We start from the raw sequence: 115343 nt of genomic DNA, 5'->3' as shown, positions 1-115343 counted from the left end.
AAAAATTGAAGAACTGTGTTCAAGGCAGATTGAAGACGATAAACTGATTGAAGAAAGGGTAGCCGACATCATCAACACGGTAAAAAAAGATGGCGACCAGGCGCTTTTCAACTTCGCAAAAGCATTTGATAAAGTTGATTTAGCGCAGTTGTTTTTAGATGCAGAAGAATTAAAAGCAATTGCATCTACTATTCCGGCAGCGGCAAAAAAAGCAATTGATACCGCTTATCAAAACATTAAAACTTTTCACCAATCGCAGTTAAAAACAGAAGGTAGAATTGAAACGATGCCAGGCGTTGTATGCTGGCGCGAATCGAGGGCCATTGAAAAAGTTGGCCTTTATATCCCCGGCGGAACCGCGGTTTTACCGAGCACTTTTTTAATGCTTGCTACGCCTGCAATCATCGCAGGCTGTAAAGAAATTGTAGTGTGCTCTCCCCCACAGAGTGATGGCAAAACCAATTGTTATCTGGCCTACTGCGCGGTACTATTGGGTATCGAAAAAGTATTCCTGATTGGCGGCGCCCAAGCTGTTGCAGCAATGGCTTTCGGAACTGAAAGCGTACCACAGGTATACAAGATTTTTGGCCCTGGTAACCGCTACGTAACCACAGCAAAAACAATGTTTCAAAACAAAGTGGCCATCGATATGCCTGCAGGCCCTTCTGAGGTTCTGGTTATTGCTGATGATACTGCCAATCCGTCATTTATTGCTGCAGATTTACTTGCACAGGCAGAACATGGAACTGATAGTCAGGCCATTTTAGTGGCTACTTCTGAACAAATCATCGCTGAGACCTTAAAAGAAATTGAAAAACAGCTGATTATGCTACCGAGAAAGGATATTGCGGCCAAAGCAATAGCCAATTCTTATGTTGTTTTAAGTGATGATCTGGAGCAAGCCATGCAATTTTCGAATGAATATGCACCTGAGCATTTAATATTGGCCACTGAGCGTTTCCAAAGCCTTATCCCATTGATCATCAATGCTGGATCAGTATTTTTAGGCAACCATACGCCCGAAAGTGTTGGCGATTATGCCTCCGGAACCAACCATACTTTACCAACCAGCGGCTTTGCAAAGGCATATTCGGGTGTATCTACTGATGCTTTTCTGAAAAAGATCACCTTTCAGCATTTGTCCCGCGAAGGCTTAAACAACATTGGGAACACGGTTGAAATCCTCGCAGCAGCAGAAGGCCTGGATGCACATAAAAATGCAGTTAGTATTAGATTAAGTTTTGAGTCTGGAGTCGGAAGTTTGGAGTCCGGAGATGAAACTGCATAAAATAAAGCCAAAGGGAAAAACCATCGGTGTAATCACTTAATCTGTGTAATCAAACCGGAGAGAAAGAACATAATAATATATCGGCGGTGGCAACCAATGATACAATGAACTATTGAACCAAGAAACCATCAAAAATGGACATTAACGATTTAGTAAGAGAAAATATAAAAAACCTTCGCCCCTACTCTACTGCAAGGGACGAATTTAAAGGTCAGGCATCTGTTTTTTTGGATGCAAACGAGAACAGTTATGGCTCGCCACTTCCGGCAAATTACAACCGTTATCCTGATCCATTGCAGCTCGATTTAAAAGATGCGATCAGCAAAATAAAAGGCGTACCCATTGAGAATACTTTTTTAGGAAACGGCAGCGACGAAGCAATAGATTTATTGTTCCGCGCTTTTTGTAACCCTGGAAAAGACAACGTAATCGTGCTGCCACCAACATATGGAATGTACGAAGTTTCGGCCAACATAAATGATGTAGAAATACGCAAAGTAAGCCTGCTTCCGAACTTCCAACTGGATATGGAAAAGATCGCAGAAACGATTGATAAAAACACGAAATTAATCTTCATTTGTTCGCCAAATAATCCAACAGGAAATTCGATAAACCGCGAAGATATTGAAACCATTTTAGCCAACTTTAATGGCATCGTTGTAGTGGATGAAGCCTACATTAATTATGCCCGTCAGAAGACCTTTATTCAGGAGTTAACCGAGTACGGAAACCTGGTTGTTCTGCAAACTTTTTCGAAGGCCTGGGGACTTGCCGCTTTACGTTTGGGCATGGCATTTTCTTCTACAAAAGTGATCGATGTTTTAAATAAAATTAAACCACCTTATAACATCAATCAGGCCACGCAGGATTTAGCTTTTGAAGCCTTAAAAAACATCGCTCAGGTGAACGATTGGATTAAAGAATCTGTTGCAGAAAGACAGCGTTTATCAATTGCTTTAAATGATATAAATGCAGTAACAAAAGTGTATCCATCCGATGCAAATTTTATCCTTGTAGAAGTTACCGACGCTTTGAAAATTTACGACATTTTGGTTGACCAGGGTATCATTGTACGCGACCGTTCTAAAGTAACTTTGTGCGAAGGATGTTTGAGGATTACGGTGGGTACAAAAGAAGAAAATGACAAACTATTAACTGTCTTAGAAAATTTTTAAAATGAAAAAAGTATTATTTATAGACCGCGATGGTACGTTAAATATTGAGCCTGATGATGAACAGGTAGATAGTTTTGCAAAGCTTAAGTTTTATCCGCGTTCTTTATATTATCTATCGAAAATTGCGGCCGAACTGGATTATGAACTGGTAATGGTAACCAACCAGGATGGACTGGGAACATTGTCAAATCCTGAAGAAAATTTCTGGCCGATCCACAATTTTATGCTGGATACCTTTGCGGGTGAAGGCGTTCATTTTAGCGAGATTGTGATTGACAGAACTTTTGCGAAAGACAATGCTCCTACCCGTAAACCCGGTACTGCTTTGTTAACAAAATATTTCAGCGAAGATTATGATCTGAAAAACTCTTTCGTGATCGGCGACCGTTTGAACGATGTTGTTTTAGCTAAAAATCTTGGGGCTAAAGCCATCTTTCTTCGCCAGAATGATGCACTGGGTTCTTCAGAAGCATTAGACAAACACGAAACGCTTTTAGACACTATCATTTTAGAAACCAGGAAATGGGAAGACATCTACAACCTGTTAAAAGCAGGGAGCAGAAAAATCCACCACGAACGTAAAACCAACGAAACCGATATTACCATCAACCTTGACTTAGACGGAACAGGGAAAGCTAAAATTGAAACAGGTTTAAACTTTTTCGATCACATGCTCGATCAGATTGCGCGCCATGGAAGTGTAGATTTGGAAGTAATTGCCAAAGGTGATTTACATATCGATGAGCACCACACCATAGAAGATACAGGCATTGCCCTTGGCGAGGCATTTGCCAAAGGTCTGGGCAATAAACTGGGCATTGAAAGGTATGGTTTTTGCTTACCAATGGACGATTGCCTGGCACAGGTTGCCATTGATTTTGGCGGAAGAAACTGGATTGTTTGGGATGCTGAATTTAAACGTGAAAAAGTTGGCGATATGCCAACAGAGATGTTTTATCACTTTTTCAAATCGTTTAGTGATGCTGCAAAATGCAATTTAAACGTGAAGGCAGAAGGCGATAACGAACACCATAAAATTGAGGCTATTTTTAAAGCATTCGCAAAAGCCATTAAAATGGCCATTAAACGTGATGCCGAGAAAATGGTATTACCGAGTACTAAAGGGCTATTGTAAGAAAGGTAGATGGCTGAAAGGTTTAAGGCGGAGGGTTTCGAAGCCCGTCCGCTGTTAAATAAACCCGATAGAGCGGAATAGCCCGCAGCCCGATTTTTCATCGGGAGAGGACTATAAGCGATAGCGGGGCTACAGCACCCATGAAAAACTGCCTTTCATTTTCAAATTTTATAAAAATTAAACCTAATAAAAGGCAATTTTAGCGACCCAAATTTGATAGACATTTTGTCTTGATTCTCGATACTAAGAAATTGACACTAAACACTTGATACTAAAAATGGTTGGAATTATAAATTACGGAGCAGGTAACATCTTCTCCCTTACCGCAGCTCTAGATCGCTTAAACGTAACCTACGGCATGGTAAATACAGAAAACGACCTCGAAAAATATAGCCATATCATCATTCCTGGTGTTGGCCACGCAGGCGCTGCGATGGAAAAACTAAAGGGAACCGGTTTGGTTGAAGCCATTAAAAAACTGACCAAACCCGTTCTTGGCATCTGTGTGGGCATGCAGCTGATTACCGAACACTCAGAAGAGGGTGATGCAGCACTGTTGAATATTGTTCCGGTTAAAACCAAAAAATTTGATAAGTCACTGAATATCAAAATACCACATATGGGTTGGAACGCGGTAAGCCCAAAAAACAATTCATTATTTGAAGGTGTTGAAGATAATACACAATTTTACTTTGTGCATTCGTACTTTATTGAATATAACCCTACTTTTGACATCGCATCTGCTGATTATGGTTTAAAGTTTTCGGCAGCTGTACAAAAAGACAATTTTTACGGCGTTCAGTTCCACCCCGAAAAATCGGGAAAAGCCGGCGAACTAGTATTAAAAAATTTTTCAAACTTAAGCTTATAAAATGTACATAATACCTGCTATTGATATTTTGGATGGAAAAGTTGTCCGTCTTCGTGAAGGTGACTATAATCAAAAAACGGAATATGATGTTTCTATCCCTGAAATGATAGAAAAATACCGTTCAAATGGTACAGATTTTATCCATATTATCGATTTAAACGGAGCTAAAGGTGATTTTAGCAATCAGAAAACACTTTTCGAAATCATCAAAAAAACAGAAATGAAAGTGCAGTATGGCGGTGGTATCAGAACCATTGAGCAAGTGACCAATTTGCTTGATGCCGGAATTCACCGTGTAATTGTAGGTACACAAGCCATTACCAATCCTGATTTCTTACCTCAATTAAGCGAAGCTTTTGCTAAAAAAGACGATTACGCCAACCGCATTGTAATTGCAATCGACGTTTTGGACGAAGTAATCAAATACTCAGGCTGGATGGAAAGCTCGCCGATTAAACTGATGGATTATGTTGACAAATGTCTTTCATTGGGTTTTTTCCGTTTCTTATGCACCGATATCAGCAAGGATGGAAAATTAGGTGGTGCAGCCATCGATCTGTATGAAAAACTACTTGAACATTCACCTATGATCAAACTGATTGCTTCAGGTGGCGTAAGTTCCATGCAGGACATTTACGACCTGGCCAAATACCCGATCAGAAGTGTAGTGGTTGGAAAAGCAATTTACGAAGACCGCATTACCATCGAAGAAATTAAAGAGTGGAATTTGAAGGCGTTGTCAAGTATCTAACCCCCCAGCCCCCTGAAGGGGGAGCTAATAGCATAATTAAAAAGATGACTTACAGAATAAATGAGGATGATTTTGATTTTTTAAAAGTTAATGAACCTAATATGTTTTATGGTGCATCAAATATAATTTTTGAAAATGCGAAACGCTTAAGAAACAATGTTACTGAAGCAGAAAATTTACTGTGGCAAGTCATCAGTAATAAACAATTAGGGATAAAATTTAGAAGACAACATCCCATTTCATGTTTTATCGCTGACTTTTACTGTCATGAAACAAAATTAATCATCGAATTAGATGGAAATATCCATGATCAACCAGAGGTTATTAATAATGATATTGAAAGACAAAAAGTTCTCGAGGAATTTGGAATTAGGGTAATGAGATTTAAAAATACTGAACTTTACAATAATTTAGACTCAGTTTTGGAAAAGATAAAAGAAGCCATACAGGCTAAGCAATTTGCATCTCCCCCTGTAGGGGGCGGGGGGCTTAGTAAAAGAATAATCCCTTGTTTAGACGTTAAAGACGGCCGTACGGTAAAAGGCGTAAACTTTGTTGATTTACGCGATGCCGGCGATCCGGTTGAGCTGGCTGCCCAATATGCACAACAAGGTGCCGACGAATTGGTTTTTTTGGATATTACCGCAACCCACGAACGTCGGAAAACGATGATCGAAATGGTAAAATCGGTGGCCAGGCAATTGAACATTCCTTTTACCATTGGTGGCGGAATAACCGAAATTGCTGATGCAGAAGCATTATTAAACGCAGGAGCGGACAAAATCAGCATCAATTCGGCAGCGGTTAGAAATCCTAAACTAATAGAAGACCTTGCTAAAACCTTCGGCGTTCAGTTTGTGGTTTTGGCAGTCGATACTAAATATGTAGATGGTAAAAACATGGTTCACTTAAACGGAGGAAGATTAATAACCGAACTGGAAACCGAAACCTGGATTAAACAGGCAGAAGATTTAGGCGCAGGAGAAATTCTGTTAACTTCGATGGACCACGACGGCACCAAAGCAGGTTTTGATTGCGGATTGCTCAATAAAGTAAATCAGATGATCAATATTCCAATCATAGCATCAGGTGGGGCAGGTAGTATGGATCATTTTACTGAGGTTTTTCAAAAGGCCAATGTTGATGCCGCACTTGCCGCCTCCGTGTTTCATTATGGAGAAATCCTAATTCCAGATTTAAAACAAGAATTGAAAAGGAATCATATTCCGGTAAGAATATAAATAAGTCCGGAGTTGGCAGTCCCTAGTCATGAGTCTGTTTTTCCGAAATAAAAAAATAAAATGACAATCGATACCAATTCCCTTGATTGGGAGAAAACAGAAGGTCTAATTCCTGTAATTATTCAGGATTACAAAACTTTAGAGGTTTTGATGCTAGGCTATATGAATGCTGAAGCACTAGAGAAAACACAAGCTGAAGCCAAAGTAACGTTCTTTTCGCGTTCTAAAAACCGTCTTTGGACAAAAGGTGAAACCAGCAATAACTTTTTATATGTGAAAGAGCTTTTTGTGGATTGTGATAATGATACCATTCTGATCAAAGCTGATGCTGTTGGTCCAACCTGCCATACCGGTAGCCGCAGCTGTTTTAAAACAGACTTCAATCAGAATTTTATTTTCGAACTCGAAAACATAATTAACGATCGATATGAAAACCCGGTTGAGGGATCATATATCAACAAAATGCGTAGTAAGGGCCTAAATAAAATAGCCCAAAAAGTTGGTGAAGAAGGCGTGGAAACCGTAATTGCTGCTTTGGCCGAAACTGAAGAAGAATTAATTGGAGAAGCATCAGATCTTGTTTTCCACCTTTTATTTTTATTAAAAGAAAAAGGTTTATCTATTCAGGATATTGCCAAAAATTTAGAGAAAAGACACAAATAAGGTTTGAGGTAAAGGGTGTAAGGTTTAAGGTGTTAGATGCCTAACCCTAAACCCTATACCCTAAACCCTAAACCTCAAGAAATGCTCAAACACCGCCAAACCCTTCCCGGACACCAAAACCCAGTATATGCCTTATCCAATTCGGATGAAGACGACATTTTTTTTAGTGCAGGTAACGATAAGGGTGTAGTTGAATGGTCATTACATACCATGGCTTTTGTGAAGGTTAAAATGCCTGTACAAAGCTCGGTATATTGCTTGCATTATTATAATAATCAACTCTTTATCGGAGAGCGTAGCGGTGCTTTCAATGTATACGATTTTAAGGATCAGAAAGTAATTGCCAGAATAAATGCCCACACCAAACCTATTTTCAACATACAAACCGTAAAAGGCAAAAATGAGCTTTTAACCACTGGTGAAGATGGTACGGTTGCCGTTTGGTCGCTTGTAGACTTTAAAGAGATTTACCGCTTCCAGGTAGCTTACGATACCGTTAGGGCTATTGCCATTGCACCCAACGAAAGTGAGGTAGCTTTTGGCTGTAAAGATCATCTGATCAGGATTTACAACCTTGCAGATTATAGCCTGAAACAATCATTAGAAGGACATTCGTTACCCGTGACTGCATTGGCGTACCATCCTGCTGGCAAATACCTGATTTCGGGGAGCAGGGATGCCCAGTTAAAAATATGGGACCTGCCTCATTACGAGCTGAGGGAAACGGTTCCGGCACATATGTTTTCGATTTACGATATTGCCTTCCACCCTACTCTTCCCTATTTCGCTACCAGCAGTCAGGATAAAAGCATTAAACTTTGGGATGCAGAAAACTTTAAACTCTATAAAATATTAAGTTTGGAGAAAACCGGAATTGGCCATACCCATTCCATCAATAAAATCATCTGGAGCCATGATGGCAAATACCTCATTTCTACGGGCGATGACCGACAGGTAATGGTTTGGGAGTTGGAATAACTTAAGACTTCTTTTTACGTATTCGTTTTTGTAATTCTTTTATATCAGCTAAATCTTTGACTCTTCCAGAAGCAACTTTATTAGTAATAAAATCTTGAACGTTAATAAAAGGAGTGACTAGATCGTCTATTTCAGCATTTATCTTATTTTCGTAAGCTTCATCAAACTCAACACCTGAAATCGCATTTAATATATCAATTCTTAGAGGTGGATAGCCAATTTGGGAAACGTAATTCTCTCTTAAGAAATCATCTTTTTTAAATCCTAAGGATGCAAAACCAAATTCTGTTAACACATTAATCATTTTTTCAGCGTTTTCATGATCTGGCTTAATCCAAATATCTAAATCACCAGTATGCCGAGGTCGGCCATGAAATGCTAAAGCATGAGCACCAACAATCATATACTTAACTTCATGCTTATTTAATAGTTCAATAAACTCTATGAAGTCAGGTTCAAATATCATAATTTTCTGTGCGTTAAAACTCTATCCATTTTTTCAGGAAATGAACCGTTTAACCAAGTAAAATAGCTTTTTCTTAAAGAAGTCACTGTCTTAAGGCGCTCTTCAGGGGCTTGACTGAGCCAAAAAGCTATATCCAAAGCATCTTCATCTTCCATTCTAACCTGATTGAATACCATTGCCATTTTCCTGATTTTCGGCTCCATTTCGCTATAATTATCTATACAAATATAATTAAAAATCAACGGATAAGGCTTTTAAAGGCCTTATAGAATAATGAAATTCTAGTTTTTCTTTACATAAAACGGATTAATATCCTTTAACTGATTTTTCGCTTTATAAAGGATTGTCCTCCAAAGTGAATGCCTGACAACTACAATTTCAGCACCACCTAAAACATTTTCACTAATACATAATTCGAGGTTTAATTGGCCATCTTTAGCTAAATCAACCTTCGAATTTAAAGTCTTATAGCCTATATAACTTATCGTTAAAACACAATTTTTATCTTCAAAATCTGCAGGCAACTTGATTTCGAAGTTGCCTTTTTGATCGGTAGATGTAAAAGCTAAACGCTGGTTTACCATAACAGATACCGAAGGAAGTGGCTGTTTATCATCTTTATCTACCACCCTACCTTTTATTGTTTTTAAGGTATCAGCCGAAACCTCAATTTTCTTTTCAAAGGAAGTATTACTGCGGTACCGATCTGTTTGAGTAAAAGGTGTCTTGATTACTTTGGCATCACTTAACTTAGGAAAGCTTAAGAATGCTAATAAAGATGCGGCTATCACGCTTGGTTTAAATCTGCTGAGCGTATAATTCTCTTTTACATTGATTAAGCGATCAAGTTGTGCTGGTTTTAGTCTTCCGCAGCTATTATTTTGATTTTTTATAAACCAGTCGTATAAATCACGGTCAGAGAAATGAGTAAAATCTACAACCGATTTTTGGCAGGAGCCACAAAATTTTCCATCTGTATGCGGTTGCATCCCTTCCCATTGTTCCTGGCAAGGATTAGAAATCTGTATTTTAAAACTTGGGGCCATCAATTCAATTTATTAAAAATTTATCTTAAAATATCAATAACAGCACCTACAATTCGCCTTGTTACCGTTGTTTTTATCGAAATGCCTCCAAGCGTTCCAACCAATTGTTCGCTTAATTTGTCCGCTACTATCTGATTTGTGAAATCCATCTGCGTTCGATTTTGTAAAACAACTGAAATTTCTTTATCCGCTCCTAAAATGAATAAACTTTTTTTAGTTTCAAAAGCACTTGAAGTAAAAACCAATTCGCCAATAGTCCTGTTTTTTGGTTTTTCCATTCTAATATAGAACGATCCATCCGCAGCTGTTTTAGCATGGGTATGCCCACCATTTAACTCAATATCGATATTATTTATGCCAATGCCATCCTGATCATATACTCTCCCTTTTATAAAGGTATATTCACCTTCTATATCATCCAAAGCTTGACTATGCTGAATTTTATATTCGGTTTCCAGTGGTTTTATATACTTTGCGTAAGTAAATTTAGGAACACTTAAAAATGCAAAAACTGAAGCTACAATTAAACCTGGCTTAAAAATTTTAAAAAATGATTGATTTTTTTCCTCAATATAACGATCAAGTTGCTCAGGCTTAAATCGCCCACAGCTATTTCCTTGATTTTGATTAAACCAACGTTTCAATTCCACATCTGTGAAGCGGGTAAAGTCTGTTACAGTTTTTTGGCAAGAACCGCAAAATTTCCCATTTACATTGGCTTGCATGCCATCCCATTCTTCATGGCAAGGATTGGAGATTTGAATTTTAAATTTAGATGGCATAAAAAAATGTATCTTTTATGTAGGATACATTTTGGGTTACTATTCCACAAAACGTTTAATGATTCTCAGCTTATGCGAATATTTCCCTAATTCTTTATTAAAAATACCCTGATCATCAATCGGATCGATTTTTACTTTAGCGGAGGAATGGATGATTTCATTCGGACTCAACATAATACCCACATGGGTAATCCGGCCTTCATCGTTATCAAAAAAGGCAACATCACCAGCCTCGCACTCAGCCAAAAAACCAACCAGCTCACCTTGTTCGGCTTGTTGTGAAGCATCCCGGTTTAATTTAATGCCCAGCATTTTAAATACGGTTTGCGTAAAACCAGAGCAATCAAGACCGAACAAATGTCTTCCACCCCAGAGATATGGAATGTTCTGAAAAAATTTGGCTGTTTCGGTTACCTGATCATTAAAATTTACCGTACTGTTGTCGTATGTTTCGAAATTCAGTTTGAATTTTTCCTCGCCTGCATAACAAAAACCATCTTTTAAAAAAGGAAGGTTACTGGCCGGACTTAAGTGATATACACTTCCATCAACCGCTGTTAATACATTATTGAAACTCAATGGAGCAAGTAATTTGCAATCGTGCATTTCGGCAAACTGGTTTTGACTGATGGGGGCCAGTTGTCTGAAATCCATCCAGCCTTCATAGCCGTCATATCCATTCTGGATGAGCCACCAGCGTTCTTCCTTCTGTATAATTTCGACATGATCGCCGAACAAAAGTTGCGAAACAATTTCTGCTTTATCTGATGCATCAGCTCTTAAGGGTGCTACGGCAACCCTGCAAATACCGTATTGATTTTCCATTTGAATCTGCTCGTGAAACTATTGTAAAACTAATAAAATACATCCATTGCCTAACATTTTACATGCAAATTTGTTATTTTTATGATGATCACCTTTTAAATAACCGCGCCATGAATTTTAAAAAAATATTAATTGCCGTTGATAACAGTACCTGCTCAGAAAAAGCGGCAAAAGCCGGTTACGACATGGCTGAAAAATTCGGAGCAGAAGTGGCATTGGTCAACATTATCGAACCGATTCCAGCCAATGTAAACCCTGATTTAACTCTTGCACCAGTATTTTTAGAAACTTACGACAACAGTGAAGAAAATAGCCATATTTTACTCAAAGAAATGGAGACTAAATATGGAAAAGGCACAAAAACCACGTATTTGAGTATTGTAGATACTGCCGCGCATGGCATTATCCAGCAATCAGACGAATGGGGATCGGATCTGATCGTTATCGGCACTTATGGAAGAACAGGTTTATACCATTTTTTAATGGGTAGCGTGGCAGAACATGTGGCCAGAAAATCGGCCTGCCCTGTTTTGATTATCCCAAATAAATGTGAGGTGGATTAGTTTAGGGTTTAGGGTTTAGGGTTTAGGGTTTAGGGTTTAGGGGAAACTGAATGCTGGGAGAAAGTTTCAGAAAGTATATCAAAACTAATTTAAATGTCTAACCTTTTCGAAAAGTAAATTCTTTTATGCCCTTTAGGGAAGTTTTGTATTTCTCCGATCGGCACATATCCATTTTTTAAATAAAATTCTTCTGCCTGAAAATCAAAAGTATCAAGCATTGCTACGGTTGCCCCTTTTGCTTTTGCAACGTCTTCAACATATTTTAAAATATAGGTACCTATTCCCTTTTTTCTATATTCATCTTTTACCCAAAGGATATTGATTTCCAGCCCATTCCAATAACCAATACCAGCCAAAATCCCTCCTACTTCTTCATCGTTCTCATTTTTAGCTATATATTCCAATGGTGTCCATATATCAGAAAGAGCAGCAACCCTATCCAGGTTATATTGATTAATTCCATCAACAATCTTGCTTATACTTTCCTTTCCACACGGAACTAGTTTTACTTTACCGATCATGATTATATTTTGGTCTATAAAAAACGCCTATAACTAAAAAAGTCTCACTTTAAGTGAGACTTTTTTTATTGTAAATATCTGATAGAAACTATCCTTCCTGGTGTAACCAGGCTTTCTTAGCCAATAATTCATCTTCTGTTTCGCGGATGTCTTCGTCGTCTACACAACAATCAACCGGACAAACTGCCGCACACTGTGGCTCATCATGGAAGCCCTTACACTCGGTACACTTATCGGATACAATATAATACACTTCATCCGAAACTGCTTCTTGTGTTGCGTCAGCTTCAATTTGTTGATTACCAAAATCAATGATACCGTTTAAGTTGGTACCATCAGAAAAACGCCATGCAGTACCGGCATCGTAAATTGCGTTGTTAGGACATTCCGGTTCGCAAGCCCCACAATTTATACACTCATCTGTTATTTTAATCGCCATGTTTTCGTCTAATTCTTTTGCTTAGTTTACCTTTGCGCTGCAAATATAATATATAATCACTTAATAATAATTCTAAATATGTCAGCATTAACTCAAGAAAAAGCAATAAGCGCGTTTAACCAACTAGGCATATTGCTTACAAACCCTACTGACATACTAGGAAATGCATTTTATAGCGCAGAAAGCACCAATGCATGGTTTACTGCAGAAAATATAAAAAAATCAATTTTATCTTTTGCCGAGATGTTAAATGAGGCTGATCTGACCATTTGGTTCAAATCGATCAGGTTTAGCACCGCTCCAAAAAAGGTTGGTTTAATCCTGGCGGGCAATATCCCCTTGGTGGGTTTACACGATGTTTTAAGTGTATTGGCCACCGGCAACATTGCACTGATCAAACTTTCTTCAGCAGATGATAAATTGATTAAAGCAGTAATTGCGGAGCTGATTAAAATAGAACCCGCCTTTGAAACGCAAATAGAATACGTAGAGCGATTAAAAGATTTTGATGCCGTTATTGCCACTGGAAGCAATAATTCATCGCGCTATTTTGATTATTATTTCAGCAAGGTGCCGAACATCATCAGAAAAAACAGGAACAGCGTAGCGGTTTTGGATGGTTCGGAAAGTTTTGAAGACATTCAAAATCTGGGCGCTGATATCTTTGATTATTTCGGCCTGGGCTGTAGAAATGTAGCTAAACTCTATTTCCCAAAAGGTTACGACATTGCAAATTTTTACGAAGGCATAGAAAGTTTTCAGCCCATTATCAACCATTTTAAATACAATAACAATTACGACTATAACAAATCTATCTATCTGGTTAACGCGGCCAAACATTTCGACAATGGCTTTCTGTTGTTAAAAGAAGATGAGAGCCTTACCTCACCTTTGGCCGTTCTTTTTTATGAAGAATACGACAATCTTCAAGAAGTGGAAGAAAAATTAAAGGATAAAGCAGAAAACATCCAGTGTGTGATTACTAAATCACCACTAAGTTTTAACACTTTTGGTTTCGGCCAAAGTCAGCACCCAAAACTTTGGGATTATGCAGATAATGTGAATACGGTTGAGTTTTTGAATAAATTATAATGATTTAAAATATCTCCGAAAAAGGGCCGTAAATTTAATGATAGATTGACGGCCCTTTCTGCCCGGACATAATTTTTCAAAACCGTCAGGATCGTAAAAATTTAGCGGTTTGATCTGTTCTTTTGTAACCAGATGCACCAAAATCCCACCACCATCATCAATCGAATAAACCTCACCTTTTTTCCCAACCGGACAGCCCGCCCCCTCAATCGCATCATCCTTTATCAACCAGGGTTTTAGCGCAGAAACTTCATCCCAGAACTTAAGCAAACTATCTGGCTGAATATCTTTTATATTAAAAAACCGGTTAATATCTACAGGTGTCTTATAAATATCCATCATCGTTCTTGAAGACATCGCCATTGCAATTTTTCGGGGAACCTTGTTGATACTGCTATACCTCCTGGTGTCTTTATAAAGATAACAGGTTAATGTATCTCCCTTTTTGCTCAACAAATAAAAAACCGGAGAGTCTGCCCAAGCTCCAGTATATTGAACTATAATTGTACTATCGGCGTTGGCCTGCATAAATTTATGCATCGCAGTAGATTCATCTCTTTTCTGGGCATGGCTTGTTATGAACGCTGTAATTAACAACAGTAATATTATAAATTTATTCATTGAGTTATGGATGCAAAATAATGCAAATTTCCATATAATTATGATTGAAGCATACTTACCAATCTTATCCTTAAAATCTTGGCATTTCTTATTATTTATATGGATATTCGCTAAATGCCCTTTAAGCAATGCGTTATCTCCCCATATTTTTAATTCTCTTTCTTATCCTGTTTTTTGGCGATCGTATGTGGGCGCAATGTAACGGAACACTGGGCGATCCGATCAAAAAAGAAACATTCGAATCAGGCACAAGTACTTTTGGTTCTTCCCTACCCAATGGCGTTACCAATTACTCCTACGTTACTGGCTCACCAGAAGATGGGCAATACACTATAGCGAAAACCATATCCGGATTAAACGGGGGGTGGATTCAGAGCACTGCAAACCATACTCCCAACGATCCAAGCGGCTATATGATGGTTGTAAATGCTTCCAATAGCCCCGGAATATTTTATCAAACCACTATTACTGATCTCTGTCCAAATACCACCTACGAGTTTTCTGCCTGGATTATTAATATTTTAAGAAACCCAGGCATTAAGCCAAACGTCAAGTTTACAATAGAAAATAACGGAGTTGATATACTTACTGCTCCTTTTGAGACAGAAGATATCCCGGAAAACACAGGTTGGATTAGATATGCCAGAACATTCACTACGCCCCCAAATTTAGGAATAATCACCTTAAAAATGACCAATCAGAACCCTGGTGGAGGTGGTAACGATTTGGCTATTGACGACATCACCTTTAGTGCCTGTGGCCCAAGCCTTATACCATCTATAGAAGGGAATGCTACAACACTTGCACAAATTTGCGAAGGATCGGGCGCTACGTTCCATTTCAAAACTGATATTACCCCTGGCGTTTATCAAAACCCCAGATATCAATGGCAGGTAAATACAGGTAGTGGCTTTACGGACTTACCCAATGAGCAAATGCCAGAATTAACTGTTTCAATCCAAAATGCAGTTAAAGGTGTATATCAATACCGTATGTTGGCAGGTGATGGCAATAACATCAATTCTCCAAATTGCAGGATAGCCGGATCACCATTAACCCTTACCGTGAATCCATTACCAATTCCCTTAGCTGAAAATTCTGGTTCCGTTTGCATTGGCGCTACTATTCAGCTCAATGCATCTGGTGGAACGAGCTACGTTTGGACGGGGCCAAACCAATTTACGTCTACCGAAAAAAGCCCTGCCATTCCCAATGCTACCAAATTGATGGAAGGTACTTACACTGTAGAAGTTAAGGCAAACGGATGCACACAAAACGCAACAACCTATGTTGAAGTTAAAGATCCTATCGTCCCGGCAACCAACATCCAAACTGCAACTATTTGCGAGGGTAAATCCATTCAACTGGAAGCCTCAGGAGGTGCTACTTATTTTTGGCAACCATCAGCCGGATTATCAGATCCAGGGATATCCAACCCAATTGCTTCACCAACTGAGACAACCACTTATATTGTCAAGATTTCTAATGGTGCATGTTTTGAAACCAAACAAATCACCGTTAATGTAAATAAAAATGCAACTGCCGATGCAGGCGCAGACCGGAAGATATTAACCGGACAATCAATAAATTTAAACGGCAAAGTAAGTGGCGATGATATTACCTATTATTGGTCACCATCCGAATATCTCGACGACCCAACCAAACTAAGCCCTGTTGCTAAACCAACTGAAGATATTACCTATACCCTACACGCGATCTCAAATTCAGGCTGTACCAGTGCAATCGATGAGGTTTTCATAAAAGTGTATCCAAAAGTAGTAATCCCAAATACCTTCAGTCCAAATGGCGACAATATAAACGACACCTGGAATATCCCTGCTGCTGCTAACTTCCCCAACCCAATCGTAAAAATTACCAACCGTTATGGCCAGCTTGTGTATCAAAGTACAGGTACCTTTAAGCCCTGGGATGGAAAAATGAATGGCAAAGATCTCCCTCCGGCAGTATATTATTACACCATTTATTTAAACGAGGATTTTAAAACGTATAGCGGATGGGTAATGCTGATGAGGTAAAAAGAACTTCTAAATCCGCTAACTTTCATCCCGTTACTTTTAATGGAAATAATAAGCTAAATCCTACGATTAAATCTTAAAATTCTTTAACATTGCACTAAACCTGAGCCAGTTGATGCACTCTCTATCAAAAGCGCTATTTTTTCTTTGTATCCTCCTGCTTGCAAATTTTGCAAAAGCGCAGCTTTGTAGTGGAACTTTTGGACAACCGCTTATTAACCAAACCTTTGGTCAGGGAAACAATACGGATAACTGGTATGGACCATTGGCGCAATATGCACCAGGTGCTTCTACTTATACAACTTTTGTTGGTCCTCCGGGAGTAAGTCCGCGTAATTTAACGGCCAACCAATCTGGTCTGGTAAAAACACCAGCAACACCGGGTAATCCGTACCCTATTTATTGGCAACCACATGCTGATCATACCGGAGATCCAAATGGTTTGATGCTTTTAATTGATGGTGTAGCCACACAAACTGTATTTTTTGAGCAGCGAATGGAAAATTTATGCCCATACACCATTTTACGCCTATCTCTATGGGTTTTAAATTCAAATTCGCCTGCTGCCAATGCCCAAAATCCAAATATGATTTTACGCATAGCCGATCCCAATCATAATATACTAGCCGAAAAGTCAACCGAAAATATACCCGCTGATGGAACATGGCACCAATATGCTGTTGAATTTAGTAACAGCAATAGCTCAACGGTAATCTTACAGTTGGTTAATCATACACCAACAAATAGTGGTAACGATTTTGCTTTAGATGATATTACAGTACAAGCCTGCGGCCCAGACATTAGTCCTTTTTTCAACACAAACAACCAGTCATTAAACATGTGTGAGGGTAGCACGATCAATTTCATTTTAGATGCAAATATTACTGCAGGATATCCATCCGCAGTTTACCAATGGCAGGAAAATACAGGCAGTAGCTGGACTGATATGGTTGGTAAAACCACGAAACAAGCTTCAATAGATTTTTCAAATCGCATACCCGGCACTTATCAATATCGGTTAATTACGGCTATGAATGGCAATATTGATAGAACGTATTGCAGGGCAGTATCAGAGCCAATAAAGGTTACTGTAAATCCATTGCCAACAACCACAGCTGAGAATTCAGGGCCGGTTTGCATTGGCAGTACCATTCAACTAAACGCATCTGGCGGAACAAGTTATAAATGGTTTGGTCCGGATGGACAATTCTTTTCTGCTGCGCAAAACCCAACTATTGCTAACGCAACTAAGGCAATGAAAGGCACTTACACCGTTCAGGTTACTTTAAATGAATGTACATTGCCTGCAGCAACAACTGTTGAGATTTTAGACCCAATAATTCCGGCAACCAATATGCAAACTGCAACTATTTGCGAAGGCAGATCCATTCAACTGGAAGCCTCGGGAGGTTCTACCTATCTTTGGCAACCATCAACCGGTTTATCGGATCCTCACATATCCAACCCCATTGCATCACCAACTGAAACGACCACCTATACCGTCCAGATTTCTAATAATGGATGTTCTGCACCTGCGCAAATCACCGTTAACGTAAATAAAAATGCAACAGCCGATGCAGGCGCAGATCAGAAGATATTAACCGGACAGTCTATAAATTTAAATGGCAAAGTAAGTGGCAATGATATTACCTATTATTGGTCACCATCCAATTATCTCGACGACCCGACCAAACTAAACCCTGTAGCTAAACCAACAGAAGATATTACCTATACGCTACACGCGATCTCAAATTCAGGCTGTACGAGTGCCATCGATGAGGTTTTTATAAAAGTATATCCAAAAGTAGTGATCCCGAACACCTTTAGCCCTAATGGCGATAATATAAACGATACCTGGAATATCCCTGCTGCTGGTAGTTTTCCTAACCCTATTGTGAAGATTACCAACCGTTATGGCCAGCTGGTATATCAAAGTACAGGTACCTTCAAGCCCTGGGATGGGAAAATGAATGGAAAAGATCTCCCTCCCGCAGTTTATTATTACACCATTTATTTAAACGAAGATTTTCAAAGTTATACAGGCTGGGTAATGCTGATGAGATAAAAAGGGCTTCTTGCTTTCGCTTATCATTTGGAAATGCTATTTTTGGACACAATGTATATCGTTAAAGTTAAAGGCATCGCCAAAATTCCAGATTACGTACAGTTAAGAGATGACAAGTTTACACTTTTAGCTTATTTTAGGGTAGATAGACCTGATAAATCGCTGGAAAAACTCGGACTTGGCGACAAGCAAGAATACATTATGGAAATGGTTAAAGGTCTGCCTTTCGGGCAGATTGCAAAATTAGAAATATAATATGGCAGGCAATTCAGTAATTCATTTAAGCAATGTTGATGTTTTTCAGCAGAAACATTTAGTCCTCTCCAACGTAAATTTACACATCGAAAAAGACGAGTTTGTGTTCCTGATCGGGCAAACAGGCTCGGGTAAAAGCAGTTTGCTTAAAATATTATATGGCGACCTTCATATTGGCAATGGCGATGGCAATATTGCCGGCTTCGACCTTAAAAATTTAAAGGAAAGTCAGGTTCCTTTTTTACGCCGCAAATTAGGAGTGGTATTTCAGGATTTTCAATTGCTTACGGATAGAACCATCGAAAACAACCTCGAATTTGTGTTAAAAGCAACAGGTTGGAAAGATGAAAAGCTGATTAACGAGCGCGTGAAAGATGTGTTGGATAAGGTTGGTTTGCGTTCTAAAATCAAAAAAATGCCCCACGAAATTTCTGGTGGTGAGCAACAGCGAATTGTTATTGCAAGAGCTTTGTTAAACGATCCCGAAATCATTCTTGCTGATGAGCCTACAGGAAATTTAGATCCTGAAACATCAGAAGAAATTGTAACCCTTTTAAAACAAATTAGCCAGGCCGGAACTGCGGTTTTAATGGCAACCCACGATTACCACATTATCCGTACTTTCCCTTCGCGCATTATTAAATGTGAGAATGGGGTTGTGCACGAAGATGCGCAGATCGTATAAAAAATTCTGACATCCGTCAGCTAATCAGCCAATCTGTTCAGATAAATCCAAATAAATCTGACAGCTTGGCTGATTTCCGTTTATGGCAAAATAGTTGAGATTAACACAAAAAAATTCAGCCTAGTATTATGTTTAATAAGAAGAAAAATAACGATAAAGAAGAAAATATAATGAATCCTGAAAACATATCAGAAAATACTGCTGAGAATGTAGAGAATACTGATGCTGCTGCAAATGAAACTGAGCAGGCACCAGAATTATCTGCTGAAGAAAAATTACAAGCAGAAGTTCAACAGCTTAACGACAAATATTTACGTTTATATGCCGAATTCGACAATTACAAACGCCGTACCCAAAAAGAACGCGTAGAATTGTTGCAAACTGCCGGTAAAGATGTAATTGTATCGCTTTTACCTGTTTTAGATGATTTCGACCGCGCATTAAAAGCGATGGAAACTGCTGCTGATGTGGCTCCGGTTAAAGAAGGTATCTTATTGGTAAGTACAAAGCTTAAAAATACCTTGGCACAAAAAGGCCTGAAAGATGTAGAAAGCATCAGTCAACCTTTTAATACCGATTTCCACGAAGCCATTACCAATATCCCTGCCCCTACCGAGGAGCTAAAAGGAAAAGTAATTGATGAAGTTGAAAAAGGTTATACCTTAAATGATAATGTAATCCGCTTTGCGAAAGTAGTAGTTGGAGCATAAAAAGTAATTATTGAATGATTGAATTTTGAATGATTGAATTAAGCTTCTCTCATTCCATCACTCAATCATTCAGTCATTTATACAGAAATAATTATTGAATGATTGAATTTTGAATGATTGAATATTAACAACCATTCTCTCCTTCCATCACTCAATCGTTCAATCATTCTAAAAAGAAGATGAGTAAAAGAGATTATTACGACGTATTGGGCGTAACCAGGGGCGCAGCTGCTGATGAGATAAAGAAAGCCTACCGCAAGATGGCGATTAAATATCACCCGGATAAAAACCCTGGGGACAAAGCTGCTGAAGATAAATTTAAGGAAGCTGCCGAAGCTTACGAAGTTTTAAGCAGTGCTGAGAAAAAGCAACGTTATGATCAATACGGTCATGCTGGTGTTGGTGGCGCAAGTGGCGGTGGCTACGGCGGTGGCAGTATGAACATGGACGATATTTTCAGCAATTTCGGCGATGTATTTGGCGGCCATAACCCTTTCGAAAGCTTTTTTGGCGGTGGTGGTGGTGGTCAGCAACGTGGTGGCCGTAGGGTTGCTAAAGGTTCTAACCTACGCATAAAAGTTAAATTAACCCTTGAAGAAATTGCACACGGTGCAGAAAAGAAAATCAAGGTTAATAAATTAATCGTTTGTAAAACCTGCGATGGCTCTGGTGCAAAAGATAAATCATCGGTAAGTACCTGTGGTACCTGCGGTGGTAGCGGCCAGGTACGTAGGGTAACCAATACCATTTTAGGCCAGATGCAAACTGCATCTACCTGCCCAACTTGTAATGGTAGCGGTCAACAGATTACATCTAAATGTACAGTTTGTCATGGAGATGGCGTGGTACGTGGCGAAGAAACCATTACCATTAATATCCCTGCAGGCGTGAGTGAAGGCATGCAGTTAAGCATGAGTGGAAAAGGAAACGCAGCACCTAACGGTGGTATCCCAGGCGATTTAATTATCTTAATTGAAGAAACTCCACACGAAACCTTAAAACGCGAAGGCAATAACATTGTTTACGATTTACATTTAAGCTTTGTTGATGCTGCTTTAGGGATGAGTATTGAAGTGCCTACCATTGATGGTAAAGCTAAAATCAAAATCGATCCAGGTACCCAAAGCGGAAAATTATTACGCTTAAAAGGAAAAGGTTTACCAGAAGTGAATTCTTACCACAGAGGTGATGAAATTATCCACATCAACATCTGGACGCCAAAAGCTTTAAGCAGTGAAGAACGTACTGCTTTAGAGAGATTACGTGAATCTCCAAACTTTAAGCCTCAGCCAGGTAAAAACGATAAGAGCTTCTTCGAAAGAATGAAAGAATACTTCGAGTAATGAATTAAATATAAATTGAAAAACCGGTGTCGCAAGCACCGGTTTTTTTGTTTTGTAGCAATTTGCTGGGGTATGTAAATGCTCGTGCCTGTTATATTATTTCGTGCGCATTTTATTTTGATGCCTCTTGATTCTATTTTTATGCGTTCTGGTTTTATTTTATTGCGTTCTGGTTTTATTTTGATGCGTTCTGGTTTTATTTTAATGCCTCTTGATTCTATTTTGATGCGTTCTGGTTTTATTTTGATGCGTTCTGGTTTTATATTAATGCCTCTTGATTCTATTTTTATGCGTTCTGGTTTTATTTTATTGCGTTCCTAATTCAGTGTTTGGTGTGCCACTCAGCAATTGATCTTAGTTGAGTTTGCATGAAATACGAGCCAGCTTAGTCATCCGAGCTCAGCTATGCATAAATTATCTGTTTTTCGGGTTACCAAATTTGTAAAACAGGTATTAATCTGCAATATGGATGAACTCAAAAACGCCTTTAGAAAAAGCCCAATAGCAGTATCAATATTTACATTGTATCTTATTGGGTGGACCGCTCCAATATTAATGGAGATTTTATTTGCATCTACACAAAATGAACCGCAGGTAAAAAATAACCATCCACCCTTTACCGGATTTTTAATCCTATCGCTCCTTTATTTATTGATCATGCTCACTATAGGTTTTGTCAACCAGAAAAAGAATATTTATTTAAACCTATCAGCTTACATTGGCATTTCGTTAATTATTTTCACCGCAATTTACAACGGGTGACAATTTTTTCACCTATCGGTCGGTGCCTCACTGACAGAAATTAAACTAACATTTACCGGATAAAATGGAGTGATTGTTATATATTTTAAAAATATTTATCTATTGGTCGGTAAGACACCGACCAGTAGGAATAAGATGGATGAACGATGGCCAATTGATTTTTTGCTGTGTCGGATGGTAACATTCCGACACCACCGAAACCATAGTTAAATTTATCTGTATTTTGGCAATATGCTATTTTGCCAAAGCCCACAAACCTCAATAAAATAAACCTGATAGCAATGGTATTTCGTTTCACATCCCTTAATTTAGCAGCAACATTAACGAAATTTAATGGATAGCAGGACTGCAACTACCGAAGAACCACAACCTCTGCTTTCCAAAAAACAAAACACCTACTATGTGCATTGCATTCAATAACAGATAAGGAAGTTTTGGAAAGCAATTGCAATACTCAAATTAACATTAGTCGGGCTATACGCTATAGCTCCGATTGAAGAAATCGGAGGCTGCCGCTGCTATCCCGTTTATTCACAACGGCCTGTTCTACTATTTTGGATAGCAGAAATATTAGTGCAGTAAGATGTTACCATCTGACTGCCTGGATCATCTTAACAAATATTTGATTTTTTGCTGTGTCGGATGGTAACATTCCGACACCACCGGAATCAAGATTAAATTTACCTGCATTTTGACATTATGCTATTCTGCCAAAAACCACAGACCTCAATAAAATAAACCTGATAGCAATGGTATTTCGCTTCACATCCCTTAATTTAGCAGCAACATCAACGAAATTTAATGAATAGCAGAACTACAGCTTCCGAAGAACTACTGCACCTGCTTTCCAAAAAAACAAATTAAAACCTATGCGCATTGCAGTTATCGACCTTGGTACCAATACCTTCCACTTGCTAATTGCTGAAGCAGAGGGAAAGCAATTTGAAATATTATATAAGACCAATGTCCCTGTTAAGTTGGGCGAAGGAAGGATTAACGACAATATCATCATTCCTGCGGCCTTTGAAAGAGGCTTAAATTGCCTTCATAATTTTAGCAATACCATTTCCGAATTTCAGGTTGATCAGGTAAGGGCCACAGCAACTTCGGCAGTAAGGAGCGCTGAAAATGGAAAAGAGTTTGTACAGGCGGTGAAAGAAAGAACTGGAATAACAATCGAAACCATTACGGGCAATGAGGAAGCTGAATTAATTTACCAGGGAGTAAAATTGAGTGGTGCGATCACTGATTTATCCCTCATCATGGATATTGGTGGAGGCAGTGTCGAATTTATCCTGTGTGATACCGAAAAACTGATCTGGAAGAAAAGTTATAATATTGGTGCAGCACGTTTGATGCAACAATATTTCAAATCAGATCCAATAGCTGATGACGAAAAAAATGCTATTTTATTTCACATTCAACATCAATTGGCAGATCTTTTCGATATCTGCGAAAAATACAGGCCACAAGTATTGATCGGATCGGCGGGAGCATTCGAGACATTTGCCGAACTAATTATCAGAAAACACAACTTAAAAACGGATATCAATACCGTCAAAACTTTCGAATTCAACTTTGATGATTATATCGCAACCACGGGTAAACTGCTCAACACCACGCACCAGGAAAGGTTGGAGATGCCTGGAATTATTCCTTTGAGAGTAGACATGATTGTAATTGCGGCCCTGATAACCAACTATGTTTTAGGACGCTGCAAAATAAACAGGTTAAAACTTTCTACTTACGATTTGAAAATGGGTGTTTTGGCCAGCCTGTTATAAAAAATGATCCATACGGATATGGATCATCGAGAGATTAGCGTATATTAATTTAGGATCATTTCTTTTTGGGTGCCATTATCATCCGGCCCATAATCATAGGTTCGGCTTTTTTAAGCTTGAGGTTATTTTGTTTTTCTTTCGAAAAATCGAGGGTCAAAACAGCTCCAAACCGCATGCTTTCTACAATCAGCTGGTTATTTTTAACATCAAACTGATTATCCAAAGTGATTTCGTAGCGCCCATTTTTATCGGTTAGGGCAAAAAATCTGGTATCGACAATAACCAATCTTATGCCTGCAGCAGGTTTACTATCTGCACCGATAACATAACCGTATATTTTTTTGGGTAAAATTGGTTTTTTATCGTCTGTTTTATGGTGTATACTTTTTGTAATTGAAATTGGTGTTTTAAGGTTTTCGGCCCTGGCATCCATCACAAAAATGCTCATCCCTATGGCCAGTACACCAAGGTACTTCATCCAGTTTCTGTTTGTTGTTGGCACAATTGCCAAATGGTAATTGAGCTGATTTAATTGAGATTGGCTTAAACGACCACAAACAGAAGAACCCGAATTGGCCAATACTCTGATGATTTCGGCATTGGTATAACCTGAAAAATCGATTACATTTTTACTGCAGGCTGTACAGAAATTAAAACCTGCTCCTTTTTCCATGTCGTCCCAGTTTTGTAAACAGGGTTCGGCTATGGTCACTTCGTTAATTCTCGCTTTCATCGTGCTTGTTTTTAGAGATGATGAAACTTTTTCAAGAATTCCACAAAGGGATTTAAATAAATTTTAAGAGTTCGTTATAAAGCTTTTCAGTTGGAAGCCCCATCACATTGGTGTAAGAGCCTTCGATTCGTTCTACCACCACTATGCCCCACCAATCTTGTACACCATAACTTCCTGCTTTATCAAAAGGTTTGTAATGATCAATATAGAAATCAATTTCCTCAGCTGTAACAGCTTTACAGTAAACTTCTGTCCGATCATAAAACGAGTGGCTTTTATCGCCTTTTACGATTGTTACCCCTGTAAAAACCTCGTGCCTGCTGCCCGATAACTTTTTTAACATTTCTTGCGCGTGCGCCCTGTCTTCAGGTTTACCTAAAATTTCTCCGTTTAAAGCCACGATGGTATCGGCTGTGATGACGATTTCACCATTGGCAGTAAAGGCTTTTGCCTTTTGCTCAGCAATGTAAACGGCAATTTCTGCAGGACTTAAATCTGCAGGATAACTTTCATCTACATCTTTTAGCTCTACTTTAAAATTTAAGCCCATAAGGGTTAAAAGTTCTTGTCGGCGTGGCGATTTAGATGCTAAAATAATTGGAGGGAAATGGGCAGGCATATTTATTTTTTTTTTGCTAAAATAAGAAAAGCGGCATAAAGCCGCTTTTCTTATTTGATATTTTTATCAGGATTAGTTGTTACCACCACCCTGTCTACGTTTTTCCATTTCGGCACGTTGTTCTTTTTGCCAATCCTGATAAGTTTTTTTCTGGTCGTCTGTTAATACCGCAGTTACTTTTGCGTCATTATCAGCACGCATTTTTTGCATTTTCTCTCTCATTGCATCTCTATCGCCACCTTGCATTTCTTCGCGCATTTTTTTCATGGTTTCAGCTTGCTCGGTAAAAACAGCAGTTAACTTCGTTTTTTGGTCATCTGATAACTTTAATTTTTCGTCTAACTGTTTTACTCTTTCTTCAGGTTTCATCATCATTCTGCCTTGTCCACCACCTTGTTGCGCGTTAGCGAAACCAGCTATACCTAGCATTAATCCGCAAATCATCATTAATTTTTTCATGTTGTTTTTGTTGTTTTTTGGTTGAAAATTGAGATGGTTTGAGTCTAAAAAAAAACAATAGTTTAATGCCAAAATGTAACTTAGCTGTTGCAAACCGCAATCCGTTAATCTTTTAACAACAGTACAGGTACGTGCGATTTAATGGTTAATTTCTGTGATACACTTTCGTGCAGCAGGCTTTCGAAAAAGCTATATTTTTTAGGCAGTGCGATAATCAGCTGCGCTTCTTCACTTTTTGCAAATTTAACAATGCCTTTAATGGTATCTGGATGATCGGAATAATGATAAGCGGGAGAAAAATCTTTTAACATTTCATGTAAAAAATGTTCTTCTTCCGAATCTACAGTATGACCTGAATTGATATTAAGCACCAAAAGTTCAAGGGCATGTTTACTGAGGATATTTTTAAGTGCATGCATCGGAATTACTTCTTTAACCTTTTTAAAATCGCAGGCTAAAATGGCTTTACGGATCGATTGATAGTCGGCCTTCGGCGGTACAACCAATACAGGCACCGGGCTAGACTTAGAGATCCTAATGGCATTAGAACCGATATCACTTTCATCTTTCGCCCTTTTACCGTTACTACCAATAATAATGAGCTCAATCTCCTCTCTGTTTACCCGATCGATGATGGACCGTAAAATTGTTTCTCTTGTTAATGAGATCTCGATTTCTACATTGGAATTAATCTCCAACATTTTTAACTTAAGCTTTTCCAGTGCTTCGAGCCTCTTCTTAATTTCCTCAGCGATATGTGCATCTGTGGTGATGAGCATATCAGGGGTTGGAAGAATACTTTCATATTCTGAAACGTAATAGGCATTAAGCAGGATAATTTTGGAATTGGTCATTGCAAAACTCAACCTGGCGGCATACTTGGCCGCATGATCTGCTGTTTTTGAAAAATCTACTGGTACGAGGTATGTGCTCATATGATTAAAATTAACATTTTTTACATTAGCAAATTAATCAATCGATTGATTAATTTGCTAATGTAAATTTCGCACATAATCTGGTTTATTGCAAATTTTGGAAAGGTAGATTTATAATGAGAACGTCATTCTGACCTGGAATACATCTGTGAAGATCCTTCGACTACGCTACCATTGACGTGTCTCCGTAGAAAAGTCGTCATTGCGAGAAGGCTTTTTCAGCCGACGAAGCAATCTTTATCGCTGGGTTACCAAACATGAAAGATTGCTTCGTCGTTCCTTCTCGCAATGACGATACTTTGAAGCGATTTACCAACATTATCTCCTGTCATTTATATTGATTTTATAAAATATATTATCCCTCAGGATAACAATTGATAGGAAGGATAATTGTGGAAAACAGTAATGAACAACTGACAGTTGACAATTGCAGTACCAATAAACAAATGACCAATGAACTAATTTACAATTGGCAGTGAACAGTTTTCAGTTACGAATGAACAAATGACTAATGAACGAATGAACCTATTTCCCAGAATCGGAAGCGTTTGGATTTTCATCATGCCATCTCCCCTGCACTTTCATTACCTTTTCGATAATATCGCGAACAGCAGTTTTACCACCATTGTAAGGAGAGACGAATGTTGATATCGCTTTTATTTCTTCAACGGCATCTGCCGGGCACGTTGGAAGCCCAACAAGTTTCATTACTTTGAGATCAGGAATGTCGTCGCCCATGTAAAGCACTTCTGCTGCCGTAATCTTTTTATCCTGAAGGTATTGATTAAAAATGGCGACCTTATCGCCTGTTCCAAGGAAAACATCGGTAACGCCCAAATTGAAAAAGCGCTTCCCCATGGCAATACCATCACCGCCTGATATGATACAGACATTGTATCCCCTCTTAACAGCCAATTGCATGGCATAACCATCTTTAATGTTAAAAGTGCGCAGTGATTGACCATTATCAGTAACCTGAACCGATCCATCGGTAAGCACACCGTCTACATCAAAAATGAAAGTGGTGATCTCTTTTAACTGCTGTAAAAACATCTTGCAATAGCGTTTTAGGGGTAAGCGTTTGGAGCTGACTCAAGACTGAGGACTCCGAACTCAGGACTATTACTGATTATCTCTCCACTCGTACACCCAGGCAGATTGAATTTGCTCTAAATGGCCTTCGCTGCTTTCTTCGCGCGTTCCTTTAAAATTAGGCAATGATAGCACCCATTCTAAAAGTTCGGTGAAGCGGATACGGTAGATTTTGGCTTCTGAAAAATCATCGCCAAATTTCTCATATAAAGACATTGCAATATCTTCATAATCGTTCCAGTAAAAGGGTAAAGCAAATTTATCGTTGTTCATGTTGTTTTGTTGTTGTAAGGTTGAAATGTTTTAATGTTGGAAGGTTTTAGACTCCCGACTAAAGACTTTGGACTCAGGACTAAACCTAGTGTCCCATAAAGTCAGACTGATCCGGAATGGTTACTTCGATATCACCGTTTATCACTACACACTGGCAGCCTAAGCGGGAAGTAATTTTGGGACGGACAGCTCTATCAATAAAATCTTCTTCTTTATCAGAGATCTCTTCGATATTATCCATGCCCTTTGTTACGTACACATGGCAGGTACTGCAACCACAAACCCCACCACAGTTGTGCTGTAATTCGATTCCGTTATCCAGACAAACATCTAAAACAGATTCGCCGGCTGCTATTGGCAATTCAATAGATTCGTGATCTGCCTCTTCAAAATTTATTTTTAGTTTAAAAATGCTCATATTATTTTGCAAAAGTAATAAGCAAAAGCCGTAATTATGCTATTTCAGCGTTAATTTTATGCTATTGCTCAAAGTTTGATATATGTTCTGCAATTCGGGCATCGTTGTTAACATGCTCAAATGCTTATTTAAAGTGCTTTCATCAGCCCGTACTGCTGGCCCAGTCTGCACATTTTCAGGTAGGTTATCCATTACCTTATCTGCCGTTTCGGCAATTAAAGGCCTGATGATTTCAAAATCCAAACCATTCTGGTTTAAAATTTTATTTGCTAAAGCATAAAGGTGATTTGGAAAATTACAGGCAAATACCGCAGCAAGATGTAGTACTTTTCTTTTCTCTCCATCCAACTCATACACCTGCCGGCTTATTTTAGCTGCAAGAGCGCTCAAAATAGCCAGTTGATCTCCGTCACTCGCTTCGATACAAAGCGGAATATTCTCAAATGAAATATCTTTGGTTTTAGAAAAAGTTTGCAATGGATAAAAAACACCTGCCTTTTTTACCGCTGAAGATAAAGTATTGATATCCGTAGTACCAGAAGTATGTACCACCAAACCAGTAACCTCTTTTAGTGATTGAGCAACAGTTTCAATCGCATCGTCCTTTACTGAGATGATGTATAAATCAGCGTTTTGTTTAAGATCATCCAGATCGTCCACTGCTTCGGCTGCAATCAAATCGGCCAATAGTTTTGCGTTGTTTAGATTTGGGCTATACACCTGCACGATATCTTCGCCTTTAGCCTTTAAAGCCTTGGCTAAGTGTGTGGCCACATTCCCCGAACCTAATAAAACGATCTTCATGCTATTACGCGCCTTTGGCTTCTTTTCTTCTTCTGAAAATTGAAAGTAAGAAACCAACAACCATTACAATGGTACCCGCCCAGTATAAATTGATGAAAGGAAATTCGATCGCCTTGAAAACCACCCAATCTTTGGCTTGTTGAGGTTTCTCAAAAATCTGAAGCTCAACTTTTTTCTCATCAGGTAAAACTCTGGAGAAACGGAATTTCAAGTCCAACTCATCTATTTTACGTGCAAAATCGAATGTATTGTTACCCTTTATTAAAAAGATAGGCTCTGTGTTGTAAATTTTACCAGCAGCATTAATCTCCAGTGGCAAACCAACAGCATAATCACCCTGACCTAATACTAAATCTTTTGCTACAGGTTTTCTGTTTAAATCTTTAACCGTAATAATTCCACTTGAGGTATGAATGGTATCCCCTACCGAAACCTTAACAATGCGTGGTGCTTTATAATTTTCATCATCCGAATGACCTTCATGATCATCGTGCGATTCCTGTTTAACTGCAGCACTGGTGATGTGGGTATATACATCGTATGTTAAATAGTGTTTGGTATCAGGAGAAGCAATTAAGCCCATTTTTTCATTTGCCTGAATATGCGGATGCAGGTTAAAATCTTCTTTAACCTTACCTTCTTTATCTAAAACTTTAAAATTAAGGGTATAAATAGTATTCGGTGCTACTGTGGTATCGGCTACATAGGTTACAGTATACTTACCCATTTTCTTAGGTTCGTTTTTGTATAACATGATGTTTTCTCCCGGCTTCTCTGTCTTTTCGAAACCTTGTACCGGAATAAATTTGTTCGCATTGATGGATATCGGTTTATTCGTAGCTGCCGAAATTAATGCGCCTAAGATCAGAAAAGCAAAACCAATGTGCGCTATTGCTGAGCCCGCTAATTTTGCTTTGCCACCAAAAGCCTGATACAATACTGCTGCATTAGAAAGTACCGCAAATAAACAACTGAAAGTAATCAGCACATACATGGTGTTGGTGTAAATCTCAGCTACATACACCAAACCAGCTGTTAACACGATTGAAAATAAAATCGCAGAGATCAAACTGCTATAAAACTTCCGTGGATCTGTTCTTTTGTATTTTAAATATTGTGAAAACCCTGAAATCAAGGTAATTAATACTGCAAATGGTGCCTGCCATTGATTATAATATTTTACCGCATCAATCGGCGGGGTAAATTTAGTTCCAAATGCTTTATTAAATACCGGAACCGATGTAGAGAAAATCACCTGGATACAGGCAATAGTTACTACCAACGCACCAATAAACATCCAAAATTCGCGCGAATAGGTTTCTTCATCTTTAGTGGTAATCGGTAACTCTTTCCACCTTACCACAATCAATACAACTGCTAAAACAGCAAATACCACATTGTATAAGATCAGGTGACCAAACATACCCATATCGGTAAATGAGTGCACTGAGGTATCACCTAAAATTCCGCTTCTGGTCAAAAACGACGCATAGAGCACCAATAAGAAACTTAAAAACACCAATGCAATGGCTGTAAAATAAGCATGACCGGTATTTTTATAGGCAATCATTACGTGTACGGCGCCAATTAAGGTTAACCATGGTATTAACGATGCATTTTCAACAGGATCCCAGGCCCAGAAACCGCCAAAGTTTAGCGCTTCGTATGCCCAAAACGAGCCCATAATAATACCCGTACCTAAAACCATCACCGCAAAAAGCGTCCATGGCATAGCAGGCTTAATCCATTCTTTATATCTTTTTTGCCATAAACCAGCAATTCCGTATGCAAATGGGACCACCATACTGGCAAAACCCAAAAATAAAGTTGGCGGGTGAATCACCATCCAATAGTTTTGTAACAATGGGTTTAATCCTTTACCATCGGTTATAAACTTAAGGTAGTTTTTGTAATTTTCAGGATTGGCAAAAACCACAGGTGCCTGGGCTTTTAAATCCATCGCATCTCTTAACAGGATAAATGGAGAGCTTCCGATCCGTCCTCCAAAAATTTCTACGCCCAAAAGCATTGAGGTTAAAAATACCTGCGAGAAAGCCACAACTGTCATTACCGGACTTTCCCATGATTTGGCTTTCCAAATCAACAATGCGCCGAGAAATGATTGCCAGAAAGCCCAAAGCCAAAAACTACCTTCCTGCCCTTCCCAAAATGCAGATATAATATAGTATACAGGAAGTTGTTTTGATGAGTGGGATTGAACATAATAGTATTCAAAATAATGGCCCAACACCAGGTAGAATAAGATCGCGCCAATACCGATAATACTGGCAAAATTAACCAGGTATCCAATACGTCCTAAGTTTCTCCAGGATTTTTCTTCTAAATTTTTATCGCGACTGGCAAAAAAATACGATATGGTTGATAGTAATGATGCACTAAATGCCAGAACAATAAAAAACTGTCCGATTTTACCTGGTAACAGGTGTTCGCCTACAAATTGAATATCCATTAAATAAATTAGTTATATTTTTTTCTCGCCGTCTTTACTTATTTCGACTTTGCCATCTTTATTAACCTCTACCAGGTTATCATTATATTTAGAAGGGCACTTCATTAAAATTTTTGATGCGTAGAATTTGTCCTTATCCATTTTACCGATAAGAACCAATTTTTCAGATTTTTCAAAATCCTGTGGCTTGGTGCCTGCGTAAATCACCTCTCTCAGTTCTCCTTTTTCATCTTTCATGTGGAATGAAAAATGATTGGCGTCTTTTACCGCATCATAATAAGTGCCTTTTGATTTTTCCCAATAGCCCATAACATGCTCTTCTTTGTTAGAAGTAGCGGCCTGTTTGAAATTAGAATAGGTATCGGTATTCGCGTTTAAGCTAAATAAAATCCCTACGGAAATTGCGATGGTAATTAATCCAATGATTGCACTTTTCTTCATGGTTATACGTATTGTAAAAGCTGGCAACAAAGATAGAAAAATAGGCTTAGCAAGCATTCTTTTACATTTTTCTTGTCTTTATATTGACAATTATCTGATTTTTGGTGAAAAATATTTTCAACCAGGGCTACTATTTATAACTGATCTTAAGGAATAACTTAAATCGTTTAAAATTTCGGACTGAAATTATTAAGTTTGGCCTATCAGACCATCATTCCTTTTTTTACTTCCCACAGTAAAACATAAACCCGATTAACATGAACTTGAAACAGTTTTATAAGCTTTTGTTATTTATTGTATTGATCCCCATTTTAAGCTCCTGCTTTGAAGTAATTGAAGAAATTTCGATGAAAAACGATGGCACCGGTGATGTTGTACTTACCATAAACTTAAGCCAAAGTAAAACCAAGGTAGCCTCGGTAATGCTGTTGGATAGCGTTCAGGGCTATAAAGTACCCAGTAAGCAGAAAATCCAGCAAGAGTTGAATGAAGCAGTGGCCTATTTAAAGAAATCGGAAGGCATATCGAACGTAAAAAGCAGCAGCGATTTTACTAATTATATTGCCACCATCAGTTTTTCTTTTAAAGATGTTTCTAATATTAACAATATCACCAAAAACATCCTTGCCAAGCAAAAAATCAAGGCTACCAACACTTCTTCTTATGCATATAACAAGGCAACAAAGACCTTTAACCGGAAATATCAGGCTGTTGGTACGGCCAAAACCGAATTCAATAAATTGAAGGCAAAAGATAAGGCGGTTTTTACCGGCGCAACCTATACCAGCATCTACCGTTTCGAATCACTTGTAACAAGTAGCACCAATCCGGCATCAAACGTATCGAAATCCAAAAAAGCAGTGATGTTAAAAAGCAGCATCATGGATTTAATTAACGGGAAAATTAACGTATCGAACACTATACAACTATCTAAATAAATTTATACCAATGAAAAAAATTCTAATTGCAATCTCTCTTTTCTTATCATTTAACCTGGCAAAGGCGCAAGATCTGGTTAAAAAAATACCTGCAAATGCTTTCACTGTCGCCACCATTAAAGGTGACAATGTTTTTAAACTCATGTTTGTGAAAGATTTTAACGAATCTTTTGTCGGCAAGAAATTACTGACCGAAACTTCGAAATCCCTTGATAAAAATTTCTCCAGTATTGAAGACTTTGGGATCAATCTGGAGAAAAACATGTATTACTTTAATCAGTTGAGCGATAGTATTACCTATAACTGTTTCTTGATCCCAATAAAAGATGCCAGGAAATTTGAGGATTTGATAGAAAACAAAGAAAAAAAGTTTACCCAGCAAGGCGATATCCGTACCATGGTTCTACCTGATAGCACGAGTATTATCAAGTGGAACAATAACATGCTTTATTTTGTAACCGGAAGCATTAAAGGTTCTTTCTTCGCCGACTCAGTTAAATCAGCACGTTATGGAATTAAAGATATCAGATTCCAAAATGATGATGCGATAGCTGTTGATAGCACTGCCGTTGTTGTAGATTCGGTTGCAACAGTTGCTTACCCGGAGGAAATTGATCAGCCCACCAAAGTAAAACCGTATAAAAAGGGCAAAACCATTGCTAAAAAGAAAAAAACAACAAAGAAATCTACCAAAGGTAAAACGCTTAAAAAATCTACCACTATTAAAAAGAAAAAGCCGGTAACTGATGGTTTTATTGATGAGCAAACTGCACCCGATATGGCTGATGATGTGGTAAGAGACAGTGCTATGGCTTATGTTTCGGGCGATGTTGCAGATGCGGCAAATTACAATCCGGCTGGCGATGAAAAACATTACCAGGAATACCAAAAAGAACTGATCGAGCAGAATGCCAAGAAAAAAAGATTGGCTTTTACCTGGATGACCGTTCAGTCCGACCAGATTTTTAATGGCACTTATGAATCGATCGAGAATAACAAATCTTATACCGCAAGTTTAGATAACAAGGCCATAGCAGAACTTTGGGTATCGAGTCTGCAAGATGTTTATAACTCAATAGCACCCGAATTTGGCACCTATGGTAAAGCAGGACTGATGAAAGGTTATGGCAGCTTAAACGCCAAACTTTTTATGGATAACAAAAGTTTCCGTATTTCAACAGGCTTAGAACTGGCTCAGGAACAAGCAGATGCTTATAAAAAAATCATGAACAGGAAATTGAACAAAAAATTCCTGAATTATGTAAACAGCGAAAAAGCACTTGGTTTTATGAGTTATTCGATTGATACCAAAGCTTACCTGGAAGAATTCCCTAAATTAATGAAACAAACCTATGGCTCTTTTTTAGGTGCTAAAATGGATGAGGAAATTGACCTTGGTGCCGATCTACTTTCACTTTTATTGGATGAAGAGGCAGTAAGTAAGGTTGTTAAGGGCGATGCCCTATTTGTAATTAACGGATTAAACACCAAAGACGTTACCTACACCACCTACGAATATGATGATGATTACAAACAAAAAGAGGTAACAAAAACTAAAAAAGAAACTTTGCCCGATTTCCTTTTCATGTTCTCATCTGAAGATACACGGTTGATCAACAAAGTGATTAAATACGGCATCAACAAAAACTTTGTATCCGTAAACAACAATATTTACAAAATCGAAGAAAAGAAAAGCCCGATCGATATCTATTTTATGATTAAAGATGGTATTGTATTTTTTGGCAATTCGCTAACCGAAATGCAAGGGATCAGCAACAATCAATACAGCAGCAATAAATTAAGCAAATTACACAAAGATCTGCTGAGTAAGAATAACTTCAGCTTTTTGTTCAATGCTAAAAACCTGGTGGGCAAAGTGCCAGATTCGGAGATTGGCGGTGAGGAAACAGCGAAGAAGTTTAACAGTACTTTAGAAAAAATGGGCAATGTTTACATGAAATCGAACCCGATCAAAGGCAGATTGATTTCGGCAGACATCAGTGCCGAAATTCCAAACGGACATGAAAATGCATTAAAATACTTGTTCTCCTTAATTGAGAATGCTGCAAAGTAGTTGAAAGGTTGTAATGTTGCAATGACCAATAATCAATTAGCAATGAACGAATGGCTAATGAGCAAATGAATTGGTTTAGCGCTGGGCGATTAGCGTTCTGCTTCAGTTAACCGATTGATCAGTCCAAAGTCAGCAGTTTTTAGTCCTGAGTTAGCGTATACTCTCTCGATGTGTCACCCTGAGCGGAGTCGAAGGACTGGTAAGTTGAACGCTTTGAGCCGATTAATCAACAGTAGTACCAATGAACTATTGACCAGTGAACAAATGAACCAATCTCTATGAAGAAATTTTTAAAAATAACAGCAGCGATAGTCATATTGCTGCTGATTTGTTATTTCGGCTTTTTCAAGTTCAGGCAGATGCAGGCGAATAATATATCGATACCTGTATCCGTGAATTCGGTCCTTAAAATAAATGTTGATGAGCTGTACAAAACACTTGCGCTTAGTTATCTAAAACATCCGGGGCAATATTCGGATACGGATAAAAAAGGGATTAAGGAAAAGGTAGACGATTTAAATACTGGCTTGAAAATTCCAGCAAACATTTATATCTATAGTTTAAAGGGAAAGGCTAAAACAACATTTTATTCGAGTTTTGAAATCGCAGATAGTTTAGCATTTATCCGTTTTATCTCAAAAAATGCGCCTTTAAAGTTAATTAAAAAGGATGATCATTTCTTTCAATCTCAAGATTCGACCATCAATGTTCTATATAATAAAACAACCGTCGCCTTAGCTTATTCTCCACAAAGAGAATCAGTCAAAACGATTCTGACGGAAATACTAAGCTTGAAAAACATGGTCAAAATTGGCGACAGTAAGTTTAGCAACCTTAGAAATCTTTCAGACCATGTATCTTTTCAAAATGCTGAAAACCTAAGTAAGATTAATTTTACCGATGGGAAAATCAGTTTCCGCAATGAGTTTATCAATAAATTGATCGAGCCGGCAACTCAGCCACAGCACCGGGCCTTAAATCCCGAAAACACGGTAAACATGTGGTTAAACGCAAAATATAAGACGGATTTAAAACAAAAAAATCAAACTGGAAGCACTTCTTTCCTATCAAAATATAATTTTTTAAAGTTTTACAAAGATTACGTCGATTTCGAATGGACGAACACCATTACCCAGGTAGATACGATTGTAGGTTACGAATACAATGATGATTTTGAACGGGTGGAGAAAAAAATACTTAAAGACCGCAAGATCCCTTCAATATCTATTAATATAAGTGCCGATGACCGGGAAGTAAGCGATTATCTTAAATCGTTAGACTTTTTAGATCAATCGACGGGAAAAATCAGCAGAATGATGATTCCGTTGTATCAGACCTATTTTAAAGGTAATAATGGCAATGTTCAGTTAAGTACTATGCAAAGCATTAAACCAGATCCAAAAAGGATATCATCTGAAGATTTCTTTTATTTTAAGGTCGATTTTGAAAAAATGTTCAAGCAAATGTCGATACCGTTTATCACTGAGAATTTACGCAGCTTTAGCCAACTGGAGATCAAAGCAAAAAGCATAGGAAAAAATAAAATCAAACTGGAATCAGAATTATTATTTTTAAATAAGGATGCCAATGCCCTGATCCAGCTTTTAAAAGCATTTAGAAATGGCTTACAAAGTCAGTTAAATTTGAAATCGTCATTGGATATTTCGATAAACAAGTAAGGGTTTTCCCGCAGATTGAAAATGATTTACGCAGACTATATTATTTGCTGTACTGGTAGCTTATCTAACCTGATATTTCACTTGTTTGGTGAGCCACCAAACATGGATTCGGTACCCGCCCTTTGTATCTACCTCTTATGGAACGGTCCCATCTTTACGTCCGCATAGGAACAGCAGGACTAAGCCACTCCTATGAAAAACAGAACATTCATTTTCAAAAAAAAGCCTTGCAGTTTTAAATCCTGCAAGGCTTATATTTATGCTCCTTCGACGAGCTCAGGATGGCATATAAATTGGTTATGGCCAAACACCTAAGTTCATATAAGAAACCGCAATTTTATCGATTGAATTTACAAAAGCAGCCGTTCTTAGGGTTTGGGTTGCTGGTTTGTTCATCAACGTTTCGCGGATTTCGTGATAAGAATGGATCATGGTATCTTCCAAACCAGAGTTTACCAGTTCCATTTCTGAAGCACCTTTAACAATCATTAAACGGTGTTCAGGAAGGATTGTTTTACCGGTTAGGTTTTCTAAAGTATTGATCAGATTGGCGTTTGAATTGGCCGCATAACGGTTCTCCATACGGCCGAAAGCCACGTGAGAAAGATTTTTCAACCATTCGAAATAAGAAACCGTTACACCACCTGCATTACAGTACATATCAGGAATGATAATACCACCCATTTCAGTGAAAATTGCTTCAGCCTCCGGCGTAGTTGGACCGTTTGCTCCTTCAGCAATAATTTTCGCTTTAATGTTGCGGATGTTAAGCTCAGTAAACTGGTTTTCCAAAGCTGCAGGCACGATGATATCGCAATCCTGCTCTAAACCTTCCATCGAATTTTTGAAGCTGGTAGCACCTGGGAAACCCAAGATTGAACCTGTATTTTTACGGTGTGCAAAAACCTCGTCAACATTTAATCCGTTGGCGTTATAAATAGCTCCTTCGAATTCACAAAGACCAACAATTGTAGCACCAAACTCAGCTAAGAACTTGGCAGAATGGTAACCCACATTACCTAAACCTTGTACGATCACTCTTTTATCGCCTAAACCAGCTTTAAAACCGATTTTAGCCATATCTTCTGCCACGTCAACACATTCGCGTACGGCATAAGCCACACCCCGGCCTGTAGCCTCTTTACGACCACGGATACCATGTAAGGCAATAGGTTTACCCGTTACGCAACCCAGGGCATCTAACTGGCCAGGATTCATGGTCATATAGGTATCGGCAATCCAGCTCATTTCGCGTTCGCCAGATCCATAATCTGGAGCAGGAACATCGATACCGGGACCGATAAAATTTTTCTTAATTAATTCTGTAGTATAACGGCGGGTGATGGTTTCCAATTCGGCAACACTGTATTGTTTGGTGTTGATTTTGATACCACCTTTCGCACCACCAAATGGAACATTAACAATGGCACATTTGTAAGTCATTAGGGCTGCAAGCGCCATTACTTCATCTTCGTTAACCATTTCGCTGTAACGGATACCACCCTTTGTAGGGCTCATGTGGTGAGAGTGTTCTACACGCCAAGCGTCGATTACTTCAAAACCGTTTCCGCGGCGGATTGGGAACTGGAAACGATATACACTATTACATGTTTTAATCTGGTTCAATAAACCCTCAGGATGATTGGTGAATTGAGCCGCACTGTCAAAGTTTTTACAAACATCTGCAAAGAACTTGTTCTCGTCTGCTAGATTAGCCATTATTTATTTTTTATATTGAATAAGTTTTCGGTGCAAAATTGCCTAAAAAAACCGCACATATCCAAATGCAAAAAGACTTAGTGTAAAGCAAACACCACTCTATTTTAGACTCGAAACAGGCTTTATACCGATTAGGGGTAACCGTACAAAAACTAGCTTAAACGCATTTAAACATAGATATCTTTCCTAATCAGGCAGATTAAAACGACTATTTTTATAGGTTTTATTTTAACTTTCCAGACCTAAAAAAAATTACAAAAAAAATATCCACAAAGGCATTTTATTACAACACTCATTAAAAGCAACACACAAACACCTCCTAAATTACGAAAATCGCAATAAATTAATCAAAATACAGCGCATAAAAAAAGTGATCAAAATATTTGATCACTTTATAAAAAATAAATCCGGACCTCGATGTAGACGGTCCATTTCAAACTATTTTTCGATATGGTTTTCTTTTTCGATTTTCTTCAATCTTTTATCGATGGAGAAAAGATAGGCAAGCAAGCCTACCAGGATAATTACAATACAGATTACCACAACGTAAATTTTCCCGTTGCTACGAAGGCTATCAGCCATTTCTACGCCATTATCCTGTGCAAATAACTGCATGGTGGCCATCATTAATATTAGGGAGAAAAATATCTTCTTCATCTTAGTTATGTTGTTGTTTGTTTTCAATAGTACGTATTCTGAAACGGATGGTGTATACCCAGTAACCGATTAATATCCAACCTAAACAGGCAGGGTAAAATACCATACGCATGCGGCTATCTAAATCGTAACTGTTAAAACCGGGGTTACCACCATTACCTGGGTGTAATGAATCTTTTAAACGGGGCAGTACAAAAAGCAATACTACCATCATCGGAAAGGCGAAAATATTATAAATGGCCGAAATTTTGGCTCTTTTCTGTTCTTCATCAATCGCATTACGGAGAATCAGATAAGCAAAGTACAACAAAATCGAAATAGCAGCAAAATTCTGTTTGGGATCGAAACTCCAGAATTGTCCCCATGTATATTTTGCCCAAATGGCACCGGTAATTAAACCCAAAATACCAAAAATGATCCCTGCATTAACGCTTTCCACTGCTTTGATGTCGTCGATTTCACTTTTAGTGCTTAACGATTTAATGCTGTAAAATACAGAGATCGAAAAGAGTACAATCATGGCAAACCACATCGGAACATGGAAATACAGATTACGGATTGTTTCGTTCAATATTGGTAAATGGGGTACGCCAAGCAATAAACCGGCAATCGCAGTATAAATCACCAAAACTGAACCTAAAATTTTCCACCAAGTTTTATTCATACGTATATTTAATTATTGAGTTTTGAATGATTGAATTAGTGAATGTTAAACTCCATTCCATCATTCAATTCAATTACTCATTTTATTATTTTAATTATAGAGTTTTGATTGAGTGAATTAGTGAATGTTAAACTCTATTCAATCATTCAATTCAATTACTCATTTTATTATTTTAATTATCGAGTTTTGATTGAGTGAATTAGTGAATCTTACTCTACATTCTCTCATTCAATCATTAATTAATCCCTCCAAAGGTAAGGAAATAACAATAAAGAGGTTGCCACCATGAGTACATTCACCACCAGTAACATCGCTATTTCATCGTAACTATTCTCCCATGGCAGGCCATCAACCGCATTTTTAGCCAGTTTAATTAATAAGATTAATACCGGAATAATAATCGGAAAGCTCAAAATGGCCATCAACATCCCTCCATTCCCTGCTTTGCTCGCAATGGCCGAAACCATGGTAAATACGGTAGAAAAACTGATGCTGCCCAATACCACCGCAATATAATACATCACCAAATCTGGTGGGGTAAAGGAATCGAAAACCAGAGTATAAAAACCTAAAGCAATCGTGGTCAGCACCAACATTAAAAGGATATTGTAAACTGTTTTAGAAATTAAAACCGCAGCCGGACTGGCTAAAATATAACTGTACAACTGTTGACCCTTTGTTTCCTGTAAAAAGCTTTTCGATACGCCATTGATAGAAGCAAAAAGCATGATAATCCAAAATAAAGCGTTCCATGTTAATTTATCGCCAAGACTCACAAAAGACAGGTAACAGGTAAAAATGGTAGAAACCACATAAAGCAATACACCGTTAATGGTATACTTGGAGCGCCACTCTAACAATACTTCCTTGTGAATTAAATATTTAACCTCTTTGGCCAATTGCATAACCGCAAATATACTTTTATTGATAAATATTGCGCATTTAAATTGTTGTATTGTTGTAATTTTGTTTTAGAATAAACGCAGGAGAAATTAGCCACGGAAGCACGGAAGTCACAGAAAACATGGATTACGCATCAGCTATAGAGTCGCCAGTTGGCAAAATAACCATCCTTGCTGAGGATGAATTTGTGTATGCCGTTACTTTTGCCGAAAAAGATATTGCAGATATGCCTGAAAACCAGCTTACGATAGATGTAGCACGGCAATTACAGGATTATTTTGAAGGCAGACTAAAGGTTTTCGATTTCCCCATGAAACAAAAAGGAACGGAATTTCAGCAGGAGGTTTGGAAAAATTTATTGACGATACCTTTTGGCGAAACCACTTCATACGCCAAATTTTCAGCACATCATCCATTGGCCATCAGGGCAATTGCTTCGGCAAACGGAAAAAACGATATCGCCATTGTAGTTCCCTGTCATAGGGTAATTGGCAGCAATGGTAAACTGGTGGGGTATGCGGGTGGTTTATGGCGCAAACAATGGTTACTTCAACATGAGCGTGAAGTATCGCAAAAAGGACAAACAGAATTAAAATTTTAAAACTATATTTTTTTTTTAGCAGATGAATACAGATCAAGCCGGAGCACCAAATAATTACCTTAAAGCAATCCGTTTAATTAATACCGAAGACGATAAATGTACATTTGAAACGGGTACAATCCCCATCCGTCAACACATTAATGCAAATTACTTTTTTGCGCAAACAGATGTATCAACTTTAGAGAAAATCCCCCACCCTGCACCAAGAAGGCAGTATGTCATTACGCTTAAGGGTAAACTTAAGTTTACCGTGAGTAATGGCGAAACTTTTATGATCGAACCAGGAATTGTGCTTATTGCCAATGATACTGCAGGAGAAGGGCATACCTGGGAAATTGTTGACGGGAATGAATGGGAAAGAATTTATATCCCGTTGGAGGAAGATACTGATGATTATTTTACAATAGATTAACATTTATAAAACCAAGCTAGATTCAAATCCGTAAATAATATCAAACCTAAGATATTATGAAAACGATCTGCTCACTCCTGCTTGTTCTTTTAACCTATTTGCCCATGGAAAAAAATGTTCCAGTGGCCAAATTAGACTTAAAAAAATATTCGGGCACCTGGTATTCGCTATATTCTATCCCTACAATTTTTGATAAAGGCAGCAGGGAAACAACCACTAAATACACCTTGAATAAAGATGGATATTACAATGTTTTTACTACCTATAAAAAACCAGGCGACAATAAAGTTTATTCAAGAAATTCTAAAATGTTCCCCTCAGATGAAGGAGATAAAGGTGAATTACAGGCGCAGTTTATCTGGCCGATAAAGGTTGATTATTGGATCATCGAACTGGCTGACGATTATTCTTATGTGGTGGTAGGTCACCCCGATCATAAGTTTTTGTTCATCATGAGCCGTAATCAGACAATGCCGAAGAAAACCCATGATGAAATTGTGGCCAGATGTAAAGCTAAAGGTTATGAGGTTACCAAATTAACCTCGCAGCTACATGAAAAGGCTTAAGCTGTAATTTTTTCGCCGCGTTTAACGCTGAAAAGCATAAATATTATGCCTACCAAAAGTACAATCCATCCCCATTGGAAATGCACAACTTTTCCGATCAATTTATTGGCAAAACCATATTTGGTATAATTGTTTGCAGTGAAATAAACTGCAACAACTGCTAAAACATACCAGATGGCCATTACGTAACCCATAAACTTAAAAGCACCAACTTTTCTGATAAAGAGAAATAATACAGAGATGGCAATAATTGCATAGGTAATTAGAAACAAACGCGCATCAGATTGATACAAGTTCCAGTTGCCTTTAATCGGCACTTTTAAAATTGGGCAGAAACCCGCGATAACGCATAACAAAATGCCTAACCAAGCCCTGAATTTATTTAATACTAACATCTTTTATTTTGGTTAATCGGTTAACTGTTTGAATTGGTTAATTGTGTTAATGGCTGATAGGCAATGGTTAATAGTTTATAGCTAACTTGTCTGGCATTTTTTAATGACTAATGACTAATGACTAATGACTAATGACTAATGACTAATGACTAATGACTAATGCACCAGTCTACTATTGCCCCTCAATAATCCCCATTTTATCAGCAAAGTGGGCACAATAATCGCGTAGATCTTCTACAATTAAAGTTTCGTTTGTGGCTTTTAAAAAGCTATCACCCATAGTCTGCAGGGTTTCGTAGAAGAAACGTTTCATTTCATCCACAGGCATATCTTTTGTCCACAGATCGATACGCATTGAATTTTTATAATTGTGGTCCCAAAGTGCCAGGATCATAGATTTCACCGGAACTTTATCCGTTGTTTGTGCATCGGTACTTTCCCAAAGAATGTTCTCTGGCATATTATTATCGTCTAACTCAACGGTTATTTTTATTTCTGCTTTTCTCATTTTTAAAATTGATTACACCGATAAAAAGATTACACAGATTTATCGGTTAATTTTTCCGGATGCAAAGATGCTTATTTAATTTGATTACAGAGATGAGTTGACTAGATAGATTAAGTACCGTGCAGATATTTTTACGGTTTTATTACGCTACTTTTTGGAGTATAAGCATCAAAACAGCCGCAATAACAACAAATATCAATTCCACTATCCAAATCCTTTTAATGTCCTTCAATGTGAAGCGAAAAATCATATCCGTAATAAAGGTTACCAGAATCAGGCAACCCAAAATAAGAAGGTAAAAACCATTCATATTTACATGTCGTGGTGCTGTGCTTTTCTCCGAAACGAGATTTACCACTACCAAGCCCAAACCAATAGCGCTAACAATATTTAAAGGCGTAATCCTAAGCTTCATTACTTTTTCTTGTCGAATTTTTTACCTTTTTTAAAACTCTTTATCTGCTTGCCTGCTTTTTCTTTTGCCTTTTCCCTAACCTTTTTCTCTATGGCCGCCGCATGTTTTTTCTCGTGGAAAGCACCTTTAAAATCAGGGTCTTCCTTACGTTTCTGCATATCGATTTCCTTTGCAATGTGCTGGCGTTCTTCGTAAGGGGTCTCATCAATAAAAACTCCTTCAGGAATTTCGGCAACAGGAATATACTGGCGGATCAGTTTTTCGATTTTGCGGATATAATATTTTTCGGCTTCCGTTGCAAAAGTAATCGCATCCCCTTTGGCAAATGCCCTACCGGTACGGCCAATCCTGTGCACATAATCTTCGACAATGATGGGCACATCGAAGTTGATTACATGGCTTACATCACTCACATCAATCCCCCTGCTCGCCACATCGGTGGCCACCAACACCCTAATGTTACCTTCTTTGAAACTATTAATGGAATTAATTCTGGTATTCTGTCCCTTATTGGCATGGATTACACGAACATTTTCCGCGCCATATCTACGTTCAATAAAACTGTAAATATTATCGGCAACCGTTTTGGTTTTACAGAAAATAATCAGGCGGTTAAAAGCCTCATCATTCTTCAACAAATGTTGAAGCAGGTTAATTTTAGTTTTAAAATTGGGAACGTAATATAAGGCCTGTGTTACATTGGCCGCAGGTGTAGCTTGCGCCGACGCTTCAATTACCAAAGGATTATTTAAGAAATCGCCTGCAATTTTCTGTACCAGCTCGCTCATCGTTGCCGAGAACAATAAATTCTGGCGTTTGCGTGGAACAATTTCCAAAATCCTATGAATAGAGCCAATAAAGCCCATATCCATCATTTTATCGGCTTCATCCAGCACCAAAAACTTTAAACTTTGTGTATTGATATCCCCAGCTAAATATAGATCCAGGAACCTTCCAGGCGTGGCGATCAAAATGTCAACACCTTTAGCAATTTGTTCTTTCTGCGTTTTCGGACCAATCCCCCCAAAAATCACTAAAGAGCGTAAATCGGTATAGGTAGAAAATAATTTTACCTGCTCCGCAATCTGCATTGCCAGTTCGCGGGTTGGAGATAAAATTAAAGCTCTTGGGTTATCGCCCTGAGCATATTTCAACTGCATTAAAATCGGCAAAACAAAAGCCGCGGTTTTCCCTGTACCAGTTTCGGCAATACCAAAAATATCCTGCCCGGATAGTACTGGTGCAATTGCTTTTTCCTGTATCGGTGTGGCAACGGTATAACCTGCATCGGCAACTGCATTTAAAATTTGCCTGTTTAACTTAAATTCTTCGAACGATTTTGCCATAGCGCACAAAGATAGTTTATTTGAGCCGAAAAGGCTCAAATTTAGTCCAGAGTTCGGAGTCTTCAGTCTCGAGTCTAAAAATTACCAGACGTATAAAACGATGAAATCCTCTGGAAAATCACCCTTTTACCCATCAAATACAGCCATAATTTTCTCAAATCTCACATCTAACTTCTCAAATCTATTTTTACCTTTGAACCATGAATACTTACCTGATAAAAGCCGCTACAATTGTAAACGAAGGACAAAAAATTGTTGCTGATGTATTGATAAAAGATGGATTAATCGCCAAAATCGGTCAAAATCTATCAGCACCAGATGCGAAAGAAATTAACGCAGAGGGGCAATATCTTTTACCGGGAATGATTGATGATCAGGTACATTTCCGCGAGCCGGGTTTAACTCATAAAGCCGATATTTTTACCGAAAGTATGGCCGCTGTAGCTGGAGGGATTACCTCTTTTATGGAAATGCCCAATACTGTTCCCAATACTTTAACACAAAGTTTGTTGGCCGATAAGTATGAAATCGCAGCGCAAACCTCATTGGCAAATTACTCCTTTTACATGGGGGCCAGTAACGATAATATTGAAGAAGTTTTAAAAACCGATCCTAAAAACGTTTGCGGAATTAAGGTTTTTATGGGCTCATCAACAGGGAATATGCTGGTTGATAACGAAAAAACGTTAGAAAACATTTTTAGCAAAGCACCAATATTGGTAGCTACCCATTGTGAAGATGAAGCCACTATCCGCCATAACCTTGCCGAATTTAAAGCTAAATACGGAGAAGACCTCACGATTGAAATGCACCCACTAATTCGTAGCGCAGAGGCTTGTTATAAATCATCTTCACTTGCTGTCGAACTGGCAAAAACTTATCAAACCCGTTTGCACATCTTACATATTTCTACCGCGAAAGAAATTGCTCTATTCGATAATATCACCCCATTAAAAGATAAAAAAATTACTGCGGAAGCTTGCGTGCATCACCTTTGGTTTAACGATAAAGATTATGCCTCGAAAGGAAATTTCATTAAGTGGAATCCTGCGGTAAAAACGGAAGATGACCAAAAAGGTGTGCTTAAAGGTGTTCTGGAAAATTATATTGATGTGATTGCAACAGATCATGCGCCACATACATTAGCAGAAAAGCAGCAACCTTATGCGCAGGCTCCATCTGGTGGACCTTTAGTTCAACATGCTTTGCCAGCATTATTAGAAATGCATTTACAGGGTAAAATATCTTTGGAGAAAATTGCAGAAAAAATCGCTCATAACCTGGCCATCTGTTTTGATATCGAAAAACGTGGTTTCATCCGCGAAGGGTACTGGGCAGATTTAGTTCTGGTAGATCTGAAAGACTCCTGGAAAGTAACCAAGCTGAATAATTTCTATAAATGCGGCTGGAGCCCATTTGATGGAGATACTTTCCAGGCCAGCATTACACATACCTTTGTTTCAGGTAATTTGGCTTATCAAAATGGTAAATTCACGACGGATCAGATCGGAAAGCGCTTAACTTTTGCCAGATAGATTTGTTATATTTAATTATTTTACGGCCATTAGATAAATGAGCACACAAAAAAAACAGTTCATTAGGTCTTCAATAATCATTTCTTTAGCGGTTTTTATTTACCTCTGTGGTTTTTACCCTACTTTTATCCAAAAATATTATTCAACAGGTTTTTATCCATACATCTCTTCAGCGTTAAGATTTATATCGTCCATTTTCCCTTTTGCAATCGGCGACATCATTTATGCGCTACTAATTGGCTTTGTACTCTATAAAATTTTCACGTTTTATAAACGGCGAAAATCACTAAAAAGAAAAGACAGGATTGTTGTTCCACTACAAGTTTTAAACTTCTTCTTAATCCTCTATATTATTTTTAAGATGGTATGGGGCCTAAATTACAGTCGGCCAAGTGTTAGCGAAGAACTGGGCATAGGTAATGAAAAATATAGTGTTAAAGAATTAGTCGTTCTTGGCGACTATTACATCAAAAAAACCAATGCGCTAAAATTGAAACAAGGCAAAATCCCTGCTTATACCGTCAATGAATTGGAAACAAAATCGGCAGCTGCTTATGCGTTTATTGAACAAAAGAATCAGTTGTTCAGGTATCAGAATCCTTGTTTAAAATCGGTCTTAAATTCATGGATGATTAGTAAAATTGGGATCGAAGGTTATTATGCGCCACTTTCGGGTGAGGCCAATATGAATATGAATCTGCCTGATTTTGTAAAACCTTATGTGAGCTGCCATGAAATCGGGCACCAGCTCGGCATTGCTTACGAAGATGAGGCTAATCTTTTGGGCTATCTCACCGCAAGCAATAGTCCCGACGTGAATTACCAATATTCTGCCAATTATGAAATGTTGCGGTATATTTTATTTGAGATCAGAATGAAATCTCCCGACGATTATAAATTACTTTACTTAAAACTCCTGCCCCAGGTTTTAGCCGATTTTAAAACAGAAAAGGAATTTTGGCGTAAATACAATGGCGATATGTTCGGTTATATGGATGCTGCTTTCGATAACTTTTTAAAACTGAACAACCAGAAAAAAGGAATCGATAGCTATCAGGATATTGTAATTTGGTTGTGGAATATTTACAAGTCCAAAAGTCAAGGAGCTGAAAGTCAGAAGATAAAGCAATAAAAAACTCCGACACTCCCCTTTGGGAGATTTAGGGGTTACCCGTGTATCGCTTCTTTTTTTCCGAAACTCTGGATCAATTCCCCTTCAAAATCCAACCATTCTTTCCAGCGTTTATCCACATCAACATCCGTACTGTATTTCCGGGCAAAATTCAAGAAAGTAGTATAATGCCCCGCTTCTGACACCATCAGTTCGTGATAAAATTTAGCCAACTCCTGATCTTTGATGTTTAATGACAGTACCCTGAAACGTTCACAGCTTCTGGCTTCGATCATTGCGGCAAATAAAAGCCGATCAATAAAAGCCATGTTCCGGCTTCCGTCCTTTTTGCTAAATTTTGCCAAACGGCCAACGTAATCATCTTTACGCTCGCGACTTAAAGTATAGCCCCGTTTTTTTATAATTTCAATTACCATCTGAAAGTGTTGCATCTCTTCAATGGCTATAGCCGTTAATTCATCTACCAGATCCTGATGTTCAGAATTTTGAGTGATTAATGTAATGGCATTGGTTGCCGCTTTTTGTTCGCACCAGGCATGGTCAGATAAAATTTCTTCCAAATTCGATTCCGCAATATTTGCCCAACGTGGGTCTGTCAATAATTTTAATCCTAACATGTGTGCTTTGTAATTGAGCTGCAAAATTAGAAATATTTAAGATACGTTTAATATCTCCCGCTGATTTAAAAGATTATCGCAGATTTTAGGTTTTAATCACCGAAAATCACATTTATCTGCGGGAGCCAAAAAAAAGAGCTTATTTTGCAGGTAAATGAATATTACTGCTAAGAAATTGTTAATTATTGGATTTGTTTGGCCCGAACCCACTTCATCGGCAGCAGGAACGAGGATGATCCAACTGGTTGATTTATTTTTAGCTAGAGGTTATCAGATCATCTTTGCATCAGCAGCTTCAAAAAGTGATTTCAGTTATGATTTTAGTGGAACTGATGTAGTAGAGCAAGAAATCAAACTAAACGACGAAAGTTTCAACACGTTTATAAAGGAATTAAATCCGGATATTGTACTGTTCGACCGTTTTATGGTTGAGGAACAGTACGCATGGCGTGTTCAGCAAGAATGCCCCCATGCACTTAGGCTTTTGGATACCGAAGATTTACATTGCCTGCGGAGTGCCCGCCAACAGAGCGACAAGAAAAAACAAGCTTTGGATTTATTTTCAAATACGGCAAAAAGAGAAATTGCCTCAATTTTACGTTGTGATTTATCCTTAATCATTTCGGAAGCAGAGATGGATATTTTGAAAACACAATTCAAAATTGATTCTTCATTGATTTATTACCTGCCTTTTCTTGAAGCGGAAATTGAACCGGATACTATAGAAAACTGGATTCCTTTTGATGATCGTAAAGATTTTATTTTTATTGGCAATTTCCTGCACGAACCCAATTGGAATACCGTACAAGTTTTAAAAACCAAGATATGGCCAACACTGAGGAAAAAGCTGCCGGAGGCAAGGTTAAACATTTATGGTGCTTATCCATCTCAAAAAGTTTTGCAACTGGATAACAAAGGCGAAAAGTTCCTGATCAAAGGAAGAGCATTAGATGCCAGAGAGACCATTGCTAAACACCGCCTACTGCTTGCCCCAATTCAATTTGGTGCGGGTGTTAAAGGTAAATTTATCGATGCCATGCAGGTGGGTACTCCATCGGTTACCACATCTATCGGTGCCGAAGCCATGAAAGGCAATTTAAATTGGAACGGCAGTATTGAAGACGATTTGGATCTCTTTACCGATGAAGCTGCAAAACTTTATCAGGATAAAAATGCCTGGAAAATTGCACAACAGAATGGCATTCAAATCATCAATCAAAGATATTCGGCCAAATACTTTGCAGAACCATTCATCACAAAAGTGGAAAGATTGGCTGCAGATTTAACTGCACACCGGCAAAATAACTTTTTCGGACAGATTTTGAACCACCATACCGCACAAAGTATAAAATATATGAGTCTTTGGATTGAGGAGAAGAACAGGAAATAGTTTGGAGTCCGAACTCGGAGGTCCGAAGATATAGTGGTTTAAAGAAGATAAAATTTATCGTTTTTAGTCTGGGATCCGGAGTAAATTTTATCTGAGGCACAAACCCCATGTTAAATAAACCTGCTGTCCCTCCTGCCGATCCTTCAATCGGCAGGAGGGACAGCAGGACTGCTGCAACCCAAGAATGACCGAACCCTTCATTTCCTAAAATTGACCTTACTAGATAGAAATCAATTTTAATCTCTTTAACATTTCAACTTTACAACATTTCAACAATTTTAGTACAACATTTGCTTACTTTTGTGCCCATGGCAAAAATATCGATTAACCTTGCTACAGGTTCGTTTCAGAAGGAAGAAATTATAGTTGGAATAGATTTAGGCACTACCAATAGCCTGGTGGCATTTATCAATCCTGATAAAAATCCGCAGGTAATTAACGATGCAGGTAAAGGAATATTAGTACCATCTGTGGTATATTTTAATAGTCAGAACGAAGCCATTGTGGGTAACGAAGCAAAAGAGTTTTTAACCACAGACCCTTCCAACACCATTTTTTCGGTAAAAAGATTACTTGGCCGCTCTTATAAAGATGTTGCCGAACATAAGGATATTTTCTCTTACAAAATTATCGATGATGATAGCGATGCCCTGGTTAAAATCCATGCGGGCGATCGTTTTTATACCCCTATCGAGTTATCAGCAGAAATTTTAAAAGAACTTAAAGCCAGGGCAGAACACGCCTTAAAAACTCCGGTTAACAGGGCGGTTATTACTGTTCCGGCCTACTTTAACGACAGCCAGCGCCAGGCCACCAGAGATGCAGGAAAACTGGCAGGTTTGGATGTAATGCGTATTGTAAATGAACCAACCGCAGCCAGTTTGGCTTATGGAATAGGTTTAGATCCTTCCCAACAAAAAACCATTGCTGTTTACGATTTAGGCGGAGGCACATTTGATGTGTCTATATTGCAGATTCAGAACGGAATTTTTGAAGTGTTGGCCACCAACGGAAATACGTATTTAGGTGGCGATGATTTCGACCGCGCCATTCTAAACTATTGGCTGGAGAAAAACAATCTTGACATAGCCGTAGTTGCACAGCATAATATTTTGATGCAAACCTTGCGTTTACAGGCCGAGGCTGCTAAAAAAGCCTTATCAACCCAAAATTTATACAACGAACAGGTTGGAGAAATCTGGTGTACGCTTGATAAACAGACTTTTGAACAGTTAATTTCTTCAAAAGTTGAAGAAACCATCACCGCCTGTAAAAATGCTTTAAAAGATGCCGATTTATCGGCCAGCGATATCGACGAAGTCATTTTAGTGGGTGGTTCTACCCGTACTCCTTTTGTAAAACAAGCTGTTGAGAACTTCTTTGGCAAAAAACCACAAGACAATATCAATCCTGATGAAGTGGTAGCCCTTGGCGCGGCCATCCAGGCTGATGTTTTAGCTGGGAACCGTTCTGATATCTTATTGTTGGATGTTACACCCCTCTCTTTAGGTATCGAGACCATGGGCGGTTTAATGGATGTAATTATCGCCAGAAACAGTAAAGTACCAACTAAAGCTGGTCGCCAATATACCACTTCGATAGACGGACAGGTAAATATGAAAATCTCTGTTTACCAGGGCGAACGCGATTTAGTGAAAGAAAACAGGAAACTGGCTGAGTTCGACTTAAGGGGCATTCCTGCTATGCCTGCTGGTTTACCAAAAGTAGACATCAACTTTTTACTAAATGCAGATGGAATTTTAACCGTTCAGGCCATTGAATTGCGCTCAGGTGTTAAACAAGAGATTGAGATTACCCCTAGCTATGGCTTGAGCGACGATACGGTAGAGAAAATGTTGATCGACAGTATTACCCATGCCAAAAGTGACGTAGAACAACGTATGCTGATCGAGGCAAGAAGCGAAGGTGAACAATTGGTTTACACAGCTGAAGGTTTTATCAAAAAACATGCAGCACATTTATCTGAAACTGAAATTGCAGAAACCGTGGGACATATTGAGGCACTAAAAACAGCTTTGGCTACTCAGGAAAAAGATACGATTTTGAAAAAAGCAGATGAACTGAATGAATTTACCCGTCCATTCGCCGAACGTGTAATGGATGCCGCCATTTCGACCGCGATGAAAGGCAAGAAAATTGAGTAGTTTTCAGTTTACAATTGGCAGTTTTCAACTTAGATCCGTCATTCTGTCCCGAACATTCAGGATCAGAACCTTTCATGCTATAACTATCGTACTTATATGGCCTTATATTTCTTATATGGTTCAAATTTAGATTGATTGGAAAGCAATATCAGTGCTAATCGGATTCGATAGTCCCGCTTTCGGTACGAGTTCCGATTGAAGAATCGGAAGCTCTTCCCTCCAATAGGGTTTAATTAACACGGATACACCTAAAAAACTCAGGTTGTAATGAGCATAAACTAAATTGTAAATATTATCTTCGGCTAAGGATTAATCAAATCCCATTCTGAAGTTTTTAACCAATGAATAGACTCAAAATCTTAATTAGCTTTCTCATCTTTCTGATTCTTAACTATGGTAGCGTTTCTGCCCAATCAGATACAGTTCTGATCAAATCCTATCTAAAAACCTTAACCAAAACGCCAAAATTCCGTAACCACAGCAATATAGATCAGCTCGATATTACTGCCGATTACATCAAAACAATCTTTAGAAAATCATCAGACAGCGTCTATTTTCAGGAATATACTTTTGATCAAAAAAGTTATAAAAACATCATCTGTTCATTCGGTACCGAAAATAAAAAGCGGATTATTGTTGGTGCACATTACGATGTTTGCGGCGACCAGGAAGGTGCTGACGATAATGCCAGTGGTATTGTGGGCTTATTGGAATTATCAAGGCTTTTGAAAGGCAAGAAACTAAACTACCGCATCGATCTCGTGGCCTATACACTAGAAGAACCACCTTATTTCAGAACGGAGTTAATGGGCAGTTATATTCATGCCAAATCGTTAAAAGAATCTAATGCAACGGTATATGGAATGATTTCGCTCGAAATGATTGGTTACTTTAAGGATGAGCCAAAATCACAAACCTACCCTTTAGGCATCCTATCTGTAAAGTATGGAAATAAAGGGAATTACATTACCCTTGTTAAAAAATTTGGTTCAGGTGAATTTGTAAGTCAGTTTTCAAAAAGTTTTAAGGCTACAAAAAGCATACTCACCAAAACCTTTTCTGGCCCACCAAAACTACCAGGCATCGATTTTTCAGATCACTTAAACTACTGGAAATTTGGTTATGACGCCATGATGATCACCGATACCTCTTTTTATCGGAATAAAAATTACCATCAAAAAACCGACACTATGGAAACCCTTGATATACCCAGGATGAGTAAAGTAATTGATGGGGTTTATAATGGATTGATTTCTTTGAAATAATAATTAAGAATTCGGGATATGCTTAAATTAATAAAAGTAAAAGACAATAGTAATTTAGGCCCGTTACTTTATGTTTTTGGTTTATTCCCATTATTTCTAGTTAATCTCACTTTTATCTTCAATCTGAGTTATCTCCAATCCACATTAATTACAATGTTCATGCTGGCTGTGTTTCTAATATTCTTTTTTAAAAACCTGATAGCGAAACAAGAAGAATATGCCATTGTAGCAGATGAAATTGAGATCACATTCTTAAAATTGGGAACTTTCAAATGGAATGAAATCAAAATGATTAAAGCTGTTCCTGATATACCATTTCGCCGCAACAGGTACAAATTCATGAATATTACTTTGCAGAATGGTAAAAAGTTTAAAATTGACACCACTAATTTTGATTATCCCAATCACGAACTCGAAACCATTTTCAAGGCTTTAGGCAAACTGACCGATTAATCACTATTGCTTTTCAGGGCTTTTCTTACCATACATCAAAAACCACTTGTTACTTATCCATTAACTTTGTTAAAATTATTTAACATTATGGAATTAGGTATCGGTATGTTTGGCGATTTACAGATCAATGCAAAAGGAGAAATCCAACCCGCTCAGCAAAGACTTCAGGAAATTATAGCAGAAATAAAACTCATGGACGAAGTGGGTTTAGATTTTTATGGTATTGGCGAACACCACCGTCCTGATTATGCCGTATCGAGTCCTGAAATTATACTGGCTGCTGCAGCTACAGTAACCAAAAACATTAAATTGAGCAGTGCCGTTTCGGTTTTAAGCTCATCCGATCCGGTTAAGCTGTACCAAAATTTTGCCACGATAGATCTAATTTCGAACGGAAGAGCCGAATTAATGGCCGGGCGTGGAAGTTTTATCGAATCATTTCCCTTATTTGGTTACAACCTCCAGGATTACGATGAACTTTACGAAGAAAAATTAGCACTGTTGCTTAAAATAAACAAGGAACCTAAAGTCAGCTGGAAAGGCAAATTCAGACCAGAACTGAATAACCAGGAAATATTACCAAGGGCTGTAAACGATAACTTAAAAATATGGGTTGCTGTTGGTGGCACGCCAGAATCGGTAGAACGCGCTGGCAGATTAGGACTACCTGTAATGTTTGCCATTATTGGAGGTCAGCCGATACAGTTTAAACCACTTTTTGATTATTATAAAAAAGTTTATGAAGCTTATGGGCATGATATGAACAAATTTGAAGTAGGCGTTCATATGCATTCCTTATTTGGAGAAAACAGCAGTGAAGTTGCAGATTACTACTATCCACTTTATTCTGCCCAGATGAACAGGATTGGCAAATCAAGAGGTTGGGCACCCTATCAGCGCAATCAGTTCGATGCGGGCAGAAGCAGTAACGGTGCGCTAATTATTGGTGATGTAGACGAATCGGTTGAAAAGATTTTAGCCATGCAGGAAACCTTTGGACTCACACGTTTCTCCGCACATATGGACGTAGGTGGACCTTCTCACATCGCTTTGATGAAATCAATTGAGCTATTCGGCAGCAAAATTGCGCCTAAAGTTCGTGAGGCATTAAAGGAATAGTTATGCTGAGTTTTTCTTTGTAAAAACCTGTAAAAAAGAATAGATATAACAACCTACACAAACGGCAAATAAACTTTCTAAAAGGGCAAAAACAGTCATCGTTGCTGTGAGCACTAATGCAAGCGTGTCGAAATCAAATAAAAATGTCGCGGTAATCAACAGGCAAAATCCAAAGCCTAAGGTTGCCGCGAACTTTTTTGGCGCAAGATCCTTCATTTTGGGTGAAAGCGAAAGGGCATTAGAAATTTTAATGGCTATATATTTCAACAAGCTAAACTTACCTGATGTAAATGCCCTTAAGGCAAAATCAAAAAGCAGGAAAACAATTGCCCAATAATCCGAAAACACAATACATGCAATTGCGATCAAAGCAACCATAAAAGCAATGATCCGTACTACGTTCTCATTTACTCTTTCTGCTGATACTGGGCAGGATAATTCCATGGAGATTATTTTGGTATAAATTTACTAATTTATTTAATGGAGTGTACAACCTGATATCCCCCTCCTTGAAAATAAGGAGGGGAGCTGATTTATGGATATAAAATACTTTCCATAGATCCTTCTGCTCAAGGTTCGAACCAGAAACTGGAAAACGACACCAACCTCGCCATAGCACTTCCTACTCCCTCCTATTCCAGGAGGGGAAGGGGTGGTAGGCTGAGTAAAAATTAATTAAAAAACAGTTATATTGAGTTATGGTTCTCAACAATGTCAAATACCTGAAGGATTATAGAAAAGAGCTAAGAAACAATCTTACTCCTGCTGAGGCAACCATGTGGAAATACCTTCAAAACTCAAGGCTTGATGGCAAAAAATTCAGACGCCAACACAGTGTCGGAAACTATATTCTGGATTTTTACTGACCATCGGAAAAATTAGCTATCGAGGTAGATGGCAATAGCCATGATGATGATTCAGCACAAATTTATGATGAACAACGAACCGCCTTTTTAAATACCAAAGGAATTCATGTCATTAGATTTGAGAACGCTGAAGTTTTTGAATCAGAAGAATTGATTTGCGAGGAGATTAGGAAGCATTGTAAAAACCACCCCCACCCCTCCTTGAAAATAAGGAGGGGAGCTGATTTATGGGTATAAAATACTTTCCATATATCCTTCTGCTCAAGGTTCGAACCAGAAACTGAAACAAAAGACACCAACCTCGCCATAGCACTTCCTACTCCCCTCCTATCCCAGGAGGGGCAAGGGGTGGTAAGCTGAGCAAAAATTAATTAAAAAAATCAACAAACCACATTTATTATATTTATCTCCTTATTAAAATACATTCCTATATTTATTAAAATAAATTACGCACTACCTAATATAGAATGGATAATTCCGAAAAACTAAACCTGCTTTTAATTAAGCTCGAAAACCTGTTGCTCAGGCAGCAAGGTTTTGAAGCCGAAATTCAAGCTTTAAGAAACGAAGTTAAAGCACTGCAATCGCCAGGCTCAGCACCAGTGGCCCCGATAAGCAACACTGAACCTATAATTGCACCACCACCCAGAAACACACCGCCAGTTGCAGTTGTACAACAATCTGCTATACCTCAGCCTCTTCCTGTACGTCCACCAGCCCCGGTAAATCCTGCACAACCCAATTTCGCTGATCGATTTAAACGCGAGAACATGGTTAAATCCGATTTCGAAAAATTTATCGGCGAAAACCTGATCAGTAAAATCGGCATCCTGATTTTAATCATCGGTGTGGGCATAGGTGCTAAATATGCCATCGATCATGATATGGTGAGTCCATTAACCAGAATTGTATTGGGTTATGCCGTTGGTGCTGGTTTAATGGCCTTTGCCATAAAACTTAAAGCCAAATATGAAAATTTCTCTGCTGTTTTGCTTAGCGGGGCAATTGCCATCCTATATTTTATCACTTATGCTGCCTACGATTTTTATGCCTTAATTCCGCAGGTACTGGCTTTTGCCCTGATGGTTGTGTTTACCTCATTTACTGTTGTGGCAGCCATAAACTACAACAAACAGGTAATTGCCCACATTGGTTTGGTAGGTGCTTATGCCGTCCCTTTTTTACTGAGCGATGGCTCGGGTAAGGTTGGCGTTCTGTTTACGTATATGGCCATTATCAATATTGGCATTCTGATACTCAGTTTCAAAAAATACTGGAAACCCCTGTTTTATGCATCTTTTGGTTTAACATGGATCATCTTTTCTGCCTGGCGTTTAGATTTAAGCAGCAGTAACGATTACTTCAGCATCGCATTATTATTTTCTACCATATTCTTCCTCACATTTTACATCACCAATTTAGCCTATAAAGTAAGTAAAAAAGAAGTTTTTAGCTTTAGCGATGTCGTAATCTTACTTTTAAATTCATTTATCTACTACGGAATAGGCTTTTTAATACTTTCAGATAATAAAAACAGTGCTGAACTGTTAGGTTTGTTTACATTGGCCAATGCCGTAATTCACTTTGTGGTATGCCTCATTATCTATAAGAAAAACCTGGCAGATAAAAATCTGTTTTACCTCATCCTTGCTATGGTAATCACCTTTATTACTATGGCTGTGCCTGTACAGTTAGATGGCGGATGGGTAACCATTTTCTGGGTTGTAGAGGCTGCTGTGCTGTTCTATTTGGGCAGAGTGAAGAACATCGCCATTTATGAAAAATTATCCTTCCCTTTAATATTTTTAGCAGTCATCAGTTTACTTCAAGATTGGTTTGATTACAGCAATTTACCTATCTTCGGTTTAACCATCACACCGATCATCAATGTAGGTTTCTTAACCGCGGTTATTTTCATCGCTTGCTTCGCCTGGATATTCAGCATTAGCAAAAAACAAACAGAAAAACCTGCGGAGTGGGTTTGGATGCGCCAAATATTAAATTATGCCATTCCATCCATACTGCTGGCGGTGATTTATTTTTCGCTGAGAATAGAGATAACCAAATACTTTAATAATCTTGTCGATTCTACAAAACTCAACTTAAATCCGCATCAGAAACAAGATTACGCGACTTACGAATACAACTACAATTATCATAATCTAAAAACAGCCTGGATTTACATCTATACCCTGATTTTCGCTTCAATATTAAGCTACCTCAACATTAAAAAACTAAAAAACAGTGAGCTTGCTGTCGCTAACCTTATTATTAATATCGTGGTTATCGTTACATTCCTAACATTAGGACTTTACAACTTAAGCGAACTGAGAGATGCCTATTTATTTCCTGAAAATAAATATTTTATCATTGGTTCATTTAATATTGGCATCAGGTATGTTGCAATTGCTTTTTTCGCTTTGCTCATTGTTCAGTGTTACCAATTGCAACGTTCGGGCCTCTTAAAAAAAGATTTCAAAACCATGTTCGATTATTTGCTTTATCTATCCTTATTGTGGATCATCAGCAGCGAACTGATTAACATTTTAGAATTATCCCATTCGGCAGGCAGTTACAAACTGGGACTAAGTATTTTATGGGGCATTTTTTCATTGTTTCTCATTAGCATGGGGCTGGCTAAAAACAAAAAACACTTACGCATTGGCGCAATGATACTGTTCGGCATTACATTGGTCAAACTTTTCTTTTACGACATTTATTCCTTAAGCACCATCGCCAAAACCATCGTTTTTGTTTCGCTCGGCGTATTATTGCTCATCATATCTTTCCTTTACAATAAATACAAACATTTAATTATTGATGATGTTAAAGTTGAAAATTAGGCTCTTTGCATTGCTTTTGCTTTGCGCTACAATCGCAAATGCCCAAACCAATTCGTTTAAATTTAAGCGAAGCATAACCGGCGTGAATACCATTTGGCATAAAATGGTATTGCCAGATGATTTATACAAAAAGGCAAATGCGGGTTTCGAAGACTTAAGGATTTTTGGCATCCATGGAAAAGATACCACGGAAGTTCCTTACCTGTTGAAACAACGCGGCGATCAGGTTACAAATAAAGATATTGCCTTCAAACAGCTTAATCAAAGTGCCAATTCCAACGGTTATTATTATACCTTTCAATCGCCAGAAATAAATTTAATTAACCAGATCAAGCTTGCATTTAAGCAAGAAAATTTCGACTGGAAAGTAAATCTCGAAGGCAGTAACGACAACAAAGAGTGGTTTACCATTTTTACCGACTACAGGATTCTTTCGATCAAAAATAACGATACGGATTACCAGTTTACCACATTGAATTTCCCGGATGCTAAATATCAATATTTCAGACTTGCGGTAAAAAGTCCTGTTCAACCTGAATTATTAGAAGCAAAAATTTCTAAAACAGATACCATTAAGGGAACTTACCAAGATGTAAAATACCAGTCTTTCGACCTTAAAAACGATGTGTCTAAAAAGGAAACTGTTATTGATGTAACTTTAGTAAAACCTGTTCCCTTATCTTATTTAAGTTTAAATGCGCAAAGCGATTTCGATTTCTACCGTTCCATCAAAATTGAGTATGCCACTGATAGTTTTAAAACCGACAAAGGTATACAGTGCAATTATGCAGACCTTTATGAGGGTACGATAAGTTCTTTGGAAAGGCCGGTATTCAATTTCGCAAACACCATTACCTCAAGATTAAAAATAACCATCCAAAATAACGACAATAAGCCATTACATTTGAGTGGCTTACAGTTAAAAGGAAATATTTATGAAATTATAGTCCGATTTGATGAGCCAAAAGATGAATATGCTTTATATTATGGCAATGAAAAAGCGATAAGCCCGGTCTACGAAATTGAAAAATTTGAAAGTAAAATCCCAGCTGAATTAACCAGCGTAAACATTGGTAAAGAAGAACAAAATCCTGCTTATTCCATTAAAACAGAAAAACCTTTATTCGAAAACAAAGCCTGGCTTTGGGTATTAATGGCTTTGATCATTGCATTATTGGGCTGGTTTTCATTTAAAATGTTGAGGAATTAAGATTAATTATTAAAATGAGTTTATTAAAAAAACTTTTTTCACCAGGAAAAGAAAAAATACCAGTTTCAGAAGTTCTTTTAGAATTTCGCAGTCCCGGCTGTCCGATTACAGCAATAGTGGAACAGGACGAAAGAGTTGCTTACTTTTATCTTTGGGGCGACAAAGACACTAGTTTTGGTGTTAAAAGCTGTTGGATCAGAAACCTAACAACCGCACCTGTAAATATTGAAACAGATCTGATTAAAAAGGGAATCCCTCCCATGTTGAGTAGCTCATTTTGCAAGTATCCTCAAGGCCAAACGCCACTAAATAGTGAAGATTTGGAAATTGTGTGGCTCGAAGAGGGAGATGGTGCTGCATTATTGGAAAAGGGAGAGATAATAGCAATTATCCCCGCTTGGTCGGGCAATGGCGACTTTTGCGGATATGCCCGGGATTGTAAAGATCATGGCGAATTCTGTTGGGAACTCACAACCACTACCGAATTGATAAATCGGGTTAAAAGTGCTCAAGAATATTGGTGTTTGTGGGATAATGATCAAACGCCGTTTGAGATTAAACAGCCGCAGCTACTAAATAGTTATGTAGAAATTTTAGGCAATAGCGATAGATATTATGCTATTGATGGAAATGAATGGCCCCCAAAAGGTCTATTTCTAAAAACAGGAGATTTTAACGATGTATTTGTTACGGTTGGACTTTCTTTGCTTCCTATGCCCGTGGTTGAAATGTACAGCGAAAATCCCGAACAAATAAACAGGATTGAGTTGGGTTTAATATTAAAATCTGGCTTACAGCAAACCGAGCTCGACAAACTGGGTGGCTGGATAAGCGGACAGGCTGATATACCCTGGAAAGGGATTACCTGGTTGGGCAATGGCCACACGGTCACATTTAAAGAACTTAAGAATACGAAAATCACTGCTGTAATTTTAGTTAAAGACCTAAACGTTCTTCCCAAATTTGCGCTCGATGATTACAGAGGTAGTCCTATCAATGTTTTGTGGATGATACCGATAACCGAAAATGAAAGAAATCATGTCATTGAAAACGGTTGTGAAACACTTATCGAAAAATTGAACAGTATAGGAACGGAAGTTTTTAATGTCTATCGTCCAGAAATCATTTTAAATTAACCATGAAGAACATTTTCCAGGTTGCAGTAACTAAAGAAATTATTGAACGCATTGACAACCTTACACCTGCCACTATCCAGCTTTGGGGCAAAATGAATGTTGCCCAGATGCTGGCGCATTGCAACGTCAGTTATGAACTGGTTTATGATGATATCCATCCAAAACCAGGGACAGTAATGAAATTTATCCTTAAAAAGCTAGTTAAAAACAAAGTGGTAAACGAAAAACCCTACCCTAAAAATAACCAGACCGCTCCTGCCTTCATCATTAAAGACGAAAGAGCATTCGAAAAAGAAAAGGGCCGTTTAATTGCATACATCGAGCAAAGCCAGCAATTGGGCGAAAGCCATTTTGATGGTAAAGAATCACATTCTTTTGGCATATTAACCAAAACCGAATGGAACAATATGTTTTATAAACACCTCGATCATCATCTAAATCAATTCGGTGTTTAATTATTTATTATTGTCAAAACCACCCCCTTAAATCGTCTCTTTTATACCCCACAGCGCTTAAATATTCTGGCTAACTTGTGATAACATAAAATTGATATAAAATGGCAAAAGCAATTGTAACATGCCTTTGGTTCGACGGACAGGCCGAGGCAGCAGCAAAATATTACTGCAGCGTTTTTAAGGATGCTAAAATTACACAGGTTACCCCTATGGTGGTTACCTTCGAACTAAATGGAAATAAATTTATGGGCTTAAATGGTGGTCCAAAATTTAAGTTCGACGAAGCCATTTCGCTAATGGTAAATTGCGACAATCAGGAAGAAATTGATTACTACTGGGACACCTTTACCAAAGATGGTGGCGAAGAAAGCGTTTGTGGTTGGTTAAAAGATAAATTCGGCCTTTCATGGCAAATAGTACCTTCCAATCTGGGTGAACTGATGGCAGAGCCTGAAAGGGCCCAAAGAGTGATGGAAAAAGTAATGCAGATGAAAAAGCTTGATATCGCTACACTAGAAAATGCTTAGTTTTTAATGCCTTCAAAAGCAATGTTGTAAGATAAGCCCAACTCATCAATAAATATCATTTAACCACAGATACATAGGCTAAGCACAACTGCTGCCCAGCCATTCAGGCGGAGAATATAAAGATCCGTGTTTATCTGTGTCATCTGTGGTTAAGGCAATTACTTGATGTAATAGCACTATTGGATTTAAAGATAATTTCATATCTTAGGTATATAAAAAGATTAACGATTTTAACCGCGTTAATCATCCCAATTTTTCTTTGTACCTCCTGGGGCTTCTTTGCACATCAAAGGATAAACAACCTTGCTGTTTTTATTTTGCCCGCTGGTATGATTACTTTCTATAAAAAGAACATCAAATACATTACAGAACATGCTGTAGACCCCGATAAGCGAAGGTACGCCGATACCCTAGAAGCGCCACGGCATTATCTGGATGTAGAAAATTATGAGCAAAATATCGATAGCATTCCCAAAAAATGGGATGATGCCTTAGCGAAATACGGTCAAAAAAAGTTGAATGCCGATGGCATTGTTCCATGGCAGATTGTACGCACCTATTATAGTTTGACCAAGGCATTTAAAACAGGTGATTCTGTAAAATCTTAAAATATTCTGCTGATCTCGGCCATTATATAGGTGATGCACATGTTCCCCTACATACCACATCAAATCATAACGGGCAACTTACAAACCAGGTAGGTATTCATGCCTTTTGGGAAAGCCGCTTACCCGAATTATTTTCTACCAATTACAACTTTGTTGTGGGCAAAGCCAATTACATCGAAAATCCACTTAAAGAGGCCTGGAAAATACTTAAACACACGCACAGTTTGGTTGATACTGTTTTAACTTTTGAAGCCGAATTGAATGTTTCATTTCCTCCCGCCCAAAAATATAGTTTTTCAGAACGGAACAATAGCGTACTTAAACAGTACTCAAAGGCATATTCAAAAGCCTACCATGATAAAATGAATAACATGGTAGAAAAACAAATGCGCGCTGCGATATTAGAAATTGGCTCCTTCTGGTATTCGGCATGGGTGGATGCTGGCCAGCCAGTGCTTAAAAACCTGATCAAAACCGATTTATTGCCATATGAGAAAAAAGAATACACTGAAACCGAAAAGAAATACCAGCATGGTTCACTTATCGGTCGCGAGCTCTAACTATCCTTTAGGTTTATCACCTTCAATAATTTCTTCGATTTTTTTAGGCTGAAAGCGACTTCTTACTGCCGCCCAAATAGCTGGGACAAAAGTGACCACTGCAATAAAGATAATTACGAGTTCGAAGTTATTTTTGATCACTGGAATCTGTCCTAACAGATAACCGCCGACTAACAATGCAAAAATCCAGGCTACACCACCGATGATATTGTAATACGTAAAACGGCCAAAAGGCATTTTAGCTATTCCGGCTACAAAGGGTGCTATGGTTCTGAAAATAGGCAAGAATCTGCTCAACATGATGGCTTTACCGCCATGTTTTTCAAAAAACTCATGCGACTGATGATAATATTTAAGCTTTAAAATCTTGTTCTTCTCCTTAAATACACCTGCGCCTAAAACACTTCCCAGTTTATAATTAACGGTATTTCCTAAAATTCCCGCTACGATTAAAATGATCAGCATGATCCAGATATTTAAACCCGTTTCGTGTTCGCCAGCAATTAGAGCACCCATTGCAAAAAGCAAAGAGTCGCCTGGAAGAAACGGTGTTACCACAAAACCAGTTTCGGCAAAGATGATCAGGAATAAAATGAGGTAAGTCCAGGTACGGTATTCGTTAACAATTTCTGCTAAATGAACGTCGATATGAAGAATAAAATCTAAAAGCTGCTGTAGTATTTCCAATTGATCTGATTTTGGGCAAAAGTATGAATAGTAAAAGGATTAAGTGCTAATCAATTGCAATAATATTAATTGGTTGCGATTATCCTATTTTTAAGCTCACCTTTTTTATCACCGTCTAATAATATCAGGTAAACCCTGCCTTTATTAATACTTAAAGAATCTAAACGGGCCACCACTGGTGGCGGGTTTGTTGCAGTAGGGGTTGACAGTTTAAAGGCAAATTTCATAGCCTTATTTACCTTCACTTTAAAAGTTTTAGTTCCTCCGTAAGCAATAGAAGATTCAGTAGGGCTAGCCGTATTTGTACTGTCAGTAATTACCACACTAGATTTCAACGTGTAACCCAGGTTTAAAAAAGTAAGTTTAGCCGAATCCAGATCTGGCTTTACATCGTCTTGATAGATCTTTAGTTTAGCTGGCTTATCAATGGCTTCTTTAAGATAAAAAACAGAATAATTCTGGCCGATTTTAAAGGTTTGATCTGCCAATACTGTAGCATCTACCCCACTATTAATATTTTTGGTTGTGATTTTGAAAATAGAATCACCTGGTATAACAACGTAACTTGTATTTGTATTATAAGCTACAGAAGTTCCGATTTGTATCCCGTTTAAATAAAAATTTTGTGTAGTATCAGTCGAAGCAGCTTGAAAGAAACGGATTTTAGCATCGCCTTTAATGAAATTATTGTTTTTGATACATGAGCTAATTAAAAAAGCACATATAAAAAGGAGAAATATTTTGGCAAACAATACTGTATTTTTCATATAAATCGCTGATGCTAATAAAACGTAAAGATAACAGAAAGCATATGAATTGTTGAAATTAATTATCGGTAATGATATGCGCCGTTAACGTTGCTGCTGTTCCACCACTAAACCAAATGGTATAAATTTTTCCTGCTTCTAGAGCTGTACTTTCGATAGTTTTCACACTACCAGAACCTACCACCGTATATCTTAAATTAAATGCTGTATCTACGGTAAAATAGGTAGAGGCTTCTTTAAAAGCCAATCCGTTAACAAATTGCGTCCCCCCTTGTACCAGTACATTTATACCTGTTACAAAACTGGGGCTGAGGTTAATCAGTTTAATTTTTGCTTTGTTTGTTTCCGTATTGCTTAAATTATCCTCATAACTCACCACTTCCATATCGCCTTTTTTATTGGTAACCAAAAACGTGGTGTAAGTGATAGAAGGTGTAAAGTTTACGGAGGTGCCGGTCTTCGTACTATTTGTGCCAGTATAAGAAATACTTCTGTTTCCCGAAGGTATTTTTAGATATTCACTGGTTTCGCCAAAAGCTAAAGCGGTAGCGGTAAGTTTTTCATTGTCTAAATAAACATCCTGATCCGCTACTGCTTGCGAGGCATTTACAATTTTCACCTTCGCCTCTCCATTAACCATTTCCTCAGGGTCGTGTTTTTTACAGGACGATACTCCAATAGTGACCAAAACAATAAATAGTAGCGATGATTTTGAGAGGTTAGTATAGATTTTCATATTTGGTTATGTTGCTAAACAACAATGGCCTGGTCAAAAACCAAGCCATTGTTCTATGAAAACTAAAACAATAGTAGATTTTAATAACTGTTATTTAGCATTACCGGCATCACCAACATTAAAACATCTTCGTTTTCATCATTGGTTTGCGGGATCAAAAGACCTGCCCTGTTCGGGGTAGAAAGTTCTAAAGTAACTTCATCACCGCTTAAGTTGCTTAACATTTCGATTAAAAAACGTGCATTAAAGCCGATTTCAAGATCTTCGCCATCGTATTGACAGCTCAAACGCTCATGTGCCTCGTTTGCAAAATCTAAATCTTCAGAAGAGATATTCAATTCGCTACCGCTAATTTTTAACCTTACCTGGTGGGTCGTTTTATTCGCAAAAATAACAACCCGGCGAAGGGTATTTAAGAACAAACTTCTATCAATAATTAATTTGTTTGGGTTATTTGTTGGAATTACCGCCTCATAATCTGGATAACGCTCGTCTATTAAACGGCACACCAAATTGATATTTTCGAACTTAAAAAACGCACTTGTGGCATTGTAATCTACTGATACATTGATATCTGTAGAAGGTAAAGCCGCTTTTAACAATGTTAAAGCCTTTTTAGGAAGAATAAATGAAGTGGCTTTATCGGCTTTGCTATCCATACGGCGGTACCTTACCAATTTATGTGCATCTGTTGCCACAAAGGTAATGTGCTGAGGAGATAACTGACAGAATACACCCGTCATTGCCGGACGAAGCTCGTCATTACTTACTGCAAAAATGGTTTTGGTAATGGCTTCAGTTAAAACCGATGCCGGTAAATTTACTGAAGAAGCATTTTCTACGACTGGAATCTTCGGAAAATCATCACCATTTTCGCCACTCAATTTATATTTACCATCGCCGGCACTGATCTCGATCGCAAAAGTACTGTCATCGATATTAAATGCAATAGGTTGATCTGGTAAAGTTTTAAGGGTATCTAATAAAATTTTCGATGGAACAGCCACTTTACCTTCTTCCTTAGATTCTACAGCCAAAGCAGTGGTCATGCTGGTTTGCAAATCGGTAGCCGAGATAGTTAAGTTTCCATCTTTAATTTCGAAAAGAAAATTTTCTAATATAGGTAAAACCGTACTGCTGCTTGATGCACCATTTACAGTTTGTAAGTGTTTTAATAGAGTTGATGTGGATACAATAAATCTCATGATATCATTTAGTCTTCTTCAAAAATATAAAAATTATTTAGCGTACTTGTATTTGCGGTAATAATGTTGAAAAATCGCAAAGAATATTAACAATAGCAAGGGGGCCACAACATTTATGAACTGCCACTTCGTTTTTTCGAGCTTAATTTTGGCCTTATCCAATAATCTGATCTTCACTTCCTTATTTCTGAGCGTAATTAAGTTGTCATCGTCGGTAAAATAATCAACGATATTGAGCAATAATGCCTTATTTCCAAAGGTACGTTGCGAATAACGATCAAAACCCAGTGGAAAAGGAGCTCCGTTTTGCGCTGATACCTGGTTTTTAAATATATCACCATCCCCTATTACAATCATCTTAGCGGCTTTGCCGGTACTTTCCATCGTATATGGCTTTGCGATGTTGGCTGGCAACGGCCTGCCTGCAAAAACAGACGGAAAGTTCCCTTCTAACAGCAAACCCACATTTTGTGGCTTGCTTTGGAAAGATCTTGGATCCAACTGCTCACCAACCATTTGCAAGCTAAACAATTTAGGTACATTATACACTTTATTATACGCAGATGTACTTAAAATGTACGATTTTTTCACGCCCCGTGCACCAATGGTATCAACCGTGCTGGGAAACTCAGATTTTATCCCATCCAGTTTTTTCACCACGCTCAGAGCGGTATCTGGCAGTAAAACAGGATAATAAATCCATGGAACTAGCTGCATCTGATTCTGCCCGCCCACAACTCCTGTGGAAACCGGGATTTCGGCACTGTTTGCAGGATCGGCAATGATGTTGTAATTAATCCTTGCACCGTACATAAAAAGCATGTCGTCCAGATTCAGGTTTTTATTGATGGCCATCTGACCGCTTCTTCCCCCTAAACTGTCCAGTTCGGCATTTACCTGATCGATGCTCCATAGCACACGGCCACCATTCATCACAAAATAATTGATCTTGTACTTCTCCGTTTCAGTGAAAGCCTTTTTGGGTTTGGCAATAACCAACATTTTCAATTTATCCAAACCTTCCTTATCGATACTGTTTAAATCGATACGGCCTACTAAATAACTATCAGATAAAGTATGTATGGCGTCAGCAAGCTGCAAATCAGACAGCTCTCCATTCGATTCGGAAAAGCCGATCCGTGGGTTGGTGCCCGTAATTACCTTCTTTAAACTCGATGTGAAAAGATATTCCAGGTTTTCTATAGAACGGTTAATATTGTCTTCATAACTCCCGCGGGTATCTAAATTTTGAAACAGTTTAACAGGCAATTGCTTGCCATCACTCTCAATCATCGCCATCGGAAAAACCAGCTTTTGTGTGAGTCCGGCTTCTGTCTTCACACTTAAATTGGTCGCTTCAATTCCTTTCTCATACAGGTTATTAATTACCGTATCCTGATCAGCCTGATTCAACCCTGCAATCGGATCCACAAAAACAATTTTCACCTCGACTTTGGCATAGGCTTTATAATCGGACAAAATATCGCTAACTGCAGCTTGTAAACGCTTAAATGCCGGAGGCAGCTCACCATCCAAAAATACAGTAATGATGACGGGTTTTTGGTTGTTAACCAACAGCTTTTTTGTTTTATCGCTCAGTGTAAAACGTTTATCAGCGGTAAAATCAAAGCGGTGAAAAACATACCGGCCAGCAATATTTAAAATAAACAATGCGGCAATAACGATGATAAAATTAATCCATTTATTCTTCTGTTTCATTACCGTTTCCCTCCTATGATCAATTTGGTAAAACATAAAAACAGCACCGAAAAAGTTATAAAATAAAGCAGGTCGCGGGTATCTAAAACACCACGGCTGAGGGATATATAATGTTCATTGATGCCTAAATTGGTAATCGAGCTTTCAATTCCCTGCAACAAGCTGATTTTACTCAGATAATCGAAACCCAGAAAGGAGAATGCACATAAAGCAGCACAGATGACAAAGGCAATGACCTGATTTTTGGTTAACGACGAGGAAAAGATTCCGATGGACGTAAAAGTTGCGCCCAACAAAAACAAACCGGTATACGAACCGATTACAGCACCCGAATCGATATTCCCTTCCGGAAAGCCAAGTTTTGAAATGCTATAATAATAAATCAAGGTTGGGATCAGGGCAAAAAGTACCAAAACCAAACTCGCCAGGTATTTTGCACCAATAATCTGCCAGATCCGGATGGGTTTGGTAATTAAAAGTTCGTAAGTTCCTTCTCTTCTTTCTTCAGCGAAAGACCGCATGGTGATGGCCGGGATCAGAAACATAAAAAGATAAGGTACCAGACTGAAAAAGCCATCCAGTTCGGCGTATCCGTAATCGAGTATAGAAGTATCGGGGAAAAACCAAAGTAACAGACCCGAAACCAATAGAAAAACGCCAATGGTGATATAAGCAACCATCGAACTTAAGAAACTGAATAACTCGCGTTTAAAAACTGCGTACATGTGCGATTAAAACGCCGAAGTTAACCATTTATTCCTGCAAAATTAAAAGGACATCGATTAAAACATGCATTATAAATCGAAAGTACTGTTTAGAAAAAATTCTTAAAGGCTATCCCAGCTGTACTTATAAAGAAAAGCCCAACCCTATCGAATATACCAGGTTTTTAGCTTTCAGGTAGGTATCTTTAGAATTGGAAATTTTTAGCAAACTTGTGCTAATACCGGCATGTACATTTAATCCATTATTGAGCTGATAACCAGCTAAAGCGTTTCCACCAAAATCAAAGCGCTTAAAATCCTGATCAGCTCCGAATTTAATATTTTGCTTATCTGGTCTTACCACATCCGTATTTGTATAAGTATATTTAGCGGTTCCTGATAAAGCAATGCCGATATAGGGTCCTAAACCAAAAAACAACCTATCTTTTCCTACAGGAATATAAGTAACCGCATTGGCTGGAATTTCGAAATACAACAGGTTAATTTTGCCTGATATGTTATTATTGGGCGAAAAGCTGGAATATAATGCCCTGGTTCCTTTCCCTACCACTGAAAAACCAGGCTGAAAGCTTACACTTTTTCCTAAAGCTATATCTACTGTAGCACCAAAATAAAATGAAGGATTAACACTATTCTCACTTATTCCGCCACCGTCGTAGGCAATAGCATCGTTATTGGTAATCATTTTTGGGAATGTTACACCTGCTTTAACTGTTATTGGTAAAGGTTTCCGCTGTGCATAAGCCGTTAAACTAAATGGTAAGACAAGTAAAAGTAGAGCTGTGTTTTTCATCGCGTATGAATATATATTCAGATTGATCGAAGCATTTTTTGTATTAAAAGGCGGGCTGTATCATCATTATAGATTTGTCATCCTGAGCCTGTCGAAGGACTTTATGAAATAACCTTTATGTATTTCGACAAGCTCAACATGACAAAATCTGATGAGAAATGATCTTTATGATACAGCCTCCTTTATTATTATTCTTTCAGTTCTAGAAAGAAAAACCTACACCAACTGAGAAAACCTTGTTTTTAAAGGTAATATCTTCCGATACATCCTGATCTAAGATGCTGCTAAGACCTAATCCGTATCCCGCATGGATATTAAAACCATTGTTTAACTGATAGCCGGCCAAAAAATTTAACCCAAAATCGCTGCGTTTAAATTCTGACTCATTCTCGCCGAATTTAATATCTTCTTTTACTGATCCAATTTTACCGTTTGCACTTAATGCATAAGCAAAGTACGGTCCGGCACCTACAAATAATTTACCTGAGCCTAACTTAAAATTTGCAACTACATTTACAGGCAATTCGAGGTATTTAAAATTTAGGGTTGCTTCTTCATCCGTTCCAAATTCCTCTTCTTCAAACGATATGCTATTGTCGTTAAGTTTTGTTCCTTTATTAATAAAGGTTAAACCTGGTTGGATAGAAATAATATCTGACACTGCAAAATCAACCGTACCGCCAACATAAAAAGATGTTTTTGAATCGAAGTTTACAGAAGCACTTCCCGATGAGACGGTCATGCTTGGAAAAGCTATACCTGCCTTGACACCAAAAGTTACAGGTTTGTTTGTTTGAGCTGAAGCTGCAAAGCCTAAACCTGCAACTGTTAATAAAGATAATACTAGTGTTTTCATCTGATTTTTTTTTGAGAGTTGTGTGAGAATTGTTTTTTTAGTTTCCGTGTTTTCCCTACAAGGAGACAACATTACAATGATAAAAAACTAATTTGATAGTTAATAAAATAATTACCAAATTATTTTATTAACTCATAGATTTTAAATTGTTTATAAACAACAAAGTCCCCAATTTCTCGGAGGCTTTGAAAATAAATTATGGATATTATTACAAACCGAATGCAAAAGCAGCACGTAAGCCAATGAAGCCTGTAGAACCACCGTTACCTGACCAGTTTTCATAACGTAAACCGAAATCTAAACTAGATTTATCAGCAACAGAAAATGACGCGCCTAAAGTTGGTGCAACAGCAAATAAAGTGTTACCACCAGTTTCAGTACTAACTGCAGCACCTAGTTCACCAGCACCATAAAAATTACCACCAAAATAATATTTGGCACCTGCTTTTAAAGGAACAACACCTGCACTTGTAGGAAGCCCCAACGCTTTAAAAGCATCTTTAACGTCGCCTGTTAGCATTACTGATAAATAACCAGCAGAACCAGTTAAACTTAATGACTTTGCTACCGGATGCTCATACTGTAATGAACCACCAACGATTAATGAATTCGAATTCTTTTTTGTTGGTAAGCCAAACTCAGCACCAATGCTTAGTTTTTGAACCGCTCCTTCTGTTTGAGCCGAAGCTGCAAAGCCTAAACCTGCAACCATTAATAAAGAAAGTAATACTTTTTTCATGTGATTTTTAAATTATTGTTCGTTAATTATTTTGCTCTTATAGACAAGCTTTATGCCAAAAACGTTACAAACAAAATAGAAAAGGCTGAAACAGAATTACAAAATACTGATTTACTGATAAATACAGCTAAATATTTTTATTCCAAAAAGGTGTGATGATTTCAAAACAAACAGGTTATTGTATTGTTTTGACGAAAAAATCAAAAAGGGGATCAATGAAATTTAATCCGAATAAACGGCATCATTACCATGATAGCAAAGCGAAGAATAGCCAACATCAAGGTAACTATATATGAAATAACGATTCGCATCAAGTCCGCATTTTAACACAAAAACGCGGACTTGATGCGGACTTGCTGCGAATATGGGGTTAGCTTGGTAATACGCTGATGACTATCATCAATTACAAGCCAAACACATAAGCAAACCTTATCCCTACAAAACCTTTGGTATTGGATTTATTGATGGCAACAAGATCGTTTTTGCCTGTCCATGCTTCGTATCTAATGCCAAGGTCGAGTTTATTCCCACCGGATAATTTAAACTGGTTCCCAATACCCGGTGACCAGACAAATACAGTTTTTTGTCCGTTGTTTAAAGGCAATGCTGCCCCCAACTGGCCTTCTGCATAAAAACTTTCGCCCAGTTGATATTTTAAACCTGCTTTTGCCGGGATATAAGTAAGGTCTTGTACTTTAAAAATTTGGTTCCGTTTGCCGAAAAAATTCATAAAGCCACCATTTACAGTCAGGGCAAAATCTTCCGTTATGGGAAAAGCAGCTTTTATAGAAGCACCTGTACCTATCCCCGATAAACCTGAAAAATTTCCTGACGGCAGACCTATTTCCGCACCCACATCGATACTTGCGCTGTTTTGGGCTTTCAATGCAAAGGGTATTAAAAATAAAGTAGCAATAAAAGTAATCGTGGTTTTTAGGCTAAGCATGTGGTTAAGCGGTAAGTTTTCTGAAAATATCTTCTAATGGTAGTTGATGATGTGCTTTTTTAAGACCTTCGAGTGTATCATTGGCCACAATCTTGCCTTTGTTAATGATGATGATGTCATCACAAATGGCTTCCACTTCCTGCATAATGTGTGTAGAAATGACCACTGTTTTAGCCGTGCCCAATGTTTTAATCAATTTCCTGATATCCACCAGTTGGTTGGGATCCAAGCCTGATGTGGGTTCGTCTAAAATCAGCACTTCCGGATTATGGATAATCGCCTGAGCTAAACCCACCCGCTGGCGATAACCTTTAGATAACATCCCGATTTTTTTATGCTGTTCTGGATTTAAACCCACCATTTTGATCACTTCATCTATCCGCAGGGATAAATTTGTGAGTTTATAACTTTGACCTACAAAGTTTAAAAACTCCTTTATATACATATCGGTGTAAAGCGGTGTATTTTCGGGAAGATAACCAATGTGTTTCTTGGCTTCAATCGGTTCGGCAAGGATACTTTTACCAGAAATTTCAGCTTCGCCAGAGCTCGGTTCCAAATAGCCCGTAAGCATACGCATGGTGGTCGATTTACCCGCCCCGTTCGGACCAAGAAAACCTAAAATACGACCAGGCCTGGCTTCAAAGCTAATGTCGTCTACCGCTTTTTGCTTATCGTAATGTTTGGAAAGATTTTTAACTGAAATACTCATTTTTTGTTTTTTGCCACAGATTTGAACAGATCAACACCAGATTGCAGGTCGATAAACCGCATCTTTTTTATCTGTGTTTAATTCATGTGAGATGAACTTAATTTTTTATTATACCTAAACTTATCCAATTCTTCTGATGCTTGTGGCAGGTTATCGCCCGATAAAATATCAGCGCCATTATTAACCAGATGGTAATAAACATTTCTTGCAGGACTGGCCAATGCACTTTTATCGATATTTCCCATCGTACCTAAAATAGTGGTGATGCCTTTAGCATGTAGATATTGATACAATTCTTTATCTGGCGCAGAAACGCCTACAAAGGCAACGATCCGATTATTGGGAATCCCCAGGTTATTTAAGCGTTTCAATTCGGCCTTTTTTTGAACAGATGCTGAGATCATCATTTCCGGTGCCAACTGATGTACATCTTTTGCCTGATCTGCTGTATAGGTAATGATAATAGAGTTGCTTTCTACTTTATATTGCCTCACTTTTTCAATCACTTTGGCATAAGAAACACCTTTTTTTAAATCGATGGTTAACAAAACTTTTCCTTTGCTCCAGCTTAACACGCTATCCAAGGTAGGGATTTTAAAGGCCGTTTCTTTACCATCATTGTCTTTCAGGTCAAACGCTTTTAACTCTTCGTACGTATAATTGCCAATTGCTCCCTTTCCTGTAGAGGTTCTGTCGAGTTTATCATCGTGCATCAGCACCATTACCGAATCTTTACTGTAGGCAATATCAAACTCGATAATTACTAGATTATAAGTGGTGGCATTATCGAAAGTTTCGATGCAGTTTTCGGGAAAACCAGGCATTGGGCCACCCCGATGTGCACTAATTAAAGGGAAACGATTTTCCGGCGACCATTTTAAGAACTGATATAATTCTTGGGTAGTGCTAAACTGAATATATTGATGACTTTTTTGTTTTGCTTTGCAAGAGGTAAAAACTGCAACAATAACCAGGAATAGGAAGTGATGAAATTTCATGCTTCAAAAGTAGGAAAAAATGGAAGATGGAAGATGTAAAATGGAATGTTAATCCGTTAATTGTTCAAGAGGTTATTAATCATGTACAATTTACCAACAAACCAACTCCTACTACATTTAGCTTGATCAAAAACCTTCAGCCTTATCCCTTTAAACCCTCCACCTTTTTATTATCTTTGCTGCATTATGGCTCAAAAGAATAACGACGAACAATTTAAAAATGTAATATCACACGCCAAAGAATACGGTTTTGTATTCCAGAGCAGCGAAATATATGATGGCTTAAGTGCTGTTTACGATTACGGCCAATTGGGTGCCGAATTAAAAAACAACATTAAAACCTACTGGTGGAAAGCCATGGTACAGATGCATGAAAACATTGTAGGAATCGACTCTGCAATTTTTATGCACCCAAAGGTATGGAAAGCCAGCGGACACGTTGACGGCTTTAACGACCCGATGATCGATAATAAAGACTCTAAAAAACGTTACCGTGCCGATCAGTTATTAGAGAATAAAATTGATGAATTATATTCGGAACTGGCTAATTTCAGTGCAGAAAATAAAGCTAAATTTGAGGAATTTCAACAAGAGATATTAGGCTTAAGTGATGAAGGCCAGGCAAGCTGGGTGCCGACTTTTAAAGATGAGGCTACCATTTTAGACCATACAAAATATCCTTTTGTTGAGGAAGCCAGCTGGAGATTTGTAAAAAAAGGATTGGTGCTGGAGGTAGAAATGAACCTGGCCCTGAAATCTGAAAACTTAGCACAGTTAAAAGATTTAATTGTTGATTATAAGGTAATCTGTCCGATTTCTAAAACTTCAAACTGGACAGATGTACGCCAGTTTAACCTGATGTTCAGTACGCAGTTTGGTGCAATGGCAGAAGGAAGTGATGAAGTTTATCTTCGCCCTGAAACAGCGCAGGGTATTTTTGTAAACTTTTTAAATGTTCAAAAATCGGGAAGGATGAAAATTCCTTTTGGTATTGCGCAGATTGGTAAGGCTTTCAGAAATGAGGTAATTGCCCGTCAGTTTATTATGCGTATGCGTGAGTTTGAGCAAATGGAAATGCAATTTTTTGTTCGCCCGGGTGAAGATAAAAAATGGTTCGAGTATTGGAAAGATGCACGGTTAAAATGGCACAAGGCATTAGGTACCGCTCCTGAAAAATACCGTTACCACGACCACGTGAAACTGGCGCACTATGCCAATGCCGCTACCGATATCGAGTTCGAATTCCCGTTCGGATTTAAAGAAGTTGAGGGTATCCATAGCCGTACCGATTTCGATTTAACGCAACACCAGGAGTTTTCTGGTAAGAAAATGCAGTATTTCGACAACGATTTAAACGAAGAAGGAAAACCTTATGGCAATTATGTACCGTATGTAATTGAAACTTCGATCGGTTTAGACCGCATGTTCTTATTAACGATGATCAATGCTTTTGAAGAACAGGATTTAAGCACCGAAGACAAACAGGATAGCCGTACTTTATTACGTTTACACCCTGCTTTAGCGCCTTATAAAGTAGCCGTTTTCCCTTTAACCAAAAAAGATGGTTTGCCAGAAAAAGCACGTGAAATTATGGATGAGCTGAAATTTGATTTCAACTGCATTTATGAGGAGAAAGATGCCATTGGTAAACGTTACCGCCGTCAGGATGCCGTGGGTACACCTTTCTGTATTACGGTTGATCACCAAAGTTTAGAAGACAATACGGTTACCATCCGCCACCGCGATAGCATGGAGCAAGAGCGTGTAGCCATTGCCGATTTAGGAAACATTATCGGTTCGGCAGTAAGCTGGAAAACTTTGTTGGCATAAAAAACATAATCCGTCATCTCGAGCGGAGAGCAGCGAAGCCGAGAGATCTAAAGGTAGATTTCTCCCCGCCTGTACGCGTTTCAGTAGAGATGACAACAATTTTACGAGGTCGCAGGTTTTAAGCCTGCGACTTTTTTATGTAAGAAAACATGAATCTAACCGAGCACTACTATAAACTTTATACCGATTCCATTGCTAAAATATCATCCGGCCAGTACGAAACAGACCCATTAATTGATGATGAGACCGATCAGCGTTTTGGCATTACTTTGGTCATCAGACCAGATGCCGCAACCAACAATAACATCCAGCAGTTTTTAACTGAGGCAAAAGCGATTGAGCCTGATCAATATTATTACCAGAATGCTGATATCCACATTACACTAATGTCGATCATTTCCTGTTATAATGGTTTTGATTTGAAAGATATTAAAGTTGAAGATTATATTCAGCTGATTCAACAGATTTTAGCCAGGCACAAAAGTTTTAAGATCCAGTTTAAAGGCCTTACGGCATCACCATCCTGCATTTTAATACAAGGATTTTTAACGGATACTTTAAACGAAATCAGGGATGATTTACGGGCCGGGTTTAAAAATTCGACGCTGCAACAGAGCATCGATAAACGTTATGCCATCCAAACGGCCCATTCTACGGTCATCCGTTTCAGATCGGAACTGGAGAATAAAGATAAATTGGTGAAGCTTATCGAAAAATACAGGGATTTTGATTTCGGCACTTTTGAAGTAAAACAGGTAGAACTGGTATATAACGATTGGTACCAGCGGGAAAGATTTGTTAAAAAATTATATCAGTTTTTTTTACCCTAGCACATTAATTAACCCTTTCATATTAACGCTCGTGAAAATATCTTTCAAATTATCTCTATTGGCACTCGTATGCCTTTTCATTACATCATCCTGTAAAAAAGAAATCGATTACCACCAGGAATGGGCTGTATCTACTATGAGTGCAAAAGTTGATGGCGATTTACTACAATGTACTTTAGCTACTGCCCAGATTTATGATGTTGGCGGAAAAATAAGTGCACAAATTTCGGGCTTTAAAGGTACCACAGCATTTACTTTGGTGATCAGTGATTTTAAAGGCATTGGAACTTACACCTTGGCCGATAACAACTTCGCAACTTATCTTACCGGTACATCCTTCTTTCAAGACGCTTACATTGGCAGTACAGCAGGAACAATAAAAATAACCAGTTATTTAGCCGACAAATACATCAAAGGTACCTTTGAATTTAATGGAGAAAACCAATCTACTTCAACAAACAAAAATATTACTGAGGGCCAGTTCAATATCAGTTTAGTTCCGGTTAAACTGCCCGAAACCAATAACAGCACCAACAATTTAAGTGCAAAAGTAGATGGTACTACAATCGGTTTTACTGGTGAAGCCATAACAACCAACTTGCCTGCTGTTGGCAATTTACTTACCATAGTAACCATAAATGGTGAAAAACGCATGATTCTCGGCGTAATCGGTTATAAAGGCGTTGGCACTTATGACTTTTCGGAAGATGGAAATGGATCTTATATGAAAGATCAAACATCTACAGGCTCATTTACGGCTACAAGTGGCACTTTGGTGATTACCAGCGAAGCAGGCGGTAAATTAAAGGGAACATTCTCATTTATAGCACCCAATGAAAATGGGACGATCAATACATCTGTAACGGTTACAGATGGCACATTTGATCTACCTCTTAGCAAAAAATAAAAGTTATATTTTAAAACATTAAGCCGTTGATTTTAACAATCAGTGGCTTTTGCATTTAATAATCCTTCGGTCATAAATATCAAAGGATATTAAGCAAATTTCATATTCGCCTTTTGCTTATTATATTTGTTTAAACAGCAATCTCCCTGATATGAAAATTCCACAGAAGTTTTTTGCCCGTCGACATGAAATTGCCGCAGATTATTTAAAAGAATTGGATAAACACCTCGATGATATTGTATCAGGCCGTGCTATCGAAATGTTTGAGGTCAGGGATTTTGCCGATTTAATCCATGTACACCCCACCCACCTCAGCAACACCATAAAAGCAGCCACAGGCCATTCGCCATGTTTCTTTTTTGAAGAACGTTTAATGGAAATTTCGAAATCAATGTTGCAGAATGTAAGTATGCCTATTGCCGAAATTGCCCGGATATTAACTTACGATCCGTCTAACTTTACCAAGTTTTTCAAACACTTCGCAGGCCAAACCCCAAAACAGTACCGGGAGGCTTATTTCGAATCTTTGGCAACAAAAAAGGAAGTTATCACCATATAAAACTTAAACAGTCACCATTTTTACTTAAGCTATCACCATTTTTACAGCGGGTTTCCCTTTAACTTTGTTTAACAAATTAAAAGAAAATGGAAACACAAAATAAAATAGCCCTGGTAACCGGCGGTAGCCGTGGATTAGGAAAAAATGCAGCTTTAAAAATTGCGTCGAAAGGAATTGATGTTATCATTACCTATCAATCTAAAAAAGAAGAAGCAGAAGAAACAGTAAACGAAATTAAAGAACTTGGCGTAAAGGCAGTTGCCTTACAATTAAATGTAGCCGAAAGCAAAACTTTTGATACTTTTTTCGTTGAAGTAAAAAATGCACTAAAATCTGTTTTTAATGCAGAAAAGTTCGACTTTTTAATTAACAATGCAGGTGTTGGCATCCATGCCTCTTTTGCCGAAACCTCCGAAGAACAATTTGATACTTTGGTAAACATCCATTATAAAGGAGCATTCTTTTTAACACAAAAAGCCTTGCCTTTATTAAACGATGGAAGTGGCATTATTAACGTTTCTACAGGTCTGGCACGTTTTGCTACCCCAGGTTATGCAGCTTATGCTTCGATGAAAGGCGCAATGGAAACATTAACCAAATACCAGGCAAAAGAATTGGGTACAAGAGGTATCAGATCGAATATTATTGCTCCTGGAGCCATCGAAACGGATTTTGGCGGTGGTGTAGTACGCGATAACGACCAGCTTAACGCAGGAATAGCAGCGAATACCGCATTAGGACGTGTGGGTTTACCGGACGATATTGGCGGTGTAGTGGCTTTCTTATGTACGGAAGATGCAAGATGGATTAATGCACAACGCATTGAAGCATCGGGCGGTATGTTTTTATAATTATCCGCAGGTTTTAACCACTAAGACACAAAGGCACCAAGGTTAATTTCTTTGTGTTCTTGGTGTCTTGGTGGTTATTTTTATGTTTTAGCTACTCAACGCTATCCGCTAAACGCTGAGGGCATATATTACAGATTTGTAAACCACCAAGACACTAAGGCACCAAGGTTAATTTCTTGGTGTTTTGGTGGTTATTTTACCGGTTTAGCTACTCAACGCTATCCGCCAAACGCCAGGCCCTATCCGCCCAGCGCTACCAAAAATCCTTGAACAGAAAATAATCTGTATCAATCGGCGTTATCCATGAAAGTCATCCGATGTTTAAAATACTTCTACCTACCCTTTTCCTGTTCATCCTCGCTGGCCAAGTTAATGCTCAAAAATGGACAGATGCCGAATTTCGAAAAGCCAATACCGCAGCAAATGCATCCTATTTAAGCAACGAAGAAAAAAACATTGTGATGTATATGAACCTGATCCGCCTGGATGGAGAAAAGTTTTATTATACCTTTTTAGAAGATTATATTAACACCTACAATGCCAAAGTACGGCAATATAGAAACTATAACGAGTTAAGAATTACCAGAAACAATACCTATTATACCTCTTTACTGAAACACCTAAGAGGGATAAAAAACCTGCAAATGTTTTATCCTGATGACAAACTAACATCTTTAAGCCGTAACCATGCCCAGGATCTGAACAGGAATAACCTCGATACACACGAAAGTAGCAATGGCGATAAATTTTCGAAACGTTTATCTAAATATTTTCCCAATAAAGCCATGAGCGAAAATATCGATTTTGGCTATTCGAACAGTCTGGATATTGTATGTCATTTATTATTGGATTGTGGCGTACCAAGCCTCGGTCACCGTTTTAATTTACTTGATCAGAAGCACAAACTTAATACCGTTGGCGTGAGTATACAGCCACATCCTTCATATACCTGGTGCGCGGTGATCGATTTTGTTGCACAACCTACATTTTACAGTAACAATGAGTAAAATTTAGTAATTTTAATTCATCAAAAAGGGTTGTAGCATATCAATATTATCTATGTCGAAATAGAGAATAACGGTTTGATATGGGGGATAATTAGACCAATTTTATATCGAACTAGAAAGAATTAAACGATGAGCGAAAAGAAAAAACTAACCAGTGCTTCGGGCATTCCATATGCAAATAACGAAGATAGCATGACTGTTGGCCCCCGCGGTCCGATTCTGATCCAGGACTTCATTTTGCATGAAAAAATGGCTCACTTTAACCGCGAACGGATTCCTGAACGTGTGGTACATGCAAAAGGTTCTGGCGCTTATGGTACTTTTACGGTTACCCACGATATTACAAAATATACCAAGGCCAAACTTTTCTCGGAAATTGGTAAGCAAACCCGTACGTTTTTACGTTTCTCTACCGTTGGTGGCGAAAAAGGATCGGCAGATAGTGAGCGCGATCCACGGGGTTTTGCGCTGAAATTTTATACCGAAGATGGCAACTGGGATCTAGTTGGCAACAACACACCCGTTTTCTTTGTAAAAGACCCGAAAAAGTTTGGCGACTTTATTCATACCCAAAAACGCGATCCACAAACCAACATGAAAAGTCCAACGATGATGTGGGATTTTTGGAGTTTAAACCCCGAAAGCTTGCATCAGGTATTGATTTTAATGAGCGACAGGGGAACACCATTCTCTTACCGCCACATGCACGGTTTTGGCAGTCATACCTTCTCCTTTTACAACAGTAAACACGAGCGTTTTTATGTAAAGTTTCACTTCAAAACCAAACAGGGCATCCAAAATTTCACCAATAATGAGGCGGTTGATATGAAATCACAGGATCCTGATCATTCACAGCGCGATCTGTTTGAAGCGATAGAAAGGGGTGAATTTCCAAAATGGACGTTAAAAGTACAGGTTATGCCTTTTGAGGATGCCAAAACTTACCATATTAATCCATTCGACCTCACAAAGGTTTGGCCACACCGCGATTACCCTTTAATTGAAGTGGGCGAATTGGAATTGAACGAAAATCCGGATAACTACTTTGCCCATGTAGAGCAGGCTGCCTTTGCTCCTGCGCATGTGGTAGTTGGTATATATTATTCGCCTGATAAAATGCTGCAGGGACGAATTTTATCTTATCCTGATGCACAACGTTACCGTTTAGGCGGCAATTATGAGCAGATTCCGGTTAACCGTTGTCCGTTTATGACCAACAACTATCAACGTGATGGTTTAATGGCCGTTAATGGAAACGGTGGATCGAACCCTAATTATTTCCCAAATAGTTTCGATGATGTAGTGGCTGACCAAAGTTATAAACAACCGGCCTGGCCTTTAGACTCTTTATTGGCCGATAGCTACAATAGAAATGATGAGGGTGAAAATGACCACTATACTCAACCAGGTAATCTGTTCCGGTTAATGGACCCTGATGCGAGGAAAAACACCATTGCCAATATTGTAAGTGCCATGGGCGGTATAAACGGGGTAAAAAAAGATGAAATTGTGAACCGACAGCTTTGCCATTGGTTTAGGGCCGATATGAGTTTAGGTTTGGCGATTGCTAAAGGTTTAGATTTAAATCTGGATAAAGCAATGGAAGGTATGGTACATGCAGACCCACCCCACAAAGCCACTAATGGATAATGATATTAAAATGTCTCCGATTATCGGAGGCATTTTTTGTTTCTATAAAATTCTATATAAAAAATTACCTTTGCGGTTAGAACACCTATATTATAGGTTGATTGTAACCTTTCGACCACAAAACATTTAATATTTTAACATCAATGCGCAACGCAATTTTAGCCATCATAGATTTTTTTCACCCTCCCTTTAAAAAATATATCTCTTTACATAATTTCAGGTATTTAGCTACTGGCGGAGGTACATTATTATTAGGGATACTAAGCTATTATTTTGCGTACTTTTTCATTTTCAAAAGTGAAGAAGTAGATTTTGGGGTAATTGTACTTCAGAGAGAAACAGCATCATTACTGATCGATTACGCTATTGCTATACCAACCAGTTTTTTACTGAACAAATATGTGATATTTACCCATAGCGAATTAAAAGGCAGGGTGCAGCTTTTTCGCTTTCTAAATCTCCAGTTTATCAATATACTGGCTAATTATGTTTTATTGAAGTTTTTATTGGAGCTTTTGAGAGATTATCCAACCTTAGCCATGCTTTCAAGAATATTGGTTTCAGTTTTAATGGCACTTTTCAGTTACCTATACCAACACTATTTTACATTTAGCGTAAAGAAAATCGGGGATAAAAAAGAGAAGAAAAATCATTGATTCAGTTTGGATATAGTACCTTTTTTTTGCCACGCCCGCCTGAACTGCAGGGCAGGGAGATACGGAAAGCACAGGCATAGTAAGGATGATTAGATTAAAAATCAGGTACATCAGCACCAACCTGTGTGTTTAAACGGGATGGAAGCGGTATCCTTTTGCGGTCATCCTGAGCGTAGTCGAAGGACAGCAAAAGAATTAGCGTACAGCCCAACAGAACACTCCCTATAAAAGACTACCCTCGCTTTCCTAATCATTACTCTTATTTTTTTTGGAAAGCAATCCTTTCGATTTCTACAGTCCCGCCTTCTCTTCAAGTTCTCACTCGTGCCTCGTTCCGGGCTTTACGTATCAGTCTGGTTTAGGTGACCACAGTGTTGCTACTATTTTCGTATTAATAGTGACTGGAAAACCATGTTCCATTCGCACAAACCGCTGTGTCTAAACGGGATGGAAGCCGTATCCTTTTGCGGTCATCCTGAGCGTAGTCGAAGGATAGCAAAAGATTTAGCAAACAGCCCGACAGAACACTCCCTATAAAAGACTACCCTCGCTTTACTAATCATTAATCTGATTTTTTGGGGAAAGCAGTGCCATAAACGTTTCGGTTTCTACAGCCCCGCCTTCTCTTCAAGTCCTCACTCGTGCCTCGCTCCGGGCTTTCCGTTTCAGTCTGGTTCAGGTGGCCAGGGTGTTGCTACTATTTTCGTTTTAATAGCGGGTGGGTCAAAACCAGGTTCATCAGCACAAACTTTACTAGTTAAACGGGATGGAAGCGGCATCCTTTTGCGGTCATCCTGAGCGCAGTCGAAGGACAGCAAAAGATTTAGCGTACAGCCCGACGGGCCCCCTCCGATGAAATACTGCCCTACCTTTCCTAATCATTAATTTATCTTTTTCACTAACCGAAACCTTTATTACTTTAACCTGTTAATTTATCCGGCTGCTTTCTTGATAAGATAAAAACAACATCCTAACTTAGCTGCCGACCAACTTATTTTCAGCATAACCATGAGCCATTTTAATGATTTTAATAATGCGCAGGTAGCAAAATTGCCCAATCATTTAAAGCAATTTATTGTCGCCCAGAATTACGAAAAATATACGCCGATCGATCAAGCAGTGTGGCGTTATGTAATGCGCCAGAATTACAGTTATCTTAAAAATGTTGCTTATTACCCTTACATAAAAGGTTTACAGCGGGCTGGCTTAAGCATCGAGCACATTCCCGATCTACAAACCATGAACGATAACCTGGGTAAAATTGGCTGGGGAGCGGTAACGGTTGATGGGTTTATTCCACCAGCTGCCTTTATGGAATATCAGGCATACCGTGTTCTGGTAATTGCTGCAGATATCCGCCAGATTAACCACATCGAATATACACCAGCACCCGATATTATACACGAAAGCGCCGGCCACGCCCCTATTATCGCGGATACTGATTACAATAATTATCTGAGTTATTTTGGCTCGATCGGTGCAAAAGCAATGTTTTCGGCAAAAGATTTTGAACTTTATGAGGCCATCCGAAAACTTTCTATTTTAAAGGAAGCGATTGATGCCGACGAATTTCAGATTGCCAAAGCAGAAAAGGAACTGCGCTACATTAACGAGAATATGGGCGAACCGTCTGAAATGGCCTTACTTGGCCGTTTACATTGGTGGACGGTTGAATATGGCTTGATCGGTACTTTAGAAAATCCCAAAATTTATGGTGCAGGTTTACTTTCTTCTATCGGCGAAAGTGCTAGCTGCATGCAAAACGATGTGGCAAAACTTTGGTACAACATCGACACCATTAATTATGCTTATGATATTACCAAACCACAGCCGCAGCTTTTCGTAACCGAAACCTTCCAAAATTTAATTGATGTATTGGAACAATTTGCCAATACCATGGCTTTTAGAAGAGGCGGAACGGAAAGCATTATGAAAGCAATTGCCTGCAAAAATGTGGCAACAGCCGTTTATAGCTCGGGTTTACAGGTAAGCGGTGTATTTACCGACATGGGTATTAATCCTAAAGATGAAGTAACCTTTATTAAAACCACAGGTCCATCGGCACTGGCCCATAACGGCAAACAACTGGCCGGACATGGGAAAGATTACCATGCTGATGGTTTTTCTTCGCCGGTTGGCCGATTAAAAAACAGTGTAAAGGCTTTAGAAAATTACAGTGTAGCAGAATTACAGGCATCAGGAATTGTAACTGGAGAAAAGGCCGAACTTTTATTTGAAAGCGGCATCAATGTAGTTGGAGTTGTTAAAACTATTTTGATTGAAGAGCACAAAGTACTTTTAATTGCCTTTAACGATTGTACAGTTACTGAAAGCAACGGCAATACGCTGTTTAAACCTGAATGGGGCATTTATGATATGGCTGTAGGCGAAAACATTGTTTCGGTTTTTAACGGCGCTGCCGATAAAGATGCCTACGAAGAGATTACTTTAATCAGTGGAGAGAAAACCCATCAGATTAGCTATGATGACAAAACCGTAAGGCTGCACAGCTTGTACAGAACCGTAAGAGCGATCAGGGAAAGCGGCGAAAACCTCGATCAGCTTGGCGAAATCTTTGCACAACTGAAAACAAACCACAGACAGGATTGGCTATGTGCATTAGAAATTCTGGAAATTATTTATCATAAAAAGCTTTACCACCAGCTGGAAAAAGAAGTTCAGGTGTATTTGGAAATTAAAGCCGGCCGGGAAATCGATCATAGCAAATTGATCAGCGATGGTTTACATGTGATTAAAAACCCGGTGAGTCAGCTGCTTGTGGAAGATTGATTTATCGTCCTCGTTTGTAACGAGGATGGAGGAGAATCGCATTTATAAGGTGATGTATATTATTTAAAAAGCAAGATTTTTAATTAAACTTGAATATGATAATTGAATTAAGCAGCCGATTACTAAATAAAAAGTTATTGAAGCAATCCAGAAAGCATTTTCAGGAGTTGCTAAAAAAAGTTTACGTAAACATTTCAGTAAATTACAACGCAACTTAGGTAGTGTATGTTACCAGAAAATTTTAAGGAATAATTTTGTTTAGTTTGCTATATTTTTCGTTAACAAAATAAGATACAATAATTGGCGATAAAATCGCCATTCTCACTAATCCTCGTTACAAACGAGGACTATAGCTAAGAACATTCTCACTAATGCTCGTTACAAACGAGGACTATAGATAAGAACATTCCAACTGCTAACTTTACAACAATTTTAACTTTACAACAATTTTAACTTTACAACAAACTAACATTTTTTAATGAACATTATAATTACAGGCGCCAGTAGCGGAATCGGGTTCGAAACTGCTTTAGAATTTAGCTTACAGAAAGAGAATAAAATAGTAGCCATTGCACGTTCGGCAGATAAACTCCGTAAACTATTGGAAATAGCTAAAGGCATTAATCCCGACTGCACGCTGCTCCCAGTAGAATTCGATATTGTAAACGATGATTATGCTGCGCTAGTTCCATTTTTTAAAGAGCGTTTGGGTACTGTCGATATTCTGATCAATAATGCCGGAGCACTAATTAACAAACCTTTTTTAGAAACCACAGAATCAGACCTGGGTGAGATGTTGCAGAGCAATGTGATTTCGCATTTCAGGATGATCCAAAGTGTTTTACCATTCATGCAAAGCGGAAGCCACATTGTAAACATTGGCAGTATGGGTGGTTTTCAGGGGAGTGTTAAATTTCCCGGGCTTTCTGCATATTCAGCTAGTAAAGCGGCCTTGCACGCTTTAACCGAATGTTTGGCATTTGAGCTGGCCGAAACTGGAATCAAAATCAATTGTCTGGCTTTAGGATCCGCACAAACGGAGATGCTCGAAGCTGCTTTTCCGGGCTACCAAAGTCCCGTTATGGCTTTCGAAATGGGGAAATATGTGGCCGATTTTGCTAAAACCGGACACAAATTTTTCAACGGAAAGATTCTGCCAGTAGCCGTTACTACACCTTAATATCCATATTTTTTAGTAATTTACAGATCTAAACGGAAAACTAAAAAAATCTATGGAAACGAATTCCCCTTTTAAAACTGCCGATAACGGAAAAAATGCCGCAATAGTAAGTTACTTTTGGTTTATTGGCTGGTTAATTGCCTATTTTGCCATGTATAAAGATAATCAGACCGAATTAAGTAGATATCATTTAAAACAGACGCTTCTGTTTCATTTGGCATCAACCGTACTGAGCTGGGGCTTAAGTTTATTTTTAATCCCATTAATTTTTGCAACTGGTTTTTTAGATGCTGTTTATATCCTTCGGATTGTTCAAATTGGATTATTCGTATTGTGGATTATCGGATTAATTGCCGCAATACAAGGTGAGAAAAAACCTATTCCATTAATTGGTGATAGGGCGCAAACCATGTTCCCAAGTATTTAATCGAAACCAAATATTTTAATTTAAGTCTGGGCCAATCGCTCAGACTTTTTTGTTTGAACTCATTTTCAACATTTTAACCGACTTTAGATATTTTTTATATCTTTGGTTCCAACATATGAAGAAAATAATATTCCCAATTCTGTTTTTCATTTTGTCTGCCACGGCAGGAAAAGCCCAAACAATCTTACCCGCACAATACCAGGAACTGGTAAAAAAGCTGGTTGCCAACCTTCCAAAAGAAGCTACGGTTACAGAAAACAATGCTACTACAAGTTCTACATCACTTATCGATTTTGCCAAAAGTATGCTGGGCATCCCTTATCGTTATGCTACCAGCAACCCTAAAGTTGGTTTTGACTGTTCTGGTTTTGTGAGTTATGTATTCAGCAATTTTGGTTTTAAGGTTCCACGCTCTTCGAGAGAGTTTAGCTATGCAGGTAAAGAAACCAGTTTAGAAAATGCAAAGGTTGGTGATGTATTGATTTTTACCGGGAGTAACTCCAGAGTAAGAAGAATAGGCCATGTTGGCATTGTTTATTCTATTGATGAAAATGGAATTAAATTTATCCATGCTTCTTCAGGCAAGGCACACCAGGTAACCATTACCGATCTGGACGGCCATTATAAAGCCCGCTTTATGAAAATTGTAAGTATTATATAATCTACTTTTTATATTTCCACATTCTTGTTTTGCCTTCTGCAAGCCATACTAATGTGGTTACAAGTCTTTTCTGCCTGGTCGCTTCAGTTTTAGCTTCTTCAAGCCACAATACATAATCTTTCTTGTTGGATGTGCTAAAGTTCTGAAAAACTGCTAATGCTTCCGGATCTTCTTGCAGGGCTTCGATTAGGTATTCGGGTACAATGAGTTCTTTCTTTTCCGTAGATTTTGGTTTCGGCGGTAATTTGATGTTGTTTTCATTTAATAGAATTGCTTGTTGAATATAGGCGATCAATATCTCATCTGAAGGCAGATCTTCAAAAGAAGTTATTTTCCCCAACAAACCCATTGCCTCAGAGCGCTCTTTAAAAATTCCGTATTCATCGTTCATTAACGATCCTTTCCAAAAACCAAAGGCACAGTGGTTTTTAAAGGAAGCCATGTGGCAAACTGTACCTTTAAAATCGAAAAATGGCATTCCCCATTTAATTTTTTCTTCAATACGCGCATCCGCTTTATGCACCAGATTTCTTAAATGATCTAAAATTGGAATGGCAAATTCTGCCGAATTGATAATGTACTGGTCTACCTGAACAAGTGTATGCATAGCTAAAAATTACCTTAATAAATTTAAAGCAAAACAATCTTTAAAGCAAGCGCTACTTCTTCATTGCTGAGAAACTTTTTAGCCAGTTCGTGCAGTTCTCTTTCACGGTTGGTACTATCGCCAATGGTGGCATCCAATACTTCTTTTACCTCGGGATTCGTGCTGATCAGATCGATCTCTTCATCGCTTGGTAAATGTTCAACGTTGCCCAGCATTCCCAGATCATTTCCCGTTAATACTTTCGAAAAACGGACGGAGTGCGGCAGACGGTCTACCCCTATTCCCAGTTTGGCTAGCGGTTTTGCTACTTTAAAAAGGTTCTGATCTGTAACCCTACAATACCAATCGCCACCTAAGCGGGCCACCAGATCGATTTTATGTTGATCTATTCTGCCATTTTCATCTAAAATAGCTTCGTTAATATGGATCAGCTTGATTTCGGCCAGAATCAGGTTCCCCGCACCATGGTTATCGCCTAAAGAGATGACTTCGTTAACCACACACTCAAACTGTACTGGTGCTTCAGCAACTCTTGGCGGTTGAACCAATTCTGATTTCAGCATGGTAAATCCCGCCTTTTCAAATTCATTTACCCCTTTTGCATATTCGGTGCTTGCCAGGCTCATTTGCTGTACCATATCGTAATTTACGATATTGATCACACATTCTTTTACCTGATGCACGTTTTCTAAAGTATGTTTGGTGGTATTATCGCGCACCCGCCTCGATGGGGAAAAAACACAGATCGGTGGTTTTGTGCTAAACATATTAAAGAAACTGAAAGGACTCAAATTGATATTCCCCTCGGTATCAATGGTTGAGGCAAAGCAGATCGGTCGCGGAGCGATAGCGTATTGGAGGTAGTTCTGAAGGTCTACGGCGCTTAAATCTTCGGTTTTAAGTGATAGCAAAATTTTTACTGATTAAATTTAAATTATTATTTTTAGAAAGCAAGTGCAGTGGCTATTAGGGACGCCAGTCCCGCCATTCGCTATTATTCCCGATGAAGAATCGGGAGATACCGCTACTGTCGGGTTTAGATAGTAAGGTCAACCTAAGTTATTTAAACCTGACAGCAGCGAGCACGAGCAAGAGCTTTTTCTGCTTTTGCGGAGTAAAGCGAACGGCAGGACCACATTAACCAAAATGTGCGGAACCCTGCTTTCCTAATTCTTTAAAAAATTTAGTGTTTCTTCAACCCTAAAATAGAAAAATCTGTATTCACCTTAGTAATTGTATTCGTTAAAGCCCCCAGTCCTGTGATTTCCATTTCTACCACATCGCCTGGCTGTAGCCACTGTACTTTATAATTTGGATCGTTAAGTAAACCTGTACCATTTAATTCTAAGAAACAACCTGTACCCACCGTTCCGGAGCCAATTACATCTCCTGGAAGAATGTCTACTCCATAAGAACAACGTTCTATAATTTCGGCGAAGGTCCAGTCCATATCTGCAGCGTTTCCTTTGGAAACTTCGATACCATTAACGCGACAGGTCATTTTAAGATCGTAAGCATTACCTACATGCCCTTCTTTTGGAGCCACCTTGTATTGCAACAATTCATCGGGTGTTACCAGCCACGGACCAATTACGGTAGAAAAATCTTTTCCCTTTGCAGGGCCTAAATTCAATAACATTTCTTCCATTTGCAAGGTACGCGCACTCATATCATTCATTACCATATAACCGGCAATGTAGTCATCAGCCTCTGCAGCTTTAATATTTCTTCCTTTTTTACCGATTACAATGGCGAGTTCTAATTCGAAATCGAGCTTTTCAAAATGATCTGGCATGCATTCAATTTCACCCGTACCCTGGATGGCATTGTGATTGGTGAAATAAAAGATCGGATATTCATCAAACTGAGGGATCATGTCAACCTTTCTGTTTCTACGCGCCGCAGCAACATGCTGTCTGAAAGCATATCCATCACGGCAGCTTGTAGGATGTGGAACAGGTGCTAAAATCTCATAAAAGATTTCTTCTTTGGCTGCCAAACTACCATCCTTGATCTGATCATCAATATTTTTTGCCCTTTCCATCAATACCTCCCCACCAAGCAAAAACTCACCCATTTGATCAGGAATAAGCTTATCGCAGCTATTTAAGTTATAGATATGCCCATTTACAAACACACCAAGATGCTCTCTGTCTTCGGTTTTATAGGATACTAGTTTCATATATGATTTGGTTAAAATACTCGGTAAAGCTAAGCAATTAGATAATTCAAAATAAAAATCGGTGTTATTATTTTAACACGGTATACTTCTGAAGGTTTGCTTTAATCAGCGGAAAATCTTTGGCCTGAAGTCCTTTATAATGTTTTTTATTGGAGAGCAAACCACCGATCAATAATCCTCCCGACACACCAACCGGCACACCTGCTGCAATAAGCACTACAGACTCTACCAATTTATCGCTCTTTGCAGCCAATACGAAAAAGGTTAAGCCTCCGGCAATGGCCAATGGCGCAGCAATCCCTTTGCGGTGGATGGACAATGCGCTAATACTATCAGCACTTAATTTTACCGTATCCCTACGGTTTCTGATGATGATTACACCATCGTCGGATGCAGCATAAAACGAGCCCCTTACAGCGTGTCCGCTTCGATCGATAACCCTAATGCTGTACCTGGCTTTTTGTTGTGCATTGACGGTATAACTTAAGGCTATACAAATTAAAAATGTAAAAATAAATTTCATGGGAATAATGGGACTATATTGGAATTAAAGGTAATTAAAATTTCAAATTTTAATTAAAATACTTACCTTGGCACCATTAAAACCATGATCTTAAAAGCATTACATATTAATTTAGTGAACGACGCCATTGCTGCCCGTCGCTATAAGATGCTATCCAAGCTGATCATGGCTCAATATTCTCTGTAATTCCTTTGCCCTTTCTTATCAATTGAAACGCATTTCCGTTTTAATTGTTTATTCATTAGGATTTTTCTTTCTAACCATAACACCATTTAATTATGCCTATTTATCATAAATTGGGGCAGATTCCAGCTAAACGTCATACGGTTTTTCGTAAACCTGATGGAAATCTTTATGCCGAAGAATTGGTATCAACCGAAGGTTTTTCCAGTTTATATTCGCTGGTTTACCATTGCCACCCACCAACAATTGTAAAACACCTTGGCGAACCTTATAGCGTAGAGCCTAAAATTGCCCGCGAAAAGCATTTAAAACATACCAGTTTGATCGGTTTTAAGATCAAACCGGAAGATGATTTTCTAAAAAGCAGAAAACCAGTTCTGGTAAATAGCGACTTACACATTGTTCTGGCAGCGCCGAGAAAATCGATGACCGATTATTTTTACAAAAATAGTCAGGCGGATGAAATGATTTTTGTACACGAAGGCTCTGGAAAACTGAAAACAGGTTTTGGGGAAATTAAGTTTGCCTATGGCGATTATCTGATTATCCCAAGGGGAACCATTTACCAGATGGAATTCGATAATGAACAGAATAGATTGTTTATAGTAGAAAGTTTTAGTCCCTTACGCCCACCTAAAAGATATTTAAATCAGTTTGGCCAATTAATGGAGCACTCGCCTTATTGTGAACGAGATTTAAGATTACCCGAGAACCTGCAAACACATGATGAGTATGGCGATTTTAAAGTGCTGATCAAGAAACAAGGCTTAATTTATCCATACACTTATGGTACACACCCATTCGATTATGTAGGCTGGGACGGTTATCATTATCCATATGCTTTTTCTATCCACGATTTCGAGCCGATCACCGGCCGCCTGCACCAACCTCCTCCGGTTCACCAAACCTTCGAAGGACATAATTTTGTTGTGTGCTCTTTTGTTCCCCGCAAGTATGATTACCACCCCGATTCTATTCCGGCACCCTATAACCATAGCAATGTAGACAGTGATGAAGTGCTTTATTATGTTGATGGCGATTTTATGAGCCGCAAGAGCGTGGTTAAAGGACAGATCACTTTGCATCCAGGTGGAATCCCTCATGGCCCCCATCCTGGCACCGTAGAAAAATCGATCGGAAAAGAAAAAACAGATGAGCTGGCAGTAATGATAGATCCTTTTAAACCTTTAATGCTTACACAAGATGCATTGGATATTGAGGATGAAAATTACCATAAGAGCTGGCAGGAGGGGTAGTTTTGACATGTGAGTTTGGAGTCTAGAGTCAGAAGTCTGGAGACCGGTGTCCGAAGATAAAGAGCAGACGAACCTGGCGCCAATCAGTAATACACATTCAAACCTTCAACATTCAAACTTTACAACAATTAATAACAATATACCCGAATCGGACCTCCGACCTCGGACTTAATAACAACGACAAACAAAATGGAAACACAAACATTTGCAGAAAAAATATCAAAAGCACCAGATTTTCTGCCAATTAACGGAACGGATTATATCGAATTTTATGTGGGCAATGCCAAACAAGCAGCGCACTATTACAAAACTGCATTCGGCTTTCAAAGTCTGGCTTATGCCGGACCAGAGACCGGGGTACGTGACCGGTCTTCTTACGTTTTGCAGCAAGGAAAAATCAGGTTGATTTTAACCACGGCACTAAAATCAGATCACCCCATTGCAGAGCATGTAAAAAAACATGGCGACGGGGTAAAAGTATTGGCCCTTTGGGTTGATGATGCTTACAGTGCCTTCGAAGAAACCACCAAACGCGGGGCTAAACCTTATATGGAACCAAAAACTTTAACCGACGAAAACGGAGAGGTTAAAATGAGCGGTATTTATACTTATGGCGAAACGGTTCACATGTTTATTGAGCGTAAAAACTACAGTGGAACATTTATGCCTGGCTACCGTGTATGGGAAAGCGATTATAAACCTGCTGATGCCGGATTATTGTATATCGATCATTGTGTGGGCAATGTAGGCTGGAACCGTATGAATGAAGCCGTACAATGGTATGAAGATGTGATGGGTTTCGTAAACATTTTATCATTTGATGATAAACAAATCAATACCGAATACTCTGCCCTGATGAGCAAGGTGATGAGCAACGGAAACGGATTTTCGAAATTCCCGATTAACGAGCCTGCTGAAGGCAAAAAGAAATCGCAGATTGAAGAATACCTGGAATACTACGAAGGTGAAGGCGTTCAGCATATTGCCGTAGCTACAAAAGATATTGTTACCACAGTTAAAGAACTGAAATCGCGTGGTGTTGAATTCCTAAGCGCACCACCAGAAGCTTATTACGACATGATGCCACAACGTGTGGGTAAAATCGACGAAGAAATAGCTTTATTGGAAAGTTTAGGGATTTTGGTCGATTGTGATGAAGAAGGTTACCTGTTACAGATTTTCACTAAACCAGTGGAAGACCGCCCTACCCTTTTCTTCGAAATTATTCAGCGCAAAGGGGCGCAAAGTTTTGGTGCCGGTAATTTTAAAGCGTTATTCGAATCGCTAGAACGCGAGCAGGAATTGAGGGGAAATTTATAATACCGTCAATGATATAAATTGAAGGCAATCAGTTATCTGGTTGCCTTTTTAGTTTACTCACTTTTCAGTATGAGTTTTAAACAAATAATTATTTAAATTTAGATACACACAAATATTTAAACCTTAAGAATTATGAAAACAAAACTTACGCTGGTTTTATTACTGGCCGCATCGTTCAGTGGCTTTGCCCAAACAAAAGCCGAAATCGTCAAAAACATCAATCAGCTGCTGGCAAAAGCTATCGGTGGAACGGATAGTGTTATGCACAGGGGTGCAAAAACTGAAATTAAAATTACCGCAAATTCATTTTTTATTGATGAAGAAATGAACTACGGGGTTTTTACAATCGGAAAAACCTTTACCAGCTCAGATCAAGCCAAAGAAGAAACTACTAACAAATCGCAAATACAGTATTGGAATGGATTCAAAGTAAGTCCGGAACAGCATAGTACAACAATTAAATCGGTATATCCCGTTTTCGAAAAGCGAGAAGGAGAGCCTGATAATGATAAAAATGGAATTAAATATTATTGTTTAGCAGGTGATGAAGATAAATTGATAACCGCTTTAACGCAATTGCAAGGACTTTATCAGCGAAAATAGTCAATCTCGTCATCCGATAGCTTATCGGATGACGACTTTTTTCTATTTACAACACTTCACCCAAATGTTTATAATTCGATTTAATCGTATCCAAAACCTCAGTCATTTTTCCGCCCAACATCAATTTGGCCATCGATTCGGTCATGCCTTTAATCTGCGCCCATTCTATTTTTGGTGGCATAGCTAAAGCATTGGGGTTGGTCATGATGTTTAACATAACGGGTCCATTTTCACTAAGTGCATGGCTAATTGCGGTTTCTACCTCTTCGGGTTTCGCAACTGTTATTCCTTTAAAACCCATTGCCTGGGCTACTAATGCAAAATCCGGATTGATCATATCCGTTTCGTTATCGGGCAAACCATCCACTTCCATTTCCAGTTTTACCATTCCTAAAGCCCTGTTGTTAAAAACGATCAGTTTAATGGGTAGGTTATATTGTTTGATGGTGGCCAGATCGCCAAGGAGCATGGATAAACCACCATCGCCACAAAGTGCAATCACCTGTTGTTCTGGATGTGCCAGGGCAGCGCCTATGGCCATGGGCATGGCATTGGCCATCGAACCATGGTTAAAAGAACCCAACATTTTGCGTTTGCCAGTTCCATCAATAAAACGTGCACCCCAAACACAGCACATGCCTGTATCTACCGTAAAAATCGCATCGTTTGCCGCTAAGCGGTTCAGGGTCTCGGCCACAAATTCTGGCTGTATTTTATTTTCTTCCCCCTGATCTTTAACATACACCTGTTGACTTTCTTTTACTTTTTGATAGAATTCCAATTGAGATTTCAAAAACTTATCATCTTTCTTTTCTTCTAAAAGCGGTAACAGTGCTTTAATCGAATCACTGATGTTCCCACATAAACCCATGGTTAGTTTCGCCCTTCTACCCAACCGTTCTGGTTTTTCGTCAATCTGAACAATTTTGTTTTTTTGAGGCATAAAGTTTACATATGGAAAGTCTGTTCCCAACAACAGTACCACATCGGCCTCGTGCATGGCATGGTAACCCGACGGCTGTCCTAAAAGCCCCGTCATTCCAACTTCATAAGGATTATTATATTGAATACCCATTTTACCACGGAAAGAAAACCCAACAGGTGCTTTCAATTTAGCCGCTAATGTGACCACTTCATCATGCGCTTCAGCCGCGCCAATACCACAGTAAAGCATAATTTTCTTTTCACTGTTCAACAAAGCAGATAAATCGTTCAATTCCAGATCGGAAGGACGGATCACAGGTTTATTGTTAAACAATTGCATAGAAGTTACACTCTCCACGGCATCCATTTGCGCTACATCGCCTGGCAGACCAAAAACAGCCACTCCTTTTTTATGAATAGCGTGTTGAACAGCGGTTTGAAACATTCTTGGTACCTGTTCTGCAGTGGTGGCTACCTGATTGTAGTAACTGCAATCGTCGAATAATTTAATGGTATTGGTCTCCTGAAAAAAATCCATTCCGAATTCACCGGTTGGGATGGTTGAGGCAATGGCGATTACCGGGACATGAGAACGGTGCGCATCGTAAAGACCATTGATTAAATGTACGTGGCCTGGACCACAGCTTCCTGCACAGCAGGCTATGCCATCGAGTTCGGCCTCTGCTGCTGCTGCAAAGGCGCCTACCTCTTCATTGCGGACGTGGATCCATTTAATTTTGCCGTTTCGCCTTACCGCATCGTTAAAATAATTCAAACTGTCTCCAGTAACGGCATAAACTCTCTTTACACCAACTTCAACCAGCATTTCAACCAGTTGTTCTGCCACATTTTTACTCATGAAGGTATCTTTTAATCAGGGATTGTTTAATTGTTACCTTATAAATGGATAAAGCGGTGATATTGTTTTGAATAGCGGATAGAATGCGCCCAATCTGACTTATTAAAGACTTTCAATTTTAACCTTGTAACATAAGTAATGCAATAATATAGGGATGAGGTTTCTTCACTAAAACTTCATAAATGAAGTGCACCTTTGAAATAACAAAACACGAAGCGATTTCAATTTTGTTAAATTCTAAAAACTCATAATTAGTTTTTTAGTTTTCCGGTTACCCTTATCTGATACCTCATGTATTGCAAAATACATGAGGTTTTTTTTATTAACTTTAATGAGCACTTACCTGATATTTATGAAAAACAAATTCATCATCATCCTAATTTCAGCGCTATTCTCGTTTAATTTTGGCTTCACTAAAGTTCCCTCAACTCTTACTGCTTATTTTTCAGAGAAAGAATTTAATAGCTTTTTTCCTCAACGGAACAAATTTTTCAGTTATAATTCCTTTGCCAAAGCCATTTCTGAAATGTCGTTGATTAAAATAAAGATCGAAAAACGGGGCGACTGGATTTATAAAATCACAAGAACCGACAAAAGAAACAACAAAGAAACGGTGATCAGAATTGATAAAGATTGGAATGAAGCCTGGGCAAAGGCAAAACCGTATAGCAATTCAATTATCGATTATGCCGATTTCAGTGCTTCAAAAGATATTCATATAAACAAAAAAGAACTGGCAGCACTATTTGCTCATATTGCCCACGAAACCCGCAATGGGGTGAACAATAAATATAATGATGGTTTAATGCTCAGCCACGAATTGGACACCAATGCCAATTATGTGGTCGCCAATGTAAGTTATCCTGCCTTTGCAGGGAAAAAGTATTATGGCCGCGGGCCCATTCAACTGAGTTACAATAGTAATTATGGTTTTGCATCCGACTGTATTTTCGGTGATAAGAGTATTTTACTCAAAAACCCCAGCCTTGCTGGCACAAATGCTGTAGCTGCTTTTGAAACGGCTATTTATTTTTGGATGACACCACAGGGGATAAAGCCATCTGCACATGATGTAATTACGGGCAAATGGAAACCAACTGCCGCCGAAATACAAAAAGGCTACAAACCCGGTTTCGGCATGACGATTAATATTGTTAACGGGGCGTTAGAATGTAATAAAGGGAACGAAATGCCTGCCATGAAAGATCGGATTGGTTTTTATCAGTATTTTTTGAAGAAATTTGGTTTAACTGATACCAACTGTTATTGCGATTGCGCAAAAATGGAGCCTTATCCGGGATAAGAGGTTGAGTTTTTTTTCCAAAGGAGTCGTCATGCTGAATTTATTTCAGCATCTTTTATGCTATAAAGACCCTGAAATAAATTCAGGGTGACGACCACTCATGCTTATTCGGTACTTTCTTTAAGCATCTGGTAAAGATCTGTTGCGCCACCGTCAAACTTGGTTCCATTTACATAAAATGAAGGTGTGCCGTTTACGCCGCTCCGTACACCGCTATCAAAATCATCCTCTATTTTTGTTTTAATTTCTTCGGAGGCGCTGTCTTTCTGAAATTGCTCCAGCTCCAAACCGATTGTTTCGGCCAGCTCATCAAATAAATCAGCAGTTAAACGATATTGGTTTTCGTAAAGCGCATCGTGCATATCCCAAAATTTATCCTGTAAGCCCGCAGCTTCCGCTGCTATTGCTGCAGGGAAAGCTAGCTCATGTGCATTTGCCAAAGGGAAATGACGGAAGATGAATTTTATCTGATGACCAAATGTTTCTTCAATTTCTTTTACAATCGGATAGGCATCGCCACAAAATGGACATTGATAATCTCCAAACTCTACAATGGTTATACTGGCTGAATCATCGCCTTTAATATGATCCAGATTGCTTACCTCGGGTTTTAATGTGCTCATCTTTATTTTTTGCTTAATTCTTCTAATGCATCTAATATACCATCGGCACCAGGATTAACCGCTATCGGCGATAAATAACTCCAGGCAATCTTTCCTTCTTTATCAATCACAAAAAGTGCGCGTTTGCTTTCGCCAAGTGTTTCATCGTACACCCCATATGCTTTTGAAACGTCTCCTTTTGGTTCAAAATCGGCCAAAAGTGGAAAATGTAATTTTCTATTCTCTTCAAAGGCAAGATGACACCAGGTGCTATCAACTGATACCCCGAAAATCTGTGCATCATACTTATCAAAATATTTTAACATCTCGTTATACAGTGCCATCTGGTCGCTGCATACCGGGCTCCAATCGGCAGGATAAAAAGCCAGGACCACATTTTTACCTTTAAAATCTTTAAGTTTTATTTTTTGATCGGGTGTAGCATTCAATTCGAAATCTGGTGCTATAGCGCCTTTTTCTAACATATCCGGGAGTTTAAAATTTAAATCGTTTCATATTAACAGCAATGTATACAGGTTGTTTGCGATGAAGATTAACCTAATTTCTGTCTTTTGATTAAATAAGACTGAAGAATCGGATAATAACCTTCATTCATGTCGGCATCGATCAGATCGATTTTATACTGCGCACATTTTAGGGCAAGCTGCTGGCGGTAATTGGAAACCGCAGCCGTATAATTTTCTTTTACCTGATTGGTATGTACTTTAATGGTATCGCCGGTTTCCATATCGATAAATTGGTAAGGACGGTTCTCAAAATTAAAGTCAACCTCTTTCGATTTATCTACCACATTAAAAACCACCACTTCGTGTTTGTTAAATTTTAAATGCTGCAGGGCATCAAAAAACTGATCGGTTTTATCGCTACTGGTTTGCGTATTAAACAGATCGCTAAAAATAATCACCAGTGAACGTTTATGGATCAGTTCGGCAACCTGGTGCAGGGCTTCGCTTAAATTGGTCTGTGCATTTACTTTTGGTTTCTGCAACAGCTCTTCCAACTGTGTAAATAAATATTTCTGGTGTACGGTAGTCGATTTTGCCGGCGAATTCAAAAGTATCTCATCGGTAAACAAACTTAACCCAAAAGCATCGCGTTGCTTTTTCAGCAGGTACATCAATGATGCGGCAGCCTGTATAGAAAAAGTAAGCTTGTTGTTTTTCGGCTCAGGAAAGTACATTGATGAGGAAACATCGATTACGAACTGGCAGCGAAGGTTTGTTTCTTCTTCGAATCGTTTGCTATATAATTTATCGGTTTTAGCATATAATTTCCAGTCGATGTTTTTAACGTTATCGCCAATATTATACTGCCGGTGCTCAGCAAATTCAACCGAGAAGCCATGAAACGGACTTTTATGCAGTCCGGTGATGAAACCTTCCACTACTTGTTGGGCAAGCAATTCTAAATTACCGTAGCTTGTTTCGTTCTCGTAGTTTACCGCCTGCATATGGTAAAGCTAATAAAAGATTTATTAAAAAAAATTAAAAGTAGCCAGGAATCCAGAAGTTTCAAAGGTCAGCGCATAGGCCAACTACAAACTGTGAATTGCAAATTGTAAACTAATATGGGCGTTACCCAAGCTACGCAAGGGTCGGGCTTTTCAGGGCTACGCTGCGCTCCGGTACCGATGAAGGATCAGTACCGAACCCCTACAATCCCTAACGCAAAACCCACCGCTTTAAAGACCTCGCAGGTTTTAGAAACCTGCGAGGTCTCTTTAATATTATTTCTTCGCTATTCTATATAAATGCCCGTTATCGGTTACCGAATAAAGCGCACCGTCTTTTCCTTCTACCATATCGCGAAAACGTTCGCTTTTACCTTCCAATAACCTTTCTTCGCCCACTACCTTATCGTCTTTTATGATTAAACGGATAATGTGCGAGCCGCCTAAACCACCAACAAATAAATTACCTTTCCATTCGGCTATTTTGGTGCTGTTGTAAAAGGCAATACAACCTGGCGAGATACTTGGATTCCAGTAATAAACAGGCTGTTCCATTCCTTCTTTCTGCTGTATACCATCGCCAACTTTTTTACCACTATATTCTGTTCCGTAAGTGATAATTGGCCAGCCATAATTTTTGCCTGGTTTGATGATATTGACTTCATCGCCTCCTTTTGGTCCAAATTCTGCTTCCCATAAATCGCCTGTTAAGGGATTAATGGCCAAACCATCAGGATTACGGAGCCCATAGGCATAAATTTCTGGCTTTGCATCTGCATTACCTGCAAATGGTCCGTTGGCAACGGCTTTACCATCGGTGGTCAAGTGTAGAATTTTTCCTAAAGAAGAGTTTAGATATTGTGCCTGGATTCTGATATCGTTACCTGAGCGTTCACCTGTACTCACAAATAGGTTACCGTTTTTATCGAAAACAATTCTCGAACCGTATTGAAGTTTACCGCCATAAGCAGGCGTAGCACGATAGATAATGGTCTGGTTTTCTATTGTGGTTTCGTTAGCAGCCAACTTACCTTTAGCAATGGCCAACAAAACGCCTTTATCCTGTGGCTCTGAATATGCCCAATAAATCATCCTGTTTTTAGCAAAATTAGGATCTAGTGTTACATCCAATAAACCACCCTGACCAGATGGATCTACCTTTGGTAAACCGGTTATCTTTTTGCTCAATTTCCCATCAGGGGTAAGAATCACCATGGTACCCTGTTTTTGTGTAATTAAAAAACCCCCATTCGGAAGCACAGAAATGGCCCAGGGGTTTTCTAACTTTTCATTGATCACCGAAATATCTAAAGGGGTTTTGGTTTTTACACCTGCAATTCTGGTTTGTCCGGCAAAGGCGGGTTTATAATCTGCTGAAGGTTCGTTGGTTTCGACAGGGTTTTGCGCCGATACACATGCAACATTTGCACAGTTCAATGCTAAGCCCGCCAATAAAATACCTAAAGTTTTATTGCTAAATAAGTTAATAGACATGATTGTTAGTTTTTTATTAAAGAAACAAAATTATGTTTGCAATAAAAAACCCAAATCCATCAAATGAACCTGGGTTTTTGTAATATTATTGGTGAAGCTTTTGATCTGGATTACCTTAAACCCTAAACCTTTCGCCCTACACCTTTATTTAAGCCAATTGCTTGTTTAATTTTTCTGCCAATACTGATTTTGGTACAGCACCAACTTGTTTGTCTACAACCTGACCATCTTTAAAGTATAATAAAGCCGGGATGTTACGGATACCAAACTGCATTGAAATTTGAGGGTTGTTATCAACGTTTACTTTTCCAACTACCGCTTTACCATCATATTCTTTAGCGATTTCTTCTACTACTGGACCAACCATGCGACAAGGGCCACACCATTCTGCCCAAAAATCTACTAATACGGGTTTATCTGATTTTAATACAAGCTCCTCGAAGTTTGCATCTGTGATTTCTAATGCCATAATTATTTTTTTTATGTTCAAATATATGTATTCAATTGTAATGCCAACCCATCCGTAATGTCAATTTGACATTATTCTGAGGTAGAGACGGGAGCGGTGTGCGTGGGGCGGTTAGCGTTTTACAAGCTAAACGCTTATCGCTAAGCGCCAAACCTTAGTTCAACTTGTAATTTACAACATTTAAACCCAGCAATTGTTCCAAAAACTTATTGTTCGGGTTTATTTTAAGGTTTTTCGATGGCATATCCAGCATAATCTCCTTTTCCCGGTCAAAAATAGCAAAGTTAAGATGGCAGTTCTGCTGCTCAGAGTTTGCCTTATTGTCTGCTAATATGGCTTCAATTTCGCGCATTAACTGATCGTTAACGCGTTCAATCGGCACCTGGATGGTTAAACTTTTAGCCAGTTTATCCCTCAGTTCAGACATGAGGTTGATCGCCGTAATTTTAAACTCCCAATCGCCGGCTTTACCAAAACGCTCGCCTACCCTTCCCCTAATCTGCAAGAAATACCCTTCCGTTAAAAACGATTTAAACTTCAAAAAGTCTTCTCCAAAAAGCGCCATTTCACTGGCATCATCATAGTCTTCAAATACGAAAGTACCAAAAGGTTTACCGGTTTTGGTAATCCGTTGCGATGCGGTTACTACTAATCCGCCTACACAGAGCTCACGGTTTTTTAGCTTTTCAAATTCGGCCAAAACCTCTTCGTTATTATCCCCCATCCTTACTTTGTTGATGATACTCAGCTGCCTTACACCATGTGTACAGAATTTATCAAGTTCCAGTTTGTAATTATCTAAAGGGTGACCGGAAAGGAAAATCCCGATGGCATCTTTTTCATATTTCAACCTGTCCATTAAAGCCCATTCAGGCGAAACGGGTAAACTTGGCTCTAAAATCAGATCGGCTTTTGAGCCACCGAACAAGGAAGCCTGTGAGGTATTTTCATTGTTCTGAAAATCGTTGGCATATTTAATAATCTTTTCAATGCCATTCATTTTATCGTTCGGGCCAATATAAAAATACTGTGCCCTATGGCCGCCGAAAGCATCGAAAGCGCCACTATATACAAAACTTTCGTAAGCTTTTTTATTTACAATACGGGTGTTAGATCGTTTGGCGAAATCGTAAACATTATTGTAATGCCCATTGGTTAATCTTTCTTCAATAATACTCTCTACCGCCTTTTCGCCCACACCTTTTACGGCCGACATCCCAAAACGGACTTCGCCTTTGGCATTAACCGAGAATTTGAGATCGGATTCGTTTACATCTGGACCCAACACGGTAACACTCATCTGGCGACATTCTTCCATAAAGAAAGCGACCTGTTTAATATCACTCATGTTGTTCGAAAGTACCGCCGCCATATACTCAGCAGGGTAATGCGCTTTTAAATATGCCGTTTGATAAGCAATCCAGGCATAACAGGTAGAGTGTGATTTGTTGAAAGCGTAGGCCGCAAATGCTTCCCAATCTTTCCATATTTTTTCTAAGATGGTGGCATCATGACCTTTCTCGGCCGCTTGTTTCACAAACTTTGGTTTCATTTTATCGAGAACCTCTTTTTGTTTCTTACCCATCGCCTTACGCAAAACGTCGGCCTCACCTTTGGTAAAACCAGCCAGTTTCTGCGACAAAAGCATTACCTGCTCCTGGTAAACCGTAATCCCGTAAGTTTCTTTTAAATACTCTTCGCAGGCATCTAAATCGTACTTAATTTCTTCTTCACCATTTTTACGCCGAACGAAAGTTGGAATATACTCCATCGGTCCCGGACGGTATAATGCGTTCATCGCAATTAAATCGTCGAAAACGGTAGGCTTAAGCTCCTTCATGTATTTCTGCATACCAGGACTCTCATACTGGAAAATCCCGATGGTTTCTCCGCGTTGGAAAAGTTCATAAGTAAGCGTATCATCAATCGGGAAAGTATCGGGATCAAGATCGATACCAAAGCGCTTTTTAACCAGTTTTACGGTATCTTTTATCAGCGTAAGGGTTTTTAAACCCAAAAAGTCCATCTTTAATAAACCTGCGCTTTCTACAACCGAGTTATCAAACTGGGTAACATATAAATCAGAATCCTTTGCGGTAGAAACGGGCACGAAATTGGTAATGTCGCTTGGCGTAATAATTACCCCGCAGGCATGGATACCGGTATTCCGTAATGATCCCTCTAAAATCTGCGCCTGTTGAATGGTTTCAGCGCTCAAATCTTTAAGTAAGCCCATGGCCTTCAATTCGACCACACGTTCGTATTCGTCCGGACGGAGCGAATCTTTTAGCGTCTTCTCATCCAGATTGAAGATTTTCGCGAGCTTCATGTTCGGAATCAGCTTCGCAATTTTATCCGCCTCGAAAAGCGGCAAATCCAACACCCTCGCCGTATCACGGATAGATGATTTCGCCGCCATGGTACCATAAGTAATGATCTGCGCTACCTGACTGGAACCGTATTTATTGATTACATATTCCATTACGCGGCCACGGCCCTCATCATCAAAATCGATATCAATATCGGGCATGGATACACGATCGGGATTTAAGAAACGCTCAAAAAGGAGATCGTACTTAATCGGATCGATATTGGTAATCCATAAACAGTAAGCCACCACCGACCCGGCAGCAGAACCACGGCCCGGCCCTACCGATACATCCCTTCGACGTGCTTCGGCAATAAAATCCTGTACAATCAAAAAGTAACCCGGATACCCCGTTTTCTCGATGGTCTGCAATTCGAAATCCAAACGTTCGGTTATTGCAGGGGTTAAAACACCATAACGTTTCTTGGCCCCCTCATAAGTAAGGTGGCTTAAAAATTTATTTTCCCCACGTTTTCCACCATCGGCTTCATCCTCGGCAACCAAAAACTCTTCAGGGATGTCGAATTTAGGTAAGAGTACTTCGCGGGCAAGTTTGTAGATTTCGATCTTATCTACAATTTCCTTAATATTTACAATCGCCTCTGGTAAATCGGCAAAAAGTGCCTTCATTTCATCTCCAGATTTGAAATAGTATTCCTGATTGGGCAAACCATAACGGTAGCCCCTACCACGGCCAATTGGCGTAGCCTGTTTTTCACCATCCTTTACACAAAGCAAAATATCGTGCGCATTCGCATCCTTTTTGTTAATGTAATAAGTATTATTGGTGGCCACCAGTTTAACTGCATGTTTGCGCGCCAGGGCAATCAACGATTCATTTACGCGGTCTTCATCTTCCTGGTTGTGGCGCATTACTTCCACATAGAAATCGTCGCCAAACATGTTTTTCCACCAGATCAAAGCCTCTTCCGCCTGGGTTTCGCCCATATTTAAGAGTTTGTTCGAAATCTCTCCTGAAAGGTTACCCGATAAAACAATAATATCATCTTTATACTGTTCGATTACCTGCCTATCAATACGTGGCACATAATAAAAACCTTTGGTATAGGCGATAGACGACATTTTGGCTAAATTGTGGTAGCCTTTTTTGTTCTTCGCCAATAACACCATCTGGTAGCCGTTGTCTTTTGCTGTGCGATCAAGGTGGTTATTACACACAAAAAACTCAACCCCAACAATTGGTGTCATAACCACCTCTGTTGGCCTTTCGCCTGCTTCAATTGCAGCTGCATTTTTAGCTTCGGCAGCTTTATTGTGGTTTAAAACATGGTTTACAAAGTGAAAGGCCCCCATCATATTCGCATGATCGGTCATGGCTACTGCCGGCATTTTCTGCACTGCGGTAGCTTTAATCAAATCAGGAATACTAATGGTACTTTGCAATACCGAAAACTGGGTATGGTTATGCAAATGCACAAAAGTTGCTGCGGCAAGCTCCTGTTTATTTCCGGCAAGCTCCTGTTTGGAAATACCTCCACCCTCGGCTTTTTGTATACGTTTGCGGATTTCATCCGAAGCAGCTTTTAAATTGATGTGTTTTAAGCCAACACCTTCAATCGTAGCCGGGTTTACCTCTCTAAAACGGGGGAAGTATTCTACATCAACCTGTAATTCTTCTTTTTTGAAAACCTCTCTTTTTACCAGCTCTAAGAAACAACGGGTAGTTGCTTCCACATCGGCCGTAGCGTTGTGCGCCTCATTAAAAGGAGCACCAAATAAATAGGAGTGTAACTCTGTTAGGGTTGGCAGTTTAAACCTTCCTCCCCTACCTCCGGGCAATTGTAACAGCTGGGCGGTAACTTCGGTACAGGTATCCAAAACAGGCATCTCTGCCATGCGGTTGGCCACCCCAAAACGGTGGAATTCGCAGCCCATAATGTTCACATCGAAGCCAACATTCTGACCTACAATAAACTTCGCCTTGTTTAAAACCTCGTTAAACCTGGCCAGCATTTCCTCAAAACCGATACCCTGTTCGGCAGCAAGTTCTGTAGAAATACCATGGATCCGTTCTGCATCATACGGAATATTAAATCCCTCTGGTTTAACCAGATAATCCTGATGTTCAACCAATCTCCCCATCTCATCGTGCAGTTGCCATGCAATCTGTATACAACGCGGCCAATTATCCGTATCGGTAATGGGTGCGTTATAATTACGTGGCAAACCAGTGGTTTCAGTATCAAAAATTAAGTACATATTGTGCGGTAAAGAATTAACCGTTTAAGAATAATAACGGTTCTTCAAAAATAAGGAATTTGCAGGCTCATGCTGTCATCATTTTATCAACAAAATGTGACGAACAAACCTCGCAGGTTTTTGAAACCTGCGAGGTTTAAATATCCAAGATAAATACTATTTTAGCGTATCTAAATCGAAAATCTTATGAAACCAAATTTTAATAAACTCCTGCTACTCTTAAGCATTTTTCTGGTTGCGAGCAGTTTCATGTTAAATCAAGCCACTCCAGTTGAGAACAAAGCAGAAAGCGAAATCTGCGGCAAAACCATTAAATATACCGCCAGCAAATTACTAGGGGCAAATGGTGAAGAAGTAACCGCACCAACAGCAGTGACGATTAACCCTACTACCAAGATTATTACCGTAGAGAGCACTCCACCGGATCAGGAAAAAGTTTTGTTTGAAACACAGATCGAAACAATTGAATGTTCTTTTAATAAAAAACTAACATCAGGTAAGGCCTATTATAAAGGATACATTTTACAGGAGGATGGAAATAAAAGCCCTGCCGAACTTGTTTTGGAAGCAAAAGATGGTGTGGTAAGTCTTACTTCTTATGATGAAGAAAAAAGAGTCGGACTGAGGACGATCTTTGACAAATGGGAAATTATTGAGAAGTAATTCAAGATGGTACCCGTTTTTAACGAGAATGAATAACAACAAACCTCTCAGGTTTTAAAAGCCCGAGAGGTTTAAAAAGAAATTATTATCTTTATTTAAAAAAAATAAGCGATGAAAATTCTATTAGATATAAAAGATAACAAGGCGGATTTTGTGATGAAGTTATTACACAACTTATCTTTTGTAAAGGCAAAAAAATAAGTCTAAAAAAAGCACAGTTTATAGAAGATTTAAAATCATCCGTTGAGGAAGTTGAACTTGCAAAACAAGGAAAAGTTAAACTAAAATCTGCTGAAAATTTATTTAATGAATTATAACTGTTGCCCAAACCTCGCAGGTTTTAAAAACCTGCGAGGTTTAAAGCATTGAAAAAAATCATTAAAAATGCTCCTGGCTCACCAGTTCGCTCACCTCATACCCTTTCTGCCTGCACCTTTCGATAATATGCACCAATAAATCGGCTTCCATTTTAGGTTCACGGGCCATAATAAACAGGTATTTCTCGTCGGGATGCCCTACCACCACATAACTATAATCGTCGGCCAGTTCGATAATCCAGTAACCGATTTTAAATGGCCATAAAAACTGGGCTTTCATATCGCCATCAGGTTTTTCCCTATCAAAAAACAATTTAGAAGTAATCGATTTTTCTTCCGGTTTTCCATCTTTATGGTAGGTGGTATACACATCGAAATGATCATCGTCGGCCAAAGTATAGGTTTCGGTGGTTTGTTTCCAATGTTTATCCATTAAAGTAGGGATAGAGTATAAAGAATACCATTTACCTTCAAAGGCTTTATAATCGATCGCTGAAATGGGCTTATTTTCCATGGGGTTTAACTTTAATAGATAACCTTCATTTCCGATATAAGGTTTTAATTATTATGAAGCAAAGTTTGTCTTCCACTATCGATTGCTGGATATCCAGTGTTGATTGTTTCGCTTCCACTGTCAATTGGTCAGCATACAGCACCACATGTTTGCCTGCCAGTATCGAATGTTAAGCGTACAGTATCGATTGTTTCGCTTCAACTATCAATTGGTCAGCATACAGCATCCCATGTTGCCTGCCAGTATCGAATTTTTAGCATACAGTATCAATTGCGGCCATTACAGCATCGATTTCTTCCCTTCCAGTGTCGATTTCTTCCCTTCCAGCATCGATTTCTTCCTTTCCAGTATCGATTTCTTCCTTTCCAGTATCGATTTCTTCCCTTCCAGTATCAATTGCGTCCCTTCCAGTATCAATTTCTTCCCTTCCAGTATCAATTTCTTCCCTTCCAGTATCCATTTCTTCCCTTCCAGTATCCATTTCTTCCCTTCCAGTATCGATTTCTTCCCTTCCAGTATCAATTGCGCCTCTTCCAGTATCGGATTGCGCCCCTTCCAGTATCGATTGCGCCACTTCCAGTATCGATTGCGCCTCTTCCAGTATCGGATTGCGCCACTTCCAGTATCGATTGCGCCACTTCCAGTATCGATTGCGCCACTTCCAGTATCGATTGCACCCCTTCCACTATCGATTGTAAACGCTTTAGTATCGATTGCAAACGTTTCAGTATCGACTTCGTATGTTTCAGCATCGTTTGCGTAAGCTTCATTATCGATTGCGCCTCTTCCAGTATCGATTGCCCTGGGATACAATCTTAAATCATGTTTTAACAAAGCATCAAAATGCATGACGATAAAGTTTTGAAAAGGATTTTTAAACCTTATATTTATTTCTACCTTCGATTAGTGTTTAACGATAGCAAACCATTAAAATAAAATATATGAAAGTAACGGTTGTTGGCGCAGGCGCAGTTGGTGCCACTTGTGCAGATAATATTGCCCGCAAAGAATTGGCGAACGAACTTGTTTTGTTAGATATTAAAGAGGGTTTTGCCGAAGGTAAAGCCATCGATATGATGCAAACTGCAACCCTATTGGGTTTCGATACAAAAATTACCGGTGTTACCGGCGATTACAGCAAAACCGCTGGCTCTGATGTGGTGGTAATTACTTCCGGACTGCCCCGCAAACCGGGAATGACCCGCGAAGAACTGATTGGCATTAACGCTGGTATTGTTAAAGGTGTTGCCGAAAATATTCTAAAATTCTCTCCAGAGGCCATCTTCATCGTGATCAGTAATCCGATGGATACCATGACCTATCTGGCTCTAAAATCTTTGGGTTTACCTAAAAACCGCATTATTGGCATGGGCGGAACCTTAGATAGCTCCCGTTTCAAATTTTATTTATCGCAGGCGCTAAACTGCAACCCTAACGATTTACAAGGTTTTGTAATTGGTGGTCATGGCGATACCACGATGATTCCTTTAACGCGTTTAGCGACCTATCAAAGTTTACCGGTAAGCAATTTATTGGATAAAGCTAAACTTGATAAGGTTGCGGCCGATACCATGGTTGGAGGTGCTACTTTAACAGGATTGATCGGAACTTCGGCCTGGTATGCGCCAGGTGCGGCAGGTGCGGCTCTCGTTGAAGCCATTTTACGCGATGAGAAAAAACTATTTACCTGTTGTGTTTCTCTTGAGGGCGAATACGGACAGGAAGATATCTGCTTAGGCGTACCAGTAATTATTGGCCGCAGTGGCTGGGAAAAAATTATCGATTTTAAATTAACCGATGATGAGCAGGCTGCATTTAATAAAAGTGCCGATGCCGTAAGAAATATGAACAGTGTACTGGCAGAAATGAAATTGGTTTAATACGCGGTAATTTTGCCACGGGAGCATACAAGCTTTTTTTTGCCACGCCCGCCTGAATAGCTGGGCAGGGAAACACAGAAACACGGAATAGATTAATCATCCATGTATTTCGTATCTCTCCGCCTGAACGGACGGGCAGGCATGGCTATTTTATACTGATATAGTTGTCACCCTGAGAGATAATTTATTGCATAAAAATCAATATGATTGACGTATAAATTGTTTTTTTTGCCCTGCTGCTCCGTCTTGCCTCGGCTCGCCGCCGCCGAAGGGCTCTTTCTTTTTGGCATCAAAAAGAAACAAAAAATGCCGGCTGAAAATTTTTCTTTGGAAGCCAGTAGAGTGGCTTGGTCTGTGGGACCCGAAAAATTTGTTAGGCTGGGTCTTAGTTGAACGTGGATGAGGTGCTTTGGCCTAACTGGGAGGAAATGCAAATACCTTTAAGTTAATCATTAATAAATAATTACAAAATAACGTCAATGGTAGCAAAGTCGAAAGGGCCCAGACATAAATAAAGACAATGAAATCAATTTCCATTCCACTTAAACTTATAAATCTACAAGACGATGGCTATCACCTTTTACTGGAAGTTGTTGTTTTTAAGGAAAAACATTTTGCTGTTTTAGATACCGGTGCATCACGGAGTGTTTTCGATAAATCATTAATCGAACAACATTTATCTGAAACATTGCAGGTTTCCGACGAGATTAATGCCGCTACCCTTTTTACCACCACGACAACTATTCAGGCTACGATTCCTGAGCTAAAAATAGGTTCGTTAAAGATCAAAAATTATGAAACAGTAGCTTTTGATCTGCAATCGGTGAGCGAAACCTACCAACAGTTTGGCCATCCGCCTATTATGAGCATTATTGGCGGAGATATTTTAATGCAGTACAAAGCCGTTATCAATTATGATAAAATGGTTTTAAGACTTTATAAATAATACAAGGTGAAGAAAAACGACATCAGCGACAGGAATGACATTATCCTTTTAGTGGATACGTTTTACAAAAATGTAGCGCTTAATCAACAGATTGGGCCCATATTTACTGATGTTGCCAAGGTTGATTGGGCACAGCACCTGCCCAAAATGTACGATTTCTGGGAAAGCATTCTTTTCGGAAAGGCAATTTACAAGGGCAACCCTATGCTTACCCATTTTGCACTGAACAAACAAACGCCATTGCAAACCGAAGCATTCGAAACCTGGAAAAATCTCTTTTTCCAAACCGTTGATGATTTATTTATTGGCCCGAACGCAGAGCTGATCAAACAAAAGGCACAATCCATTGCCGATTTAATGCATTTTAAGATCAATTCTCCATCAACTAAGATCAAAATTGTTTAATATAATTTCCCTTTGATTTAAACTGCTTTCTTTTTAAATTTAGTTAACCAAACTAAATTAAATTATGAAATTTCTCAAAATCTTATTAGGCATTATTGCCGTACTGGCAATTATTATTGTTGGCGGTAGTTTTTTTCTACCAAAGAGTTATACCGTAAGCAGATCTACAGTAATCAATGCGCCAGACAGTGTAATTTATAAAAACATTGCCGATTATAATGAATTTTACAAATGGAACGCGTGGTCTAAAATGGATCCACAAGCTAAGGTAACCATCACGGGAGCTATCGCTCAACCTGGTCACCTATACCAATGGAACGGAGAAAAAAGTGGTAACGGACAAATGAAAATCAATACAGTCGAAATCAATAAAATGGTTGATATGGAATTGAAATTCATCAAACCGATGGAAAGTGTTGCCGATACCCGTTTCGATATTGAAAAAGAAACTAATGGAAATAAAGTAATCTGGACTATGAGCGGAAAAAGTAAAGGAATAATAAATAAATGGTTTTGCTTATTCATGGATAAAATGATCGGAAAAGATTTCGAAAACGGATTAAAGTCTTTGAAGGAAAAATCGGAAAAAGGAGTTTAAACCACGGTGTCATCCTGAGCGGAGTCGAAGGATTTAGCACGAAATATTTCTTGTCATTCTGAGCGCAGCGAAGAATCTTTTAAAGATAGGTCAGAGAGTCCGAAGTCGTTAGTCCGATGTCCGAAGCCTAACAGTACGAGAAAAACCCTTAGTACCCTCTGCGCCTTCTCTCTGTGCACTTTGTGGTTGAAAGAATAAATCATGAGCCTCTCTTTTTGGGAGGCTTTTTTGTATCAATTCATGATAATCCAAACAATTGTGTCGGCTTTACGTTAAAAAGCATTAAAAACAGATTAATCGTACATTAAGATTTTGTAATTCCCTATTTTTTAGATTACTTGCCAGCAAATGAATTTATTACTTGTAGAAGATGAGCCGAGTGTTGTATCTGTAATTTCGAGGGGACTAACCGACGAGGGTTTTACCGTGAGTATTGCCCCTGACGGTTCGATCGGCAAACAGATGGCTTTAGATAATCAGTTCGACCTGATTATCCTCGACATCATGTTACCTGGAATAAATGGATTGGAATTGTGCAAAATCATTAAAGAGCAAAAACCGAATACCCCCATCATTATGCTTACCGCTTTAGGTACTACCGAAAATGTGGTTAATGGTTTAGATAATGGAGCAGATGATTACCTGATCAAACCTTTTAAATTTGCCGAGCTTTTTGCCCGTATCAGGATGTTATTGAGGCGCTATCATGGCGTGGTTTCGCAAGATCAGATTATTAGCATAGCTGATCTGCAGATCAATTTAAGCGCTAAAACGGTAAAACGCGATCAACAGGAAATTGTTCTTACCGCTACCGAATACCGTCTGTTGGAGTATATGGCGAAAAACAAATCAAAAATTTTATCCCGCATAGATATTCTGGAAAACGTTTGGGATATCGATTTTAATCTGGGCACCAATGTAGTCGACGTTTATGTGAACTATCTCCGCAAAAAGGTAGATAAAAATTCCGATCAAAAACTCATCCATACGGCAGTAGGTTTAGGTTATATATTAAAAGAAAAATAAATGGAAATTGCCAAGAAAATCACTTTGCTCTTTGCCATTTTATCGGCAATTATTATCTCTTTGTTAAGTGGTTTTGTATGGTATTTTTCTAACGACTTTGCTTTTGAAGACTTTTATAAACGTTTGGAAGCACGGGTTAACATTGCTGCTCAGATTAAACTCTACGAAGATGGCAACAATCAGGTATATGCGAAAATGCGTAACCAATATCTGGAACGCTTACCATCGGAGAAAGAATTTATTGTTGAAGCGGGCAAAGCACCCAAAAAGGTTGACCGCGAATTGCCCGCTAGTTTTTATAACCGTATCAAGTCAGGTTATATGGCCCGTTACCGTGTAGAAAACCATTTTTATGCAGGAAAATATTTTAAAAATGCAGAGAGCGGATACATTGTTATTGTTTCGGCGAATGATCCTTTTGGTTTCCGGGAACTAAAAGACCTCCAAAGAATCCTCATTATCGGTTTTTTCCTTTCTGTAATCTTATCCTTTGTTGTAGGCTGGAAATTTTCTAATTACATGCTAATGCCCTTGAGAAATATAATTAAGAGCGTAAAAAAGATAAAGGCCGAAAATTTACACTTAAGACTGGATGTTAAAAAAGGAAATGATGAAATGTCGCAGTTGGCGCAAACCTTTAACAACATGCTCAACCGTTTGGAAACAGCTTTCGAAACGCAGAATAATTTTATCAGCAATGCTTCTCACGAATTAAGAACACCTTTAACCATCATCAGTGGAGAGGTTGAACTGGCCATGAAAACCATCGAAGATAAAGCCAAACAGGAAAAAGCTTTATCCAAAATTAAAGATGAAGCAGAAAGACTGGAACATATCTTAACCAGTTTACTCGGATTGGCACAGTCGGGGTTCAATGGAAAAAACCAACCCTGGGAAGAGGTGCGTATGGACGAACTGCTGTGGGAAATTAAAACATCGGTTAACCAGGTTCATCCCAACAGCAAAATTGAGATCGATTTCAGTAAACTTCCCGAGGATGATGCTCTGCTTTCGCTCAAAGTGAACAAAAACCTTATTAAACTGGCTATCAGCAATATTGTAAGTAATGCCTGTAAATATTCGAACGAAAACCTGGTAAGCATCAGTATCGAAAGCAATGCCAATATGCTTTCCATCGCCGTAACCGATCGTGGTATCGGTATTCCACAAACCGACATCCAACATATTTTCGAACCCTTTTACCGTGCATCCAACACAAACGATTTTAAGGGTTATGGTGTTGGTTTACCCCTCTCTTTAAACATTATCCGCCTACACAGAGGCAGTATTGCCATTAAATCCCAGGAAGGGGTTGGTACGGAGATTAAGGTTTTGTTGCCCGCTACAGGTTGATTGGTTCATTAGGTTCTAGCTACCGAAACTTACCACTTTTAATCTTCTGAGCATATAAACTATTCACTAATCAACTAACGCTGTGGCTATAGGCTATTGGACGAATGAACCATTGACTAATGAACTATTGAACTAAAATTCTAATCTCATTCTAATCTCGCTCTTATTTCGCTATAATAACATCGCGCTAAACTTGTATAAATAATATTTCAATTCATTTAAACAAGATATAGCATGAAAACAGTATTAGTTCCTACCGATTTTAAATTAGAGAGCATTAAAATTATTGATGCACTTGTTCAGCACCAACAAAATGAAACTTTAAATATCATTTTTGTGCATGCCTTTAAACTATCAGATTCTATTACTGATATGTTAATGTTAAGTCGCCGCAGCCGCGATTACGAAAATGTGAGCGACGAATTTTACCAACAGTTAAATCAGGCAAAAGCCAAATACCCAACACAGATCAGTACCATTGGTATCGAATATTTTTACGGCAGTACGGTCGCGGCCTTTAAAAATTTTATCGAAGCTTTTAATGTAGAGCGTATTGCCTACTTAAAGGAATACAATTTTACGCCAATCAACAAATACAGTATCGATCCTAAAATTTTAACCGAACGTGCAGGCTGCGAAGTCATCCAGCTAAATACATTAACCGTTCACGCTACCGAAAACTTAATCGATACCAAAATACACGAAGCGAAACTGCAGGAAGCAAACGCTTAATTTATCACCTTAAAAAATTATATCATGCTGTTACGAAATAATATTCCGCTCACTTATATATTCGGAAAGATCAAAAAAGAACTCCTATTTGTTATAGGTTACTCCATAGGTATCGTGGTGTTATATGAAAATTTTCATGTTACGCGCATTTCCATACCTGTTGCAGTACCAGCTTTATTGGGAACCATCATTTCACTTTTACTCGCATTTCGTTCTAACCAGGCATACGATAGATGGTGGGAGGCCAGGATTCTTTGGGGCGCCATAGTTAACGATTCGAGAACCCTCTCCCGCCAGATATTGTCGTTCGTTGAAAACCCGTATGGTTTAGATGAAGTAGAGGAATATAAGGCCAGGTTTATTAAGCGACAAATTGCCTGGTGTTATGCCTTAAGCCAAGCGCTGAGAGGTTTTAATCCACGAAAAGGCTTGGAAGAGTACATCTCTGCAGAAGAAATTGCTTTTATCAAAAAACGTAAAAATGTAACTACAACGATATTGGAGTTACATGCCATGGATTTGAAAAAGGCACTACAGCAAGGTTGGATCAATAAATACCAGCAGATAGAAATCGACAAAACGATAACAGGATTATGTAACCACATGGGTGGATCGGAAAGAATTAAAAACACGGTTTTCCCGGTAACGTATAGCAAGTATATCAATATGTCGATCCACTTATTCATTGTGTTGCTGCCTTTTGGACTGATCGAATACTTCGGCTACATGGAAGTTCCATTAGTGGTAGCTATTGCAGCATTCTTCTTATTGGTAGAGAAAATGGCTGTTCATCTGCAGGATCCCTTCGAGAACAAACCTACAGATACACCCACTACAACGATCTGTAGAACAATTGAACGTGATCTTTGCCAAATGTTAGACGATAATAAAATTTATGAGGACAAACCTCAAACCGAACTGGCCCCGGTAGGATCATATTACATTTTGTAATGCCTTAAGAGCCGATAGATAAATCTCGTTGCTCGAGATGGTTAGTTAATCAATAGTGTGTTGGCTCTGGATGGAGCGAACCTTTTAGAAAGTTTATAGTGAAAAAAGCCATTCAATTCGAATGGCTTTTGTTTTTACAATATCAGTGAGTCAGATGTTACCATCCGACTTATCACAACCTTATTTATACAACTGAGAAATACTCAATACTGTTTAAGATGGTAACATCTTACACCTCGTTCAA

The 115343-nt window shown here is 38.6% G+C and carries 118 protein-coding genes and 2 pseudogenes (1 of these 120 running past the window's edge); 67 read left to right on the top strand and 53 right to left on the bottom strand.

Annotated features, from left to right (window positions below; genetic code table 11):
* The 9 genes and pseudogenes from hisD to R2S57_RS07555 form a co-directional block, all read left to right on the top strand.
* Positions 1-1288: the 3' portion of a histidinol dehydrogenase gene (gene hisD, locus R2S57_RS07595; protein ID WP_316844442.1), read on the top strand. It extends 35 nt beyond the left edge of the window; the window shows 1288 of its 1323 coding nt (coding positions 36-1323); its start codon lies beyond the left edge, outside the window; its stop codon occupies positions 1286-1288.
* A 134-nt stretch (positions 1289-1422) separates the two neighbouring features.
* Positions 1423-2463 (top strand): histidinol-phosphate transaminase, encoded by a 1041-nt coding sequence (gene hisC, locus R2S57_RS07590; protein ID WP_316844441.1) that lies wholly within the window; start codon positions 1423-1425, stop codon positions 2461-2463.
* Position 2464: 1 nt separating this feature from the next.
* The gene (gene hisB, locus R2S57_RS07585) at positions 2465-3598 is read left to right on the top strand and encodes a bifunctional histidinol-phosphatase/imidazoleglycerol-phosphate dehydratase HisB (protein WP_316844440.1); all 1134 of its coding nucleotides are present in this window, start codon (positions 2465-2467) and stop codon (positions 3596-3598) included.
* A gap of 277 nt (positions 3599-3875) precedes the next feature.
* Positions 3876-4469 carry an imidazole glycerol phosphate synthase subunit HisH gene (gene hisH, locus R2S57_RS07580; RefSeq protein WP_316844439.1) on the top strand — a complete coding sequence of 198 codons (594 nt, stop codon included), beginning with the start codon at positions 3876-3878 and terminating at the stop codon, positions 4467-4469.
* 1 nt (position 4470) lies between these two features.
* A complete protein-coding gene (gene hisA / locus R2S57_RS07575; RefSeq protein WP_131533044.1) occupies positions 4471-5220 on the top strand; it encodes a 1-(5-phosphoribosyl)-5-[(5-phosphoribosylamino)methylideneamino]imidazole-4-carboxamide isomerase in 750 nt (249 codons plus the stop codon).
* A 44-nt stretch (positions 5221-5264) separates the two neighbouring features.
* Positions 5265-5654: pseudogene (locus tag R2S57_RS07570) on the top strand (endonuclease domain-containing protein); the annotation flags it as partial.
* A 9-nt stretch (positions 5655-5663) separates the two neighbouring features.
* Positions 5664-6461 carry an imidazole glycerol phosphate synthase subunit HisF gene (gene hisF / locus R2S57_RS07565; RefSeq protein WP_316844485.1) on the top strand — a complete coding sequence of 266 codons (798 nt, stop codon included), beginning with the start codon at positions 5664-5666 and terminating at the stop codon, positions 6459-6461.
* A 60-nt stretch (positions 6462-6521) separates the two neighbouring features.
* On the top strand, positions 6522-7124 hold the full coding sequence (gene hisIE, locus R2S57_RS07560; RefSeq protein ID WP_316844438.1) for a bifunctional phosphoribosyl-AMP cyclohydrolase/phosphoribosyl-ATP diphosphatase HisIE: 603 nt from the start codon (positions 6522-6524) through the stop codon (positions 7122-7124).
* A 36-nt stretch (positions 7125-7160) separates the two neighbouring features.
* On the top strand, positions 7161-8102 hold the full coding sequence (locus R2S57_RS07555) for a WD40 repeat domain-containing protein (RefSeq protein WP_316844437.1): 942 nt from the start codon (positions 7161-7163) through the stop codon (positions 8100-8102).
* A gap of 1 nt (position 8103) precedes the next feature.
* Here the strand turns inward: R2S57_RS07555 and R2S57_RS07550 are convergent, their stop codons facing one another.
* The 5 genes from R2S57_RS07550 to R2S57_RS07530 form a co-directional block, all read right to left on the bottom strand.
* Positions 8104-8568 (bottom strand): nucleotidyltransferase, encoded by a 465-nt coding sequence (locus R2S57_RS07550; protein WP_316844436.1) that lies wholly within the window; start codon positions 8566-8568, stop codon positions 8104-8106.
* Entirely contained in the window at positions 8565-8723 is a 159-nt protein-coding gene (locus tag R2S57_RS07545) for a hypothetical protein (protein WP_316844435.1), read from the bottom strand. The genes R2S57_RS07550 and R2S57_RS07545 overlap by 4 nt, the downstream gene beginning before the upstream one ends.
* A gap of 126 nt (positions 8724-8849) precedes the next feature.
* On the bottom strand, positions 8850-9614 hold the full coding sequence (locus R2S57_RS07540; RefSeq protein WP_316844434.1) for a carboxypeptidase-like regulatory domain-containing protein: 765 nt from the start codon (positions 9612-9614) through the stop codon (positions 8850-8852).
* Positions 9615-9634: 20 nt separating this feature from the next.
* Complete coding sequence (locus R2S57_RS07535) at positions 9635-10396, bottom strand: hypothetical protein (protein WP_316844433.1); 762 nt, start codon at positions 10394-10396, stop codon at positions 9635-9637.
* 39 nt (positions 10397-10435) lie between these two features.
* Positions 10436-11221, bottom strand: a complete 786-nt coding sequence (locus tag R2S57_RS07530; protein ID WP_316844432.1) for a C40 family peptidase — start codon at positions 11219-11221, stop codon at positions 10436-10438.
* Between the two features lie 110 nt (positions 11222-11331).
* On the opposite strand from R2S57_RS07530, the gene R2S57_RS07525 reads away from it, so the two are divergent.
* A complete protein-coding gene (locus R2S57_RS07525) occupies positions 11332-11784 on the top strand; it encodes a universal stress protein (RefSeq protein ID WP_316844431.1) in 453 nt (150 codons plus the stop codon).
* An 89-nt stretch (positions 11785-11873) separates the two neighbouring features.
* Here R2S57_RS07525 and R2S57_RS07520 read toward each other — a convergent pair whose 3' ends face one another.
* Positions 11874-12305 carry a GNAT family N-acetyltransferase gene (locus R2S57_RS07520; RefSeq protein ID WP_316844430.1) on the bottom strand — a complete coding sequence of 144 codons (432 nt, stop codon included), beginning with the start codon at positions 12303-12305 and terminating at the stop codon, positions 11874-11876.
* Between the two features lie 88 nt (positions 12306-12393).
* Positions 12394-12744, bottom strand: a complete 351-nt coding sequence (locus tag R2S57_RS07515) for a 4Fe-4S dicluster domain-containing protein (protein WP_316844429.1) — start codon at positions 12742-12744, stop codon at positions 12394-12396.
* Positions 12745-12822: 78 nt separating this feature from the next.
* Between R2S57_RS07515 and R2S57_RS07510 the strand changes: the two genes are divergently transcribed.
* Positions 12823-13836 (top strand): acyl-CoA reductase, encoded by a 1014-nt coding sequence (locus tag R2S57_RS07510; protein ID WP_316844428.1) that lies wholly within the window; start codon positions 12823-12825, stop codon positions 13834-13836.
* On the opposite strand, the gene R2S57_RS07505 is transcribed toward R2S57_RS07510, so the two are convergent.
* The gene (locus tag R2S57_RS07505; protein ID WP_316844427.1) at positions 13831-14457 is read right to left on the bottom strand and encodes a hypothetical protein; all 627 of its coding nucleotides are present in this window, start codon (positions 14455-14457) and stop codon (positions 13831-13833) included. The two genes, R2S57_RS07510 and R2S57_RS07505, sit on opposite strands and share 6 nt — an antisense overlap.
* 128 nt (positions 14458-14585) lie before the next feature.
* Here R2S57_RS07505 and R2S57_RS07500 point away from each other — a divergent pair, with 128 nt between their 5' ends.
* The 9 genes from R2S57_RS07500 (at position 14586) to R2S57_RS07460 (ending at position 24097) form a co-directional block, all read left to right on the top strand.
* Positions 14586-16493 carry a gliding motility-associated C-terminal domain-containing protein gene (locus R2S57_RS07500; protein ID WP_316844426.1) on the top strand — a complete coding sequence of 636 codons (1908 nt, stop codon included), beginning with the start codon at positions 14586-14588 and terminating at the stop codon, positions 16491-16493.
* Between the two features lie 115 nt (positions 16494-16608).
* Positions 16609-18558: a gliding motility-associated C-terminal domain-containing protein gene (locus R2S57_RS07495; protein WP_316844425.1), complete on the top strand. Its 1950-nt coding sequence runs from the start codon at positions 16609-16611 to the stop codon at positions 18556-18558.
* 51 nt (positions 18559-18609) lie between these two features.
* Positions 18610-18813, top strand: a complete 204-nt coding sequence (locus tag R2S57_RS07490; RefSeq protein ID WP_029278679.1) for a hypothetical protein — start codon at positions 18610-18612, stop codon at positions 18811-18813.
* A 1-nt stretch (position 18814) separates the two neighbouring features.
* A complete protein-coding gene (locus R2S57_RS07485; RefSeq protein ID WP_316844424.1) occupies positions 18815-19498 on the top strand; it encodes a cell division ATP-binding protein FtsE in 684 nt (227 codons plus the stop codon).
* A gap of 128 nt (positions 19499-19626) precedes the next feature.
* Positions 19627-20208: a nucleotide exchange factor GrpE gene (locus R2S57_RS07480; RefSeq protein WP_316844423.1), complete on the top strand. Its 582-nt coding sequence runs from the start codon at positions 19627-19629 to the stop codon at positions 20206-20208.
* A 179-nt stretch (positions 20209-20387) separates the two neighbouring features.
* Positions 20388-21551, top strand: coding sequence for a molecular chaperone DnaJ (gene dnaJ, locus R2S57_RS07475; protein ID WP_316844422.1), 1164 nt, complete (start codon positions 20388-20390; stop codon positions 21549-21551).
* 84 nt (positions 21552-21635) lie between these two features.
* A complete protein-coding gene (locus tag R2S57_RS07470) occupies positions 21636-21872 on the top strand; it encodes a hypothetical protein (protein ID WP_316844421.1) in 237 nt (78 codons plus the stop codon).
* Between the two features lie 234 nt (positions 21873-22106).
* Entirely contained in the window at positions 22107-22313 is a 207-nt protein-coding gene (locus R2S57_RS07465) for a hypothetical protein (protein ID WP_316844420.1), read from the top strand.
* 869 nt (positions 22314-23182) lie between these two features.
* Positions 23183-24097, top strand: coding sequence for an exopolyphosphatase (locus tag R2S57_RS07460; protein ID WP_316844419.1), 915 nt, complete (start codon positions 23183-23185; stop codon positions 24095-24097).
* 55 nt (positions 24098-24152) lie between these two features.
* On the opposite strand, the gene R2S57_RS07455 is transcribed toward R2S57_RS07460, so the two are convergent.
* The 10 genes from R2S57_RS07455 to R2S57_RS07410 all read right to left on the bottom strand — a co-directional run bounded on the left by R2S57_RS07455 (position 24153) and on the right by R2S57_RS07410 (position 32341).
* Positions 24153-24830: a hypothetical protein gene (locus R2S57_RS07455; protein WP_316844418.1), complete on the bottom strand. Its 678-nt coding sequence runs from the start codon at positions 24828-24830 to the stop codon at positions 24153-24155.
* 52 nt (positions 24831-24882) lie between these two features.
* Complete coding sequence (locus R2S57_RS07450; RefSeq protein ID WP_316844417.1) at positions 24883-25449, bottom strand: Maf family protein; 567 nt, start codon at positions 25447-25449, stop codon at positions 24883-24885.
* A gap of 72 nt (positions 25450-25521) precedes the next feature.
* On the bottom strand, positions 25522-25908 hold the full coding sequence (locus R2S57_RS07445; RefSeq protein ID WP_316844416.1) for a Spy/CpxP family protein refolding chaperone: 387 nt from the start codon (positions 25906-25908) through the stop codon (positions 25522-25524).
* A 104-nt stretch (positions 25909-26012) separates the two neighbouring features.
* The gene (locus R2S57_RS07440; protein WP_316844415.1) at positions 26013-26843 is read right to left on the bottom strand and encodes a universal stress protein; all 831 of its coding nucleotides are present in this window, start codon (positions 26841-26843) and stop codon (positions 26013-26015) included.
* A 525-nt stretch (positions 26844-27368) separates the two neighbouring features.
* Complete coding sequence (locus R2S57_RS07435) at positions 27369-27896, bottom strand: HAD-IIIA family hydrolase (protein ID WP_316844414.1); 528 nt, start codon at positions 27894-27896, stop codon at positions 27369-27371.
* A 69-nt stretch (positions 27897-27965) separates the two neighbouring features.
* Entirely contained in the window at positions 27966-28208 is a 243-nt protein-coding gene (iscX, locus tag R2S57_RS07430) for a Fe-S cluster assembly protein IscX (protein WP_316844413.1), read from the bottom strand.
* Between the two features lie 85 nt (positions 28209-28293).
* Positions 28294-28626 (bottom strand): 2Fe-2S iron-sulfur cluster-binding protein, encoded by a 333-nt coding sequence (locus R2S57_RS07425; protein ID WP_029275355.1) that lies wholly within the window; start codon positions 28624-28626, stop codon positions 28294-28296.
* A gap of 39 nt (positions 28627-28665) precedes the next feature.
* Complete coding sequence (locus tag R2S57_RS07420) at positions 28666-29430, bottom strand: Rossmann-like and DUF2520 domain-containing protein (RefSeq protein ID WP_316844412.1); 765 nt, start codon at positions 29428-29430, stop codon at positions 28666-28668.
* Positions 29431-29434: 4 nt separating this feature from the next.
* Positions 29435-31900 (bottom strand): cytochrome c biogenesis protein CcsA, encoded by a 2466-nt coding sequence (ccsA, locus tag R2S57_RS07415; protein WP_316844411.1) that lies wholly within the window; start codon positions 31898-31900, stop codon positions 29435-29437.
* Positions 31901-31912: 12 nt separating this feature from the next.
* Positions 31913-32341, bottom strand: a complete 429-nt coding sequence (locus R2S57_RS07410; RefSeq protein ID WP_316844410.1) for a cytochrome c maturation protein CcmE — start codon at positions 32339-32341, stop codon at positions 31913-31915.
* Between the two features lie 257 nt (positions 32342-32598).
* Here R2S57_RS07410 and R2S57_RS07405 point away from each other — a divergent pair, with 257 nt between their 5' ends.
* The 3 genes from R2S57_RS07405 to R2S57_RS07395 all read left to right on the top strand — a co-directional run bounded on the left by R2S57_RS07405 (position 32599) and on the right by R2S57_RS07395 (position 37032).
* Positions 32599-33279, top strand: coding sequence for a hypothetical protein (locus R2S57_RS07405; protein ID WP_316844409.1), 681 nt, complete (start codon positions 32599-32601; stop codon positions 33277-33279).
* 10 nt (positions 33280-33289) lie between these two features.
* Positions 33290-35353, top strand: coding sequence for a hypothetical protein (locus tag R2S57_RS07400; RefSeq protein ID WP_316844408.1), 2064 nt, complete (start codon positions 33290-33292; stop codon positions 35351-35353).
* Between the two features lie 278 nt (positions 35354-35631).
* A complete protein-coding gene (locus R2S57_RS07395; RefSeq protein WP_316844407.1) occupies positions 35632-37032 on the top strand; it encodes a hypothetical protein in 1401 nt (466 codons plus the stop codon).
* A 297-nt stretch (positions 37033-37329) separates the two neighbouring features.
* Here the strand turns inward: R2S57_RS07395 and R2S57_RS07390 are convergent, their stop codons facing one another.
* The 4 genes from R2S57_RS07390 to R2S57_RS07375 form a co-directional block, all read right to left on the bottom strand.
* Positions 37330-38751, bottom strand: a complete 1422-nt coding sequence (locus R2S57_RS07390) for a Glu/Leu/Phe/Val dehydrogenase (RefSeq protein WP_316844406.1) — start codon at positions 38749-38751, stop codon at positions 37330-37332.
* Between the two features lie 438 nt (positions 38752-39189).
* A complete protein-coding gene (locus tag R2S57_RS07385; protein WP_316844405.1) occupies positions 39190-39408 on the bottom strand; it encodes a CcmD family protein in 219 nt (72 codons plus the stop codon).
* A 1-nt stretch (position 39409) separates the two neighbouring features.
* A complete protein-coding gene (ccsA, locus tag R2S57_RS07380) occupies positions 39410-40072 on the bottom strand; it encodes a cytochrome c biogenesis protein CcsA (RefSeq protein ID WP_316844404.1) in 663 nt (220 codons plus the stop codon).
* A gap of 239 nt (positions 40073-40311) precedes the next feature.
* Positions 40312-40977 (bottom strand): heme exporter protein CcmB, encoded by a 666-nt coding sequence (locus R2S57_RS07375; RefSeq protein ID WP_307531777.1) that lies wholly within the window; start codon positions 40975-40977, stop codon positions 40312-40314.
* Between the two features lie 119 nt (positions 40978-41096).
* Here R2S57_RS07375 and R2S57_RS07370 point away from each other — a divergent pair, with 119 nt between their 5' ends.
* From R2S57_RS07370 to R2S57_RS07360, 3 genes are all read left to right on the top strand, one after another.
* Positions 41097-41576 carry a methylated-DNA--[protein]-cysteine S-methyltransferase gene (locus R2S57_RS07370; protein ID WP_316844403.1) on the top strand — a complete coding sequence of 160 codons (480 nt, stop codon included), beginning with the start codon at positions 41097-41099 and terminating at the stop codon, positions 41574-41576.
* Between the two features lie 22 nt (positions 41577-41598).
* Positions 41599-41988, top strand: coding sequence for a hypothetical protein (locus tag R2S57_RS07365; RefSeq protein ID WP_316844402.1), 390 nt, complete (start codon positions 41599-41601; stop codon positions 41986-41988).
* A 104-nt stretch (positions 41989-42092) separates the two neighbouring features.
* Positions 42093-42554, top strand: a complete 462-nt coding sequence (locus tag R2S57_RS07360; RefSeq protein WP_316844401.1) for a lipocalin family protein — start codon at positions 42093-42095, stop codon at positions 42552-42554.
* Here R2S57_RS07360 and R2S57_RS07355 read toward each other — a convergent pair.
* From R2S57_RS07355 to R2S57_RS07345, 3 genes are all read right to left on the bottom strand, one after another.
* Entirely contained in the window at positions 42551-42949 is a 399-nt protein-coding gene (locus R2S57_RS07355) for a hypothetical protein (protein WP_316844400.1), read from the bottom strand. The two genes, R2S57_RS07360 and R2S57_RS07355, sit on opposite strands and share 4 nt — an antisense overlap.
* A gap of 172 nt (positions 42950-43121) precedes the next feature.
* The gene (gldC, locus tag R2S57_RS07350; protein WP_025143157.1) at positions 43122-43457 is read right to left on the bottom strand and encodes a gliding motility protein GldC; all 336 of its coding nucleotides are present in this window, start codon (positions 43455-43457) and stop codon (positions 43122-43124) included.
* Between the two features lie 414 nt (positions 43458-43871).
* Positions 43872-45218 carry a DEAD/DEAH box helicase gene (locus R2S57_RS07345; protein WP_316844399.1) on the bottom strand — a complete coding sequence of 449 codons (1347 nt, stop codon included), beginning with the start codon at positions 45216-45218 and terminating at the stop codon, positions 43872-43874.
* A 200-nt stretch (positions 45219-45418) separates the two neighbouring features.
* Between R2S57_RS07345 and R2S57_RS07340 the strand changes: the two genes are divergently transcribed.
* Both R2S57_RS07340 and R2S57_RS07335 read left to right on the top strand, forming a co-directional pair.
* A complete protein-coding gene (locus R2S57_RS07340) occupies positions 45419-46753 on the top strand; it encodes a dihydroorotase (protein WP_316844398.1) in 1335 nt (444 codons plus the stop codon).
* Positions 46754-46790: 37 nt separating this feature from the next.
* Entirely contained in the window at positions 46791-47885 is a 1095-nt protein-coding gene (locus R2S57_RS07335; RefSeq protein WP_316844397.1) for a DUF3810 domain-containing protein, read from the top strand.
* Between the two features lie 35 nt (positions 47886-47920).
* Here the strand turns inward: R2S57_RS07335 and R2S57_RS07330 are convergent, their stop codons facing one another.
* Positions 47921-48502, bottom strand: coding sequence for a tRNA-(ms[2]io[6]A)-hydroxylase (locus R2S57_RS07330; RefSeq protein WP_316844396.1), 582 nt, complete (start codon positions 48500-48502; stop codon positions 47921-47923).
* Positions 48503-48656: 154 nt separating this feature from the next.
* On the opposite strand from R2S57_RS07330, the gene R2S57_RS07325 reads away from it, so the two are divergent.
* The 5 genes from R2S57_RS07325 to R2S57_RS07305 all read left to right on the top strand — a co-directional run bounded on the left by R2S57_RS07325 (position 48657) and on the right by R2S57_RS07305 (position 54894).
* The gene (locus tag R2S57_RS07325) at positions 48657-49892 is read left to right on the top strand and encodes a glycosyltransferase family 4 protein (protein ID WP_316844395.1); all 1236 of its coding nucleotides are present in this window, start codon (positions 48657-48659) and stop codon (positions 49890-49892) included.
* 308 nt (positions 49893-50200) lie between these two features.
* Positions 50201-52057: a molecular chaperone DnaK gene (dnaK, locus tag R2S57_RS07320; RefSeq protein WP_316844394.1), complete on the top strand. Its 1857-nt coding sequence runs from the start codon at positions 50201-50203 to the stop codon at positions 52055-52057.
* 341 nt (positions 52058-52398) lie between these two features.
* Positions 52399-53322: a M28 family peptidase gene (locus tag R2S57_RS07315; protein WP_316844393.1), complete on the top strand. Its 924-nt coding sequence runs from the start codon at positions 52399-52401 to the stop codon at positions 53320-53322.
* Between the two features lie 18 nt (positions 53323-53340).
* Complete coding sequence (locus R2S57_RS07310; RefSeq protein WP_316844392.1) at positions 53341-53775, top strand: hypothetical protein; 435 nt, start codon at positions 53341-53343, stop codon at positions 53773-53775.
* Positions 53776-53862: 87 nt separating this feature from the next.
* On the top strand, positions 53863-54894 hold the full coding sequence (locus R2S57_RS07305) for an LLM class flavin-dependent oxidoreductase (protein ID WP_316844391.1): 1032 nt from the start codon (positions 53863-53865) through the stop codon (positions 54892-54894).
* Here the strand turns inward: R2S57_RS07305 and R2S57_RS07300 are convergent, their stop codons facing one another.
* Positions 54895-55338, bottom strand: coding sequence for a DUF4395 domain-containing protein (locus R2S57_RS07300; RefSeq protein WP_316844390.1), 444 nt, complete (start codon positions 55336-55338; stop codon positions 54895-54897). It abuts the gene before it with no gap.
* A gap of 254 nt (positions 55339-55592) precedes the next feature.
* Here R2S57_RS07300 and R2S57_RS30485 point away from each other — a divergent pair.
* The 8 genes and pseudogenes from R2S57_RS30485 to R2S57_RS07265 all read left to right on the top strand — a co-directional run bounded on the left by R2S57_RS30485 (position 55593) and on the right by R2S57_RS07265 (position 63099).
* Positions 55593-55997: pseudogene (locus R2S57_RS30485) on the top strand (endonuclease domain-containing protein).
* Between the two features lie 230 nt (positions 55998-56227).
* Complete coding sequence (locus tag R2S57_RS07295; RefSeq protein WP_316844389.1) at positions 56228-58603, top strand: DUF2339 domain-containing protein; 2376 nt, start codon at positions 56228-56230, stop codon at positions 58601-58603.
* Positions 58593-59813 carry a DUF3999 family protein gene (locus tag R2S57_RS07290; RefSeq protein WP_316844388.1) on the top strand — a complete coding sequence of 407 codons (1221 nt, stop codon included), beginning with the start codon at positions 58593-58595 and terminating at the stop codon, positions 59811-59813. Before R2S57_RS07295 ends, R2S57_RS07290 begins: the two co-directional genes overlap by 11 nt.
* A 14-nt stretch (positions 59814-59827) precedes the next feature.
* Positions 59828-60949, top strand: coding sequence for a suppressor of fused domain protein (locus tag R2S57_RS07285; RefSeq protein WP_316844387.1), 1122 nt, complete (start codon positions 59828-59830; stop codon positions 60947-60949).
* Between the two features lie 2 nt (positions 60950-60951).
* Positions 60952-61404, top strand: coding sequence for a DUF1569 domain-containing protein (locus R2S57_RS07280; RefSeq protein ID WP_316844386.1), 453 nt, complete (start codon positions 60952-60954; stop codon positions 61402-61404).
* 101 nt (positions 61405-61505) lie between these two features.
* A complete protein-coding gene (locus R2S57_RS07275; RefSeq protein WP_316844385.1) occupies positions 61506-61931 on the top strand; it encodes a VOC family protein in 426 nt (141 codons plus the stop codon).
* Positions 61932-62260: 329 nt separating this feature from the next.
* A complete protein-coding gene (locus R2S57_RS07270; protein ID WP_316844384.1) occupies positions 62261-62539 on the top strand; it encodes a hypothetical protein in 279 nt (92 codons plus the stop codon).
* A gap of 155 nt (positions 62540-62694) precedes the next feature.
* Positions 62695-63099: a hypothetical protein gene (locus R2S57_RS07265; RefSeq protein WP_316844383.1), complete on the top strand. Its 405-nt coding sequence runs from the start codon at positions 62695-62697 to the stop codon at positions 63097-63099.
* Here the strand turns inward: R2S57_RS07265 and R2S57_RS07260 are convergent, their stop codons facing one another.
* From R2S57_RS07260 to R2S57_RS07205, 12 genes are all read right to left on the bottom strand, one after another.
* Complete coding sequence (locus tag R2S57_RS07260) at positions 63100-63786, bottom strand: DedA family protein (RefSeq protein WP_316844382.1); 687 nt, start codon at positions 63784-63786, stop codon at positions 63100-63102.
* A 65-nt stretch (positions 63787-63851) separates the two neighbouring features.
* Entirely contained in the window at positions 63852-64553 is a 702-nt protein-coding gene (locus tag R2S57_RS07255; protein WP_316844381.1) for a DUF4397 domain-containing protein, read from the bottom strand.
* Between the two features lie 58 nt (positions 64554-64611).
* Positions 64612-65289: a DUF4397 domain-containing protein gene (locus R2S57_RS07250; protein WP_316844380.1), complete on the bottom strand. Its 678-nt coding sequence runs from the start codon at positions 65287-65289 to the stop codon at positions 64612-64614.
* An 80-nt stretch (positions 65290-65369) separates the two neighbouring features.
* Positions 65370-66494: a DNA polymerase III subunit beta gene (dnaN, locus tag R2S57_RS07245; RefSeq protein WP_086545224.1), complete on the bottom strand. Its 1125-nt coding sequence runs from the start codon at positions 66492-66494 to the stop codon at positions 65370-65372.
* A gap of 33 nt (positions 66495-66527) precedes the next feature.
* Positions 66528-68213 carry a gliding motility-associated ABC transporter substrate-binding protein GldG gene (gldG, locus tag R2S57_RS07240; RefSeq protein WP_316844379.1) on the bottom strand — a complete coding sequence of 562 codons (1686 nt, stop codon included), beginning with the start codon at positions 68211-68213 and terminating at the stop codon, positions 66528-66530.
* Positions 68213-68938 (bottom strand): gliding motility-associated ABC transporter permease subunit GldF, encoded by a 726-nt coding sequence (gene gldF, locus R2S57_RS07235; RefSeq protein WP_316844378.1) that lies wholly within the window; start codon positions 68936-68938, stop codon positions 68213-68215. Before gldF ends, gldG begins: the two co-directional genes overlap by 1 nt.
* 124 nt (positions 68939-69062) lie before the next feature.
* The gene (locus tag R2S57_RS07230; RefSeq protein WP_316844377.1) at positions 69063-69731 is read right to left on the bottom strand and encodes a porin family protein; all 669 of its coding nucleotides are present in this window, start codon (positions 69729-69731) and stop codon (positions 69063-69065) included.
* Between the two features lie 202 nt (positions 69732-69933).
* Positions 69934-70587 carry a porin family protein gene (locus R2S57_RS07225; protein ID WP_316844376.1) on the bottom strand — a complete coding sequence of 218 codons (654 nt, stop codon included), beginning with the start codon at positions 70585-70587 and terminating at the stop codon, positions 69934-69936.
* Positions 70588-70795: 208 nt separating this feature from the next.
* Complete coding sequence (locus R2S57_RS07220) at positions 70796-71326, bottom strand: hypothetical protein (RefSeq protein WP_316844375.1); 531 nt, start codon at positions 71324-71326, stop codon at positions 70796-70798.
* A gap of 403 nt (positions 71327-71729) precedes the next feature.
* Positions 71730-72272 (bottom strand): hypothetical protein, encoded by a 543-nt coding sequence (locus R2S57_RS07215; protein ID WP_316844374.1) that lies wholly within the window; start codon positions 72270-72272, stop codon positions 71730-71732.
* A 4-nt stretch (positions 72273-72276) separates the two neighbouring features.
* Entirely contained in the window at positions 72277-72984 is a 708-nt protein-coding gene (locus R2S57_RS07210) for an ATP-binding cassette domain-containing protein (protein ID WP_316844373.1), read from the bottom strand.
* Positions 72985-73061: 77 nt separating this feature from the next.
* Positions 73062-73982 carry a glycerophosphodiester phosphodiesterase family protein gene (locus tag R2S57_RS07205; protein WP_316844372.1) on the bottom strand — a complete coding sequence of 307 codons (921 nt, stop codon included), beginning with the start codon at positions 73980-73982 and terminating at the stop codon, positions 73062-73064.
* A 26-nt stretch (positions 73983-74008) separates the two neighbouring features.
* On the opposite strand from R2S57_RS07205, the gene R2S57_RS07200 reads away from it, so the two are divergent.
* The 13 genes from R2S57_RS07200 to R2S57_RS07140 all read left to right on the top strand — a co-directional run bounded on the left by R2S57_RS07200 (position 74009) and on the right by R2S57_RS07140 (position 87330).
* Positions 74009-74185 (top strand): hypothetical protein, encoded by a 177-nt coding sequence (locus R2S57_RS07200; RefSeq protein ID WP_316844371.1) that lies wholly within the window; start codon positions 74009-74011, stop codon positions 74183-74185.
* A complete protein-coding gene (locus R2S57_RS07195; protein WP_316844370.1) occupies positions 74169-75812 on the top strand; it encodes a glycine--tRNA ligase in 1644 nt (547 codons plus the stop codon). Before R2S57_RS07200 ends, R2S57_RS07195 begins: the two co-directional genes overlap by 17 nt.
* A 149-nt stretch (positions 75813-75961) precedes the next feature.
* Positions 75962-76642, top strand: a complete 681-nt coding sequence (locus R2S57_RS07190) for a 2'-5' RNA ligase family protein (RefSeq protein ID WP_316844369.1) — start codon at positions 75962-75964, stop codon at positions 76640-76642.
* Between the two features lie 31 nt (positions 76643-76673).
* A complete protein-coding gene (locus R2S57_RS07185; protein ID WP_316844368.1) occupies positions 76674-77549 on the top strand; it encodes a DUF6252 family protein in 876 nt (291 codons plus the stop codon).
* A 151-nt stretch (positions 77550-77700) separates the two neighbouring features.
* Positions 77701-78108 (top strand): AraC family transcriptional regulator, encoded by a 408-nt coding sequence (locus R2S57_RS07180; protein ID WP_316844367.1) that lies wholly within the window; start codon positions 77701-77703, stop codon positions 78106-78108.
* An 86-nt stretch (positions 78109-78194) separates the two neighbouring features.
* Positions 78195-78959 carry an SDR family NAD(P)-dependent oxidoreductase gene (locus R2S57_RS07175; RefSeq protein ID WP_316844366.1) on the top strand — a complete coding sequence of 255 codons (765 nt, stop codon included), beginning with the start codon at positions 78195-78197 and terminating at the stop codon, positions 78957-78959.
* 317 nt (positions 78960-79276) lie between these two features.
* The gene (locus R2S57_RS07170) at positions 79277-79966 is read left to right on the top strand and encodes a CAP domain-containing protein (protein WP_316844365.1); all 690 of its coding nucleotides are present in this window, start codon (positions 79277-79279) and stop codon (positions 79964-79966) included.
* A gap of 129 nt (positions 79967-80095) precedes the next feature.
* Positions 80096-81616 (top strand): catalase, encoded by a 1521-nt coding sequence (locus R2S57_RS07165; RefSeq protein WP_316844364.1) that lies wholly within the window; start codon positions 80096-80098, stop codon positions 81614-81616.
* A 143-nt stretch (positions 81617-81759) separates the two neighbouring features.
* The gene (locus tag R2S57_RS07160; RefSeq protein ID WP_316844363.1) at positions 81760-82272 is read left to right on the top strand and encodes a GtrA family protein; all 513 of its coding nucleotides are present in this window, start codon (positions 81760-81762) and stop codon (positions 82270-82272) included.
* Positions 82273-83280: 1008 nt separating this feature from the next.
* On the top strand, positions 83281-85062 hold the full coding sequence (locus R2S57_RS07155; RefSeq protein ID WP_316844362.1) for an aromatic amino acid hydroxylase: 1782 nt from the start codon (positions 83281-83283) through the stop codon (positions 85060-85062).
* A 478-nt stretch (positions 85063-85540) separates the two neighbouring features.
* The gene (locus R2S57_RS07150; protein WP_316844361.1) at positions 85541-86242 is read left to right on the top strand and encodes an SDR family oxidoreductase; all 702 of its coding nucleotides are present in this window, start codon (positions 85541-85543) and stop codon (positions 86240-86242) included.
* 52 nt (positions 86243-86294) lie between these two features.
* Complete coding sequence (locus tag R2S57_RS07145; RefSeq protein WP_316844360.1) at positions 86295-86669, top strand: hypothetical protein; 375 nt, start codon at positions 86295-86297, stop codon at positions 86667-86669.
* A gap of 115 nt (positions 86670-86784) precedes the next feature.
* Complete coding sequence (locus R2S57_RS07140; RefSeq protein ID WP_316844359.1) at positions 86785-87330, top strand: C40 family peptidase; 546 nt, start codon at positions 86785-86787, stop codon at positions 87328-87330.
* Between the two features lies 1 nt (position 87331).
* Here R2S57_RS07140 and R2S57_RS07135 read toward each other — a convergent pair whose 3' ends face one another.
* The 4 genes from R2S57_RS07135 to R2S57_RS07120 form a co-directional block, all read right to left on the bottom strand.
* On the bottom strand, positions 87332-87937 hold the full coding sequence (locus R2S57_RS07135) for a YdeI/OmpD-associated family protein (protein ID WP_316844358.1): 606 nt from the start codon (positions 87935-87937) through the stop codon (positions 87332-87334).
* 23 nt (positions 87938-87960) lie between these two features.
* Positions 87961-88848 (bottom strand): flavin reductase family protein, encoded by an 888-nt coding sequence (locus R2S57_RS07130; protein WP_316844357.1) that lies wholly within the window; start codon positions 88846-88848, stop codon positions 87961-87963.
* Positions 88849-89120: 272 nt separating this feature from the next.
* Entirely contained in the window at positions 89121-90119 is a 999-nt protein-coding gene (locus R2S57_RS07125; RefSeq protein ID WP_316844356.1) for a fumarylacetoacetate hydrolase family protein, read from the bottom strand.
* A gap of 67 nt (positions 90120-90186) precedes the next feature.
* Positions 90187-90642 carry a hypothetical protein gene (locus R2S57_RS07120; protein WP_316844355.1) on the bottom strand — a complete coding sequence of 152 codons (456 nt, stop codon included), beginning with the start codon at positions 90640-90642 and terminating at the stop codon, positions 90187-90189.
* 278 nt (positions 90643-90920) lie between these two features.
* Between R2S57_RS07120 and R2S57_RS07115 the strand changes: the two genes are divergently transcribed.
* The 3 genes from R2S57_RS07115 to R2S57_RS07105 all read left to right on the top strand — a co-directional run bounded on the left by R2S57_RS07115 (position 90921) and on the right by R2S57_RS07105 (position 94004).
* Entirely contained in the window at positions 90921-92081 is a 1161-nt protein-coding gene (locus R2S57_RS07115; protein WP_316827597.1) for a homogentisate 1,2-dioxygenase, read from the top strand.
* Between the two features lie 189 nt (positions 92082-92270).
* Positions 92271-93401 carry a 4-hydroxyphenylpyruvate dioxygenase gene (gene hppD / locus R2S57_RS07110; RefSeq protein ID WP_316844354.1) on the top strand — a complete coding sequence of 377 codons (1131 nt, stop codon included), beginning with the start codon at positions 92271-92273 and terminating at the stop codon, positions 93399-93401.
* Positions 93402-93533: 132 nt separating this feature from the next.
* Positions 93534-94004 carry a hypothetical protein gene (locus R2S57_RS07105; RefSeq protein WP_316844353.1) on the top strand — a complete coding sequence of 157 codons (471 nt, stop codon included), beginning with the start codon at positions 93534-93536 and terminating at the stop codon, positions 94002-94004.
* Between the two features lie 46 nt (positions 94005-94050).
* On the opposite strand, the gene R2S57_RS07100 is transcribed toward R2S57_RS07105, so the two are convergent.
* Positions 94051-95787 (bottom strand): thiamine pyrophosphate-dependent enzyme, encoded by a 1737-nt coding sequence (locus R2S57_RS07100; protein ID WP_316844352.1) that lies wholly within the window; start codon positions 95785-95787, stop codon positions 94051-94053.
* Between the two features lie 352 nt (positions 95788-96139).
* On the opposite strand from R2S57_RS07100, the gene R2S57_RS07095 reads away from it, so the two are divergent.
* Positions 96140-97090 carry a chitinase gene (locus R2S57_RS07095; RefSeq protein WP_316844351.1) on the top strand — a complete coding sequence of 317 codons (951 nt, stop codon included), beginning with the start codon at positions 96140-96142 and terminating at the stop codon, positions 97088-97090.
* 104 nt (positions 97091-97194) lie between these two features.
* Here the strand turns inward: R2S57_RS07095 and R2S57_RS07090 are convergent, their stop codons facing one another.
* The 6 genes from R2S57_RS07090 to dnaE all read right to left on the bottom strand — a co-directional run bounded on the left by R2S57_RS07090 (position 97195) and on the right by dnaE (position 105714).
* Positions 97195-97713, bottom strand: a complete 519-nt coding sequence (locus R2S57_RS07090; RefSeq protein WP_316844350.1) for a DsbA family protein — start codon at positions 97711-97713, stop codon at positions 97195-97197.
* A 2-nt stretch (positions 97714-97715) separates the two neighbouring features.
* The gene (locus R2S57_RS07085) at positions 97716-98177 is read right to left on the bottom strand and encodes a redoxin domain-containing protein (RefSeq protein WP_316844349.1); all 462 of its coding nucleotides are present in this window, start codon (positions 98175-98177) and stop codon (positions 97716-97718) included.
* Positions 98178-98245: 68 nt separating this feature from the next.
* Positions 98246-99163 (bottom strand): DUF58 domain-containing protein, encoded by a 918-nt coding sequence (locus tag R2S57_RS07080; RefSeq protein ID WP_316844348.1) that lies wholly within the window; start codon positions 99161-99163, stop codon positions 98246-98248.
* Positions 99164-99439: 276 nt separating this feature from the next.
* On the bottom strand, positions 99440-100657 hold the full coding sequence (locus tag R2S57_RS07075; protein ID WP_316844347.1) for a PQQ-dependent sugar dehydrogenase: 1218 nt from the start codon (positions 100655-100657) through the stop codon (positions 99440-99442).
* A 148-nt stretch (positions 100658-100805) separates the two neighbouring features.
* Positions 100806-101126 carry a thioredoxin gene (gene trxA / locus R2S57_RS07070; RefSeq protein WP_029275428.1) on the bottom strand — a complete coding sequence of 107 codons (321 nt, stop codon included), beginning with the start codon at positions 101124-101126 and terminating at the stop codon, positions 100806-100808.
* A 154-nt stretch (positions 101127-101280) separates the two neighbouring features.
* Entirely contained in the window at positions 101281-105714 is a 4434-nt protein-coding gene (gene dnaE / locus R2S57_RS07065; RefSeq protein ID WP_316844346.1) for a DNA polymerase III subunit alpha, read from the bottom strand.
* A 186-nt stretch (positions 105715-105900) separates the two neighbouring features.
* On the opposite strand from dnaE, the gene R2S57_RS07060 reads away from it, so the two are divergent.
* The gene (locus R2S57_RS07060; RefSeq protein ID WP_316844345.1) at positions 105901-106377 is read left to right on the top strand and encodes a hypothetical protein; all 477 of its coding nucleotides are present in this window, start codon (positions 105901-105903) and stop codon (positions 106375-106377) included.
* 378 nt (positions 106378-106755) lie between these two features.
* Here the strand turns inward: R2S57_RS07060 and R2S57_RS07055 are convergent, their stop codons facing one another.
* The 3 genes from R2S57_RS07055 to R2S57_RS07045 all read right to left on the bottom strand — a co-directional run bounded on the left by R2S57_RS07055 (position 106756) and on the right by R2S57_RS07045 (position 107978).
* The gene (locus R2S57_RS07055; protein ID WP_316844344.1) at positions 106756-107208 is read right to left on the bottom strand and encodes a lipocalin family protein; all 453 of its coding nucleotides are present in this window, start codon (positions 107206-107208) and stop codon (positions 106756-106758) included.
* 253 nt (positions 107209-107461) lie between these two features.
* The gene (locus tag R2S57_RS07050) at positions 107462-107689 is read right to left on the bottom strand and encodes a hypothetical protein (protein WP_316844343.1); all 228 of its coding nucleotides are present in this window, start codon (positions 107687-107689) and stop codon (positions 107462-107464) included.
* Between the two features lie 37 nt (positions 107690-107726).
* Positions 107727-107978, bottom strand: a complete 252-nt coding sequence (locus R2S57_RS07045) for a hypothetical protein (RefSeq protein ID WP_316844342.1) — start codon at positions 107976-107978, stop codon at positions 107727-107729.
* Between the two features lie 171 nt (positions 107979-108149).
* Between R2S57_RS07045 and mdh the strand changes: the two genes are divergently transcribed.
* The 8 genes from mdh (at position 108150) to R2S57_RS07005 (ending at position 115099) form a co-directional block, all read left to right on the top strand.
* A complete protein-coding gene (mdh, locus tag R2S57_RS07040; RefSeq protein ID WP_316844341.1) occupies positions 108150-109088 on the top strand; it encodes a malate dehydrogenase in 939 nt (312 codons plus the stop codon).
* 520 nt (positions 109089-109608) lie between these two features.
* On the top strand, positions 109609-110034 hold the full coding sequence (locus R2S57_RS07035) for an aspartyl protease family protein (RefSeq protein WP_316844340.1): 426 nt from the start codon (positions 109609-109611) through the stop codon (positions 110032-110034).
* A 6-nt stretch (positions 110035-110040) separates the two neighbouring features.
* Positions 110041-110439, top strand: coding sequence for a group III truncated hemoglobin (locus R2S57_RS07030; RefSeq protein WP_316844339.1), 399 nt, complete (start codon positions 110041-110043; stop codon positions 110437-110439).
* A 64-nt stretch (positions 110440-110503) separates the two neighbouring features.
* A complete protein-coding gene (locus tag R2S57_RS07025) occupies positions 110504-111037 on the top strand; it encodes an SRPBCC family protein (RefSeq protein WP_316844338.1) in 534 nt (177 codons plus the stop codon).
* 348 nt (positions 111038-111385) lie between these two features.
* On the top strand, positions 111386-112063 hold the full coding sequence (locus R2S57_RS07020; RefSeq protein WP_316844337.1) for a response regulator transcription factor: 678 nt from the start codon (positions 111386-111388) through the stop codon (positions 112061-112063).
* Positions 112064-113416 (top strand): HAMP domain-containing sensor histidine kinase, encoded by a 1353-nt coding sequence (locus R2S57_RS07015; RefSeq protein WP_316844336.1) that lies wholly within the window; start codon positions 112064-112066, stop codon positions 113414-113416. It abuts the gene before it with no gap.
* 234 nt (positions 113417-113650) lie between these two features.
* Positions 113651-114148, top strand: a complete 498-nt coding sequence (locus tag R2S57_RS07010; protein WP_316844335.1) for a hypothetical protein — start codon at positions 113651-113653, stop codon at positions 114146-114148.
* A 24-nt stretch (positions 114149-114172) separates the two neighbouring features.
* Entirely contained in the window at positions 114173-115099 is a 927-nt protein-coding gene (locus R2S57_RS07005) for a bestrophin family protein (RefSeq protein ID WP_316844334.1), read from the top strand.
* Positions 115100-115343: the final 244 nt, after the last annotated feature.

The organism is Pedobacter psychrodurus (assembly GCF_032678585.1).
Taxonomy (GTDB): Bacteria; Bacteroidota; Bacteroidia; order Sphingobacteriales; family Sphingobacteriaceae; genus Pedobacter; species Pedobacter psychrodurus_A.
The sequence above is the reverse complement of the archived record's forward strand: the minus strand, read 5'-3'. Positions and strand labels throughout refer to the sequence as shown.

Coding starts and splice junctions, on each gene's coding strand:
- hisC (WP_316844441.1), top strand. CDS start 1,423: ATGGACATTAACGATTTAGTAAGAGAAAATATAAAAAACCTTCGCCCC.
- hisB (WP_316844440.1), top strand. CDS start 2,465: ATGAAAAAAGTATTATTTATAGACCGCGATGGTACGTTAAATATTGAG.
- hisH (WP_316844439.1), top strand. CDS start 3,876: ATGGTTGGAATTATAAATTACGGAGCAGGTAACATCTTCTCCCTTACC.
- hisA (WP_131533044.1), top strand. CDS start 4,471: ATGTACATAATACCTGCTATTGATATTTTGGATGGAAAAGTTGTCCGT.
- hisIE (WP_316844438.1), top strand. CDS start 6,522: ATGACAATCGATACCAATTCCCTTGATTGGGAGAAAACAGAAGGTCTA.
- R2S57_RS07555 (WP_316844437.1), top strand. CDS start 7,161: ATGCCTAACCCTAAACCCTATACCCTAAACCCTAAACCTCAAGAAATG.
- R2S57_RS07550 (WP_316844436.1), bottom strand. CDS start 8,568: ATGATATTTGAACCTGACTTCATAGAGTTTATTGAACTATTAAATAAG.
- R2S57_RS07545 (WP_316844435.1), bottom strand. CDS start 8,723: ATGGAAGATGAAGATGCTTTGGATATAGCTTTTTGGCTCAGTCAAGCC.
- R2S57_RS07540 (WP_316844434.1), bottom strand. CDS start 9,614: ATGGCCCCAAGTTTTAAAATACAGATTTCTAATCCTTGCCAGGAACAA.
- R2S57_RS07535 (WP_316844433.1), bottom strand. CDS start 10,396: ATGCCATCTAAATTTAAAATTCAAATCTCCAATCCTTGCCATGAAGAA.
- R2S57_RS07530 (WP_316844432.1), bottom strand. CDS start 11,221: ATGGAAAATCAATACGGTATTTGCAGGGTTGCCGTAGCACCCTTAAGA.
- R2S57_RS07525 (WP_316844431.1), top strand. CDS start 11,332: ATGAATTTTAAAAAAATATTAATTGCCGTTGATAACAGTACCTGCTCA.
- R2S57_RS07520 (WP_316844430.1), bottom strand. CDS start 12,305: ATGATCGGTAAAGTAAAACTAGTTCCGTGTGGAAAGGAAAGTATAAGC.
- R2S57_RS07515 (WP_316844429.1), bottom strand. CDS start 12,744: ATGGCGATTAAAATAACAGATGAGTGTATAAATTGTGGGGCTTGCGAA.
- R2S57_RS07510 (WP_316844428.1), top strand. CDS start 12,823: ATGTCAGCATTAACTCAAGAAAAAGCAATAAGCGCGTTTAACCAACTA.
- R2S57_RS07505 (WP_316844427.1), bottom strand. CDS start 14,457: ATGAATAAATTTATAATATTACTGTTGTTAATTACAGCGTTCATAACA.
- R2S57_RS07500 (WP_316844426.1), top strand. CDS start 14,586: ATGCGTTATCTCCCCATATTTTTAATTCTCTTTCTTATCCTGTTTTTT.
- R2S57_RS07495 (WP_316844425.1), top strand. CDS start 16,609: ATGCACTCTCTATCAAAAGCGCTATTTTTTCTTTGTATCCTCCTGCTT.
- R2S57_RS07490 (WP_029278679.1), top strand. CDS start 18,610: ATGTATATCGTTAAAGTTAAAGGCATCGCCAAAATTCCAGATTACGTA.
- R2S57_RS07485 (WP_316844424.1), top strand. CDS start 18,815: ATGGCAGGCAATTCAGTAATTCATTTAAGCAATGTTGATGTTTTTCAG.
- R2S57_RS07480 (WP_316844423.1), top strand. CDS start 19,627: ATGTTTAATAAGAAGAAAAATAACGATAAAGAAGAAAATATAATGAAT.
- dnaJ (WP_316844422.1), top strand. CDS start 20,388: ATGAGTAAAAGAGATTATTACGACGTATTGGGCGTAACCAGGGGCGCA.
- R2S57_RS07465 (WP_316844420.1), top strand. CDS start 22,107: ATGGAGATTTTATTTGCATCTACACAAAATGAACCGCAGGTAAAAAAT.
- R2S57_RS07460 (WP_316844419.1), top strand. CDS start 23,183: ATGCGCATTGCAGTTATCGACCTTGGTACCAATACCTTCCACTTGCTA.
- R2S57_RS07455 (WP_316844418.1), bottom strand. CDS start 24,830: ATGAAAGCGAGAATTAACGAAGTGACCATAGCCGAACCCTGTTTACAA.
- R2S57_RS07450 (WP_316844417.1), bottom strand. CDS start 25,449: ATGCCTGCCCATTTCCCTCCAATTATTTTAGCATCTAAATCGCCACGC.
- R2S57_RS07445 (WP_316844416.1), bottom strand. CDS start 25,908: ATGAAAAAATTAATGATGATTTGCGGATTAATGCTAGGTATAGCTGGT.
- R2S57_RS07440 (WP_316844415.1), bottom strand. CDS start 26,843: ATGAGCACATACCTCGTACCAGTAGATTTTTCAAAAACAGCAGATCAT.
- R2S57_RS07435 (WP_316844414.1), bottom strand. CDS start 27,896: ATGTTTTTACAGCAGTTAAAAGAGATCACCACTTTCATTTTTGATGTA.
- iscX (WP_316844413.1), bottom strand. CDS start 28,208: ATGAACAACGATAAATTTGCTTTACCCTTTTACTGGAACGATTATGAA.
- R2S57_RS07425 (WP_029275355.1), bottom strand. CDS start 28,626: ATGAGCATTTTTAAACTAAAAATAAATTTTGAAGAGGCAGATCACGAA.
- R2S57_RS07420 (WP_316844412.1), bottom strand. CDS start 29,430: ATGAAGATCGTTTTATTAGGTTCGGGGAATGTGGCCACACACTTAGCC.
- ccsA (WP_316844411.1), bottom strand. CDS start 31,900: ATGGATATTCAATTTGTAGGCGAACACCTGTTACCAGGTAAAATCGGA.
- R2S57_RS07410 (WP_316844410.1), bottom strand. CDS start 32,341: ATGAAGAAAAGTGCAATCATTGGATTAATTACCATCGCAATTTCCGTA.
- R2S57_RS07405 (WP_316844409.1), top strand. CDS start 32,599: ATGAACTTGAAACAGTTTTATAAGCTTTTGTTATTTATTGTATTGATC.
- R2S57_RS07400 (WP_316844408.1), top strand. CDS start 33,290: ATGAAAAAAATTCTAATTGCAATCTCTCTTTTCTTATCATTTAACCTG.
- R2S57_RS07395 (WP_316844407.1), top strand. CDS start 35,632: ATGAAGAAATTTTTAAAAATAACAGCAGCGATAGTCATATTGCTGCTG.
- R2S57_RS07390 (WP_316844406.1), bottom strand. CDS start 38,751: ATGGCTAATCTAGCAGACGAGAACAAGTTCTTTGCAGATGTTTGTAAA.
- R2S57_RS07385 (WP_316844405.1), bottom strand. CDS start 39,408: ATGAAGAAGATATTTTTCTCCCTAATATTAATGATGGCCACCATGCAG.
- ccsA (WP_316844404.1), bottom strand. CDS start 40,072: ATGAATAAAACTTGGTGGAAAATTTTAGGTTCAGTTTTGGTGATTTAT.
- R2S57_RS07375 (WP_307531777.1), bottom strand. CDS start 40,977: ATGCAATTGGCCAAAGAGGTTAAATATTTAATTCACAAGGAAGTATTG.
- R2S57_RS07370 (WP_316844403.1), top strand. CDS start 41,097: ATGGATTACGCATCAGCTATAGAGTCGCCAGTTGGCAAAATAACCATC.
- R2S57_RS07365 (WP_316844402.1), top strand. CDS start 41,599: ATGAATACAGATCAAGCCGGAGCACCAAATAATTACCTTAAAGCAATC.
- R2S57_RS07360 (WP_316844401.1), top strand. CDS start 42,093: ATGGAAAAAAATGTTCCAGTGGCCAAATTAGACTTAAAAAAATATTCG.
- R2S57_RS07355 (WP_316844400.1), bottom strand. CDS start 42,949: ATGTTAGTATTAAATAAATTCAGGGCTTGGTTAGGCATTTTGTTATGC.
- gldC (WP_025143157.1), bottom strand. CDS start 43,457: ATGAGAAAAGCAGAAATAAAAATAACCGTTGAGTTAGACGATAATAAT.
- R2S57_RS07345 (WP_316844399.1), bottom strand. CDS start 45,218: ATGGCAAAATCGTTCGAAGAATTTAAGTTAAACAGGCAAATTTTAAAT.
- R2S57_RS07340 (WP_316844398.1), top strand. CDS start 45,419: ATGAATACTTACCTGATAAAAGCCGCTACAATTGTAAACGAAGGACAA.
- R2S57_RS07335 (WP_316844397.1), top strand. CDS start 46,791: ATGAGCACACAAAAAAAACAGTTCATTAGGTCTTCAATAATCATTTCT.
- R2S57_RS07330 (WP_316844396.1), bottom strand. CDS start 48,502: ATGTTAGGATTAAAATTATTGACAGACCCACGTTGGGCAAATATTGCG.
- R2S57_RS07325 (WP_316844395.1), top strand. CDS start 48,657: ATGAATATTACTGCTAAGAAATTGTTAATTATTGGATTTGTTTGGCCC.
- dnaK (WP_316844394.1), top strand. CDS start 50,201: ATGGCAAAAATATCGATTAACCTTGCTACAGGTTCGTTTCAGAAGGAA.
- R2S57_RS07315 (WP_316844393.1), top strand. CDS start 52,399: ATGAATAGACTCAAAATCTTAATTAGCTTTCTCATCTTTCTGATTCTT.
- R2S57_RS07310 (WP_316844392.1), top strand. CDS start 53,341: ATGCTTAAATTAATAAAAGTAAAAGACAATAGTAATTTAGGCCCGTTA.
- R2S57_RS07305 (WP_316844391.1), top strand. CDS start 53,863: ATGGAATTAGGTATCGGTATGTTTGGCGATTTACAGATCAATGCAAAA.
- R2S57_RS07300 (WP_316844390.1), bottom strand. CDS start 55,338: ATGGAATTATCCTGCCCAGTATCAGCAGAAAGAGTAAATGAGAACGTA.
- R2S57_RS07295 (WP_316844389.1), top strand. CDS start 56,228: ATGGATAATTCCGAAAAACTAAACCTGCTTTTAATTAAGCTCGAAAAC.
- R2S57_RS07285 (WP_316844387.1), top strand. CDS start 59,828: ATGAGTTTATTAAAAAAACTTTTTTCACCAGGAAAAGAAAAAATACCA.
- R2S57_RS07280 (WP_316844386.1), top strand. CDS start 60,952: ATGAAGAACATTTTCCAGGTTGCAGTAACTAAAGAAATTATTGAACGC.
- R2S57_RS07275 (WP_316844385.1), top strand. CDS start 61,506: ATGGCAAAAGCAATTGTAACATGCCTTTGGTTCGACGGACAGGCCGAG.
- R2S57_RS07270 (WP_316844384.1), top strand. CDS start 62,261: ATGATTACTTTCTATAAAAAGAACATCAAATACATTACAGAACATGCT.
- R2S57_RS07255 (WP_316844381.1), bottom strand. CDS start 64,553: ATGAAAAATACAGTATTGTTTGCCAAAATATTTCTCCTTTTTATATGT.
- R2S57_RS07250 (WP_316844380.1), bottom strand. CDS start 65,289: ATGAAAATCTATACTAACCTCTCAAAATCATCGCTACTATTTATTGTT.
- dnaN (WP_086545224.1), bottom strand. CDS start 66,494: ATGAGATTTATTGTATCCACATCAACTCTATTAAAACACTTACAAACT.
- gldG (WP_316844379.1), bottom strand. CDS start 68,213: ATGAAACAGAAGAATAAATGGATTAATTTTATCATCGTTATTGCCGCA.
- gldF (WP_316844378.1), bottom strand. CDS start 68,938: ATGTACGCAGTTTTTAAACGCGAGTTATTCAGTTTCTTAAGTTCGATG.
- R2S57_RS07230 (WP_316844377.1), bottom strand. CDS start 69,731: ATGAAAAACACAGCTCTACTTTTACTTGTCTTACCATTTAGTTTAACG.
- R2S57_RS07225 (WP_316844376.1), bottom strand. CDS start 70,587: ATGAAAACACTAGTATTATCTTTATTAACAGTTGCAGGTTTAGGCTTT.
- R2S57_RS07220 (WP_316844375.1), bottom strand. CDS start 71,326: ATGAAAAAAGTATTACTTTCTTTATTAATGGTTGCAGGTTTAGGCTTT.
- R2S57_RS07215 (WP_316844374.1), bottom strand. CDS start 72,272: ATGCTTAGCCTAAAAACCACGATTACTTTTATTGCTACTTTATTTTTA.
- R2S57_RS07210 (WP_316844373.1), bottom strand. CDS start 72,984: ATGAGTATTTCAGTTAAAAATCTTTCCAAACATTACGATAAGCAAAAA.
- R2S57_RS07205 (WP_316844372.1), bottom strand. CDS start 73,982: ATGAAATTTCATCACTTCCTATTCCTGGTTATTGTTGCAGTTTTTACC.
- R2S57_RS07200 (WP_316844371.1), top strand. CDS start 74,009: ATGGAAGATGTAAAATGGAATGTTAATCCGTTAATTGTTCAAGAGGTT.
- R2S57_RS07195 (WP_316844370.1), top strand. CDS start 74,169: ATGGCTCAAAAGAATAACGACGAACAATTTAAAAATGTAATATCACAC.
- R2S57_RS07190 (WP_316844369.1), top strand. CDS start 75,962: ATGAATCTAACCGAGCACTACTATAAACTTTATACCGATTCCATTGCT.
- R2S57_RS07180 (WP_316844367.1), top strand. CDS start 77,701: ATGAAAATTCCACAGAAGTTTTTTGCCCGTCGACATGAAATTGCCGCA.
- R2S57_RS07175 (WP_316844366.1), top strand. CDS start 78,195: ATGGAAACACAAAATAAAATAGCCCTGGTAACCGGCGGTAGCCGTGGA.
- R2S57_RS07170 (WP_316844365.1), top strand. CDS start 79,277: ATGTTTAAAATACTTCTACCTACCCTTTTCCTGTTCATCCTCGCTGGC.
- R2S57_RS07165 (WP_316844364.1), top strand. CDS start 80,096: ATGAGCGAAAAGAAAAAACTAACCAGTGCTTCGGGCATTCCATATGCA.
- R2S57_RS07160 (WP_316844363.1), top strand. CDS start 81,760: ATGCGCAACGCAATTTTAGCCATCATAGATTTTTTTCACCCTCCCTTT.
- R2S57_RS07155 (WP_316844362.1), top strand. CDS start 83,281: ATGAGCCATTTTAATGATTTTAATAATGCGCAGGTAGCAAAATTGCCC.
- R2S57_RS07150 (WP_316844361.1), top strand. CDS start 85,541: ATGAACATTATAATTACAGGCGCCAGTAGCGGAATCGGGTTCGAAACT.
- R2S57_RS07145 (WP_316844360.1), top strand. CDS start 86,295: ATGGAAACGAATTCCCCTTTTAAAACTGCCGATAACGGAAAAAATGCC.
- R2S57_RS07140 (WP_316844359.1), top strand. CDS start 86,785: ATGAAGAAAATAATATTCCCAATTCTGTTTTTCATTTTGTCTGCCACG.
- R2S57_RS07135 (WP_316844358.1), bottom strand. CDS start 87,937: ATGCATACACTTGTTCAGGTAGACCAGTACATTATCAATTCGGCAGAA.
- R2S57_RS07125 (WP_316844356.1), bottom strand. CDS start 90,119: ATGAAACTAGTATCCTATAAAACCGAAGACAGAGAGCATCTTGGTGTG.
- R2S57_RS07120 (WP_316844355.1), bottom strand. CDS start 90,642: ATGAAATTTATTTTTACATTTTTAATTTGTATAGCCTTAAGTTATACC.
- R2S57_RS07115 (WP_316827597.1), top strand. CDS start 90,921: ATGCCTATTTATCATAAATTGGGGCAGATTCCAGCTAAACGTCATACG.
- hppD (WP_316844354.1), top strand. CDS start 92,271: ATGGAAACACAAACATTTGCAGAAAAAATATCAAAAGCACCAGATTTT.
- R2S57_RS07105 (WP_316844353.1), top strand. CDS start 93,534: ATGAAAACAAAACTTACGCTGGTTTTATTACTGGCCGCATCGTTCAGT.
- R2S57_RS07100 (WP_316844352.1), bottom strand. CDS start 95,787: ATGAGTAAAAATGTGGCAGAACAACTGGTTGAAATGCTGGTTGAAGTT.
- R2S57_RS07095 (WP_316844351.1), top strand. CDS start 96,140: ATGAAAAACAAATTCATCATCATCCTAATTTCAGCGCTATTCTCGTTT.
- R2S57_RS07090 (WP_316844350.1), bottom strand. CDS start 97,713: ATGAGCACATTAAAACCCGAGGTAAGCAATCTGGATCATATTAAAGGC.
- R2S57_RS07085 (WP_316844349.1), bottom strand. CDS start 98,177: ATGTTAGAAAAAGGCGCTATAGCACCAGATTTCGAATTGAATGCTACA.
- R2S57_RS07080 (WP_316844348.1), bottom strand. CDS start 99,163: ATGCAGGCGGTAAACTACGAGAACGAAACAAGCTACGGTAATTTAGAA.
- R2S57_RS07075 (WP_316844347.1), bottom strand. CDS start 100,657: ATGTCTATTAACTTATTTAGCAATAAAACTTTAGGTATTTTATTGGCG.
- trxA (WP_029275428.1), bottom strand. CDS start 101,126: ATGGCATTAGAAATCACAGATGCAAACTTCGAGGAGCTTGTATTAAAA.
- dnaE (WP_316844346.1), bottom strand. CDS start 105,714: ATGTACTTAATTTTTGATACTGAAACCACTGGTTTGCCACGTAATTAT.
- R2S57_RS07060 (WP_316844345.1), top strand. CDS start 105,901: ATGAAACCAAATTTTAATAAACTCCTGCTACTCTTAAGCATTTTTCTG.
- R2S57_RS07055 (WP_316844344.1), bottom strand. CDS start 107,208: ATGGAAAATAAGCCCATTTCAGCGATCGATTATAAAGCCTTTGAAGGT.
- R2S57_RS07050 (WP_316844343.1), bottom strand. CDS start 107,689: ATGGATACTGGAAGGGAAGAAATGGATACTGGAAGGGAAGAAATTGAT.
- R2S57_RS07045 (WP_316844342.1), bottom strand. CDS start 107,978: ATGAAGCTTACGCAAACGATGCTGAAACATACGAAGTCGATACTGAAA.
- mdh (WP_316844341.1), top strand. CDS start 108,150: ATGAAAGTAACGGTTGTTGGCGCAGGCGCAGTTGGTGCCACTTGTGCA.
- R2S57_RS07035 (WP_316844340.1), top strand. CDS start 109,609: ATGAAATCAATTTCCATTCCACTTAAACTTATAAATCTACAAGACGAT.
- R2S57_RS07025 (WP_316844338.1), top strand. CDS start 110,504: ATGAAATTTCTCAAAATCTTATTAGGCATTATTGCCGTACTGGCAATT.
- R2S57_RS07020 (WP_316844337.1), top strand. CDS start 111,386: ATGAATTTATTACTTGTAGAAGATGAGCCGAGTGTTGTATCTGTAATT.
- R2S57_RS07015 (WP_316844336.1), top strand. CDS start 112,064: ATGGAAATTGCCAAGAAAATCACTTTGCTCTTTGCCATTTTATCGGCA.
- R2S57_RS07010 (WP_316844335.1), top strand. CDS start 113,651: ATGAAAACAGTATTAGTTCCTACCGATTTTAAATTAGAGAGCATTAAA.
- R2S57_RS07005 (WP_316844334.1), top strand. CDS start 114,173: ATGCTGTTACGAAATAATATTCCGCTCACTTATATATTCGGAAAGATC.